Below are 115,343 nucleotides of genomic sequence, written 5' to 3' on the forward strand. Positions count from 1 at the left end.
GTAGTATAAGCGGACATCCAGGAGCAGCGGTTGATATGGCTATTTTCAGTCTGCATTTAACCGGTCTTTCATCAATACTTGGCTCAATCAACTTAATCGTTACTATCTTTAATATGAGAGCACCCGGGATGGGACTATTCAAAATGCCGTTATTTGTCTGGTCTATTTTAGTTACTGCATTCTTGATAATTTTAGCTATGCCAGTGCTTGGCGGAGCTATTACTATGTTACTTACCGATCGTAATTTCGGTACTACTTTCTTTAAAACTGATGGTGGTGGTGATCCAGTATTATTTCAGCACTTATTTTGGTTTTTTGGTCACCCTGAAGTATATATTGTAATACTTCCAGGTTTTGGTATTGTAAGCCAAGTTATTTCCACTTTCTCACGTAAACCAATATTTGGCTATCAAGGCATGGTTGGAGCCATGGTAATAATCGGCTTTGTCGGGTTTATTGTATGGGCTCACCATATGTTTACAGTTGGGCTTTCTTACAACGCACTTATATATTTTACTGCCGGAACAATGATTATCGCAATTCCAACAGGTATCAAAATATTTAGCTGGATCGCAACTATGTGGGGTGGATCGATTACTTTCCCAACGCCTATGCTATTCTCTATAGGATTTATTATATTATTCACGATTGGCGGCGTAACTGGCATAATCTTATCAAACTCGGCACTTGATAGAGTTCTGCACGATACATATTATGTTGTGGCACATTTCCATTATACGATGTCGCTCGGTGCTTTATTCACTGCATTTGCCGGCTTTTATTATTGGTTCGGTAAAATATCAGGCAAGCAATATCCCGAAATCTTAGGCAAAATCCATTTCTGGATTACTTTTGTCGGTGTTAATCTAACTTTCTTTCCGCAACATTTCTTAGGGCTTGCAGGTATGCCAAGAAGAATACCAGACTACCCTGAAGCTTTTGCCGGTTGGAATATGGTTTCATCGATAGGGGCAGGGATTTCTATGGCAGCTGCTTTATATTTCGTGTTTATCGTTTTCTATACGTTGAAATATGGCAAAGACTGCCCAAATAACCCTTGGGGTGATGGAGCTGATACGCTTGAGTGGACACTTACCTCCCCTCCTCCATTTCATACATTTGAAACACCACCGCATATTGAGGAATAATTTATGATTCTCAGAAGATTATTTGCTTTCTTGATTGATAAAATTATAATTGGAATGTTGCTATCATTGACTATAGCATTTGCAAGAGACACTATAATAGAAATTGCTTTATTTTTTATCATTTCAGGAGTTTACTTTTCTTACTTAGAATCTTCAAAAATACAAGCGTCTATTGGGAAAAAATTACTAGATTTAAAAGTAGTTCATCAAGATGGAACTACTCTTAAAGGTAGTGAAGCATTTATTAGATTTATCGCTTTTTATGTGATTAATTTAACTGGTATACTTTTTGTAATAAGCATTATTATGATGATTATGAGAGAAGATAATAAGATGCTTCATGATTTAGTGTTTAATACACAAGTAGTAAAGTCGTAATGACTAAACAAGAGTTACGCTTGTATTTCAAAGAGTTTTTAACAAAAAATATAGATAAAATAAATTCTGATTTAATAAAAACTTCTTTACTAAATCAAGTCAGTAATTTATTAAAACAGTTAAAAGTAAAGCATGTGGGAATATATTATCCACTAAAATATGAAATTAACCTCCTTGAAATATTAAATATTCATCATGAAATAAAATTTTTTCTGCCTAAAATTATAAATAATGAAATAAACTATTGTGCTTATAATTATAATGATGAACTAGTTTTAGGGAGTTTTAAAACTTTAGAACCGATAAATAATGATTTCTATAAACCAGAATTGATAATTGTCCCAGGTCTGGCATTTAGTAAAGATGGCTATAGACTTGGTTATGGTAAAGGACATTTTGATCGATACCTAAATAATAATAAAGATATATTAACTGTCGGTGTTTGTTTAAAAGAACAAGTTATAGATAACTTTCCTGTTGAATTACATGATCAGAAACTTAATTTTATTATTTCTATATAAAAAATATGAATAGAAAACCTATAATAGGAATTACTCCTGATTTAGCTCAAAATTGTGAGAAATATAGCTATGCCGCTTTTCCTTGGTATGCATTACGTAAGAATTATACCGATGCAATAATCGAAGCCGGCGGCGTCCCTATGTTACTGCCATACCAAGCTGAAACAATAGATCATCTCATGGATTTTATTGATGGTGTTATATTACCTGGCGGTGATGAAGATATACACCCTAAATTTTATGAGCCTGAATATGCTGAAGATGTAGTAATTTCTAATGAAGAGCGTGATAATTTTGAAATATTAATTTTAAAGAAATCGTTAGAAAAAAATATACCTGTTTTAGGAATATGCCGAGGAATGCAACTAATAAATGTTGTTCTAGGTGGCACTCTTATTAAGCATATTCCAGATTATATTGAAGAGACAAAACAGCCTATAATCATAAACCATACCCAGCCTCATCCTAAAGATATAGTCTCGCATGCAATTAGTATAAAGCCAAATACTAAGCTTGCTAGAATGGCAAATAATAAGCTGGACACAATGGTTAATTCAACTCACCATCAAGCTATTAAACAAATTGGTAATAATCTTATTATATCAGCAAAAGCAGAAGACGGGATTATAGAAGCAATAGAATCAACAAGCCATAAATTTCTTATCGGCGTACAGTGGCATCCTGAATATGTCAATGATAATGGCATAGACTTGACTTTATTTAAGGAACTAATCAAAGCTAGCACTATACAATAATTAGAATTAGGCAGGGTGTAGTCCTAGAGTCATTATTACAAGGAAAAATTGGCTTTATTGCATGTCTTCAATATTATTCCTATATACGATTTCATTCCTGCGAAAGTGGAAATCCAGAAATAAAAAGCAATATTTTTCTAATCTATATAAAACTACTATCACCACTTGACCCTGAAATGCTAATATCGTCAGCTATATTTTGGTGGTCGATTATTGCATTAATCTCATCTTCTAAATCTATAATATTTCCTTTGGTAATTTTGTTTTTACTTAAAAGGTCTTGTAGGTTATTTGTTACTTGTTCTATATCGACTTTATTAATTAGAAGCTTAGCTTTACATGCAATGTTCTTTAATTGTTCTGCTATTTTAGTTTTATCATTAACATTAATAGTAGCATTATTAGATATTTTATCGTTTAAGTCATCCGTTAACTTTTGAAATTTATCATCCGTTTTTTCTATGTTTTTATTTCGCTGTAAGTATTTCTCAATTATAATTTGACTCTGTTGATCTATATTATTTTGCTCTAAATCTATATGTGTAATGGTAGTATTTTCTTTTAAAGCTTCAATAATTGCTTTTATTCCTACAGTCCCTATATAATTCGTATTAAGGCAAAGATGAGTAAGAGTATTAAGTTGTAAAACTTCGGCTAATACTGATATTTTTTGATTACCTAAATCACATCCGCTAAAATCAAGTTTCTTTAGTTGTGTACTTGCTTTTAGGGCTTCAGTAATAATTTTTATACCTTGGTCACTTATAGTGCTACCCATAAAATCGATAGCGGTAATTGTCTTGTTAATCTTTAATTTATCTGCAACCAATTGAGCAAAATCATCTGTTATTATTTGATAACAAAGACTGACAGAGGTAGGATCGTGAAAAAATTTATTTACTGTTTCGGCAAATTCGTTATTTTCCGAAAGTATTTGTTTTTGCTGTTCTTCATATTTCTTTTCTACCTCCTTTTCTGTATTTAAGTTCTGTGCTTTTTTCTCTGCTATAGTTTTATTTCTTTGTAAATACTCATTAATTGTTTCTAATATTGCCTTGTTTATGTTGTTTCCTGAAAGGTCAAGATGAGTTAGAGAGTCATTATCTTTAAGTGCTTTAGCGATGAACTTTGCACCGTTATTGTTTATATTGTTATTTGAAAAATAAAGCTCAGTTAAATGGTTATTAGCTTTAAGTGCTTCAGCGATGTATTTTGCTCCAGTATTGCCTATATTGTTTCCTTGAAGGAATAGCATAGTTAAATGGTTATTAGCTTTAAGGGCAGCAGCTAATTCTTTTGCTCCAGCATCGTCTATTTGGTTCTCATGAAGATTAAGCATAGTACCATGATGTCTTAAGTTATCTGCTCTTTGCTTTAATCCTCTTTTTTCTACAAATTCTATTAAATTTTCATGTGATGTTTTTGCTGCTGATATTTCTTGTGGAGTTTGAAACTGTCCTCTAAACATAACTATACCCTTATCAAATTCTATAATTTTTAATATTTTGTTAAAAATGAGCTATGGGAAGAATCTAGATAAGAAGATTTAAGAATGCAATAGAAATTTAACCAAAGATATAAATTAGTGACTTAGGATAATTTGAGAAATGTAAGGATTAGTATAGGATAAAGGGAAATAATAGAGAGTTTTAATAATTAAAAATAATTACTACTTATAATTATAACAAGAATATTTAAGAAATTTTCACCAAGATATAAATATAGAGAGTATTTTAGGCAGAGCTAATAACCACTGCTGTATCTGTTTCGCTCAAAAACAATGACCGCTCTATAGTCCTGCGTTTTACCAAGCCAGCATTGTTGCGTGGATCAGTTTTGCCGTCTGAGCTAAGGAAATTACGAAGTAATTGACGAAGCAAGGAAGTATAAAAAATGCTAATTTATAGCGTTTTTTATTATTTTTTCTGGATTGCCACGCTCATTTCATTCGCTCGCAATGACGACTCTCGATCCACGCAACAATGCCTACCGTGGCTTGGGAACTAGATCCAGAAAAAACAACTAAAAATATCAATGTTATTGATATTTTTAACTGGATCCCGTGAATAAATCACGGGATGACACCTAAAGTGCTTTTCGATCTACGCAACAATACCGCCACAGGATGACAGGAAGAAATGAGCCACGCATGCACGCTTTATGCAAGGAATAACATATAATCTACTTACTAACAAAACTTAAATCCGTTGACTTTTTCAGATAGTTAGGTATAAATTTTAACTGAAATAGCAGTAATGCTATTTTGGGGCTTAGAAACCTCCTTGCGATTATGGCACATGCATCAGCCATTATTATGATGCAATCCTCAACACTTATGGTTGGGGATGACTATAGGCATGTCCAGAGCTTAAGGTACTACCTTAAGCTTAAAACCTATTGTGAGCTGTTAGTCGCAGTTTTTTTGAACTCCCCAACCACCAAAGTTTATACTCATTGGTGGTTAAAACTTAAATCAATTAAGTTATAACTGGGAGCAATAATATGCTAAATCAAATTAACCATACCTCTAAAGCCATACTATTCTTATTGCCTCCTTATAATACAAAAAGCGAAAAAATCTCCTATGATACAAATTTAAGCTGCAAAAAATCAAATCTTACCCTAATAAAAATTATCAAAGCTAAGAACTATTACGACTACAAAGCTTTTGTTACGTTAATTTACACTGTAATTAAACATCCAGATAAACCCATTATTGTCATAATAGATGAAGATATACTTAATACTGTTGAAAATACGATAATGTGGGCTGTGCTTGGTACTTTAATTACCGCAAAGCTAATTATTGTGGCGACATATGAAAGAGATCAATCAAATATAAAATTAATTGAATTAACAAAAGATGAAAACAGATTCTTAGAATTTTCTGCTTATTGTTTTAAAACTTATTATTATATTAATTGGGAAAAGAAAATAAAAAAGATAAAAGCTAATGCTCGAAAAAATAATAACTCTATTATTAGAGCTAAAGAATTAAAACTATCGGAGTAATAACTTTTTCAGATGCGTACAGATTTTTTAGAAAATACTAAAAATCATAAAATCTTCTCAAGAATACTATTAGGGTCACTATACTTCTAATAAATTGAACCTAACACTAATATCTTTTTAGGCTTAAAATGTAATTGAATAAACAATAGGGATAAGGTGCTGGGAATTAAGCTCAGCCATTAATATAACAACTTCCGCTATACTTCTTATTTTAAAAATAATTATAATAGCAGATTCCCAGCATAAAGCGTATACTTGGAGTTAGTTTATATTAATAGTAGAGTTCAAATACTATTAGATAAGTAAACTATAGATAAAATTATTAATTAGTCAACCCTCAATTTAAATTTATTTGACATTTTTATAGTTTATTTTTTATTTCATTTATAGTTAAGCGTTGTTTTTTTAATTTTTGAATTTTCTTGCCTTGCTCAAATGTTTCCATAGAGTAAAGTTGATAATTTGAAGCAGTAATATCAGCAACTTCATCGGTGTCATATCATAGCGTGGCTTGGGAACTAGATCTAACATAAAGCGAGATGAATCGAGCTTTTAGTGCTAGAGGCTTAACGTATTTAAGTTTTTTTATTCCTGGATTCCCGCCTACGCAGGAATGACATCGGAATCACGCAACAATGCTTCCCGTGATTTATTCACGGGATGACAGGGGAAAATGATCCACACAGGCAAAGCCTACTTAGATAGAAGTGTTTATTTCCTACTCGTTTAGTCCGTGGCAATATTTATATTTCTTACCTGAACCACAAGGGCATAGCTCATTTCTAGATACCTTGCCCCAGCTTGTAGGATTTTTAGGATCTCTATCCTCTGGGTTAATGCGTGATATGACAGGTCTAAGATCAGTTTCTAAGTTACTACCTGCATTATACTTACTAAATGCCGGATCTTCACGGCTTTCATGCATATTATTTTGCAGCTTTTTATTTTCAAGAGATATATCTTCTTTTTGAATATGCTTTAAGTCAATATGGAAGTGGTAGACTGTTTGAATAAAGAGTTCTTTTAAATTATTAAGCATATGCTCAAATAAATTAAATGCCTCTCTTTTATATTCACTTAAAGGATCTTTTTGGGCATAAGCTCTAAGAGATATACCTTGTCTTAAGTGATCCAAGCTATGCAAGTGATCTTTCCAAACCTGATCAAGAGTAGTTAATAAAATATATTTTACAGCATTATGCATTAAGTCAGGACTATATGCTTCTTCCTTAGATTTATATATACTATCCGCTGTTTGAATAACAATTTTTGTAACTTCTTCTTCTGTTACATCATTTTTGCTTATCAGATTTTGATCAAGCTTTATAGCAAAAGTGCGGTGTAGTTCTACGCTTAAATTCTCTATATCCCAATCTTCTCTATAAGAGCCCGCTGGCATAAAAGTTAGCACTATTTTTTTAGCTAATTCCTCAGTAGTACTACTTAAGAAGTCATAACTATCTTTAGATTTAATAATTTCAGTTCTTTGCTCATATATTATTTTACGCTGATCATTCATCACATCATCAAAACGTAATAAATTTTTACGTATTTCATAGTTATGCCCCTCGACTTTTTGCTGAGCTTTCTCGAGTGATCGACTAATCATTGGATGATGTATTGCCTCGCCATCTTTTAAGCCAAGCGTCCGAAGCACTCCTGAAATACGTTCTGAGGCAAAAATACGCATTAAATCATCATCAAGCGATAAGAAAAATTTAGTATTACCTGGGTCACCTTGCCTACCTGATCTACCACGTAGTTGATTATCTATTCTACGGCTTTCATGACGTTCTGTACCTATTACAAATAACCCGCCTGCTGCAATTACTTGCTTTTTCTCTTCAGCTGTTTGAGCTTTTATCTCATTTACTTTTTCTTTATAAGCAGCATTAGTTAAAGATTTTCTATCTATCTGCTCTATCAGCATTTCAGGATTACCGCCAAGCATAATATCAGTACCTCGCCCTGCCATATTAGTTGCAATCGTTACTGCTTTAAATCTACCTGCTTGAGCGATAATAAATGCTTCTTGCTCATGGAATTTAGCATTTAATACTTTATGCGGTATTTTGTTTTTATTTAGAACATTAGAAATTTCTTCTGACTTTTCTATACTTACAGTACCGACAAGCACCGGCTGACCACGATCATAACAATCTTTAATTAGCTTTAAAATAGCATCATATTTTTCTTTTTTGCTTCCATAAATTTCGTCATCAAGATCACGTCTTGTAACTTTATTATGAGTCGGTACTGCTACTACATCAAGATTATATATATCTTTTAGCTCTGGTGCTTCGGTCATAGCTGTACCAGTCATGCCTGATAATTTAGGGTAATTACGAAAATAATTTTGGAAGGTAATAGATGCAAGCGTTTGGTTTTCGTTTTGGATTTTTACGTTTTCTTTTGCTTCTAACGCTTGATGTAGCCCTTCAGAATATCTACGCCCTTCCATTACCCGTCCTGTAAACTCATCTATGATCATTACTTTACCATCACGTACTAAATAATCTACATCGATCATAAACATGTTGTGGGCTCTGAGGGCTTGATTAACGTAATGTACTAGGCTTAAATTTTCAAAATCATATAAACCAGAATTGGGCTTTATAATATCCGCTTGACTTAAAAGCGATTCTACATGACTAATGCCGCTTTCCGTTAAATTGATAGTTTTTAATTTTTCATCTTTTTCAAAATCACTTACATTAAGCATGCGTACAAGCTTATCGACTTTACCATATAATTCTGAATTATCATTAACTGGACCAGAAATAACCAAAGGAGTTCTTGCTTCATCTATTAAAATCGAATCTACTTCATCGATAATAGCAAAGTTAAAAGGACGAAGTACTCGCTCCTGCAAGCTATATTTCATATTATCTCTTAAGTAATCAAAGCCAAGCTCGTTATTTGTGGCATATGTAATATCAGAATTATAGGCTTCTCGCTTAGCTTCATCTGTCATGCCAGCAACAATACATCCAACTGATAAACCTAAAAAATTATAAATCTTGCCCATGGAAGCGGAATCACGGCTAACAAGATAATCATTAACTGTTACGACATGTACACCTTTCTCAGCTAAAGCATTTAAATATGCAGGAAGTGTTGCAACTAAGGTTTTGCCCTCCCCTGTACGCATCTCGGTAATCATTCCTCTGTGTAATACCAAACCACCTATAAGCTGCACATCAAAATGACGCATTCCATATACTCTTCTCGAAGCCTCTCTAACTACCGCAAATGCTTCATATGCTATATCATCTAAAGTAGCACCATTTTTAAGTTTTTTCTTAAATTCTACAGTCTTATTTTTTAATTCTTCATCTGATAATTTTTGAATCGCAGGTTCAAGCGAATTAATTTTTGCAATGTCAGAAAATAGTTTTTTTATCGTACGATCATTTGCCGTACCAAAAATTTTTTTCAATATAGAAAACATCAAAATCCTTAAACATATTTTTGTACATATAAATATAGGCTATTTTATAAAATTATCAATTAGTTATATATTTATGTCTTTATATATTTATTTCAAACAACTCTGTTGCAGAATAATCCGTAAATAATTATTAATAAATATTATAAAATAGCTGTTGACGGGTATTTATTATTTTTATAGGATTTAAACTTATATTTAACAAATTATGAGTCATAAATAATGAAAAAACTATCAATTGTACTTTTATCCGTTAGTATGCTTTCTAGTATAGCTTTTGCAGATAACTCAGACAGAGTAGTTGCTACTTACACAGGTGGTGAAGTAAGAGAATCACAAATAATGAAAGAATTTAAACCACAACTTAATCTTCCTTCAGGTGAAACTATCAAAAATTTTGACGATTTCCCACCACAGGATCAAGATAAATTGATAAGAATTTATGTTAATAATATTTTATTAAAGAAAGAAGTTGAGAAATCAAACATTACCTCTTCTAAAGAATTCCAAGAAAAGCTTGAAAATGCAAAAAATCAATTAGCTCAAAAAGAATTATTAGAAAATTATGTAAAATCTAATCTTACTGATAAGATGTTTGATGATGAATATAATAAATATGTAACTAGCCTAAAAGGTAAAGAACAAATAAAAGTTGCTCACATTTTAGTTAAATCTGAAAAAGAAGCTAATGATTTAAAAAATAAATTAAACAAAGGTGCAGATTTTGCTAAACTTGCAGGAGAATCTTCTCTTGATAAAGCTTCTGCTACAAATGGTGGCGTAATCGGTTACATTTTATTAAATCAACCAGGACAGTTAGTGCCTGAGTTTGAAAATAAAGCTTTTGCTTTAAAAGTAAACGAAGTTTCAACACCAGTAAAAACTGACTATGGTTGGCATATCATTAAGGTTCTTGAGAAAAAACCTGTACCTATCCCAACTAAAGAAGAAGCTAAAATGACTATCGATAATGTATTAGCAGCAGAAATACTGAAAAAATATATTAGCGATTTAGAAGCTAAAGCTGATTTAAAAATTATGTTACCTCCAGCTGCAAATAACGAAGCTAAGAAGTAGTTATGTGTCATCAACTATGTTTTAAATTAAAAAGAAGAGATTTTAATTTAGCATTAGCGATGACAATAATTTTACGCATTAAAGCGGTAAGAGCGACCATTTTCTTTTTACCATTGTTAATGAGTCGCTCATAAAAGAGTCTTAAACCAGAAGTCTTGCTATTACGGGCTGACATAGCAGCAAGGAATAGTATAGCTTGACTCCTGCTCTACCATGTCCTACCTTTCTATATCCTTGATATTTACCACTATCATTAGCTTTTGGAGCAAGCCCTGCAAGAGAAGCAATCTGCCGTCTTGTTAACTTCCCTAACTCCGGTAATAATATTAATAACTCAAAAGCAACTATATTACCAATGCCATTTATCTCTTTCAATATCTCATGCTTTGCTTTTAACAGCTGATCTGATGATATAATCACTTCTACCTGATTAGTAATCTCTGTAATTTGATTACTTAAAACATCTATCATATTTATACAGCTATTTTTAACAAACTTATCTGTATTTGCTTGTTGTAATCTATTCTTTTCGGCAACTAACATTTGCTTTAAATCATTCCGTCTTTGTACTAACCGAAATAATTGTATATTTTGTTTTGATTCAGGCTTAAATACTTCAAGCTTATCTGCTCGCTCCTTACCATATAATCCTAATGCTTTAGCATCTAACTTATCTGTTTTTGCACTATTACCATATGATCTGATAAAATTCTTTACCTTTCTTGCATCTGCTCTATGTACTACATAACCTCTTTCACATAAGCTATACAATAACTCTAGTTCATATCCGCCTGTTGTTTCAACTACAGTTAGAGAGTTTGCTAAAATATCCTTATTATCATTAATAAATTCAAATATACCGAAACTTGTATTCTCATATTCTTTTGTATCTTTTATGCCCTCTATTCCTACTACAAAATTATATTTTCCTATATCAATTCCTATATGTTTGTGATATTTTATCATATGTACCTCGAGATTTTATATTGTTTAGGATTGTAATCGGGCGTGCTTATCGCATCCCTTCCAACTATTCAAACTTCTCGAGAGTCGGGCTATAGTACCTTGATGACTCCGGTCGTATAAAACCTACTATACCGTGACGGTCGCTTACGCCCGCTTAATACCCTATATCATTATATAGGGTATTAACACTCTCTTATAAATGTTTATATTACATTTATAACTTATATTATATCACTTTCTTTTCTTACAATACCGTGGCTTGCTAACTAGATCCAGAAAATAATAAAAAATTTTTAATTTCCTCGCAATGATGCAGTCTAATTTCAAAATAATATATCTTTTAAGTTAAGCAACTATTGACAAATTGGCAAAAAAAAATTATATTCTACAAAATCTAATTTAAGTTAAAAAATTATTAAGCTATGTCTAAAGCAAAAACTGCTTCTAAAAACAACCCAACCGCTAGGGAATCAGCTAAAGTACATTTTTATAAAGGCGAAGAGATTATACCATCAAAATATATCCCTCAACAAGGTTCTTCTTTTTTAGCTGCTGAAATCAAATCTTCCGGAGATTTGGTATTAGGAAATAATGGGCAAGTGCTACCTTGGAACTTAGTCAAAAATTTAGCTTAGTTTGATTTAATTACTTACAAATATAACAATTTCACTTCAGTAACTTATATAATAAGTCACATATTGGGGGCATAGCTCAGGGGTAGAGCATCTGCTTTGCACGCAGAGGGTCAAGGGTTCGATTCCCTTTGCCTCCACCACTCTTTAGTTTCTGGTATCTTTACAAACACATCAAACGGCGGACGCAAGGTATAATCAAGCTTTTCGGGTTTTAGCGTCAGGTTAGCAAATACTGAATCTATCAATATTGCAATGTGCCACTGACGGCATTGCACGCATGGATCAGTTTTTCCTTTGTCATCCCGTGGCTTGGTCCACGGGATCCAGTTAAAAATATTAAAATTATTAGTATTAAAAGTTGTTTTTTTGAATCCCGTGAATAAATCACGGGATGCATTGCCCGCGTGGATCGAAAAGCACCCTCGATGTCATCCCGTGGCTTGACCACGGGATCCAGAAAAAAGCGAAATGAATTGAGCTTTTAGTGCTAGAGGTTTAACGTATTTAAGTTTTTTTATTACTGGATTCCTGCGATCAACGGAATGACATCGAAACCACGCAACAATGCCATTACGGGATGACAAAGGAAAATGATCCACGCAACAATACCTCCTCGCAACAACAATTTGAAAACTACTTAACACCCTTACAATAATAAACTATTTGGTATTATGGTTACACACTGCAAGGCTTGGTTAGACGCCGTAATGTGGAGCAGTCATTGTTTTTGAACGAAACAGCTACAGCAGCGGTTGTTCGCTCTGCCTAAAATACTCTCTATATTTACATCTTAATAAAAATTCCTTAAATATATTGTTATAATTATAAGTAGTAATTATTTTTAATTATTAAAACTCTTTATTATCTCCCTTTATCCTATACTAATCCTTACATTTCTCAAATTACTTCTAAGTCATTAATTTATATCATTAGTTAAATTTCTATTGCATTCTTAAAACTTCTTCTTATTATCTAATTTATATATTTTTTAACAAAATATTAAAATTTATAGAATTTAATAAGGATATAATTATGTTTAGTTGGTTGTTTAGCTGGTTTCAAACTCCAAAAACATCACATGAGAAGTTAATAGAGGCAATAGAAGCAAGAAATGAAGCAGAAGCACAAAACTTATAATCGTACATATGGATACAGCCGAATTAAGCAAAGTTGACGACGGCTGGACAGTTTTAACTTTTGCTGCAGCTTATGGCTTAGAAAAGGTTTGTGAGGCTTTAATTCCTAAAATGTCAGAGCAGGCTATTAATCATGTTGATAAAGATGGTAACACGGCTTTAACTTGGGCTGCATATACAGGACTAGAAAAAGTTTGCGAGGCTTTAATTCCTAAAATGTCTGATCAAGCTATTAATCATGTTAATAGTGATGGCAATACAGCATTAAGCATAGCTAGGAATAAAGGTTTTAAAAATATGTGTGATTTACTAACTACTATAGAAGCAACTAAGCAAAATGAAATTCAAACAAATCTTAAATTAACCACAACAAAAACATCACATGAGAAGTTAATAGAGGCAATAGAAGCAAGAAATGAAGCAGAAGCACAAAACTTAATCGTACATATGGATACAGCCGAGTTAAGCAAAGTTAACAATGATGACTGGACAGCTTTAACTTTTGCTGCAGCTTATGGCTTAGAAAAGGTTTGTGAGTTATTAATTCCTAAAATGACTGATCAGGTTATTAATCATGTTGATAAAGATGGTGACACGGCTTTAACTTGGGCTGCAAGTAGCGGCTTAGAAAAGATTTGTGAGGCTTTAATTCCTAAAATGACCGAGCAAACTATTAATCAGCTTACTGATAACAACGATACGGTTTTAACATTGGCTGCAAATAAAAGCTTAGGCAAAATTTGTGAGATTCTTATACCTAAAATGACTGATCAGGCTATCAATCAGGTTAATAAAGACGGCAATACAGCTTTAATTGCGGCTGCAAGTAGCCACTTAGAAAAGATTTGTGAGGCTTTAATTCCTAAAATGTCTGATCAGGCTATTAATCATATTAATAATTACGGCAATACAGCTTTAATTGCTGCTGCAAGTAGCGGCTTAGAAAAGGTTTGTGAGACTTTAATTCCTAAAATGACCGAGCAGGCTATTAATCAGGCTAATCATCAATGCGATACAGCTCTAATTTTTGCTGTGCGTAATAGTTTAAAAAAGGTTTGTGAGGTTTTAATTCCTAAAATGTCTTATGAGGCTATTAATTGTTGGAGTACTAACTCTTTCTGGTTTGGTTTTACAGCTTTCACTTGGGTTACTCTCAATGGAGATAAAAAAATTTGTGAATTGCTTATACCTAAAACATCGCCAGAAGTTATCATAGACATTTTAAAACTTACAAAAGAAAAACAATTTATAATAGAAGCAATCAATAGTTGCAATAAAACATCGCCAGAAGTTATCATAAACATTTTAAAACTTGCAAAAGAAAAACAATTTATGATAGAAGCAATCAATAATTACAATAATAAGTTAGTAAAAGAATTAAATTTAATTTTGGATGAAAATAATCCAAATAATGCTATTAAAATGATTCGGGCAGTTAAAATTTATAAAAAATTATTTAAAGAGTATTTAACAGTAGAAAAAACTGAGAATTTTAAACCTTTACAAAATACAATAGAAGACTTTATTAAAAATAATTTTTTTACTGCTGCAGGGGTATGCAAAAACTTAATACCTAAAATTGATAATAATGAAATTCATATATCATGCCTGACTACTGAAATAATAGCTCATATTGTTGAATATTTGGAAAATGAAAAATGGGGATTAGAAGTTGAGACTTTGGGTTAATAATAACATATTATGATATAAGTTAACTAAAAGCTCAACTTGTCCCCACCCCTTAAATTTTCATCCTGCTTGTGAATTTTGTTGCATAAAAAAAGCGTCGTTTATATACTGTCTTTTATCCGTGGTGGTTAGCAAATCGTACTACTTACTTCCATCACTTAATCTAGAATCTAATTAAACATGTTCATTTAGCTTTTTACTGGCTTCATCAGAATTTAATTACAGCTGATTGATACACACAATATTAATAATAAGCTTGATTGTATTTTAATGTTACATGCCTTATTATTCCCTTTTTTAATTTTTGTTATTATCTTCCTAGTTTAAATTACTTTACTAAATTTTTTTTTATTGGATTAATATTTATTAAAAAATTAATATTTTGTTGACATTATAAAAGATTTTCTTATAATTACTTTTCATAAAATATATTCACAACATGAATATTTAATTCATTAATTTAAGGGGAAAATTATGAAAGGAATAAAGGATTTAACCGTTATTTTTAGGGATACTGTCGGTAAAGAAGCAGCAAAAAATACTTGGCAGTTAATGGAAGAGTTATTTGCTAACTATCATCCTGTTAACTCTCTTATAGACCAAGCTATAACGGAAGGGCTTACTACTGTAGAATTTACACATAATAAGGATAGAGATGTCCCTTACCGGTGGTGCTCATATACAAAATGAAAACCTGATAAAAATAGATGCTAGTATGCACCCAGCTGATATTATCAGCGTATTGTTATTTGAATTATTTAACAGCGTCAATTCAGAACCTAAACAAATACTAGAAGAAAATTATGACAATAGTGATGATTATGCAAACGCTATGGAGTTTAGTGAATATAAAACTTATATTAACTATAAAAAATTGATTTTGAACTTTTTACAAATTAATAAAGAAAAAGTCGAAAAATTATTAATTCAATCAGGATACCCCGAGCCTTACACAAGGGTAGTTCATAATATAAAAGAACGAATAACAGACAACATTTCTTCTGAAGATATAAAGTTTATAATTAAACATAGAGAAATGTACGTACAAGATTGGGAAAGATGGAATAAAATTTTTACTTTTAAAGAAATTTCTAAAGTTATAAAGGAGCAAGATAGCCAAAAATTAGCAAAATTATTATCCTCTTCACATATAATAGTTGAGCAGAACCATATAAATGAAGCCATAGATGTGGGAAATGTCGAAAATTTGAAACTATTGTTAAATAAATATACAAATAATATCTTTGATTCTCAGCTTATAAAAGCCATAGATAAGCCGGAGCTACTAAAATTACTATTACCTTATTTATCAGATATTGATGCAAGTTATTGCATTGCAGGAACAATTGGTCATTTTAGTAAAACAGGAAATATTTCTGCAGTACAATCTTTATTAAATGAATATAAAGGAAAAATTCGTGATTATGATCTTCCAGCGATTAGAAACAAAACAATCCTTGATATGGTAAAAAATTATCCTAATTTTGTATCTGATATTAATACTGACCAAGATTTAATAGGTATAGCACCTAAAGATAATTTTGATCTTTTAGTTTAAAAAAAAGAAATTTTTTTGCCCTCCCTTAAATTCATCCTGCTTGTGAATTTTGTTGCATAAAAAAAGCGTCGTTTATATACTGTCTTTTATCCGTGGTGGTTAGCAAATCGTACTACTCGCTTCTATCACACTAAAGTTTATCTACTTTAATCAGTTCTTTCTTAACAAATTAGTGATAATTTTGCTAAATCTTTAATATAAATCTCATGAAATTATCCGATTTTGACTTTGACTTACCTTTAGAGCTAATTGCTCAAAATCCAATAAGCAAACGTGATGAGTCAAATTTATTAATTGCTTCTACACAGCAATATGTCAAGACCAAATTTTACAATATTATTGATTATTTAAAAGAAGGGGATCTATTAGTTTTTAATAACAGTAAAGTCATCAAAGCCAAGTTAAGTTTAGACAAAAACATCACTATAAACTTAAATCAAAGACTTAAAGATAATAGGAGAGCGACGAACGACGATGCAGGCAGGCTTAAATCAATTGACTATTGGTCAGCTTTTGCAAAACCTGCACGTAAGCTAAAGGTAGGCGATGAGTTTTATTTTGACAATCATAAAATAATTATCACCGAAAAGCTCGAAATGGGTGAGATTAAAATTAAATTTGAACTTGCTAATATTTCGGTGTTTGAGTTTTTAGATAAATATGGCGAAATGCCATTACCACTTTATATTAAACGTCCTGAAAGACAAAAAAGCGACGATGAACGTTATCAAACAGTCTATAGTAACATTCAAGGTTCAGTTGCTGCACCAACGGCAGGCTTACATTTCACAAACGATATAATAAATAAGCTTAAAGCAAAAGGCGTACAAGTGGCGTTTGTAACTCTACATGTCGGAGCAGGAACTTTTATGCCAGTTAAAACCGAGAATATTAACGAGCATAAAATGCATACGGAATATTGCTCTATTACTCCTGAAACCGCTGCAATTATAAATAAAGCTAAAAAAGAGAAAAGGCGTATTATAGCAGTCGGCACTACAAGCCTTAGAACTCTTGAAAGCTCTGGTATAAATGGCAATGTAAATTCTGGTGATTTTGAAACCGATATCTTTATAACTCCGGGATTTAAATTTCAAATAGTCGATATGTTGCTTACTAATTTTCATTTCCCAAAATCTACTTTATTTATGCTAGTCTGTGCTTTTGCTGGCTTTAAAAAAATGCACGAACTATATAAATATGCCATAGAAGAACAAATGCGTTTTTTTAGCTATGGCGATGCAACACTTTTGTACAGAAAAGTATAAATTTAAATATATCCTAAAAACTTCTTGATTAGAATTTGGATGAAGTAAAAGAATATCACAGCAGCACAGCAGATCATGATACTTATTTGCATAAGCTGCGGAAGCTGCTTTGTGATATTTGACGTTTCAGTAGAAGAAGGTTTGTAAATAAATCCTAATATTTTGATAAGATACAAGCTTGAAAATATACTACTAATTATTATAACAGCCATCACGATAAACTGATTCTGCTCGGCTGCTGCCAGTAAAATCGAGAATTTACTTATGAAGCCGCTTAAAACCGGAATACCGATTAACGATAATGACGATATTAATATCATAAAAGAAATCAATGAAAATTCTTTTGAAGTACCTGTTAAATCCTGCACTTGATTGGCTTTCTTTAGGCTATAAATACTCCCCATACTATAAAATAAACAAATCTTTGTAAAAGAATGCGATACTAAATGCAAAGTTGCAGCAGCGAGCGACTTAGGCGTTAGCATAAAAGCACTAAGCAACGCTATGCCTAATTGATTCATAGTGGAATAGGCAAGTATTTTCTTGATATTATCCGTTCCGAAAGCTTTAAATGTGCTATAAAAAATACTTACTATTGGGATAAAAATCAACCAGTTAAACGCTCCAAATATTTCTTGTAAGTACGATAAGCCAAATATATATACTAAAATTTTATAAATACAAAATAAACCAGTTTTTACTACTATCACTGCATGCAGTAAGCTACTAACGGGATAATGTGCAACCATTGCTGCAGGAAGCCATGAATGTACTGGAAAAATCGCTGTCTTTGCAATACCGAAAATAAACATTAGCAATAAAAGAATAGATTGATTTTTAGAAAAATGCTCTAGCATTAGCCCTTTACTTACGAAATCCCCATTACCTATTTTAGCATAAATAATTATAATAGCCGGCAAAAATAACATGATTCCGGTGATCATCAAAATTTTTAAATATTTATATAATCCCGTAAGCACTATATTATTTTTAGTATGCCCTATTAAAAAAGCTGTAGAAATTGTTAAAAGCTCATAGCAAATAAACATCGTAAACAGGTTACTAGATAGAGCAATTAAGCTACCTATAAGAATAGTTAGATTAAAGAAGAATAAAAACCTTGAAGAGTTTTCTATATTATTAATAGCAAGATATTGAGGGGTATAAAGCAGCGAGCAAATCCATAAAAAGCTGATTAAGCTCAAGAAAATCAGCCCTAAAGGTTCAAGATGAAAACCTATAAAATAATTACCGAAAATATGGAACTTAAACCCTGCCCTTACGCCTTTTAAAAACACCCAATCAATAATCAGAACATTACTAAAGAAAAAAATCCCGATAGCAATAAGTAAAAAATTACGTGTAAAACTATTTTCTTTAGTCACAAACGGACTAGTTAAATTCAGCATACCAACTAGTAAAGTTGATAGAATCAAAAGATTCGGAGTGGTAAATTGTGCTAGCATGTTACTATGTTTCTATTAGTTATCAACGTCATTACGAGAAGATGCCTAGCCAAGGTGTGGCAATCTTAAGAGTTTATTGTGTCATCTAGTTAGCTTTTCCGGCGTTGTTACGTTGCTCGAAAAGCATCTTTAGTAGTCATCAACTATGTTTTAAATTAAAAAGAAGAGATTTTAATTTAGCATTAGCGATGACAATAATTTTACGCATTAAAGCGGTAAGAGCGACCATTTTCTTTTTACCATTGTTAATGAGTCGCTCATAAAAGAGTCTTAAACCAGAAGTCTTGCTATTACGGGCTGACATAGCAGCAAGGAATAGTATAGCTTGACTCCTGCTCTACCATGTCCTACCTTTCTATATCCTTGATATTTACCACTATCATTAGCTTTTGGAGCAAGCCCTGCAAGAGAAGCAATCTGCCGTCTTGTTAACTTCCCTAACTCCGGTAATAATATTAATAACTCAAAAGCAACTATATTACCAATGCCATTTATCTCTTTCAATATCTCATGCTTTGCTTTTAACAGCTGATCTGATGATATAATCACTTCTACCTGATTAGTAATCTCTGTAATTTGATTACTTAAAACATCTATCATATTTATACAGCTATTTTTAACAAACTTATCTGTATTTGCTTGTTGTAATCTATTCTTTTCGGCAACTAACATTTGCTTTAAATCATTCCGTCTTTGTACTAACCGAAATAATTGTATATTTTGTTTTGATTCAGACTTAAATACTTCAAGCTTATCTGCTCGCTCCTTACCATATAATCCTAATGCTTTAGCATCTAACTTATCTGTTTTTGCACTATTACCATATGATCTGATAAAATTCTTTACCTTTCTTACATCTGCTCTATGTACTACATAACCTCTTTCACATAAGCTATACAATAACTCCAGTTCATATCCGCCTGTTGTTTCAACTACAGTTAGAGAGTTTGCTAAAATATCCTTATTATCATTAATAAATTCAAATATACCGAAACTTGTATTCTCATATTCTTTTGTATCTTTTATGCCCTCTATTCCTACTACAAAATTATATTTTCCTATATCAATTCCTATATGTTTGTGATATTTTATCATATGTACCTCGAGATTTTATATTGTTTAGGATTGTAATCGGGCGTGCTTATCGCATCCCTTCCAACTATTCAAACTTCTCGAGAGTCGGGCTATAGTACCTTGATGACTCCGGTCGTATAAAACCTACTATACCGTGACGGTCGCTTATGCCCGCTTAATACCCTATATCATTATATAGGGTATTAACACTCTCTTATAAATGTTTATATTACATTTATAACTTATATTATATCACTTTCTTTTCTTACAATACCGTGGCTTGCTAACTAGATCCAGAAAATAATAAATAATACTAATTTTATTAGTATTTTTACTGGATCCTGCGATCAAGTCGCAGGATGACAGGGGAAAATGATCTACGCAACAATGCCTTGCGAGGAGCGTAGCTTTGATGCAATCTCAGGAATTTTATACTATTTCATGAGATTGCTGCTTCGATGCGTTGCATCTCCTCGCCATGACGATTTAGTTGTAACACTTAAAGGAGAATAGAATGGTTAAAGTAGCTATCGTATATTATAGTGGATATGGTCACACTGTTAAAGTAGCCGAAGAAATAAATAAAAGCGTAAAAGAAGCAGGAGCAGAAACCTCCTTAATTCAAATAAGCAAAGATAAACCAGATAATGTAGATTGGAGTTTATTAGATAATGCAGATGCTATTATTTTTGGAGCTCCAACTTATATGGGTAGTTTAGCTGGTCCTTTTAAAACATTTATGGATTCTACTTCGATAAAATGGAACGATAAAAAATGGAAAGACAAAATAGCAGCAGGCTTTACTAATTCTGCTTCTTATTCAGGCGATAAACTTTGTAGTATTCAACAGCTATTTCATCTTGCAATGCAGCATTGTATGATTTGGGTTGGACAAGCTGAATCTGCCCCACAATTTGCCGATCATGAGATGCCTGACCATGATAAAACTAACCGATTAGGTAGCTGGTCCGGTCTTATGACACAATCTAACCACAAATCTGCCCCTGATATCGCCCCTACAAAAGGCGATTTACTAACTGCTAATTTATTTGGAAAAAGAATAGTCGAAGTGACTAAGAGATTGAAAGGTAGTTAAAAGTCTTTGTTGTGATCGAAAAGCATCTAAGGGATCATCCCGTGGCTTGTCCACGGGATTCAGTTTAAAATATGCAATATTCTTAACTATTTTTACTGGATTGCTTCGTCGAAACTTTCAGTTTCTTCTCGCAATGACGATAAAGAAATAATACGTTTCTTATAATCGCTGAGCTTAAAGAGCGATTATAAGATTACTATATTGTTATTATACGTTATACTCAATTGCAAGCATACCATTACCAACTAATTCTAGTGCATTATCTTCTATTACAGATGTTACTAGTAGATACTTCACTGTGGCTTGGTAAATTTTCGTAAACAAGATTACATATTCCTGCTACTCCGTTTGCTATACCTGCAGTATTTTCGTATACGAAATGTGCTGCTTCTAAACCTGTAAATGCTGCATTCTTTACAGTTTCGTATGCATTTTCTGGTGAAGTTAAAATTGCTGCTGTAACAAAAGTTGCCATAACAGCTGTTGGGTGATGGTAAATTGCCCCAGCAACACCTGCTACTAATCCACTTAAAACTTTAGGCATAGCAAAACCAAAAGCATGACCGGTCATTACTTCACCAGCAAATTCTTTATAAGCACAAAGCCCAAGTACACCTTGAAACATTGCTTTACCACCATAAGTAGCTGCTAAACCAGCGTACATACCACAATTTACTGCAGCTTGACCAGCATTTGCAAAATGCTGAAGCACTAGAGAAGTAGTTGTATGTTGTTTCAGAGATTTTAACACCGGTATATTTAGATGTTATATTTGGCATAGTTTTTCCTCTTTTAAAGATAAATATATTTGTTAATTAAGTCTAATTTTTAGTTAATAAGTTAATTACTAGTTAATCTATTTTGGCTAAAAATTATAACTCGCTTCAACGAGTTATTCTTCGTCTTGAATATATTATACACAAAATATCGTACTATGTCAAGCAAGAATATTAATTTTTTAATAAATAGTTAATATTACTTATATTTATAGGGATTATTAGACAAAACTTGAATAGTTATTGCGAAGAAATTATGAAATAATTAACAAAGCAACCTCAGGCGTTTTATATTTTTTTATGAGATTGCCGACTTTCTTACAGAAGTTTGTAATCATTTAGATTATCTAGATCTTTCATCTTGTTTACTTTTATTAGATATAGATTTATAAGGAGTGGTAGGTACTGAAATAGAGCTTGATGTGTTTATCATACTTCCTCTATTAATAGCTTTTTGCATTTCTTTTGTTTTAACAAAACTCCTTGTTGGATTACTTAAAACTTGTTTAATATCAGCACTTTGAGAACTACTTTCTCTATTCACAGATTTTTGCATTTCCTTTGTTTTGGCAAAATTACTTGTTGGGCTGTTTAAAACTTGCTTAATATTAGCACTTTGAGAACTTGGGCTTTGAACACTAGGAGTTTGAGAGCTAATAATGCTAGAAAGTCTTTTATCTAATATTCCATCTATTTTATTATTTAAATATACCTCTTGATCTTTTCCGGTAACCATGGTGTAGATTTTTTCAGCAAAGCCAAGCTTGGTTTTACTTACTTCATTTATCGTGTTTACTAATGTATCTTTATGCTGAGTTAAGTCTTTGGTATCTAATTTAGATAAAGCTTTTTCAAATTGCTCAACTTGAGTATTGGTAAGATCAGGATTTTGTGTCTTAACCTTTTCCATTAGCTTTTCTGTCGCCATTAACTTATCATTAGCTTTTTCAAGTTTATCATTTAATGAGTTTTTAAAATTTGTTATATTTTCTGGCGTTAATTTGGAGTTATCTAAAGTGGTTATTTCATAATCATAACCATCTTGAGTAAAATTAAATTTAGGATTACCAAAAGCTTTTTCTACTTCAGGTCTAATTATTTGATATGTTAATTTTGATCTAAGTTGTTCATTACCTTTCATGATTTTTTCATAAAGCTCTTCAGGTATTTTTACTTCATTAGATATTTGATTAATAAGCATTTTATTAGCTTCTTTATCTAATGGTATATATTGATCATTTTTCAATTCTTTAAAATCCAAAGATTCATTTATAATTTCATATTCAACACGATTTTTTACTGCTGCATTCACTTTTTCATTAGTTGAAAACTTTTCTCTAAATTCTTTACCATAATTATTTATTCTTTCTTTTATTGCAGGAAATTCTTCAAAATCTTTTCCATCAGAAACCGCTGGAAGAACGCCTTTTTCTACTAAATACTCCCTTAAATCTGTTAAAGTTGCTTTAAGGCTTATTACCGCATTTACCCCTCCAATTTTACTTTGCTGATTCTTTTCCGTTTCTATTGTTGCGTTTAATTCCTTTTGAAACTCTTCATCCTTTACGTCGATTGGTTTTTTGTTAGCTTTAACTTTATTTGCAAATTGACCTGCTGCAAAATTTTCTAAATTTTTTATATCTTTTTCAACATATTCTAATCTTTCTAAAATAATTTTTTCTTTTTGTTCCTTATTAAGTATATTTCCTTTTCCATCGCTATCTTTTGACATATCAAAATTCCTTATTAAGTTTATTTAATTAAATCATTATTTAAAAATGCTAACAAGTTAATTAAAATTAATTTAAGTTAAAATATATTATAAATATAAAATTATTACCTAAATGACACTCTTGAATATTGACAATTTACTTAATATATACCAAACTGCGTGGTTTAATGGCTTTTGAAATTAATAATATGACTTTTATAGAAGAATTTATAAATAAAGGATATTTCCACCAATGTACCGATTTAGAGAGGTTAACTAGTATAACAAAAGAAAGTAAGATCGCTGCTTATATTGGCTTTGATTGTACAGCAACATCTCTACATATCGGTAGTTTAATGCAGATAATGATATTGCGATTACTGCAAAAGCATGGGCATAAGCCAATAGTGATTATCGGCGGTGGTACGAGTAAAATTGGTGATCCTTCAGGCAAAGATGAAGCACGTAAAACTATAACTAAAGAAGATATAGCTAGAAATGCTGAAGGTATCAAAAAATCTTTGTCAAAATTTATTAAATTTGGCGATGGTGAAAGCGATGCTATCATGCTAGATAATGCAGAGTGGTTAGATTCACTTTACTATTTAGATTTCCTACGAGATTTCGGCAGCCATTTTTCTGTCAACCGCATGTTAACTATGGATTCAGTAAAGTTAAGGTTAGAGCGAGAACAACATTTAAGCTTTTTGGAGTTTAACTATATGTTGCTGCAAGCCTATGATTTTTACTATTTAAGCAAGCATTATAATTGTAGCCTGCAACTTGGCGGTAGTGATCAGTGGGGTAATATAGTAATGGGAGCTGATTTAACTCGCAAAATAAGTAGCAAAGAAGTGTTTGGCATGACAACGCCGTTACTTACAACCGCTTCAGGGGCTAAGATGGGTAAGACGGCTGCAGGTGCTGTATGGCTTAACGAAGATCTGCTAAGTCCATATGATTATTACCAATATTGGCGTAACTGTGAAGATGCTGACATAGTTAGATTTGCTAAACTATATAGCGAGCTAACAAATGAAGAGCTTGTAGTGTTTGAAAATTTAGCAGCTGAAGATATTAATGCCGCTAAAAAGCAACTCGCTTATGAATTGACTAAACTTTGTCACGGAAAGCAAGAAGCCAAGAACGCTTTAGAGACTTCAGTAAAAATATTTGAACAAGGACAAATTGACGAAAATTTAACTACCATAGTTCTAGAGCCGGAAATGTTACAAGCAGGCATTACTGCGTTTGAACTATTTCATGAAGCCGGGCTTGCTACCTCTAAATCTGAAGCCCGCAAACTTATAAGAGGAAAAGGAGCTAAAGTAAATGATCAGCTTATAGAAGACGAGAATATGGTAATTAATACTACTTTCTTACTTGATAATAAGGTTATTAAACTCTCTGCCGGTAAAAAAAGACATATATTAGTTAAGATTTAGAAAAAAGTCATTCTCATTAGGCTTTGCCTGCGTGGATTGATTTTCCCCTTGGAGTCTGTAATATATTTTGTGTAAGTTGTTAAAGAAACAGATAAAGAATTACTGTAAAATAACAACTTAAACAGAGTAGAATATGGCTAAAAAATTAGAACAAGATACAGAAAAAAAGATATAAATAATGAACTAGTAGAAGAGCTATTATCACAAGCCAACCCTTCTGAGCGATTCGGCAAAGGCTGGTTGTTTCAGCAACTAAAGAAGCGATTAGTAGAGAGGATACTTGAGAGCAAACTAGATAAAGAATTAGGTTACTCTAGGCATAGTAAAGTACCAAAGATAGATAACAATCGTCGGAATGGTATAACAGAAAAAACAATAATAGATGACAGTGGTCAAAAGATAACAATCGAAGTACCGCATGATAGAGAGGGAGAGTTTGAACCTAAGCTAATTCCTAAAGGAGTTAGAAGGTTTGCTGGGTTTGAGGATACGGTTATTTCCCTTTACGCCCGTGGTATGACTATTAGCGAGATACAATCTACCGTCTTAAGAGTCAAGAGTAAAAACATTAAATTTGATAAATTTTAGGCTCTGTTCGAAAATTTGTGTAAATTCTGAATAGATTATATAAATAAAGTAAATAAATATAATTTAAAGGAATAACTATGCAAAACACGAATGAAGAAAGAATAAAACAAGCAGTAGAATTATTAATAGATAAAAATACGGATATAAGTAAAATTTTTGCGAAGGATGGGTTACTGAAGCAGTTAACAAAGAATTTGTTTGAGAGAGCATTAGAAGCTGAGATGGAAGATCATCTTGGTTATAAAAAGTAGAAGTAGATAATGGTCGCAATGGAATAAGTAAGAAGAGTCTAATAACTGATAGCGGGGTAGTTGAGCTTGAAGTGCCAAGAGATAGGAAAGCAGATTTTACTCCTATATTAGTTCCTAAGAGGGTTAGTAGGATAGAAGGGATAGATGATAAGATATTATCGTTTTATGCGAAAGGGATGAGCTTATCAGATATTAAGTTACAGCTAGAAGAACTATACAGAGCAGAAGTAAGTGAGAGCTTGATAAGCCGTGTTACCGATAATGTAATGGACGAGGTAAGGAGTTGGCAGAATCGACCTTTAGAATCAGTTTATGCTATAGTATATTTTGATGCGTTAATAGTTAAGGTTAGGCAAGATAAGCGAATAATCAATAAATCAGTATATGTTGCATTAGATATTGATTTACAAGGAAAGAAAGATATTTTAGGATTGTGGATTAGTGAGAATGAAGGAGCAAAATTTTGGCTTGCTAATTTTACTGAAATGAAGAATAGAGGACTTAAAGATATTTTAATTGCTTGTAGTGATAACCTTGCCGGCATGAGTGAAGCAATATCTGCAGTATATCCGCAAGCAGAACATCAACTTTGTATTGTTCATCAAATTAGAAGCAGTTTGCAGTATGTTTCGTACAAAGATAGGAAAGAACTAGCAACTGATTTAAAGCTAATTTATCAAGCTATAAATGAAGAAGAAGCACTTAGTGCTTTAGCTGACTTTGATAAAAAATGGAGCAAGCAATATCCGCATATTGCAAAATCTTGGCAAAATAACTGGCATAATTTAGTAATTTTCTTGCAATATCCAGAAGTTATTAGAAGAATTATTTACACAACAAACGCTATTGAAGGGCTAATAGCCAGTTACGAAAAGTTACCAATAATAAACGAATTTTTCCAAATGACGACTCTGTTTTTAAAACTCTCTACTTGACAATAAACTATATTACGAGAAAATGGAACATGCCAATCCAGAACTGGGGAGAAGCTATGGCTCATTTTTTAATAAAATTTGACCAACGAATTTAACGGGCTATCTTGGAATTTACAGAAATTCTAGGACAGAGCCCCAATATTACTAATCTCGATAAAAACCAACTTTCTTTTAATCCTTATGAATATGATTTTGACTGTTTCAAAATGGATATTAACGGTAATGATATATTTTCATGGTTTAATCCCAGTACAGACTTCTAAAAATTTTATTATATTGGCTGATTTTTAAACAATATAACCTTAGTTTATATTTATAAATTTTTATTTTCATAACGTAGATTATAGAACAATTAAATTTAAAAACAGTTACCCCATCACTACCAATATATTGTTGAGTAAGGTAACTCCCTCTCGTATGTCATTCCCAATTAATCCAAACCAATTATTCCTTTAATTTAGCTGTATTTAAAGCCTTATTCGCATTAAATAAATAAACTATCTTCTTGGTTACTACCGCTTAGAATAACATCGTTTTCTGTATCTTCAACTATATTTGCATATTTTTTCCTAATCATAGGACTTGAAAGATCACATTGACCGACGAATTTTGATTTTAAAAAATTTGTAAATTCTTGTTCTGTTTCAAAATTTTGAGTTTTATTCTCGGTTAATTCATTATTTCTATTTAATTCTTTTGATTTATTTCTTTCTAAATATTTTTCAATTTTTTCAGAAATATAATCAACCGTAGAAAAATTATGGCTTAAATCTAAAGTAGTTAAAGAATAGTTTATTTCAAAAGCATCCAAAAAAAACTCACCTCCTTTTTTACTTATATAACCCCAAGAAAGATTAAGCGTTTTAAGAGAAGTATTCTTTTTACAAGCTTCTGCTAAAAAAAATATATCCCTATCTATTAGCTCATTGTCCCTAAGATCAAGGTTAGTTATAGAATTATTTATTCCAATAGCTTTTGATAAGGCTGGAACTCCTCTATCAGGAGAAAAAATACCACTATAAATTCCAGTACGATTACCTAGCTCATTACTACTAAGATTAAGATAAGTGATAGTAGTAGTTGTCATAATTAATTCTGATAAAGCACTAGCTGTTTTTTCAGGATATTCTGTTGGAATTGATCCCGTTAAAGTAACAGAAGTTAAAGAAATATGTGTTTTAAAAACATTTACAAAATTATCAATATCTATTATTTTAGCACGAAAAAAACGAATATCACTCACAGGCTTATCTTTTAACATATTAATTACTTCATTATTTACGAATCCACCATTTAAAAAGTACAAATTATTTCTTGGAATTTTAATTTTATCAGGTGTAGTATTTGATGTAGCTTCTAAGACTCCTAGTAGCTTATTTAATAAAAACATAACTGCCAATAAATAATTATGATGGATAACTGAGCGAACTACCCTATCCTTTTTTAATTAAAGTAATAAATAAATTATACTTGAGAGTTTCAAAAATACAATAGATATTTAACTAAAAATATAATTAGAAAATGATAATTATTTATCTTCAAATCTATTGAAAGTTAGCAATACATGTAAATAAGTAATTTAGAAATTAGTTGGCTGGGACGGGAGGATTCGAACCTCCGGATGACGATACCAAAAACCGTTGCCTTACCACTTGGCGACGTCCCAATGTATGAATTTGCTGTGTTGATGTCATTCCCGTCATTACGAGAATCCAGAAAAATAATAAAAAATACTAGTACTAGTATTTTTACTGGATCCCGTGGACAAGCAACTAGATGACACCGATGTTTGAGTTGACACTTGTGCGTATTACACAATATGTGACATAGTTATAGACTTTATACCAATAAATAGTAGAAACGTCAATTACAATAATAGCTATAAAAATAAATTTATTTCATTATCAAGCCACTCTTTAGCAGCTGGGGATAATAAATGATGAATTTGTGTTTTAATTTTCTGATAATAATGTTTTATATAACTTATTTCATCATTATTAAGCAATTTAACATCAATCAATTCTTTGGCATAAGGCACTAAGCTTAGAGTTTCAAACTCTAGCCAGCCGTTATTTTCTTTTACATATATTAAATTTTCAATCCTGATACCATATTCCCTAGGAATATAAAATCCTGGTTCGTTGGATAAAATCATACCAGCCTGCAAAATCGTTTTATTACGAAGATTTATACTTTGCGGACCTTCATGAACGCTTAAGAAGCTTCCAACCCCATGCCCTGTGCCATGAGGATAATCCAGCTCGTCTTGCCATAAATATTGCCGTGCTAAGATATCAAGATTTGCTCCCGTAATGATATTTTTAGGGAATTTGGCTTTAGCTAAAGCAATATGCCCTTTAAGCACCTGCGTATAACGTTTTTTCTGCTCATCGGTAGCGGTGCCTATCGTAATTGTTCTTGTTATATCAGTAGTAGCACCCTTATATTGACCGCCTGAATCGATAAGCAATATCCCCTGCCCCTCAATCTTCTTAGCGGTTTTAGCATCAGCTCTATAATGAATGACTGCACTATTTTCCCTAAAGCCACAAATAGCCGGAAAACTATCTGAAACATAGCCCCCCTGCTTGGCTCTATATTCGGTAAGTTTTAGACCAAGAGTATATTCGTTTAATATTTCGTCATTGCGAGCGGTCGCAGACTGCGTGGCAATCTCCTCATATTCTCCTGAGATTGCTTCGTCGACGCTTTGCGTCTTCTTGCAATGACTACTTTCCTCCAAATCAGCAAAAAACTCGCATAAAGCTACTGCATCTTTAATATGAAAATTTATAGCATGCTTAATTTCTACTTCATTTTTACAGGCTTTAAGCATTAAGCAAGGATCTTTAATTTTATGTACTTTTTTATCCGCTATCAAATCCATTATATGAATAGATGCTATGCTATCATCGATAAAAATATTATCCTGATCTTTTAAGATATTCTCAAATTCTTCTTCAGGTAAAATCGTTATTTCAGGACGCTCTTTAATAATTTCAGGGCTGATTCTTGCAGGATTAATAAATAGATATAACTTTTCAGGAGTAATTATCACTTTAGCAAACATTAAAGGCGTATAAGCAACATCGCTAGCCCGCATATTTAATAACCAGCATATAGAAGAGCTATCTAGGATGATTAAAGAATATTCTTCGGTATCTATTTTTCTGGATCCCGTGGATAAACCACGGGATGACGTGTTACGGCATTTATCAATCTTCTCTATATGAGAGACACCCGCAAACTGGATATCATGTAAGTAAACTTGGGAATTTGGTTCTAATGGTTGATCTTGCCAAATTTTATCAATTAGATTACCTTTGATTTTCTGTAGATTGTCATCCCATGGTTTATCCATAGAATCCAGTAGATTAGCTATAGCAGGGTAAGTAAATAATTCCGGATCATACCCTGCTCTACTTAAATAATCTTTCCAAGCAAATTTAGATATGTCCTTTAAGTCAAAAATTTTGAACAGTTTTAGATCAAGTTCTTTGCGTGCTTGTTCTAAATACCTACCATCAGTAAAGAATAGCACTATATCTTTGCATATAACAGCCATACCATTTGAGCCGGTAAAACCTGTAATATACTCAAGCCTTTTAGCATATTCAGGTACGTACTCGCTCATATATTTATCATTAGACGGAACTATATAACCATCTATGCTATGCTCTTCAAATAAATTTCTTAGCGAATTAATACGTTCTTTTACCATAAACTTTTTTTATTGCCCAATATCATTAGTACCGGATAGTTTTTATTCAATGTCATTCTTAGCAACGGCTGAAATCCAGCATAAAGCGAGATACCTAAGCTTTTTATTTTAAAAAGATAACATCGAGCACTTTTTTAGAGCCACACAACAATGCTGCTAAAAGCTACCAACTGTGTAAGCATATTGTATTTAATAAAATATTAAAACTAATAAATAAGAAAATAATAAGATAAATAGTAGAGAAATATGGAAGCGGGATGGCTTTTCCTGCATGGATCAGTTCCCTCTGTCATACCGTGGCGGCATTGTTGCGTAGATCAAAAAATGCCCTAAGGTAGTCATCAACTATGTTTTAAATTAAAAAGAAGAGATTTTAATTTAGCATTAGCGATGACAATAATTTTACGCATTAAAGCGGTAAGAGCGACCATTTTCTTTTTACCATTGTTAATGAGTCGCTCATAAAAGAGTCTTAAACCAGAAGTCTTGCTATTACGGGCTGACATAGCAGCAAGGAATAGTATAGGCTTGACTCCTGCTCTACCATGTCCTACCTTTCTATATCCTTGATATTTACCACTATCATTAGCTTTTGGAGCAAGCCCTGCAAGAGAAGCAATCTGCCGTCTTGTTAACTTCCCTAACTCCGGTAATAATATTAATAACTCAAAAGCAACTATATTACCAATGCCATTTATCTCTTTCAATATCTCATGCTTTGCTTTTAACAGCTGATCTGATGATATAATCACTTCTACCTGATTAGTAATCTCTGTAATTTGATTACTTAAAACATCTATCATATTTATACAGCTATTTTTAACAAACTTATCTGTATTTGCTTGTTGTAATCTATTCTTTTCGGCAACTAACATTTGCTTTAAATCATTCCGTCTTTGTACTAACCGAAATAATTGTATATTTTGTTTTGATTCAGGCTTAAATACTTCAAGCTTATCTGCTCGCTCCTTACCATATAATCCTAATGCTTTAGCATCTAACTTATCTGTTTTTGCACTATTACCATATGATCTGATAAAATTCTTTACCTTTCTTGCATCTGCTCTATGTACTACATAACCTCTTTCACATAAGCTATACAATAACTCTAGTTCATATCCGCCTGTTGTTTCAACTACAGTTAGAGAGTTTGCTAAAATATCCTTATTATCATTAATAAATTCAAATATACCGAAACTTGTATTCTCATATTCTTTTGTATCTTTTATGCCCTCTATTCCTACTACAAAATTATATTTTCCTATATCAATTCCTATATGTTTGTGATATTTTATCATATGTACCTCGAGATTTTATATTGTTTAGGATTGTAATCGGGCGTGCTTATCGCATCCCTTCCAACTATTCAAACTTCTCGAGAGTCGGGCTATAGTACCTTGATGACTCCGGTCGTATAAAACCTACTATACCGTGACGGTCGCTTATGCCCGCTTAATACCCTATATCATTATATAGGGTATTAACACTCTCTTATAAATGTTTATATTACATTTATAACTTATATTATATCACTTTCTTTTCTTACAATACCGTGGCTTGCTAACTAGATCCAGAAAATAATAAATAATACTAATTTTATTAGTATTTTTAACTGGCTCTAGTTCATAAATCACGGGATGACAGAGACGAAACTGATTCACGTGGGCAATACCATCACGGAATGACAAAGGAAAAATTGAAAATTGAGCCGTAGCGGTCAAAGACCGCCTGGCAATAGATAGGATTAGATTAGAAATTTACTCGTACTTTTAAACTACCTGAATGTGCTTCGTACTTTTTAGCAAAAGTAGCAGTATAATTAATGCCGTATTCCATCATATTATGTTTTAATGAAAGACCGACACCTAAATTATAATCTACTTTATTACTCTTAAAGTTAATTGTTGGTAAAGTCTCATCTATACCTTGTAACTGAGCATTAACACTAGGAGTTTTATTTTTCAGAGAATAATTAACAAAGCTATATAATTCAGGTGTTATAGTTAACTTACCTTGATTTATATTCTTAAATGTTCTAACTCCTAATGTGCTGCTTAATTTATTATAATGTTTCTTCGCAACATTTAAATTCTGAAAGTTAGTTCCAGTTTCTTTATATCCAGAATCTTTAATTAAAGAACCTGTCATACCTAAGCTTGGTGTAATATAGATGTCATTACTTGTATGATAATTATATCCTAAAGACACGCTACCGCTATATAAATGTGATTTATATTTGCTTGATGCTACTTCGTTACCATTACGTACATTTTTACCTCTTATAACACTTTCTGCATAAGATATAGTACCATCTACAAACCAATTATAATTTGGTATATTATATGAACTATATAATGAGAACATATTAGTTCTGGCTTTGTCTACATTACCTGCATTTTGATTTTGCGGCTTTATGCTTGTGTAAGCGTTAGTATATGCTAAACCAAGAAGTAGATTATCGTTTATTAAGGTATCAACACCTATAGTATTACTATGTCCTTTTGTTTTATAACCACTAAAATATTCTGCTGTCTTATTACTTGCTTTATCTTTACTGTGACTAATTGATGCCCTAGCCCATACGCCATGTTGCCATGTATCACCAGCTACATCATCATCACCTGCTGCTACTACTAAAGGTCCATTACTTAACCTGCTATGTATCGCACTCATTGCAGAATTATGAGTATCTGTTAATGCATGTCTTAACGCTGCACGTATAATTTCGCTATTTCGCTCTTTTGGACGATCAGTTAACTTAGAAAAAGCTTCTTTTACTTGCTGCTCCTCAATTAATTCATCAAGACTATTTCCAAATTTTTCTGCATCACTACCTGGTAATGCTTTTCTTAATTGCTCGACAAATTTTTTATCTTTAGCCGAATTAAAAACTTCCTCTTTATCTTTATCTTTATCTTTATCTTCAAAATACTCTCTATTTTCTTGAGTAACATACTTTATATTTTCTTGAGTGTCGTATTCTCTATCTTCTTGAATAACGTCTTCTCTATTTCCTTTAGTAACTTCTTCTCTATTTTCTTGAGTAACGATACCTGCGTGTTTGTTACGAAGCATTTGTGCATCTTTTATATTGGAAAGTAATGCTCTTGCTGATTCCAATGTCAATTCATCATCATTCATCTCTGCTAAAACTACAAGATCTTCAGCAGTAAATGCACCACAAGAAGTACCATCACTTTGTTGATGTATTTGTAAGTCACGTAATTGGATATCAGGTCTTAAAGTTCTTATTGCTTTAAGTAATGATGTAGAAGTATATGAACCACCATTAGGATCGTTGTAATATAATGTAGCCGCTCCTGATGCATCTTTACGTATTACTGATGCAGTCCAATGACCACCAAGATTATTATATATTAAAGATACTTTACCATTATTTAAATTATTAGCGATTTCCATAGCAGCTGGTTCTACAAACTCATCTGGAGCATTTATTGGATATATCGGTACAATGTGTATATTCGGATTATTATTGCCCACACGATTCTCTATCACATTAAGAATATCGTCATCGAAATATTCATAATTAGGATCAACTACCTTTGTAGGTAAAGCAGAAAATGACATGCTACTAGTTAGTAACATTAAAGCAAGAGTACAGCGATTTAGTTTATTAAACATATTAATCTCTCTAACAATTGATTATTTTTAATTAATGCGTACTATACACATATTTTATTTTTTTGTCAATCAAATTATTAATATGTTAGTAATTTAAACTCTATTATTATTCTAAAGAAAAAAGGGAGTTTTTAAATTTTGTATTTGTGAACCTAGTTTGAGGGACGAAAACCTTGATTACTCTTTGGCTTTTTTATTTGATAAACTGCAAGAAATAGCAGATTATAGGTACTGGCTCCCCGGGCCGGACTCGAACCAGCGACCGAACGGTTAACAGCCGTTTGCTCTACCACTGAGCTACCGAGGAACATTAGAAGCATCTGGAAAATTCAGATAATTCCTTATAACAAATCTTTTTGTTAACGTCTAGCCTTTTCTTTCAATAAAATAAAAATTTGAATCTTGCTTAGTTGTCTCTACTGCTTTTAGCTTTGTTGGTTTTAAAATTTCTTCTTTTAAATGCTTAATTGCTTTTAGATCTTCTTCATTTAAATCTAATAAATTTGGTTTTTCTTTAGCTTTAGCTTTTTCTTTAGTTGGTGCTTTAACTTTTTTTGTCTCAACTTCTTTTGAAAAATCTATTAAATCTTTTTCGTTATTAACTTCTTCATTTAAGCTTTTTATTGTTTTTATTAAGTGTTTTTTTGCACTAGGTCTAATCCCTAGAGTTTCTAGAATTTTGTTTAAAGTAGAACTAACTTTGTCTCGTAATTTAAGTTTTTTCCCTCCTATTTTTCTTTCTTCACCTTTAAGAATTTTTTCAAAGTAATTAGGATGTTCTTTCATTAATGATTTTAATTCTTGCTCTTTTATTTCAAAATAAGGATAAGTATATTTTTTTGAAATTACATTGGTTAATTTTATTTCAAGACCATACTCTTTTAAAGATTCTTGTCTTTTTAGCATCACATCTAATAAGCTATCTTTAACCTGCTGCGGGGTTATTTTTTCAGATTTTTTAAATAGTCCTGGCATAGCTTGGTTAGCAAAATTTGCTATTGCTTCGTCACTATAATATTTAGTTAGCTCATCAAAACTTTCATTAATAGTTTTGGTTAAATTAATTTTGGAAGCCGCAATTAAACTATCACCAAGTTCAGGACTTCTTCTTAATTTAGACGGAAATTCTCTAAAGTGATTAGTAGGACCAAAGCCAGGTAAATGCCTCATTCTTGAATGAGAATAAATTTGATTTGTTAATTTATCAAAACTACCAGCAAAATCAATTCTTACTAATTTAGGTAAAATTTTTGGATTTTTCTCATCTCTAATAACCCCTATATTTCCAACATGTATATCAAAATCACCAATCAACAAACTTGTCGGCATGATATTTTCAAAATTTTGATATTTAACTTCTTTAAAAGCATTTTCTAAAGTTCTAAATAATTTATTTCGGGCTCCCATAAAAAGTGGTCTGCCCCCATCTTTTCTAAACCAAGAACTTGGTTTAGTTTCAGCAGACATATGTTTATCCATATCCACATACATATCACTACTGTAATTCTTAAAGAATTCAGATTTAACATATATTTGTGAATCACTATTTTTAGATTTGCTAAAACCATCTGGAGCAATTAAACTAACTTCAGCACCATTACCAGGGCTTATTGCTGCAAAAAATTTAGACCCTAAAAATTCAGCTATATTTTTTGATGATGAAGCTTCTTGTTTTATCATTGCAGTAATGTTACCATCCGCATTTTGATATACTCCACCGTACTCCCCTGCTTCATTAGCACCACCACTTTTAGGCTTTAAAAATTTCCAATCTTTAAAAGCTGATTTCTTATCTAAACTTAATTCCGGCTCTAAAGACTCAACTCTATTTTTTAGTAATGGTTTATTGCTTGTAGCCATTTTTACCTCTCTAAAATAATTTATTTCTTAAATATACCGCAGATACTTCAAAAGTTGGTAAGTCAAATAAGCGGTGAGTCTGCACAAGCGTAGATAAACTACGTGACCAAAGACAAACCCTACAATTTGGCTTGCCAAATAAATCTTGAAGTATCAAAGGTATAGTTCAGCTGCTTCAAGAGCTGCATAAGTAAATATACCGCTTGCCCCTGCTCTTTTAAAACTAATTAATGATTCTAATAAACCTTTTTCGAAATCTATAGCTCCGGCATTTGCTGCAAATTTTAACATGGCATATTCCGCAGTAATTTGATAAGCAAAAATTTTAGTATTAAAGTTATTAGCTGCTTCACGAATAACATCTAAAAACATCATACCGGGCTTAACCATGACCATATCAGCTCCCTCTGCTATATCATGTTCAATCTCAAGCATTGCTTCTTTAATATTTCGTATGTCCAATTGATAACTTGCCTTATCTAAATAAGTTTTCTTAGTACTACCGACTGCATCACGATATAAACCGTAAAAACTTGAAGCATATTTAGCAGCATAGGCAAGAATCCCAACATTGATAAAATGCTCTTTGTCAAGATATTCTCTTATAGCCATAATCCTACCATCCATCATATCAGAAGGAGCAACAATATCAACACCAGCTTTTGCAAGAGTTAAAGCTTGGTTACATAAGGCTTTTACCGATTTATCATTATCCACTTCGCCGTTATGTATTATGCCATCATGCCCGTGCGTAGTATAAGGATCAAGTGCAACATCACATATTATTCCAATATTGATCCCAGCATTTTTAATGCTTCTTATAGTACGGCACATTAAATTATCTAGATTATAAGCTTCGTCACCATTCTCGTTTTTTAAACTTTGATCAATACAGGGAAATAGTGCTATAGCTTTAATACCGAGATCCGCTGCTTTTCTTGCCGTTTCTATCACCTGATCTATAGATAGGCGATATATATCTGGCAAAGTTTTAATTTCTTGTCGCTGATTATGCCCTTCCACAACAAATAAAGGTAATACCAAATCTTCTACTCTAAGAGTAGTTTCAGCAACTAAATCACGAAGCCAAGCAGCTTTTCTATTTCTTCTAAGTCTAATAAGTGGGTACATAATATATCTCATCATTAATAATAATTATTATATATATTAATTTATTATATTACAAAAAAAACTTATTTTTTCTTAAAAAGTGTATAACTTTTTAAATTATTGTTATTTTAAAATTTTTCTAATTAAGGTCCCCCATATTGTAAAAAGTTAAAGACTAATAGTTTTATTTCTTTTTTAATTTCTAAACTTAAAGCAAAATTACCACACAACAAAAAAATATATTTTATTGAGGTTTATTATGCACAAAGATACAAAACTACTAGATGAAATTAAGAATATTAAATCCAAATTAAAATCTGGAAAGCCTGCCGTTGCTCCAAAACCCACCCCAAAACAGATAAAAGCTTGGGAAGAAACTCATAAATCACATCTAAATTTAGATACTAAAAATTCTTCTATATCAGTTCCACCTCCTATGCCTGATCATGTATTATTACAAACGTCTAAAACCCTTTCTGTTTCTACACTACCAAATATAAAATTTAATACTATTAACCAAGCAAAGTTTTTAAAAGCTATAGAGGATTATGATCTTGATAAAATTAAAGAATTAATTAGTTCGAATACTATAAAAATAGATAGTTTCGGCAAACGTGGAAAGCTTGGTAAAACTCCTTTACAATATGCTATTATAAATGATAAACCAGAATTAGCAAAATTGCTAATTGATGCTGGAGCAAATATAAATGTTAAAACTCAAAATGGGAGAAACTTATTTGAATTAGCTATGTATAATTCAGCAAGCGATCAAACATTTGAGTTGCTGCTAAAAACAAATATAAATATTAATTCTATGGATTTACGTGCTTTATCACGTTTACATAATAAATTATTTTCAATCTTATTGAAACCCGCAAATGATATTAATACTACTATAGGAAAATTTAATAGAACATTATTACATCAGGCTGCTGAACGAAATAACATTAAAAAAGCACAAATATCAATTAACCATAATATTAATGTTGAAGCTCAAGATATAACTGGTGAAACTGCATTGCATATGCTAAAAACATCAAAAATGGCAAAAATTTTATTAAAAGCCGGTTCAAATACAGAAGCTCAAAATAAACTAGGACGTACTCCTTTACATAATGCAATTCTTCAAGCTAATAAACGTCAAGTCAATATTAAAAATATCCATAATATAGTACTAAAATTGATAAAAAGTGGAGCTAATCCTAATGCTGTCGATTACTATGGTTTTACTCCTCTTGAATATGCTATTCGTATTAACGATTCTAAAATATTTAAATTGCTAATAAAAAATAATGCTAAATTTAAAAAAAATAGATATGAGCTATTCTGTCAAGCTTTAGAAAGCGGTAACCTTACTGCAACAAAATATTTATTTAAAAAAGAATTTTTAAATAATATAAATGATAAAAATGGACAAAATTATTTATATTATATTGCTACTGGAGGGAATAAAGAAGTACTAGAATATTTAGTAAAGAAAAATCATGATAATGGTAAAAAGATATTAACTCAATTTGTTGATAAACAACGCAATACCCCAATACATATAGCAGCTCAAAATGGTCAATTTGAAATAATAAAAAATTTTCAAAAACTTGGTTTTGATATCAATGCTAGAAATGCAGATGGTGAAACAGTTTTACATATTTTAGCAAGAGCACAAAATGGGGAAATGATCAAAGAACTAATAAAGTTAGGAGCTGATATAAATATTAAGAATAAGATTGGTAAGACTGCATTAGATAAGGTAGAAGAAGATTTTAAGGGCATTAGCAAAAAAATAAGCAATAAACAGCTACAAGAATTGTTTGAAGAGTCAAATATAATAGCAAGAACCGGACGTATTGAAGACGAAACTAAATACTTATATCAATATCGTCAAGACGGATATTATAAAAATATTGAACGTGAAGGTAATAGAGGAAGAAGTGCCACCCTTCTTGTACCCGAGGTAAATATATCTCTATTTTTTACAGGTATAGGTTTGTTATATAATGCAAATGATTCTACCATTAGGCATTTTATGCCGCATGATTTTTGGACCGATAATGCACGTAGAACAGAAGATTTTTTTAATATGAGGCTTGATAATAAAAAATTTGTTCAAACCCACTCAAAAGAAAAATTTCTAAAAACATATAAAAATTTTTTAAAAGATAATCCTCAAAAAGATTATAACGAAATAATAGCTAATTTATATCCTAAAGGACTTATTGGTATAGCTCTACAAAATGATGATCTTGAGCATAAATTATATGCTTTGGAAGCAAAATATTATGTTTCTGAAAAATATAATATGGATTTACCTATGACTATAGTAAAAAATAAGAAATTAATACCTTAGAATCCTACTATATCAGAAATTAAAGAATTATTAGCAAAAACAAATATTGAGAACTATCCTAAATATGGTTTTACTTATAAAGGCGAAGAATTAATTTCCTTAAATAAAAATGAAGTAACGTATAATGAAGTAAAAAAATTTTTTGATGATATAGATAGTAATAATACAGAAAATAATTTACACAAATTATTTAACTTAGTTAATAATCGCTTACAAAATGATACTTTAAGTACTATTGATGACTTAAAAGATTTTATAACTCATAAAGAAGATATAAAAAATTTATTTGTTGAACTTGAAGAAAAAGATAAGGCAATTATTAATGAAAATTCTAAAAAGTTAAATAAACAAGAATTAGAAGATAAAGTACTAACAGCTTTATCAACTATGCAAAGCCTACGTTCTGAAAAAGACAGTTTTCCTCAACTTGAAAATTACAAGTCCATAGAAGATATTTTATCGAAAGAATTAGCCGAAGAAAAAAGAATCCCTAGTATAATAAATAACCTTAAAGAATTATTACAAGCTGATATAATAGAAATGCTAAAACAAAATCAAAATTATAAAGAGTTTAAAGAAAAAGTAAATAATATTATAAATACAGACAGTAAAAAAGAACTTCCATTATTAAAACAAAAATTAAGAGATTTAGAAGAGTGGTGTGATAAAAATATAAATACTGATAAAACTCATATATTGAGAAATTTTGGCAAGGTAGTAAAACATGCAATACTAGCTATCTTAAATGCAGGTAATAAAACAACCTTTGAGCGAGAAAAAAAGAAAATAAATTTCTATTTACATGCCATAAAAAATTCTAGACAAAATATTTCAATAACTGTAGAGAAAATAAGAAATGTTATAAAGCATACTCCTTCTGATTCCATTAGGTTTATACCGAATAAAAACCATATATCTAGGGAACAAAATAAGAGTAAATAAAAATTATAAATTAATGAAATGAAACAAAAAATTTATAAATTAAAATCAAATACATTATCTCGTTTTTTAATTGGAATAGCATGTAGAAATCAAAATGATTCGATTGCTGGTCTATTTGTAAATACTGATCCATATGATTCGATAATGTGTCGTGAAACTGAATTTCAAGCAAAAAAAATTGAACTATTAATCAATCAAGGTTATGAAAATGAAATATTAAAAATAGCTAATATTTATCAGCAAAAACAAAATCTTTCAATATTTCAATCTGTTCAAGAAATAGTGAAATACATACAAAGCTTGAAAGAAGATGAAGCATCAAAATTTACAAGAATAAGTGGTCTAGATAAATTAAGTCCTAAAGGTTGGCATGAAGGAGAAAAGCATAATATAATGGCTAACATTCAAAGAGATTTTATTAAAAATGGAGGCAAAAGGGGCAAAGAGTATGCAATTACAGCACTTGCATTATATAATTTAGAAATAGCAATAATTGAAAGTAGCAAGACTGATAGTTACTGGGGTGTAAAAGCAGAATATGTTAGTAAAATAGGAAAAGGAGCAAATGAATTAGGAACAATTCATACTATAATAGGTAAAGAATTAAAAGAAGCAGCTAAAGATATTAGTACAGGAAAATTTATATATAATGGAATAGAGTTAGATTTAGAGCTAGTAGAAAAAAACAAAAAGAAATTGAGAAAGCAAGATCAGATGAAAAACTAAATATAATGAATATTAAATATAACCATGATAAATTCAATACCATTGAAATTTTCCCAATAAAAAAGTATAGAAATAGAACTCAACAACAAACTCAACATTATAATACAAATTCCACTTCTTTAGCACCTTCTTTAACACCGAATTATACTCCTAAAAATAAAGCACATATACGATAACAATAGTCAAAAATTATTATATTAGATTATTTTAAACTTTGAGTATAAAGCCATAGATTTAAACTCTTGCTATTTCTATTATCTGATTTGTAAAAAAATAGTTAAATATTTTATAGTAAAAATATCGCACCACAAAAAGAAATTTTTATATTTTGATAAAATAGATTTGAAAACTATAAACTATTAGTAGTTATATTTTAATATGGTTAAATTTATTTAGGATATTTATTATGGGTATAATACAAGATATAACAAACATATTTAAAACAAAACCTAAAAAGGAGCAAGATAAAGCAGCTGTAGATAGACGAGAAAAACAAGATGCTCTACATAAGGCTTTTAGTGATATTCAACAACAAAGATTACATGGCATAATTTCCACACTTAAGGAACTATCAACGAATGAAGAAATAAAAGCTAATTTAAAGCAAACTAGACATTATAAAGAATTTGAAGAAAAAGTAACTGATATTATTGAAACTTACAACAGAAAATTAGATCATATAGATCCTAGTATAAAAGAATCTCAAAAATTAACTGTTTTGCCTATAGTAGAAGCAAAGCTAAAAGAACTAGATAAATGGTGTGAAGAACCTACAAAAACAGATAAAACTCTTATTTGGAAAAATATTGGTAATGTTATAAAGCACAGTTTAAAAGCTATCAAAAATATAGGTAATAAAGGATATACTGACGAAATTGAGAAAGTGCGTTATTATATGAAAGCAGTAAAAAATGCTAAACAAAATACCAAAGAAGCTAAAGAAGAAGTACGAGGTGCTACCAAACCTTTAACAGCTAAATCTACAACAAAAAAACTTCTAGAAAGTAATCTCCAACCTAAAAAAACTAAGCCTAAAAGCAAAACTAAACAAAGAGGTTAGTAAAAACTTTTTGGGTCGATATCTATTTTTATGTGACAAAAGGATGGGATTTTAATCAGCTCTAACCAAAATTTTAAATATTTTTGCAGATTAAATTTTTTATCAGCAATAATAAGTATTCGAAAGCGATATTTACCAGCAAGTTTTGACATTAACGAGCTTGCTGGTCCTAAAATTTTCACCTGTGCTTCTGGAGCAATTCGTACCATGTTCTTAGCAACCTCTAAAATTTTATGCTCATTTGTGCCGGATAAAATTACTGATGCCATTTTTGAGAATGGCGGCATATCAGCAGCTTTCCGCACTTCTAACTCATTGACGAAAAAGTTATCTTCCCGCTCATCTTTAATATAACTAAAAATAATATTATCAGGATAATAGCTTTGTAAATATACCATACCTTTAGAGTTTCCACGCCCTGCTCTACCCCCTACTTGATGAAGCAACTGAAAAGCCCTCTCACTTGATCTAAGATCAGCATGATTACTTCCAAGGTCGGCATCGACTACCCCAACTAAAGTAAGATTTGGAAAATGATAACCTTTTGTTATCATTTGTGTTCCTATTAATATATCAATTTCTAGATTTTCCATTTGATGTAGAAGCTGAGCTATCTTTTCTGGATTTTTAACATGATCCTTACTTATTACAGCAATTTTACTATTTGGAAAAAGCGTTTTTGCCTCTTCCTCTATCCTTTCTATTCCAGGACCACAAATAGCTAGAGATTCATCTTCTAAGCATTCAGGGCAAGAGTTAAAAATCTTACTTTGATAACCACAATGATGACATTCAAGCTTTTTAGAGCTTTTATGCACTACCATCCAACTAGAGCAATATTTACAAGTAAATTTATGACCACAAGATTTACATAGCATTAAAGGGGCATAGCCTCTTCTATTAAGGAATAAAAGCGTTTGCTCTTTGTTTTCTAGATTATTCTTGATGGCTTTTATTAGAATATTAGACAAGTAACAATTTTTAGGTAGCTCTTCCTTTGTCATATCAATCATTTCAATATTCGGTAAAACAGCGTTTTTATATCTACTACTTAAGTTAATTACACTATATTTTCCTATATTTGCATTATACATTGTCTCAATAGAGGGCGTTGCCGAACATAAAACTATTTGTGCTTTATCAAACGTACTTCTAACTATAGCAGTATCTCTTGCATTATATAACACACCATCATCTTGCTTATAAGAATCGTCATGCTCTTCATCAATAACTATTAACCCAAGGTTTTTAAAAGGCAAAAATAAGCTACTCCTAGCCCCAATTACTATCTTAACTTTATCCTCTAATATACCTCTTAAAATCATTTTCTTTTGAGCTTTTGTAACGCTCGAATTCCATATTATAGGATCAAACCCAAAACGCTCCTTAAAACGATTAATAATTTGCGTGCTTAGTGCTATTTCTGGAAGCATCACAAGTGCTTGCTTACCTTTCGCTAAATATTCTGCTATTAGATAAAAATAAACTTCTGTTTTACCTGAACCAGTAACACCTTTAATAAGAATTGGTTTATTGCTATCGTTTAACATTTGTAACGCCTGTTTTTGCTCTTCTGATAAATCAGGCAACGTAAAATTATTATTTATTTTCTGTTCTTTAACTTTAATTGGCTTTTCGGCTATATCTACTGGTAATACTAATTTAGCTATACTACCAAGCTCAGCCATATAGTAATTACTCATCCATTTAATTAAGTCTAAAACTTCTGAAGTTATAGTTAAATTTAACGGTACTTTTTCTTTTATAGTTTTTAACTTTTTTACCTCAGGAACATTAGAAAATTCCCATACTATGCCGGTTAATTCCTTATTTCTAAAAGGCACTACAACAAGATCACCTATATTTAATGATAAATCTTCAGGGATTAAGTAATCTAGAGGAAATAATTTTACTGCTGATAATAATATCTTCGCTATTTGCATATATAATTTGTTTTATATAATTTTTTTTATTATATACTAAACTAATAAATTATAAAAACATCGATGAAAAAAATTATCATAGCAATTTCTGGAGCTTCAGGGGCAATATATGGGATTCGTTTGCTTGAAGTATTAAAAGAACAAAATATAGAGACTCATTTAGTTATTTCAGATGGAGCCGCTCTTACTATAAAAGCTGAAACTGAATATTCTATAGAAAAAGTAAAAGCTCTTGCAAATCATCACTATAGCAATAAAGATATAGGAGCTGCTATTGCAAGTGGTTCGTTTAAAACTTCTGGCATGATAATAGCACCATGCAGTATGAGGACTTTAGCTAGCGTTGCTCATGCAATGGAAGATAATTTAATTACTAGAGCAGCAGGAGTAGTATTAAAAGATAAAAGAAAGCTCGTTTTAATGACTCGCGAAACACCTCTGCATATAGGACATATTGAAAATATGCTGAAAGTAGCAAATTATGGCGGAATTATAGCACCACCAATTCCGGCTTTTTATAGCAAACCTAAAGAGATAGATGATATAGTAAACCACTCTATCGCTAGAGTTTTAGACCTTTTCGATATCGAAACTAATCTGATTAAAAGATGGAGTGGGCTTTAAGTGAAAATTAGTTAGTACTATTATTGTTTTTGGTATAATATATAATTTTATGAATAGATGATATACATATGGTAAATAGTGCAAAAATAGCCAAGGGTGGTAAAATTTCTATACCGGCTTCATATAGAAAACAATTACATTTAAAAGAAGGTGATAAAGTAGTATTTATTCTTAAAGAAAATGAGATGATAATTTCTCCATTAAGCATAGCATTAAAAAAATCTCGTAATATTATTAATAAATATTACTCTCCTGAAGAAAGTTTAGTAGATAAATTAATTACTGAACGTAGAAATGAAGCAAAAAATGAGTAGTGTAATATTTGATGCCTCTGCTCTTTTGGCTCTAATAAAAAACGAGCCTACTAATCTAAAGCTTGAAACATTCTTAGGTAATATATGCATGTCTTCTGTTAATATTTCTGAGGTAGCCAGTATTTTATTAGATAAAATATCCTATCAAGAATGTAAAGATATTATAGAACCATTAATTAATTCTATTATTGCATTTGATCAAGAACAATCTTTCCTTGCAGCAAATATTAAAAAACAAACTAAACATTTAGGTTTATCACTTGGAGATCGTGCATGTATTGCTTTAGGCTTAGCTACAGGCTATCCTGTATATACAGCTGATAAAGCCTGGGCTAAGCTACAAGTGAATTGTAAAATTATACTTATTCGTTAATCAATAAAAAACATATCTAAAAACAACAATGGCACGTAATAAAACAAACAACGATAAAAATATAGCTAACGATGAAGCAAGTACTGTATTAGCAAGAGTTTTACCTTCAAATGTTCAAGCAGAACAAATGTTGCTTGGAGCAATTTTAACTAATAATGAATTGCTAAATTATGTATCAGAATTTTTACGCAGTGAGCATTTTTTTGAACCTATTCACCAAAAAATCTATAATGGAATTGAAGTAATTACCGAGAAAGGTTTAATAGCTACCCCTATAACATTACGTAGTATGCTAGCAAATGATGAGCTTTTTCATGAAATGGAGGGAGCTGAATATTTAGCAAAATTAGTCACTATGTCAATGATGGTAATTAATCCTATTGACTATGGTAAAATAATATATGATTTAGCAATAAAACGTTATTTAATAAATATCGGTGAAGAAGTAGTAAACGACGCATATAATTCTTCTTTAGAGTTTGAAGCAAAAGAACAAATTGAACGAGCCGAATCTAAGCTTTATGATTTAGCTAGTGAAGGGATAAATGAAAAAAGCTTTACCAAAATTGCTATACCCATTTCAGAGTCGATTGCTAGTATAAACAGAGCAATGAAAAATAACGATCATGTAATAGGTATATCTACTGGCTTAATTGATTTAGATAGTAAATTATTTGGTTTTCATAATTCTGATCTTGTAATTCTTGCAGGACGTCCTGCAATGGGTAAAACAGCCTTTGCTTTAAATCTAGCCTTAAATGCTTGCAATAATATGCTTATTAAAAATAAGCGTGATAATGAAGAGGTGCAATCTGTGGGATTTTTCTCTCTAGAAATGTCCTCAGAGCAGCTTACAACACGTTTGCTTTCAATGAGTGCAGGAATTGACTCTACTACTCTTCGTACGGGAATGATTAATGAAGCAAATTATAATCGTCTTCGCAAAGAAGCCATAGCTTTATCAGAATTATCATTTTTTATTGATGATACTCCTGCCTTAACTATTTCAGCTATAAGAACACGTGCTAGAAGAATGAAACGCAAGCATAATTTAGGTATATTATTTGTCGATTATTTACAATTAATTAGAGGTGTAAGTAAATCCGATAATAGGGTTAATGAAGTTTCAGAAATCACCCAAGGTTTAAAAGCTATAGCAAAAGAATTAAATATTCCTGTCATTGCATTATCTCAGCTATCAAGAGCCGTAGAGCTTCGTGAGGATAAAAGACCTATGCTATCCGATCTTAGAGAATCAGGAAGTATTGAACAAGATGCCGATATAGTTATGTTTATTTACCGAGAAGAATATTATCTAAGCAGAAAAGAGCCAGCAGCAAGCGATCCTAAACATGCCGAAAAATATGCCGAATGGCAAGATAATATGAGTAAAGCACATAATATTACCGATATTATAATTGCAAAACACCGTAGTGGTCCTGTTGGTAATGTTCAACTTTTCTATGACAGTCAATATTCTAAATTTGTTAATCTAGAAACAAAATATCCAGTGCATCCGAGATAATAGTTGTATAAAACTTAGGACCATCTAGTGTTTGACCGAGCTATATATACTGCTAATAAATGAAGAGTTGGATAGACGAAGTTTTATTTGGAAAAGAGCAAGGCGGCTTGAAGCTGATAACCGCAGCGTACAAAAAGTATGTGAGGATTATCAGCAAAAGACTTTGTCGCCAATTTTTCAAATAAAACGAATATACTTATAAAATACCGATAATCGTATTAGTAAGTTCATATCCCATAATAAATATTCCGATAATTACTGATATAAAAATTAAATATTTCTTTTTTAGTTCAGGATAATAAAAATTTTTTATTTTTGCTTTATATAATAAGTAAGCAGGCAATAAAATTGCAATTATTACCAGTATCATACCGGCGAACCCTAAAACTGTAATAAAAGCATTAGGAATTAGTATTGTTACAATATAAGCTGGTAATATAGTAGTAGAAGCAGCTATTATATCACGAATCCTTGAATTACACTTTAGGTTTGAAAAACTTACTTTAAGAGAATCACATAGACCTACACCTACACCAATTACTGAGGTAGCTATAGCCAAAGTAGAAATTATCCACACTAGCAATTGTACGGACTGCCATTTTGCTATACTGCTTAATTCTTTAACTAACTCTCCTACTTCAACATTGCCTACAACCATCTGTTGATAAAATACCGGATTTTCATGATGTATTACAGTAAGAACGCTACATGTCCAAATTATATATACTATTGCTGGAATTAAAGTACCAAATAAGAATGCTAATTTTAATGTTCTAGCATTTTTATTACAGTAATTAGTTAAAGTATGAAAAATTACTTGGAAACCAAAAGAAGTAAAAACTACAGGCGTTATTTCACTCCATACTAATATTTCTTTATATCTTGATGAAAATAATGGTAAATTGTACCATTTAATCATAGCAATAAGTCCTATAATTAAAATTGCTATTACTATAAGTATCCCAATAAATAACAAACGATTTATATAATCTATTAACTTTAACGGTAGCAATAATACTAAAATAGATATAACGGCATACCATGCTCCTATATAAACTATACTTATATCTAAGGATAATAAGTTTTGTATTATTGACGAACCTCCATATATAAAAACTGCCAGTAAAGCGTATAAAAGAATTTTAAGATTCACCATACCGATAATTTCAGCAATACGTCCTGAAAAATATCTTCCAAGTCTTCCTAGTGCTAAACCTTTACCGGCTTGAAGGTTAAGTTCCAAATTAATTAAGGAAGTATAATACATTAGAAACCAAATTATAAACATTAATATTATACTAGGTATTAAACCTATTTTTGCTAATACCATAGGCAGGGCTATCATACCGCTACCTATACAAGTACCTACAATTAATAAAATTGAACCGATAAGTTTTTCCATATTTTTAATTAAGGCTTATAATTAAGAAGAATTATATATAGACTAGTTGAAATTTAGAAGCAATAATATTCGCAAGAATAATAATGAGAAAAATAAAAAATTTTCATGGATGGCTTTTATACGTAATTTTCTTGCAATGACGATTTTGAAGACTAACTACGCATGACTCCTTTTTTTATCACTATTTTTGGCTTAGGTTTTGCTTTTACTTTATTGTTAGAAGCAAGTGTGACTTTAGGTTTGGCAGATGCTACGTTAAAGTGCTGATCTAATAACCCGATCATTTTCTGATCACGAGATCCAGCACTTCTACCACCTGTAACAACTGCGATTAATGATTTACCGTTTCTTGAGGCAGTAGTAACTAAATTATATCCTGCTGGAGTATGAAAACCTGTTTTCATACCTTCAGCTCCTGCATAATTTTTAGTAATCTTATTATGACCATTTATTACATTACCACGAAACACAAAACTAGTTTTAGAAAATAACGGATAATATTTAGGGAATTTTTGTTTAATCGCTAAAGTAAGCTTAGCCATATCTCGTGCTGTAGTTTGCTGTAATGGGTCATGCCAACCTGAAGCATTTTTAAAATAAGTATTTTTCATTCCAAGCTGCTTGGCTTTAATATTCATTAAGTGAGCAAAGTCTTTTTCAGAAAGTCTAATATTTTCAGCAACCGTAACAGCAGCATCATTTGCTGATTTAACAATTAGCATATTGATTGCTTCTCTAGTTGTTATAGTATCCCCAGCCCTTAAACCAATTTTACAGGGAGGCATTTTTGCTGCTTTTGCCGATACAAGAAGCTTTTTATCTAAAGATAATTTACCTAATTCAATTAACTCAAACATCACATATAAAGTCATTAACTTAGTTAAAGAGGCGGGATAAATTCGGATTTGAGAATTATGAGCGTGCAAAACTTTACCGGTTTTTGCATCAATTACTAAGCTGGTTTGAACGGGAATAGGAACTTTAGAAGAATTTTTTACAGCCTTTTTTGCTTCACTTACTTGGGTAAGTAAAGAAATGATAACAAAAATGTAAGGCAATAAAATTTTTCTAAACATCTTAATATAGATAAAATATTATTCGAGTTTGGTCAAGATGAAATTATAGTGCTATACGTCATAACTGTGTCATCCCGTGGCAGCATTATTGCATAGATTAAAAAATGTTCTATACTACACGTTAACCTTTTTATTAAGATACATTAATATAAATAAAGCAGGCAAGGCTAAAATGATAGTAAAGATGAAAAAGCCATTCCAGCCTAGCATATTTACAAGTTTACCAGCATAAATAGTGACAGTATTGTTACATAAACTGCTCGCAGCGGTAAAAAGTGCATATTGCGTTGCTGAGTATTTTTTATTACATAAATAGCTTATATATCCAACTAAAGCAGTAGTACCCATAGCGGCAGCAAAATTTTCTATAGTAATAGTAATTAATAAAGCTCCAAAAGAAGGAGGTTGACCATTGAGCCAAATAAACGCAAAATGTGTTATGCTTTGGAGAATGCCGGTAATAATTAAGCCTTTAAAATTATTAAACCTATACATCACTATACCACCGACAAAGCCACCAACTAAGGTTGCAATCAGACCATATAGCTTAACAATTACTGCTATTTCTGATTTAGTATAACCAAGTTCTATATAAAAAGGCGATGCAATAGATAAAAGCATCGAATCACCAAGTTTAAAAAATATTACAGCAAACAAAATAGTTATAGCAAATTCTCTTTTAAAAAAATCTTTAAAAGGACTAATTACTGTATGAATCCAAGAAGCGATAGAAGTAAATTTTATCTTCTCTCTTACTAATTCTTTTTCCTTTACTGTTATTATAAAAATAGTAGAGACGGCAAATATTATACCTATAACAAAGAAAGTTAATTGCCAGTTATCGTTAGTTATTTCAGCAAAATATAAAGCCCAGCCACCTGTAATCAGCATACCGATTCTATAACCAAATACCGCTGTTGCACTAGCTATGCCTTGGGTTTCTTCTTCAAACTTATCGATACGAAGAGCATCAACAGCAATGTCAAATGTGCTTGATAAAAACCCCAAAGCTATGGTTAGAAAATATAAAGCAGTTAAAGAAGCAGCAGGATTTTCTCTTCCCATAGCTATCAATACTAAAGCCATCAAACTGCTGCATAATATAAGCCAGCCTTTTCTATGTCCCCATCTGCTTAAAAAAGGCACTTTAAAATTATCAATTAGAGGAGACCAAAATACTTTTAAGGAATAAGATAATTTCGCTATTCCAAAAGTAGTGATAACTGCGATATCTACACCTGACTCTTTTAACCAAACCGAAATAGTAGTAAAAATTATAGCTAATGGCATCCCACTAACTATTCCTAAGATTAATATTTCGAATAAGCGATAGTCTTTAAATATTCTAGTGATAAGCATGTTAATTTTTCTGATTGTATGTCATCACAACTTGATAAGACACAAGTTGACATTAAAATAGTTAATAAAAATTAATATTTATAAACTACTTATTCTTTTAGTCAAGCGTTTCCCTCAGCTCTTTATTATACAAAGCATAATATTCACCCTTATTATCAAGCAGCTGCTTGTGATTTCCTTGTTCACAAACCGCACCATTTTTCATCACAATTATATTATCAAGGTCAGTAATACTACTTAAGCGATGGGTAATAATTAAAGTAGTTTTTCCTTTGCGTAACTTCTTTAGAGATTCTAGAATTTTCTGCTCAGAAGATTGATCTAAGCTGCTTGTTGCTTCATCCCAAATTAGAATAGGTGCATCTTTTAAGAAAGCTCTGGCAATCGATAAACGTTGACGCTGACCCCCTGAAAGAGTTGTCCCTTGCACACCTATTTGTGTATCATAACCATTTGGCAACTGCATGATAAACTCATGTGCATCAGCATATTGTGCTGCCTTAATTATTTCTTCCTGTGTAGCATTAGGTTGACTATATGCTATATTCTCGGCAACGCTAGTATCAAATAAATGTGTATCTTGTGTAACTAAAGCAATTTGGCTGCGTAGAGAAGTAAGCTTAATATCTTTAATATCATAAGTATTAATTAAAATTCTTCCTTCTGTGGGATCATAAAAACGTGCTAACAAATTGCTGAGTGAAGTTTTACCACTACCAGAACGCCCGACAAAGGCAATCATCTTATTAGGTTTTAACTTTAAATCTATATGTTTTATAGCTAACTTACTTTCAAAACTTAAAGCTAATTTCTCAAAAGTAATTTGTGCATCAGATAAATCGATTTCCTTAGAATTACTATGATCTTTAATTAAAGGTTCGGTATCCAAAATACTAAATACCCTTTTAGCTGCTGCAATCCCCTCTTGTAGATTAATATTCAACGATACTAAACTTTTAAATGGTCTATAAGCTGCAGCAAAAGAAGCTAAAAAAGCAAATAATGCACCTGGGGTAGTTTTTCCATCAAGTACTAAGGTACCCCCATACCATACCATACCACCAACTGCAATACCGCTTAACCCCTCCATAATCGGTGAAACTAACGCATCTAATTTAGATGTTTTTTTGTAATATTCTAAAATATTATTAATAATTAATACTGCTCTTTTACTTTCTATTTTTTCACCGACAAAAGATTTAATAATTTTAATTGATTGAAAGGCTTCATCAAGCTTAGAGGTATAATGCCCGAGCTCTTCTTGTGATCGTGCAAATATTCTTCTTATCCTTCTACCCATCTTTTGTACCGGATAAACAGCAAGCGGAAAAACAAGGAAAACCACACAAGATAATAGCGGTTCTAAATTAAACATCGTTATTATTAAACATACTACAGTTAGAAAATGTTTAGCACATCCGACGAGTAAATTAGAAACAGCACCACGCATTAAAGAAATGTCGTTAGTAAAGCGGGATATAAGACGTCCTGAAGATTGCTTTTGAATAAAAGAAATATCGGCAAATAACAAATGCTCATACATTTTTATCTGCAAATCGTTTAATACTCTCTGCCCGACAAATTTTATTAGATAATTCTGATAATATTCCGAAATTCCTTTGACAAAGAAAGTTACGATAAGCACTATCGGCATTATAACAAGCATTCTTCTATCATGCGTTAAAAAAATCTTATCAATAATAGGTCTAACCGCATGTACTATAATTGCCGTACAAATTGCTGCGACAGCCATACAAAATATTGCTACATATATCTTAGTTGCATAAGGTTTAATATGATTTTTTATCAACCTTTTAATTATATAAAAAGCTTGGTAGTCATTATCTAAATTATTATTCATTGTCGTTAAAAATATTAAATTGGTGAGTAGGACTAGTTGGCAGTGGAATTTTTAAATGCTCAAAAGCGGTAGCTGTTATCACCCTGCCCCGTGGTGTTCTTTGTAGTAAACCTATCTGTATTAGATAAGGCTCTATGGTTTCCTCAAGTGCATCACGCTGCTCGGAAAGAGCGGCGGCAATTGTCTCAATCCCGACAGGTCCACCATTATAATTATCTGCTATAAATTTGAGATAACGATAATCGTTGCTATCAAGCCCAATAATATCAACCTCCAAGCGGTTTAAACCAAAATTAGCTATTTCTTTATCTATTTCTAATTGATTATTAACCGCTGCAAAATCTCTTATACGGCGTAGCAATCTTAAGGCAATTCTTGGCGTTCCTCTACTTCTTCTTGCTATTTCTTCTGAACCTGAATCAGTCAAATCAATATCAAGCAATTTACTTGCTCTGTTTAAAACCTTTTTCAGCTCTTCGGTATTATAGAAATTCAAACGCATAGGAATACCAAACCTATCACGTAACGGATTACTAAGTAACCCAAGACGGGTAGTAGCACCTATAAGCGTAAATTGCGGCAAGTTTATTTTTACCGATCTTGCAGCAGGACCTTCACCGATAATTATATCAAGCTCAAAATCTTCCATAGCCGGATATAAAACCTCTTCAACCGAAGTATTTAAACGATGAATCTCATCAATAAATAATACATCATTTTTTTCAAGATTGGTGAGAATAGCGGCTAAATCTGCTGCTTTAAGTATGGCAGGACCGGAGGTAGATTTGAAATTACCACCTATCTCATTAGAAATAATCTTGGCAAGTGTAGTCTTACCAAGCCCAGGTGGACCATAAAATAAAGTATGATCAAGATGTTCGCCACGAGATTTAGCTGCCCTAATAAATACAGAAAGGTTTTCCTTAATCTGTTGCTGTCCAACAAATTCTTGCAAATATGACGGTCTTAGCGGCAATTCTTGATCATTTTGACTTTTTTCAGGGGATAATATGCTTGTCATCACATAATTAAATTATACATAATAACTAAATAATAGCGGAAAAACAATTTTTTGCTATATCTTAATTTATAAAATATCAGAGAATTCTAAGTATGATGCTATATGACCTATAGGCTCTTTAGGTAAATTACCAAAATCCGTTTGCTTGGCAACTCCAACCATGTCAAAAAAATACTCGTTAGTATATTTTTCTGCGTTTTGAATTATAGGTTCAATATTTACTGTATTTAATTCTTCTAACTTAACTTTTAAATAGTCTAAATTTAATTTTTTATATAACTTTAAGTGATTATGAATCGTACTCTTATGCAAAATCTCTGGTGTTTCATAAAAATCTTTTAGAAACTGTATGACTTCTTCTAATATTTTTTTATTTTTATTAGTAATCTGGTTAATTTTTTCCTGCAATATATCCTTTTCATCTACAGACAAAGAACCTTCTCTATATCCCCAAATTTTACAATTAATAAGAGTTTTATTATTTTTTACAGAAACTAATAATTTTTCTTTTGATGCATCAGTAATCGGATTTAAAGAAAAAATAAATTCACTAATCCTAGTACCAAATGAAGAACAAATAGCATCTATACTACTATTATTTAAAAACATACCACCTATATCTAAAATACTTAATAGTGCTTTTTTCTTTTATAACCTTAAGTATTTTTACTATATTTTCTGATGCTATAGGATTTCTTGAAATATTTAATTCTTTAAGATTAGAGTTACTGATATAATTATTAAATTTATCAATAATCTCTTTTGTTGCTAGTTTTATATTTACACAAATAATTTTTAAACTTTCTAAGCTCAAGTTTTTATTAAAACCATCAATTAATGTAGATAATTTATCATCACCTAAATGAATATCACATAATATAATTTCTTTAAAAAAAATGTTTATTTTAAAAATTTCTGACACTTCTTTTGAAATTATATTTAGCTCTTTTTGACCAAATCGTAATAAATTATGGTTAACAAAACCGACACTGACAACAGGGCATGCTTGATCTTTAAGGAAGCCGGCAAGTGGTACAATATTTTGCTCATTCATAAAACTTAAATTATATACTAGCTTCTTTATAACTCTATCACTTTTCAGTATATTAATTAAATGTGTTATCTGATTTGTTAGAAGATCAGTATCCTTTATATTCAAAGTATCAGGATTTTTTTCCAAATATTTTAGTGCTTTATCAGCTTTTATATTTTGTAAAAATTCTTTTAAACTTAACATAAATTAAATTAACTTTAATAATATTTTTTATAATAAATACTAAGTTAATTATGCTTTATCAACTAAAAGTTAGAATTACGATTCTTTAGTGCGGTTCTGATTAGTTCATCGATGGAGATTTCTGGATTTTTGGTGATAATTTCTTGTACAGCGTTTTGTGCTTCAAACCTTGAAAAGCCCATATTTATTAAGGCTTTTATTACTTCGCTGCTCGCTACTGGTGTGATGCCTTTAATGTTTAAACTGTCTTTAATAGCAGCAGAGGAGCTTGATATTTTTGCCACTTTATCGCTTAATTCTCGTACTATACGCTCGGCTAGTTTAGCTCCTACTCCTGAGATCGCTTTAAAAATATTCTTATCTTCATTATTTATGGCAATTTGTATATCAGTAGGCGTAAGGGTTGACAAAATAGACAAAGCCATCCTTGTTCCTATACCGTTTACAGATTGCAGCAAGTTAAAAAAGCTCTTTTCTTCTAAACTCAAAAAGCCGTATAAATTAATATGATCTTCTCTAACATGGGTTTCAATAAATAGTTTATAGGATTCCCCCTCTGAAAGTTTGCTTAAAGTTTTAGCGGAAGCAAAAACCCTATACCCTACTCCGCTTACATCGATTATAACGTAATCATCATAGCTTGAGTCGACTCTACCGCTTAATTTACCAATCATATTATTTTTTCTTTTTTTTCTTACTATATATTAAAACTAACGTTGGTAAAGCAGTAATAACAGCAGCTAAAATATAATGAATAACAAGCGGTCTATCTACCATATGACACTGCCCATCATCTGGAATCGTCTGAGCCAAAACCATATAGGCAACTATTATCGTTACTGCTATATATAGGAAAGCAAAAAATAAGTATTTCATAAATTTTTTCATATTAATCCCTGTTTGAATTTTATTGTGTAGCTTGAAAACGTCATTGCGAGCGACTGCAAGGAGCGTGGCAATCTTAGGAATATCGTACTGTTTTATGAGATTGCTGCGTCGATGCGTTGCATCTCCTCGCAATGACGATAAAAACCAAACCACATCACAATACTTCCTTAAATTTATAGTAAGTTTGATTCTTTTCTCCCTTACTCATCAAAATTCCCTGCTCTAAACCATATGCTAAATCTCTACTTGCTGTGGCTGTGGAAATATTTTTATGCACTGCAATATAATCTTTTCTAGTAAACCATTTATTTGTTAGAGCAGTCTTAGTAAACTCGATTCTTGATAGTGGTGAATTAGCCTCATATATTATATTATTACTATATAATTTTAATGCTGCAAGGATTTGATCAAGCATGAACTCAATAAATAAGGTAGACTCTCCAAGCTTATCACACTTACTTAAAACACTATAATACTTACTTTGATTATTTCTTATTAAACTTTCAACTGAAATATATTCAAAAATTCTATTATTTTGCATTAATAATAGTTGTTGCCATAATCTTCCTATCCGCCCGTTACCATCAGAAAAAGGATGAATAAATTCAAACTCATAATGAAATATACAAGCTTTGATTATTAAAGAAGTATTACTATCTTGCGTTGTGAACTCAAATAAATCCTGCATTAATATAGGTATACGACTAGGAGGTGGAGCAAAATGCACTAATTCAGTACCTTTAAATATTCCGGCATTCCCTTTACGCCAATATCCATTATCTGTTATTAATCCTTGCATTAATATTTTATGAGCCTTTAACAATGAGTCAATTTCAAAAGGATTAAATATTGCAAGATTATCATATAACTCTATAGCATTCTTTACTTCTAAAATATCTTTTTCAGGTGCAAGTACTCTTTTACCATTTATTAAATCAGTGACTTGCTCTATACTTAAGGTATTACCCTCAATTGCTAAAGATGATTGAAGGGTTTTGATTTGATTATTTTTTCTAAGCTTTATAGGTGCATGGTAAAGCTTACTGCCTACTAAAATACCTAGCTCATAAGAAATATCTTGTAATAATTCCAAGATTTTATTAGTTATTTGAAAAGGTGGTTTGTTATTCATGATATGATAGTATCATATGATACTATGCACTGTCTATAGGAAAAAGGTTATTGCACGGGTCAATAGTCGTCATTGCGAGGATATTCGTAGAATCGACGCAACAATCTTATGAAAATATCCTGAGATTGCATCAAAGCTACGCTCCTCACAATGACGTTATTGACCCACACAAACAAAACCATAAAAACACTACTATGCCTAGTTCAGCTTTTTTGATTGCGTTTTTTGTATCTATAATTCGTTACTACGATTATGCGTTATTCGGCTTATCAGCTCACATTTTAGCACAAAATTTTTTACCGAGAAGTACGCATGAAACACAGCTACTTGGCTTTTTTGCATTACTTAGTGCGGCTGTTGTGATCCGTCCTTTAGGCTCTATAATTTTCGGCTATATAGGGGATAGATATGGACGCACTAAATCCATCAAAATATCGATGTTTATTAGCAGTATCTCTACCTTGCTAATCGCTGTTACCCCTTCCTTTGATAAAATAGGTATTCTTGCTACAATTATGCTTACATTTTGCCGGATGATTTTTCTTGCAAGTTTAGCTGGTGAAGTTGACGGCATAAAGGTTTATGTGGCAGAAAAAACAAAAAATAATCGAAAAAATTTAGGGCTAGGAGTAGTTGCAAGCTGCACTCAAATAGGAGCATTACTTGCTGCTATGGCTTATTATTGTGCGACTAACCTTAATATTTATTATTTATGGCGAATTAATTTTCTGATCGGTGCTACATTTGGATTATTTGCGATTTTGATGAGAAGCTATTTTGAGGAAAGTAGAGAGTTTTTATATAACAAAAATAAACAATCTGATAATATTCCTATCTTTCAATCTCTAAAAAACTCTAAAAAGTCTTTTATTTTGGCACTATTAATAAACGGTACAATCGGCGGTATATACCATTTTTTAGTATATTTCTTAGGAGTATTTTTAGCAAAAATAGCTTTTATAAACCCTATAGAAACTGAGTTTATGAACATAAGCCTAATTATTACTTACGGGATAGCGGCTATTTTCGCAGGAATGCTTGCTGATAAAATAAATCCCTTAAAACAAATTATATTTGCCCTGCTACTTAGTCTTGTAACAGCTTTTACTATGCAAACTTTACTATATCAGCAAATATTTACTGTTATATGTCCTATTATACTAATTGGGCTTGCCGCATTTTATGCTGTTCCGCTGCAAATTATCGTCCAATCTTTATTTAAAACAGCTATTAGAATGAGGCTTTATAGCTTATCCCACTCACTTGGCGGTATTATATTATCCTCAAGCACACCTTTCTTCAGTATGTTACTGTGGCAAAACTTTAAGTCGTTATGGGTAACATTTAGCTTCTTTACTTTCCTACTTATAATACTAACTATTGCAGTGTTGGTTTTACGTAAAACTATTACACGCTAAAATGATTTGCTACGTAAAAATAGCTAGGTTACTATCGGCTAAAAGCCGATAGTATTATATATATTATTTTTAGATTTGCTCCACAGTAAGTAATTTAGGAACTTCACCCATCGCAGGCATTTCTTCATTTAATAAAGCAATCTCGTTGAACGCATTATTAGATTTTTCTATGGCAAAATTGCTATCCAAATTTTCAACAAAGAATTTTTGTGGGTTGAATGTCTGTAAAATTATAAATTCTAGTGATAAATAATTTTCCTCCATGATACCGATATGTTTTGGTACTGGTAATTTTTGTAATTTTTCAATTTTTGTTTTCATTAGTTACTCCTAAATTAATTTATTAAAAGCCGTAAAACATAGTATCAAAAGGGTTATATTTTGAACAATTTTAGAAGCTTACTAATTTTTTAATAGAAAATAAAGAAATTTTTGAAACTAAAAATAATATAGCTTGAGATGCTAGACGCTAAAGGATTTGCTGCAACGCAATTGTTTTTTTTAGGGAATTACTATAGTTATGGATGTGCTGTAATTGTTAAAATGGTAATATTATCTTTTTTAGGTCCATAGTGCCAAAAAATCCTATAAGCCGCTGGAGTATTATTTTCAGCATAAGCTTCAAATATTTCTTCTCCGTTATTTCCTTTAATAGACTTATATTTATGAGTATTTAAACTAGGATGACGTGGATTTGAAAGAAACATAGACGAAGATCAACTTGGAAAAGAGCAAGGAGACTGTAAGCCGAAGAGCGGAGCGTATACTTAATACGTGAGCATCTGAGGACTTACAAAGGCGACGTAGCCAATTTTTCAAGTTCATCGAGTATAGAAGTCTTCTATGTATTTTACTTGCCCCTTAGCTGACTCTTTAATACCATTATTTAGTTGCTCTAAAGCTTTTTTATTATTAAATAGCCAACTTTCTTTTAAAGGAATTTCTGTATAAGGCTCTAAAATAATTTGTCCTTTTTTACTATTAATCATAACATGGAAACTACTCACTCCTTTAGCTAGTTTACCAAGTGTTATTCTTCCTTTCGCATCAGGTTTTAATACACATGCTTGTGTCATATAGATTAATATTTTATATTATAACTTATATGATAATACATAGTGGGTAATTAATCAAGTGGGATTATACGCTAAAAGACTTACCACAGCCGCAATTAGCTTTTTCGTTAGGATTGGTGAAAGTGAATTGGGATTTGAATTTCGTTTCTACATAATCCATTTCAGAGCCTAATATATACATTAATGCTTTTGGATCGATTAGAATTCGTACGCCTTTTTCTTCGACTACTTCATCAAATTGGTTTTTATTATCGGCATATTCAACATAATAAGTTTGACCGGCACAACCGCCTGACTTAACCCCCACCCTAATTCCATATGTAGGTTTATTACGTTTTTCTATCAGCAACTGCACTTGTTTTGCAGCCGAGTCAGTTAATGAAATAACGCTTTTCTTCATATGTTAAGAGTCTTTTTTATTTTCTTTTTTAAGCTTGTAATCAGCTATAGCTGCTTTTATAGCATCTTCAGCAAGGAGTGAACAATGAAGTTTTACCGGCGGCAATGATAATTCTTTTGCTATTTCAGTGTTTTTAATCTCTTCAGCATCGTCTATTGATCTACCTTTTACCCATTCTGTTACTAAAGAACTTGAGGCAATAGCCGAACCACAACCGAATGTTTTAAATTTTGCGTCCGTAATAATCCCATTATCATCAACTTCGATTTGTAGCTTCATAACGTCACCGCAAGCAGGTGCACCAACGAGTCCCGTACCAACGTTTTTCTTCTCTTTATCAAGCGACCCCACATTACGGGGATTCTCATAATGATCTATTACTTTTTTGCTATAAGCCATTGTTATTCCTTAATTCATGATTCTATTTTTGTGTAGATGCTCGCATGATTTTGAGAATTGAATTTTATTTTGATGGGTGAGTGAGCGGAGCGTACAAGTAGTACGTGAGCACACGAATCCCTGATAAAATGAAAGAGCAATTCTTAAAAGCAAAAGAGCATTAGTGCGTAGCCCATTTAATTTTCTTTAGATCAATCCCCTCTTGCATCATTTCCCAAAGCGGGCTTAAATCCCGTAGCTTATTGATTTTTGAGCATATTAACTTTACTGCATAATCTATTTCCTGCTCAGTAGTAAACCTACCTATGCCAAATCTAATCGAAGTATGAGCAAGTTCCTCATCAACTCCCATAGAACGCAATACATATGATGGTTCAAGCGAGGCTGAAGTACAAGCCGAACCAGAAGAAACCGCTAAATCTTTAATGGCAAGGATAATTGATTCTCCTTCAACACCTGCAAAGCTTAAATTTAAATTGCCTTTATACCTTTGATCTTTATCACCATTTAGGTAAACTTCCGAAATTTGACTGTTTATAGCATCTAAAAACTTATCAAATAAGTGATTTACATGCTTGGTATCTTTTTCCATCTCATTATAAGCGATATTAGCAGCCGTGCCAAGCCCTACTATTAAGGGTGTTGGCAGCGTACCAGAACGCATACCACGCTCTTGACCACCACCATTTATTAGCGGAGTGATACGCACACGAGGTTTTTTTCTAACATACAAAGCACCTATACCTTTTGGACCATAAATTTTATGCCCTGAGATACTTGCAAGGTCAATATTGCACTCATTAACATCAATTGGAACTTTACCAAACCCTTGAGCACTATCAGAATGAAAGAAAACACCTTTCTCACGACAAATTTTTCCAATTTCCTTTAAGGGCTGAATCACACCTATTTCGTTATTCACCGCCATAACTGATACAAGCATAGTCTGATCGGTTATAGCATTTTTTAAAACCTCTAAATCGATTATTCCGTTAGGTTTGATTGGTAAGTAGGTGACTTTTACCCCTTCCTGCTCTAAATGCCTGCAAGCATCAAGGACACATTTATGTTCACTAACTACTGTAATAATATGGTTCTTTTTATTGCCATAAAATTTTGCTATGCCTTTTATAGCAAGGTTATTAGACTCAGTTGCACCGGAGGTAAAGATTATTTCCTTAGCTTCAGCCCCTATTAGTTTTGCAATATCACCTCTTGCCTCTTCTACAGCGTTTTCAGCTTCCCAACCAAAAGAATGACTATGTGAATGAGGATTGCCAAACTTGGTAGTAAAATATGGCAGCATCGCTTCCATCACACGTGGATCTAACGGCGTCGTTGCCTGATAATCCATATATATTGGGAGGATTAAATTGTTTAATTGTGTGTTCATATAATTGTGAGTATTAAAAATTTTTTTTATTTTTGTGTCATACCGTGGCGGCATTGTTGCGTGGATCATTCTCCCACCTGTCATCCCGTGATTTATTCACGGGATCCAGTTAAAAATACTAATAAAATTAGTATTTTTATTATTTTCTGGATCTAGTTCCCAAGCCACGGTATGACACCGAGGGCGTTTTTCGATCCACGCAACAATACCTTCCCGCCTATGCGGGAATGACATTATACACTTCTTTAAAAGCCCTCATAAATGCCTTTATATCATCAATTGTGTTATTATGCCCAAACGATACCCTAATAGATGATTTTACTTCTTCTTCATCTAGCCCCATATTAGTTAGCACATGCGATTTAGATATTTTACCTGATGAGCAAGCAGAGCCAGAACTAACACAAATATAACGCAAATCAAAACCGATCAGTTTTGTCTGAGCGTCTGTACCGGATACAGTAAACAAGGTAGTATTAGGTAATCTCTTTACACCCTCACTAATAATATTTATGCTTTGGTATTTCTTTAATTTTTTCTCCAAAGCTTCTTGTAAGCTTTGGAGTTTTACATGATTCTCTACGATATTTTCTTTCATTAATTCAGCTGCTAAGCCGAATCCTGCAATTGCTAAAACATTTTCAGTGCCTGAACGTACTGACTTTTCCTGTCCACCTCCTATAATTATTGGAGTAAGCGGAAAGCGAGAAGTAGAGATCAAAGCAGCTCCTCCCTGCCCACCTCCTATTTTATGCCCTGAAATTGTAGCAAAATCTAACCCTAACTCTTTGATATTTGTTGGTATTTTACCAAAACTTTGTACTAAATCGCTATGAAATCTTGCATCATATTTTTTAGCTATCTCACTTATTTTAGCTAAATCTTGTAGCACTCCGCTTTCATTATTAGCCATCATTACAGATACTAGTTTTTTAGAAACTGTACTTTGGGCTAATAGCTTCTCCAAATGTTCAAGATCAACTACCCCTTGCTTATCAACTCTAATAATTTTAATATTCGGAGCATGCTTTATATGGTTATAGATCGATAAATGTTCAATAGCAGAAATGAAAATATCACCATCATAAAAATTTTTCATTATTAAATTATTACTTTCAGTTCCTGAAGAAGTAAAAGTAATATCATATTCCCTAGAAAATAGCGAGATACCGAGTGCTGTAGCTAATTGAAAACGTGCCTCTTCTACAATATTTCTAGCAAATACTCCTGATCTGTGTATTGATGAAGCGTTAAACTCCTTATCCATCAAGCTTATTACATATTCCTTAACCTTTGGTACAATAGGAGTAGTAGAGTTATGATCTAAATATATCATATATTTAAATTCAGGTTTAAAGCATCTTTAACTGAAATATTTTCAAAATAATCTCTGATATGCTTACCAAGCCCTTTCCATAATTTATGCGAATTACATTTAATTGTATTCGATGCACAATTTTTTATCGACTTTTTATAACAGCCGGTCATTATGAAATTCTCATTTACGGCATCCATAATATTAGAAATTTTTATTTCTTCTAATTTTCCTATTAAAATATATCCTCCGTTTGGTCCTCTAATAGCCTTAACTAAATTGGCTTTTTTAAGTTTAGAAAATATTTGCTCTAAATAATTAAGTGATATATTTTGTTTTAAAGAAATTTCATTCAAAGTTATAGGCTCATCGCCTACATTTGAAGCCATCTCTAATATCGCCATTACGGCATACCTACCTTTTGTCGTTAGCATCATAGGATTATTTACCAATAAATATTGGCATTACAATAAAATATCCTAGTATATTAGTCAAGTATTATATAGATATTATTATCTTTGTTTTTCTTGCGTATTTTTATTATGTAGAATAGGAGTATTGGAGGGAGGACTTAATTTATGACTAGTGTTTATAACTATTTGTTCACTTAAATTTGAAGTCATATTCTTTGCTTCAGCTAAAGTATTTGAATGAAAATTATTTTTAAATTCAGCTTTTAAATTATCTTTTAATTCGTTATTGAAAATCTCTTTTGGGAGATAAATCCCACCAGTAGCAAGACCAGCCCACGTATATTTAGATTTAGCGTTTAAAGTATTTGCAATATTGTTTATTAGCTTTTCTTGATTTTTAGGTTTTGAAAAATGATCTACAATGTTTGGATTTTCTTTAATATGCTCAGAAATTACTTGTTTTAAGGTCTGATTAATCATATGAAAATCTTCTCCCCTATTATCTCCTTTATCAAATAGCTTTTGTGAAACTTGTTCACTTAGCATATTTGCTAATAGTCCTGCCTTTATATCTTGTTTATTTACTAAATTTTCATATAAAGAATTTAGAACTTGCAAAGGAGAATTTGTATAATCTGAAGCATGTTTGTATTGATTTGTTTTAGGAGTAGAAACATCGCCTACACTACTAATAGGTTTTGAACTTAATTTTTCTACAATATAATTTTCAAGTTCTGGATTTTCTTTACATAATGTTTTTACTTCGTTAGCAAATTCTTTTTTATTAGGCAAGTTTTGCTTACTTTCTGATTTGGCTTGTAAAAATATTTTATCAACTGCTTGATCAATAAGAATATTTTTGTCTGTAATTTTATCTTCTACCGGTTGTGTTACACCACTAAACATATTTGTTACTGCTTGAGTTACATAGTCTAACCCTACCTTAACTCCTACTTTTGCGAATATTCCTTTATTATCATTTAAATATTGCTGAATTTCAGGATTGTCTTTCGTTAAAGTAAATAGCTCTTTTGCAATTCCCGTATAGTCACCTTTAATAAAACTACCAAAAACTTTTTGTAATGACTCAGGCTTATCAAGCAATAAAGGCATCACTTTGCTAAGCTTTATAACATCTTCTGTTTGTAGACCATAATTTTCAAGCTGTTTTTTAATATCACCGCTACCTTTTGCATCTACATCAACTATACCTTTAAATAAGTTATCAAATAAGCCATCTTTACTTTGTTGCACTAACGTATCTTTTAACTTAAACGATGGATCATTAAGAGCTGAGATTAAACTATTTGTCACGCTCATATAATCGCCTTTATTTACATCTAACATAATATCATGTGCCATTTCAGGCTTTGACATCATTTCGCCGACTATATTAAGCATTTGCTTATCAAAATTATAGTCTTTGGTCATTTTTTGCAAATCAGGATTATTTTCAATAATGCCTAAAGCTGCATTTGGTAAAAATTCTTTATTATTGGCAAAAAAATCTCTTAATTCTTTATTGTCTTTAGTCATTTCTAAAGTTTTTTCAATAGCTATCATTACTCCTTGCTTTGGATCATTAAGAGTATCAAACACTTCTTTCATTTTGGGGATTTGGTTTAGCAAGCTAGGTAGAGTACTTAAAACTTCGGGGTCAATTCTATAACTCTCAAAATACTCTTTTAATTCAGGTTTAGCTTGCTGTCTAGCATCTGCTACAAAGCTATTTAGTACTGTCTGTTTTTCAGGGCTTAGCTTATTAAATTCCTTTAAAGAAGTGAAGCTATGTATATTTTCAGCAACTTCTTGCTTTAAAGCAGGATTTTTATCAAAGATTTTTTGCACTTCTGCATAGCTTTGCTTACTTTCCGGTTTTTGTAATATATCATCAAAACTTTTGACATAATCGCTTGGTAATATTTCAGTTGCCCCGATTTTTATATAGCTTGCAATATCTTTTCCTTTTTCATTAAAAAACTTTTCGAAGTTTTTATCTTTAGTAAGCATATCTAAGGTGTTAGAAGCTACTTTGGTCCAATCAGGTTCTTCTTTCTTTACTTCAATTGCAACTTCTTTAAGCTGATCAAGCACCTTGTCATTTTTAAAACTTTCTTTTAATATATCCAAGCCTTTCTGATCTAAAAAATTACCTTCTTGAAATTCTTTAAATCCAGCTTTAGCAAGTATTTGCCCTATTTTAGGTAAATTACTGGCATTCTTTTTTAAAAACTCCCATATTGGCTTTTCCTCGAGAAGTGATTTTTGAAATTCTGGATCAAGATACGTATCAGAAGATCTTGCAAGTTTAACAAGGTTATAAGTATTTACAGGATTAGTTAAAGCAAATTTTGCTCCAAGTAAGATTGTTTTAAAACTTAACCCATTTGAAGAGGACAAATCTTTAATTGCACTATTAATTAATTTACCAGCGTTAGAAGAGGACAAAGTTTTTTCTAAGCTTTTCCGTAATTTATCACTACGCTTGGAGGTATCTGTTGTTGCCATATAAATAATTATTCTTTATTAAAATAAATTACTAATGTCTATTAAATATAGTCAATTGCACGCTAAAAACAATAGAAAAGTTTACATTTAAACTTTTGATCTTTATTATATGACATCTAAATTACAATTAATGCTAGAAATAAAATGATTATTATACCAATATTAAGTTTTCTTGGCTTTTCATGCTTTTTCTCAAAATATTTCAAAGTAAAATTAAACCATGCGATACCTATAACAATTAGCATATTAGTTACGATTCTATATTGCTGTGCTATACTAAATCTGTTAATGGCTGCTACCTATTTGCTTTACTTCATCGGTATATTATTAGTATACTCGTTTTATTTGAAAAATCGGCATAGATTTTCTTATGAATCTCTCTTTTTTACTTTAGTAATCTTTGCTTTTTTTCTCTATACCAGAGAAGCATCACTGCATGCTTATGATGATTTCTCTCATTGGGGAATATTTACTAAAGAACTATTATATTCAGGAGTTTTTGAAAACCAAACCTCGTTTACCTCTATTATTTCTACGCATGCACATTATCCAAGAGGTGCCGCTGTTTATCATTACTTTATGTTAATGCTTTCAGGTTACTCGGACGGAAATGTGCTATTTGCTCATTTCTTACTACATTTAATGTTCTTAGCTCCTTTAGCCTCCAATAAGAAAATTTGGCAAACCGGTTTACTATTTTCTGCCATACTTTGTGCAGTAGTATTATATACGACAGGACTTCGCTCTATATATAATGATAGTACTATAGGGCTAATGTTTGGGGCTACTCTTGGGATTTATATACTTGAAGAAGATAAGAAAAAAGCTTTAAAGCTGATTATACCTATTGCTATATTACTTCCTTTATTTAGAGAAATTGGAGCGTGGCTAGCAAGTTTTGCTTCGATAATTCTTATATTACATTATACATTTTTTGATAAAAAACCTAAAACATCACATGATTATATTACCTATGTAATTTTATTAACTCTACCAATATTATGCAATTTTATCTTAATGGATTATTTTAGGAATACTCACGATTTCTTAGATAGAAAAGAGCATAGTTTTAGTAATTTAATATATATTGTAGAAAATTTTGAACAGCATAAATTATTATTGCTCAATTATGGTAAATTTCTTTTAAAATTTTTAGTAAAAGAAGGAAGTTTAGTTGTATATACTATTTGTTTTATTGCTTGGTATGGAATTCGTAAATATAAACCGAAACTGTTAGCAGAATATAAATTTTTTCTAATAGCCACATTTATTTGCGGTATAATTTTTGCTTTATGGCGACTATATCTATATTTCTTTACTTTTAGCTATGAAGAAGCAATTAGAGGAGCCTCGTTACTTCGATATCTTGGTTGTTACGTTCTAGGTATGGGCATGGTTGCTGCTGCATATGTAAAAAGTAGTATTTTCTTAAATGAAAAGCAGAGTAGAAAAGAATTATGTGTTCTTATGCTATTATTTGCTGTTTTTTCATTTTCAGTAATAAAAAATATCCTAAGAATCAAGCACTTAAGTTTAGAACAAAAGAATTTCATAGAGCAAGCAATAAATATTAAAAAATCGTTAGAGCAAGGAAATGAAATCGTATTTAATTTTAGTAATAAAAAAGATAATCTACAATGCTATATATTGAATTATAATTTAGCACCATATTTAAACAAAAAATATTTACGAGAATGTTTACAAACTCCTAAAGGAGCAGTTATAGATATAAAAAGAGAAAATATATATGTACCTTTTTTATAAATATCCTCTGTGTCATCTAGTTGCTTGCTAACTAGATCCAAGAAATAATAAAAAATACTAATAATTTAAAACTATCTTGACTCATGACTAACGTAAAATACAACTTAGCAGCTGCCTATAAAATAATGGCATATTTATCGATGGATGATCATACTTATACTCATCTATCTGCAAGACCTAAAGATGCTGATTTTTATTATATTTACCCTTTCGGGCTTAGATTTGAAGAAGTAACAGAACATAATCTTCTAAAAGTTAGTTTAGATGGCAGAATTCTAGAGGGAGAGGAATATCAATATAATAAGACTGGCTACTTTATTCATGGAAGTATTTATCAAACACGTCCTGATATTTCAGCTATTTTCCATTACCATACTCCGGCAAGTATTGCAGTCTCTGCTTTAAAATGCGGATTACTGCCGATCAGCCAATGGGCGTTACATTTTTACAACAGAATTTCTTATCATGAATATAATTCTTTGATATTAGACTCTGAAAAGCAAAGTGATAGGTTAGTTAATGACCTCAAACAAAATTATGTGATGTTACTTCGTAACCATGGTGCTATTACTTGCGGGAAAACAATACATGAAGCTATGTTTTATGCTTATCATTTAGAGCAAGCTTGCAAAACACAATGTTCACTAAATTCAGCTAATAAACAAGATCTTATAATACCATCCGAAGAAATATGTAAACAAACTGTAAAAGATTTATTATCATTTGAAGAAGATTTAGGCAAATGTGACTGGGATGCTTGGTTAAGGGTTATAAAAAATAATTATTGCAAATAATAGCATTGACATGTTATAATTTACAACATGATAAATAGACATATAACATCATTTGTAAAACAATCTTTAAACGATTTTTCTGCCGTTCTTATCATTGGAGCTAGGCAAGTTGGTAAGTCTACATTAGTAAAGCAGTTGTGTGATGAGGGAATTTTTAAATCCTATATCACTTTAGATGATATTTCGCAATTAGAAGCAGCAACAGCAGACCCTCACGGATTTATAAAAAACGCAAGTTATCCTCTTGCTATTGATGAAATTCAAAGAGCTCCCGATCTTTTAAAAGCTATAAAAAAATCAATAGATGAAGATAAGAAACCAGGGCGTTTTCTTTTAACCGGATCAGCTAATATTTTTTCTTACCCCGGAATATCTGAAAGTCTAGCGGGACGCATTGATGTAATACATCTTGAGGGGTTAAGTTTAGGAGAAATTTTAAATCAAAATAATCCTTCTTCTTTTATATCAGATATTTTTTCCGGCAGCACTATCCATGAATTAAAGGATAAATGGACTGAAGAGCTAAAACATAAACCGGAAATAAATACTCAATTTCTCAATGAATATATTTTTTATGGTGGATTTCCAGAAATCGCACTAAAAAAGCAAGAAAGATTTCGTGAACGTTGGTTTTCTTCTTATCAATCAGCTTATATTGAACGAGATGTACGAAATATAAATAAATTTTTGGATGTCGTTTCTTTTGCTAAGCTTTTTCGTCTGATTGGGTTACAAAGCAGTAATTTATTAAATCAAAAGAATTTAGGTAACGAAATAGGATTAGACCAGAGAACAATATCAAAATATTTAGAGATTTTAGAAACAACTTTTCAGGTAAATCAGTTAACACCTTGGTTCAGTAATACCCGTAAAAGATTAATTAAAACTTCCAAAATTTATATGAATGATTCAGGTTATGCATCATATTTACATGGCATAACAACTCCTGATCTATTACCAAAAAGTCCTTATTACGGAGCAATATTTGAAACATGGTTATGGGCAGAATTAAGGAAGTTATTAACTTTAACTACGGGAATAGAACAAACGTTTTATCGTACACATTTAGGAAAAGAAGTTGATTTTCTTCTACATAAAGGTGATATATTTTGTGGTTTAGAGTGTAAAAGTACAGAAACTATTCAAAGTCAACATTTTGTAGGACTGAAAGATTTATCCGAAGCACTAACCTTGCGAATTATGCGTGGCATCATACTTTACAACGGCGACGAAATAATCAGTTTTTCTGACAAATTCCTTGCCGTACCCTTAAGATGTATAATTTGAATATGTAATAATTTGTAATATAATATAACTTGCACCATTCAACATTGAATATTAATATTTTAAATATATGTTATTAGTATTTTAAATGCAGCAAATTACATTATCAAAGCCCGTAAGCTGTTACGGAATAGGTGTTCATTCTGGGAAACGTACTCAGTTAACTATTGAACCCGCTAAAGAAAATACTGGTATTATCTTCATAAGAACTGACATATCTTCAGAAAATAATTATATTGAAGCAAAATATTTTAACGTTTCTGACACTTTACTCTCTACTACTATAAGCAATAGCAACAAAATACAAGTCTCAACAATTGAACATATAATGGCTGCATTATGGGGATGCGGAATTGATAATGCTGTTATCAAAATAGATGGTCCTGAAGTTCCTATAATGGATGGCAGTAGCAAACCTTTTGTCTTTATGATTGAGTGTGCTGGGAAAAAGCTACAAAATGCTCCTAAAAAATATTTAAAAATTCTGAAAGAAGTAACAGCTACTCATAAAGATTGCGAGTTAACTTGTACACCTTCTGATCATATGAAAATAGATTTGACTATTGATTTTAATAGTAAAGCTATAGGAAGACAAAATTTAGTCTTTTCAAAGCAAGAATCTTTTAATAATAATATTGCTGATGCTCGTACTTTTGGCTTTACAAAAGATGGTGACTATTTACAGAGTAAGGGGCTTGCTCTAGGTGTTTCATTTGAGAATACAATAGCTATAGATGATCAAGATAAAGTCTTAAATCCTGATGGATTACGTTATCAAGATGAATTTGTGCGTCATAAATTATTAGACCTATTTGGCGATCTATATACTTCTGGTAATAACATTGTAAGCTCAATTAATGGCTATAAAACTAGTCATGCTCTTAATAACGAGTTATTACAACGAATATTTAGTGATAATACCTCACATAAATTTGTTACTGCTAGCGAGATATAGCAGATCTTCTTCTTTTATTCATAACATTTGCTAAGTTACTATATTCTTGAGCTTTATTAGGCTTCTCATAGAATGGATTCATTACTCTTCCAATATCTTTGGCATAACTTTCTTTTTCAATATTTAATGATACTTTATTTTTATTACAAAAATCATTAAACCCATTATTTCTTATTTCACCAATAAATGTATTTCTTATTTCATGAAATTTCTCTCTCTTATCATTATCTTTCATCTTCCAATAATTCTTATCGGTGATTAACTTCTTTAATACAGCTGTTTGCAGAATTTGTTCTTTAGTATATTTTTCTAGTTGATCTAAATTTTTATAATCTGGAGTGTCGTGCTTTTTACATTCTTCATTTATATTTAACTTAAATATTGTTCTTATTCTATTTTTTTCTTTTTCACTAAGCCCTCCAGTAATTAACGAAACAAAAGTTAATATGCCATAACCTGTAGCTCTTAAAACTCCAAGTACATTTCCGCTTGCTCCTTGAACAATAGCAGTAGATATAGCAGAAGTTATACCAACTACATTATTTGTAAGTACTATACCAATACTTTTAAGATTTTTGCTGGTTACTTTATACTTATCACTATTAAAATCTTTTTCTTTCTTAGGTGGTGTAAATAATTCATTTTTTAGACTATCTTTTAACCTAGGTTCTAACGATAATATATAATCTTGCTGGGCTTTAGCATTTCTATTTTGTACTAATAAATTATTTTCTTTATGAAGTTTACGTAAATTTCGTATTTTAACAGTTTCATTTATAGCCTGAATTCCTACACCTACCGCAGTAATAGCAGCTACTGTTATAACTATAGGCGACACAGGTGTAAAAAGTCCTGAAACCGCAATTACTGCCCCTGTTAACGAAATAGCATAATTTAAAGAATTACTAAGTAATATTTTACCGACTTTACTTTCTGTAAAACGATTCCAATTATTATTAATTTTATCTAATATTATTCGAAATCTTGATTTTTTTAAATCAACCATTTATTTTTTTATTTTATTTGTTTAATTAACTTCTCTTATAATCCAAATTATAGTATAAATTCTAATAAAAAACAAAAGTAAATGTCTGGAAAAGAACTAAATAAAATTGTTGCAGCTATATTGTTTGCAAGTTTAATTGCTATGATGGTTGGGTTTATTGCAAATATATTATATAAACCCGTTTTAGAACCAAAACATCGAGGTTATAGTATTGCAGTGCAGGAAGTTTCAGAAGCACCTACTACACAAGCACAAGCCCCAATCAATATACCGGAATTGATGAAAACAGCGAATGCTGATAATGGTCGTGAAATAGCTAAAAAATGTTTAATGTGCCATTCTCTTGATAAAGATGGTCCAAATAAGATAGGACCTCATTTATGGGATGTAGCAGGTCGCCCTAAAGCAAGCATAACGGATTATAAATATTCCCCTGCTTTATCAGCCCTTGGAGGTAATTGGGATGATGATAGTTTATTTGCTTTCTTACATAAACCAAGTAGCTATGCTCCTGGTACTAAAATGTCTTTTGCCGGTATATCAAAACCACAAGATATCGCAGATGTTATATTATTTTTAAAAACTTATGTTCATGATAAATGAGTACTTAACTGAAATTTGGTTAATAATCGGAGTAATTTGTATAATTGCAGAATTTTTTGCAATTCCTAATATCGGCTTTTTATTCTTTGGGTTCGGAGCTTTATTAAATGCTCTTATAATATATAATTACCCTTTAATCAGCTTAACAAATCAAATAACGCTTTTTGGTTTAATATCTCTCATATGGTTTTGTATATTATATTATCCTCTCAAAAAATACGTATATAGCAAAACTACTACTAATGAAAACTATTCCGATATGATAGGTAAAGAAGCTGAAGTTTATAGCGATGTAATTTCAGAAGAAAACCTTGGACAAGTAAAATGGTCTGGGGTTATTATGAATGCTTACCTTGCACCAAACGAGAAAGCTAAATCAGGAGATAAAGTATTTATTACCAAGGTTAAAGGTAATATATTAATCTGCTCTAAACACAGACCTAAATAGTAATCTAATAAAAAACAATACTTAAGGATTGCCGCATGGATCGAGGATCGTCATTGCGAGGAAATTACAAAGTAATTGACGAAGCAATCCAGTAAAACGCATAGCATTTTTTATTATTTTTTTGGATGCCGTGGCTTGATCAATAGTACCGGACGTTATTGTTGATAGTGTTAGTAAGCAAAGAAATATTAAATATTCTCTCTTAGCCAATCGAAAACTTTGTTAATCCAGCTGCTATTTTCATCAAGTTTCATATGGGAAAATTCTTTTTGCTGTTTTAGAGCGTGAATTTTTAGCATACCTATAACTGCCGAATAAGCAGCGGGATTATAGTCTTCAGTAAAGCCATCAATAAGCTCTGGCTTACCTATTCTAGTTTGCTTCTCAAAAACCTTACTTGAAAGCTCTTTAAGCCCTCTAAGCTGCGATCCGCCTCCAGTAATAACAGTGCGGTACACTGATATTTGTCCTTTTATTGCCTTATCATATTCAGACTTTACCATTAACAATATCTCTTCTGCTCTTGCCTTTATTACTTCAGCAAGTTTATAAACCGTTACTGCTCCTGCAGGGCTATGGTGAGCATCAACATTAAAATCCTCCATATTAATAATACTGTCTTTATCAAAAGAGGATAAAATTGCGTTACCATATAAAATCTTTAATTTTTCAGCTGTAGCAAGGTCAGTACCGAAAACTTTTGCAATATCAGAACTAATATGAAAACTACCTATATTTACGTGTCCTGTATATATCAATTTACCGGCAAAGAAAATACCAAAAGAAGTGGTTTTATCACCTATATCTATAATCAATGAACCGAGGTTTTTTTCATCATTTGTAAGGCAGCTAATCGCAGAAGCATAAATGGCTAGAGTAATATTTGTAACTTCAATATGGCATTTAGCAAAACACTGCACAATATTTGATAGCATATTTGACTCAGCTGCAATAATATGTAATTCACAGCCAAGCTCTCTTCCGTACATACCTATAGGGTTTTCAACCCTATTATTATCAAGAATAAACTCAAGAGGAAAGTAATGAATAATTTCTTGATTCTTAAATTTAAACTCCTGTAATGCTTTTTGTAAAAGCTTTTTTATATCTTGCTTGGTTATAGTTGCTGTACTAATTTTAATAGTATAATTTATATAATAAGATTTAGTAGCAGCTCCTGATAGCGATAATATAACTTTTTTGATATTTTTATTACAATCTTTTTCTAACGCATAAATTGCTGAAACAATACTACTTTCAGCATTCTTTAAATCTGTTATAACCCCTGATTTTATGCCTTTAGAGTGATGTAAATTTTGACTTGCTACCTTGATCTCACCTTTTTTACTAATATAGGCAGCAATCGCAGCAATTTTACTACTGCCAAAATCAAGTGCTACAAAATTCGATATTTTCTCTTTCATTTTTTATGTTTGTTGTAATTCCAAAAACGTCATTGCGAGAAGCATAGCGACGAAGCAATCTAGTTAAATGTCCTGAGCTTGCTTTCGCCCTCTGCTATGCATCTCCTCGCAAGGCATTGCCTGCGTGGATCATTCTCTCCCCTGTCATCCCGTGATTTATGAACTAGAGCCAGTTAAAAATACTAATAAAATTAGTATTTTTTATTATTTTCTGGATCTAGTTCCCAAGCCACGGTATTGTAAGAAAAGAAAGTGATATAATATAAGTTATAAATGTAATATAAACATTTATAAGAGAGTGTTAATACCCTATATAATGATATAGGGTATTAAGCGGGCATAAGCGACCGTCACGGCATAGGTTTTATACGACCGGAGTCATCAAGGTACTATAGCCCGACTCTCGAGAAGTTTGAATAGTTGGAAGGGATGCGATAAGCACGCCCGATTACAATCCTAAACAATATAAAATCTCGAGGTACATATGATAAAATATCACAAACATATAGGAATTGATATAGGAAAATATAATTTTGTAGTAGGAATAGAGGGCATAAAAGATACAAAAGAATATGAGAATACAAGTTCCGGTATATTTGAATTTATTAATGATAATAAGGATATTTTAGCAAACTCTCTAACTGTAGTTGAAACAACAGGCGGATATGAACTAGAGTTATTGTATAGCTTATGTGAAAGAGGTTATGTAGTACATAGAGCAGATGCAAGAAAGGTAAAGAATTTTATCAGATCATATGGTAATAGTGCAAAAACAGATAAGTTAGATGCTAAAGCATTAGGATTATATGGTAAGGAGCGAGCAGATAAGCTTGAAGTATTTAAGCCTGAATCAAAACAAAATATACAATTATTTCGGTTAGTACAAAGACGGAATGATTTAAAGCAAATGTTAGTTGCCGAAAAGAATAGATTACAACAAGCAAATACAGATAAGTTTGTTAAAAATAGCTGTATAAATATGATAGATGTTTTAAGTAATCAAATTACAGAGATTACTAATCAGGTAGAAGTGATTATATCATCAGATCAGCTGTTAAAAGCAAAGCATGAGATATTGAAAGAGATAAATGGCATTGGTAATATAGTTGCTTTTGAGTTATTAATATTATTACCGGAGTTAGGGAAGTTAACAAGACGGCAGATTGCTTCTCTTGCAGGGCTTGCTCCAAAAGCTAATGATAGTGGTAAATATCAAGGATATAGAAAGGTAGGACATGGTAGAGCAGGAGTCAAGCCTATACTATTCCTTGCTGCTATGTCAGCCCGTAATAGCAAGACTTCTGGTTTAAGACTCTTTTATGAGCGACTCATTAACAATGGTAAAAAAAAAATGGTCGCTCTTACCGCTTTAATGCGTAAAATTATTGTCATCGCTAATGCTAAATTAAAATCTCTTCTTTTTAATTTAAAACATAGTTGATGACACCGAGGGCGTTTTTTGATCTACGCAACAACGCCTCCTCGCAATGACGAGTCTAATTAATACTTCTCAATATAGTACTTATTCTTGTCTCTCAAATCTAACTGTTTGTAGTTTTGATTAAATAGTTTATTTGCTTTATTGAGTGCGTCTATATATTTTAAGGCTTCTTCAAAATTCTTTGCCGGTAATTTAATATTTATTCCACCCTTAAGATTTAAATCCCATCTTCTATCCCCACATCTAATAGCAGATGAGGTTTTATTTATTAATGCCGGATATTTTTGTAGTTCATTTACTAGCTTGCTAGCATATATATTTGCCCCCTCCCCTACAACATGTAATAAATGAGGAAATGGCTCTATGTTCTTACTGATTTCATAACCCTCTTCATCAATTAAGAAGAGTTGGTTATTGATCTGCCAAATAGCAATAGGTTCTCTTTCAAACAGTTTTATATATATCGTACTTGGTAATCTTCTTGAAACATATACTTCCTTAATCCATCTATTATTCTTTAAATTATTCCTAATTTCATCTAAATTAAGAGCAAAAATAGAACTACCTTTTTTAGCATTTAAAACTTTTAATATTGTAGGTTCATCAACATTTTGTTGCCCCTCAATTATTACATTCTCAAGTTTAAAGCCAAGTTCTGTAGTTGTTTGATATATATTTGTTTTTAAATAGCTTTTTAACGAAGCAAAATATTTTGTGAAAGCAAACAAACATATAAAGATAATTAAAACGATTTTAAGTATTAATATTGTTTTCTTATAGATTAGCCCTAACTTTCGATGCAATGAAATGTTATTGTTTTTTTTAGCTGTATTTTTTTTATTTGAGCTTGTTTTTTTTCTCATGATTCAAAGCTTGCCGTCTTTAAAATTTCTTCAATTAAATTAACAAAATCTATACCATGATAAGCAGCTATTTCAGGAACTATAGATAAAGGAGTCATACCAGGATGCGTATTTATTTCTAAAGCGTATAATTTATTTGTGCCGTCTTCTAAAATAAATTCAACTCTAGCCGCCCCCTTACAATTCATTGTGTTATAAATCTTTTCCGACTCTTTAAGCAATTTATCATATATATCGGTAGGCAAAGGAGCAGGACATAAATGCTCGGCAAATCCTTCAGTATATTTAGTTTCATAATCATAGAAACGGTTTTTTAATAGCTTAATTTCTAAAGCTCCCAAGGCTTTGCCGTTTAATATTGCTACTTGTAATTCACGCCCTTTTATATATTTCTCTATTATTACCTCATCACCATAAGGAAAATCATAATTAGCAAAGTTAAAATCATCTTCCTCAAATATTACCTCAACACCAATACTTGATCCTTGCGTAAACGGCTTAATTACGTAAGGGCGTTTTATAGGATCAGTTTTAATATTATCACCTTTACTTATGACAATACTTTCTGCCATATTAATATTGTTAGTCAAAAACCAGCTTCTAGAATGTACTTTATCAAAAGCAAGGCTTGAGGCTAAAACCCCGCTATGAGTATAAGGAATTCGCATAATATTAAGAAGTCCAGGCAGGCAACCATCTTCACCATATGTGCCATGCAGACAATTAAAAACAATATCAGGCTTTATTTCATGCAGCTTAACAGTGATATCAGCTCCCATATCTATAAAAGTAACTTTATATCCTGCTTCTATTAAAGCTTTGCCTACTCCCTCTGCTGATATCAGCGATACTTCACGTTCAGCAGACATACCACCCGCTACTAATGCTATATGTTTCTTGCCTTTATCACTTAATATTTTAATTTCTGAGCTTTCAACCCAATGTGTTTGATATTTATGCATATTTTATTTTTTTTAATAACGCCTTACAATAATGCGTGTATACATTCCACTTCTGTCATCCCGTGGTCAAGCCACGGGATGACACTTTCCCAATTCGCTTTATTTCCCAATTCAATTTAATCCCACTATCTTCGAATACTTTCTGTTGGACGAAGTTACCTAGATCCTCTAATTCTTTAGCAGTAGCATTTCCATTGTTTATCATAAAGTTACAATGAAGTTCTGAGATAGAAGCGTCGCCTATTCTATAGCCTCTAAGTCCTGCTTTGTCAATAAGTTGCCACGATTTAAATCCTTCCGGATTTGCAAAAGTACTGCCGCCAGTACGCTCCTTAATAGGCTGAGTAGATGATCTTGCAGCATTTATTTCATTCATCCGTGCTAATATATCTTCACTATTACCTTTATTAACTTTAAAAACGGCTTTAAGAATAATTAAATCCTTTGGCAAATTATTACCACGATACTTAAAGCCTATTTCTTCATTTGTAAATGTTCGAAAATTTCCTGCAAAGTCGATTGCTTCAATCCTAACTAAAATATCTTTAAACTCACAGCCATAAGCTCCAGCATTCATCGCAACACCGCCGCCAATAGTGCCAGGGATGCCGACTAAAAATTCAAAGCCGCTAATAGCATTTACCTGACAAAATTTAGCTAAACTAAAATTAAGGCAACTACTACCGACTATTAAATGACCATCATCCGTAAAATCGATATTGCTAAAATTTTGACCAAGCTTTATGGTGACACCCTCTATACCTCCGTCTCGTATGATAATATTCGAGCCTGCACCAAAGGTAGTTATGGGTAATTTTTGTTTATTTTGCACTAAGAAGCTTGCTAAATCTTCGCTATCTACAGGCTTAAAAAATATTTCAGCATTACCACCTACTTTAAACCATGTTAAATGTTTTAAGTTATAGTCTTTCCTATACTCACCTTTTACTATAGGGAGGTTCATGACAAATTACCAAATTTTTGCGGTAATTCATTAGCAAAGTTTGAAATATTACCTGCTCCCATCATAATGATCATATCACCAGGAGACGCTTTATTCATTATAACTTCTAAGCTATCATCTAATTTTGCTAAGAAATTTGCTTGATTATGATATTTGAGCTTAATAATGTTATCAATTAAACTTTGCCCGCTAATACCCTCTATAGGGCTTTCACCTGCCGCATATACATCTGTAATATAAAGTAAATCCGCATCATCAAAGCAACGCATAAAATCATCAAATAAATGCTGCATTCTTGAATATCTATGCGGCTGGAAAATAGCAATAACCTTACCATGTTGCTTATTGGCTATGTTTTTAGCAGTAGATAATGTTGCCTTAATTTCTTCAGGGTGATGGGCATAATCATCAATAACCGAAGCTTGATTATATTCAGCTACTTTAGTAAATCTTCTTTTTACTCCTTTAAAGCTATTAAAGCCGTTTTTAATAGCCTTAATACCGAAATCTAACTCCACCCCTACGCTAATTGCTGCTAAACTATTTAGAATATTATGCCTTCCTGGAGTAGGAATAGTAATTTTTTCTATAATTGTAACACCACTTACATTTGGCAAACTAATTTTTACATCAAAGGTAGATGAAGTAATATCTGTACTAATATTAAATGCGGTAATATGAGCATCATCGGAATCAATACCATAAGTGATAACTTTCCGCTCGGTAATATTATTTACTAACTCACGTACTATTTTATGGTCAATACAGCAAACGGCAAAACCATAAAAAGGTAAATTTGTAATGAAACTCCTAAAGGCATTAATTAATGTATCAAAATCTTTGTAATAATCTAAATGTTCCGGATCAATATTGGTTATTATTGCAATAGTCGACGGAATACTGATAAAAGTTGCATCTGACTCATCTGCTTCAGCAATTAAATAATTACTTGAACCAAGATAAGCATTTGTTGACCTATTATTAATAATACCACCATTAATGACTGTAGGATGTAAACCAGCTGCCTCAAATAAGCAAGCAACTAAAGAAGTGGTAGTAGTCTTACCATGCGAACCAGATACCGCTACCGAGCATTTTAACCTCATAAGTTCAGCAAGCATTTCTGCCCGTCTGATGATTGGGATTTTACGCTCCAAAGCTTCTTTTACTTCCGGATTATTTCGATTAATTGCCGAAGAAACAACAACATATGAGACATTTGTAATATTTTGTGGTGTATGACCAACAAATATTTTAATGCCATATGCTTCCAAACGTTTGGTATTATAATTTTCTGATAAATCAGAACCTTGCACCTTATAACCAAGATTATGTAATATCTCAGCAATGCCGCTCATTCCAACGCCGCCAATGCCAATAAAATGTATAGTTTCTAAAGTTTGATTAGTTTTTTTTAATTCAAGTAACAGCATTTAAGTTAATTTTTAAAATTGAGTTGTGCATATATGGTTTTAGGGATTTTGTCAAGTACTATACTTTTTATGTCATTCCCGCAAAAGCGGGAATCCAGCATAAAGCGAGAGAAATCGAGCTTTTAATTTTAAAAACTTGCTGCTTTTATGTTTATTTTCCTGGATTCCCGCTTTTGCGGGAATGACATACAAGACGGCTCTACCCTACTCCGCCCTATCAAATTTTGATTCGGAGTAGTAATTGCCTTGCAAGCCGCCTACTTTTAGATCTATTAAAAACTTAGCTATTTCGCCATTTTCGACAAATTCAGCTACTGTTTCAATATTTAAATCTTCTGAGATTTTTATCAGCCTTTCAACAAAATATCTACTTTGTACATCGCTTGTAATACTACGGACATATTTGCCATCAATTTTTATAATATCAATAGGCAAGCTTTGAAGTTGTTTAAAGGAAGTAAAGCCTGAGCCGAAATCGTCTAAAGCAAATTTACAACCAAACTTACGTAACTTATTGATAAATACATTTATTTTATCATAATTTTCGTTAAAAGAAGTTTCAGTAATTTCGACAATTAAACGATCTCGAACATCATAAGTTTTTAATAAACTTTCTGCTATCTCCCATAAAGCTTCATCAGTCGTACCAATATTTGAAATATTAACAGATAGCATTAAATTAGGGTTGTTTACAAGCTCATGAATACTCATCTCTAAAACAATCTGATCAATTACAAAAATTAATCCTTTATTTTCAGCAATAGGAATTATAGGACCGACCGAAATATAAGCACCATTCTCATCCGGTATTCGAAGCAGACATTCATAATAATGTACTTTCAAAGTCTTGCGATCAATTATAGGCTGATAAGCAAATCGCATAGTTTTTTTAGCTAAAGCTTGTCTAAGCAAATTGAGTTGTAAATTAGACTTTTTTATATTCTCTAAATCATGATCATCAGAGTTATATTCACGATAATAATAATTATTATTCTGTGAAAGTAACATATTTAGTATTTTCTCAATCTCTTCTGCATTAGCACTTACTTTTGGGAACTCACTACTCGCAATACAACAATTTATATAGATTTCCGGTCGCTCATCATTTATATATAGCTGGGAAGATAAATATAACTTTCTGGCAAAACTTTTAATTAGATCAGAATCGGTAATATCTAATATAAATAATATGACATCTTTTTTTGTTTTTCTAAATTTTAGAGGAATATCAAGCTCTTTGCTTACATTTTCAATAATTTTTTCTAAATCCTGAATTATGAAATTCTTATTTGGTTCGATGAATACGATTTCATCATAATTCAATAATTTACAGGCAAAACATACTCCCCTCCCTACTTCATCCATTTCAGCTTGTAAAACTTTATATTCTGCGATTAATTCTGACATTGCCATTTTGATAATAAAATTATATATTCTAACAAATACTAAGATATTTTTTCTATAAATAAAATAAAAATATGAGCAGAATAGACAGGATAACTAAAAGCTTAAGTGTCTTAAAACCACATTTTTGCGAAATAATAGACGAAAGTCATAAACATGCTAGTCATTATGACGGAATTCACAGCCATATTAAAATAAAAATCTCTGCAAAAATTTTACAAGGCAAAAGCCTAATTGCCAATCATCGTACCATTAATAACCTACTTGCCGATGAATTTCAAAATGGCTTGCATGCTCTATCGATAGAGGTATTATAATTATGAAAACAAATGATATTTTAAAAGTAGCAACAGGTGCTAGCAGCGTCTTCCATAAAGCGGTAAATAATATAAAAGATAAAAGCTGCGACGTGATTGAGGATAAAATACTTAAAGGTAATTATGTTACTAGGGAAGAATTTGAAAAATTACAAACCCTAGTAATGAAATTAAAGAAAGAAATAGCGGAGATGAAAAGATAATTATACTCCTAATAAATGAAAAGTTGGGTAGACGAAGTTTTATTTGAAAAAGAACATGGAGTCTGTAAGCCGAAGAGCGGAGCGTATACTTAATGATAGTACCGGAAAGTTTTTGTTATATGTCATTCCTGCGGAAGCGGGAATCCAGCATAAAGCAAGATACCTAAGCTTTCAATTTTAAAAACTTGCTGCTTTTATATTTATTTTTCTGGATTCCCGCCGTTGCTAAGAATGACATATAAGGTCACCTATACCTGAATAAAATATAACATTTTTTTAAAACTATCAGGTACTATTATACTTAATACATGGCTATCTGCGTACTTAATAGAACTACATAACTAATTTTTGAAGTTCATCGAGTAGACAGCTTCTGGTCAGTTCTAATAGATACGATTACTGACATACCTGGGATGAGATTAGCAACAGGTGCATCAAAATCAATTAAAACAGGTACACGCTGCACTATTTTAGTAAAATTACCGGTGGCATTATCGGGTGGGATTAAGGTAAATTTAGAACCGGTGGCAGGGGAAATATTACGGATTTTTCCATAAAATGTTTTCTTAGGAATAGCATCAAATTGGATTTCTACTTTCATACCCGGTTGAAATTTCTTAATTTGAGTTTCCTTAAAATTAGCCTGAATATACATTGAATTATCTTGTACTATAGAGAATAAAGCTCTACCGGGCGTTATATAATTTCCTACTTCTAAACTACTATTACCAAATACACCAGATACCGCAGCAATAAGCTTAGTGTTCTGCAAGCTCCGTAAGATAATTTTTTTATTTGCTTCTAACTCTTTTAGCTTTTCTTGTTCTGCTGCTTTTTCAAGCCCAAGTAGCTGTAAGTTTTGCTTAGAGATATCTATATCTAGCTGTGCTTGTTTGTAATCGGTTTTTGCTTTTTGATAAGCATTTTTAGAATCGTCCAATGCTTTAATACTGGCAAATTTCGCTTTATTTAACTCTTGTACTCTAGTAAAATCAGTTGAAACAATATTAAAACTTGTTGCAGCAAGTTTTAGTTTTTCGCCTGACTGTTCTAATTGATTCTGCCCTATTGATATTTTTTGATCAATAATCTCTATATTTTTTTCTGAAGCTCCGATAGATGCCTCAAGTGCTGCAAGCTTGGCTTTATAGTCCCTATCATCGATTTCACCAATTAGATCGCCTTTATTAACTTTTGTGTTATTAGTCACTAATAGATTAGTTAAAACCCCATTAATTTCAGCACTAACATCCGAAATATCAGCATCAATATAAGCATTATCTGTTGATTCTGTATTTACCCAAACATAAATTTTATAACCCGAGTAAATTATTACTATAAATGCTACAATGAGTATATATTTAGCAAATGGGTGATTTCTATATTTTTGAATATTTTGTTTTAATACATCAAGCATAATTAATTGTTATTAAATTTATGTTTCAAGAAATAACAAAACGGGATAGAAAGAATATATATAACTGCAATAAATGGCAGTGCATACCATGGATATATTATAAGATTTATAATAACAACAGCAAATAAAATCATTGCAAGCGATAAATATTCAGGCTTGATACTTAGATTTTTTGTTGAAATTGTAGGAAGTCTGCTAGCAAGCAGAAAAGCTATTATAGCTAAATATATATTAATTGTTATAGTATGAATACGAACATTTATATTCAATAATGTACCGATTTCAAAATCTATCATCACAGGAACTAAAGCAAGTAAAGCACCGCAAGGAGCAGGTACACCTGTAAAGAAATGCTCCGGTTTTTTATCTTGTTTTGGCTGATAAATGCCAACATTAAACCTAGCAAGACGCAAAGCCATACATACTATAAATAGTAACATCACTGCTGAAGAAAATACTTTATACTCATATTGCTGGAAAGACCATAAATATATTAAATAAGCAGGTGCTATACCAAAATTAGCAAAATCACATAAAGAATCAAGTTCTGCACCAAATGGGCTAGTAGCATTTAGCATCCTTGCAATTCTTCCATCAATGCCATCAATAATTGCTGCTACTATAATGCAATATACAGCAATTTCCCATTTACTATCTAATGCAAATTTTACTGAACTCATACCAGTTACTAAGCCAAGCAGAGTTACAAAGTTTGGTATTAATTTTATTATAGGTACAGGCTTAGATATTATAGTTTTACGAATTTTTAACAATGCGGGTACTCAAGAAAATAAGGTTTATGATATTATAATGTGCATGCCCACCATGTCATTCCTAGCTAAAAGCAGGAATCTAGTAAAAAAGTATAAATACAATAAACTTTTAAAATTAAAAGCTCGATTTATCTCGCTTTAGCCTAGATTCCCGCCTATGCGGGAATGACATATAAATGACGGCTGCTTCTACTTTCTCTCAAATTGTAATTCAGCTGTCTTTTTGCGTCCAAAATCTGCAATAATAGTTTCACCACCAATAGCAGTTTGTCCTTTACTTACTAATAAAGCAGTTTTTAGTGGTAGATATACATCAACTCTACTACCGAAACGAATTATACCATATCGCTCGCCTGCTTTAACTTCATTACTTTCTTCTAGATCACAAACTATACGTCTTGCTATTAATCCTGCAATTTGAACAAAAGCAATTTTTTGCCCCTGCTCTGTTTCCATTAATACAGATTGACGTTCGTTATAAACACTTGCTTTATCAAGAGAAGCATTAAAGAACTTTCCAGGATTATAATGCAATGCTAAAATTTTACCATTTGCCGGAATTCTATTCACATGCACGTTAAAGATATTTAGGAAAATACTAACTCTAATCATTTCAACATCACCAAGTCCTAGCTCTGCTGGTGGTAAGGCTTCTTTGATTTCTTGAATTACCCCGTCCGCAGGACTTATTACCAAATCATTACCTATCGGTACGAAACGATCGGGATTACGGAAAAAATAAATACACCAAGCAGTAGCAATAAATCCCATACAACCGAGCTTCTCGTTAAAAGAAGCAAGTAAGAAGCTTACTAATGCAAAACTAGCAATAAATATGTAACCTTCACGGTGAATAATTTTAAATAAGTCGTTATATTGTTTCATTTTAATCTCTATAGTTATTATTTTTTCTGAATTGCCACGCTGATTTCATTTGCGTAGCTCAGATGACTTGGTATCCACGCAAGCAATGCTGCCACAGGATGACACCGAGTATCCACAAGCTGATAATTTATGCTTGTTCTGCTTTATTATCTTCATCATCATTATCCTCTCTTTCTGTCTCATCTTCATCGTTACTTGTGGTTTGAGCTTCTTGAGCAGTACCAAGAGCATAAACACACAAATCTTCAAACGATACATTATTTTTTTTCGAAAGATCATATAGCTGTTTTACTGCATCCATAACAGCATCAGGAATAGTACCGCATCTCTCATCTGATAACCATTTTGATTGGAACTGCAATGGGTGATGTCCATCTTGCGGTGTACCTATATAAATGGTAAATTTAGACTTTTGTCCTCCAAAATCACAATCAATGTCAAACTTTTTCATAATACACTTACAGATACAATTAACATGCTTAATTATTATATCTTAATGCTAAAAATGCAAATTTAAAATAATGTTTTGCTTAAGATTTTTTTAATTCTCTAGTAATGTAATGATTTGAATATATAAATTTATCACTAGAATCTACGACTATACCACCTGCTTCTTTAATAAAAAGATCAAAAGAATAATATAACGTAAAATTTAATAATGGTAAATATATTAAGTCAGCCTTACCTGATGCTAAAAGCATCGCTGCATAACACGAAGAACCAAAAGTTCTACTGTTATTAACCTCTTGAAAGTTACTGTTTTTTAAATCTTCAATAATTGTTAGACAATTTTCCAAATTAGCATTATCAGAAACCCTTAACCTTAGACCTTTATGATTAGAACCTAAATCATTTTTTTCTACCCAAGCCCCTCTACCCTTTTCAGCGTAATATACCTCATTAAGAACCGGAAAATATATAACAGTAGAAACAGGTGTTAGACCATCTTGATTTTGCTTCAGACAAGTTATTGATACAGCAAAAAAAGGAAGACTTCTAGCAAAATTATTTGGACTATCTATAGGATTTACTAAAAAAACAGTTTCATAATTATTGTTGGGATCAAATGGATCTTCAGGAAAAAATAAATATTTCGTATGTTTTTGTAATTCTTCACATAACAAAGTTTTTAGTCTTAAATAAGATCGCTTACAAAACTCTTCATTTCTAATAGGATTTTTTTGAAGCATTTCAAGCTCTAAAAAATCTCTATGCACAAACTTAACTGCTTTACGCAGTGAATTGATTAATAAATTAGTTATAGGTTGCATTTAATTTTAATAATTAACAAATAAATAAGAACAGTATACGAAGATCAACTTCAAAAAGAGCAAGGCGTCCACAAGACGAGGAGCGGCAGCAGTTACTTAATACGTGAGCACCACAGTACTTGTAGGATGACGTAACCAATTTTTGAAGTTCTATCTTAGTAGACTACTTAGACCTTTCAACATAGGTTAGATCCTCAGTCTTAACAACAATTTTTTCGCCTATCTCTAAATATTGAGGTACTTTTACCTTAACCCCGTTTGCAAGAGTTGCTGGCTTGTATGAAGCGGTTGCGGTTGCTCCTTTTATTACTGGATCAGTTTCAATAATTTCTAATATAACTGTTGCAGGGAGTTCAATACTTAGAGGCTTTTCATTATAAAATTCGACTTTAACAATCATATTTTCAGTTAAAAAAGGTAATTTTTCATCTAAAATTTCTTTGTTTACACTTATTTGCTCAAAAGTCTGATTATCCATCAACACTATATTATTATCTTCAAAATATAAAAATTGATAATCTTTTTGTTCAAGTTCAGCTTTTTCTAAATGATCTGAAGAACTAAATCTCTCGTTACGTTTTGTGCCAGTCTTTAAATTTTTCATCTCAACTTGCACATAAGCACCGCCTTTTCCAGGCTGAGTATGCTCAGGTTGTTTGCTTACCACCCATAAATCGTTATTATAAACTAATATATTGCCTGTTCTAATTGAATTCGCTGAAATTTTCATATATTATTACACTTAAACTTACTTTAAAAAAATATAAATATACAAATTATTTCCTTTAAAAACAAGAATTTAATCTTATGAGTGCAAACATATTAATAGTAGACGATATAGAAACGAATATTAAATTACTAGAAGCAAAGCTTTTAAATGAGTATTATACTGTTTTTAAAGCAAGCAGCGGCAAAGAAGCATTAAACATTTTAAAAAAAGAAAAAGTAGATATAGTACTACTTGATGTTATGATGCCTGAGATGGATGGATTTGAAGTATGCAAAAAAATTAAATCTGATCCTGAAACTACCCATATTCCGGTAGTAATGGTAACTGCTCTTTCTGATGTTGATGATCGTGTTAAAGGGTTAGAGGCTGGTGCAGATGAGTTTTTGACAAAACCAATTAATGATAATGCTCTTTTTATAAGAATTAAATCATTATCAAGAATGAAGAGCTTAATTGATGAGTTAAAAATTCGTAATAGTACTAATGCATTACTTGGTGGTATTAATGTTGAAATACATGATAATTTTGCAGATAAAAAAATATTGCTAATTAACGATGATGTAGTACAAGCTAAGAACATAAAACAAATGTTGCTTAAAATTACATCTAACGTAAAAGTAATAAGTAATTCTGAAGAGACAGATACTATAAATGAATATAAACCTGATCTTATAGTGATTAGTAGTACTCTTGAAAATGAAGATCCTTTAAGAGTAGGAGCTATTTTAAGAGGCAAACCGGAAATAAGTGGAGTAATATTAATTTTACAAATTTATGAAGATGAAAACGGAAACGAAAATCAAATGCAATTAGTTATGAAAGGATTTGAGCTTGGCATTAATGATTATTTTGTTTATCCTATTGATGAAAGTGAGCTAGCTGCAAGAATTAAAACACAATTAAGACGTAAGCAATATCAAGATAATTTACGTAACGATTTAGAACAAAGCGTAAATTTAGCAGCTAAAGACGGATTAACAGGTTTATTTAATCGCCGTTATTTTGATGTACACATTAAGCAAATAGTCGAAAAGGCTAATAAAGAAGGCATGAAATTATATTTGCTTATGTGTGATATCGATAATTTTAAGCATGTAAATGATACTTATGGGCATCAAGCAGGAGATAAAGTTTTAATAACCACTTCTCGTATTTTAAAAAATACCTTTAGAGTAACTGATTTAATAGCAAGATTTGGTGGCGAAGAATTTACTATACTTTTAAATGATATAAATATTGACCAAGCAATATATACAGCAGAGCGAGTTAGAGTTAAAATAGAAAGTATGAACTTCCAAATAGATGAACAAGAAAAACCTTTAAAAAAGACTGTATCTATAGGAGTTACAGAGTATAAAAAATGTGAGTCAATTGAAGAATTTATTGAACGCTCGGACAAAGCTATGTATGAAGCTAAAACAACTGGTAAAAATAAAGTTGTAAAACTATAATTATGAATAAAACTTCTAAAAAACATCTAGCACTACCTTATAGACCAGGCGTTGGTATGATGATATTAAACGCCGATAATAAAATATTTGTTGGTAAGCGAATAGATACTAAAATCTCTGCATGGCAAATGCCGCAAGGTGGAATAGTACCTGGCGAAACCCCAAGTATTGCAGCTATGCGTGAAATGTTAGAAGAAATAGGAAGCAGCAAAGGATATATAATTGCCGAAAGTAAATGCTGGTATAGTTACGATGTACCAAGTTTTTTAATTCCTAAATTATGGGACGGTAATTTTCGCGGACAGAAACAACGCTGGTTTTTAATTAGATTCACTGGCACTAACGAAGATATTAATATAAACACTCTTAATCCAGAATTTGACGAATGGCGTTGGGCATCACTTGATGAATTACTATCAATTATTATTCCATTCAAACGTAAGCTCTATCAAGCAGTAGTTAAAGAATTTGAATCATTAATACAATAGACATTGCAAACAATTAAAAGCGTTGTTGCACAGCACGATTTTCCTCCCATCATCCCGTGGTTTATACGACATTGTTACGTGGATACCAAATCGTCATTGCGAGCGAATGAAATGAGCGTGGCAATCCAGAAAAAATAATAAAAAATACTAAATAATATTAGTATTTTTTAACTGGATTGCTTCGTCAATTACTTCGTAATTTCCTTAGCTCAGACGGAAAAATTGCTCCACACAACAACGCTTACCGTGGCTTGGGAACTAGATTCAGAAGTTTGACTTTTAATACTAATAATTTTAGCATTTTAACTTGGATTCCGCAATCGAGTCGCAGGGTGACAATGGGAAAACCAAGCCATGCAACAATGTCGATCAAGCCATATAAAATTCATGATTCAGGTAAACTTTTAACTTTCTTGCGTTCAGGTAATAAATAATTTTCTGTTGAAATTACTCTCTTACCGGTTTTATTTTCTAAAGAAATTCTGGCATTTTTAGCTATACCCCCTCCTATTTTACCTGCAACCTTATTTTCTTCCATACCTATTGCATTATTAGTTTCTGCTACTTGACGAGTAGATAACTCAGCAAGAGCAGTAAAAATTAATTCCGCTTCATTCATGTGATCACGTAAATTTTGATTTTTTAAACCTTTTATATTTTTATGCTCTCTGACGCTTATGTCTGCCCATTCTTGATGAATAACATTAGTTAGTATTGCAAATTCATTCTCTTTGGTTACTTCATGATTCTTCCAGTAATCAGTTAACTTATTCCGAGTTTCCTGTCCCATCATACGTTGTTGAATCCACTTATCACTGCGACCATGTCGTTTCCAATTTTCCCTTGCTCTATCAACAGATTTTTCAGGATCAGAGATTTCCTGAATCCTTTCATAACCTACTTTAGCAAGCCATTTTTTAAACGGTTCTGCTTTTGGTGAAGGAATAGATTGTATAATACGCAGCAATGATTCAGTATTTGCACAGTCTGTTAACCTCATTTTACCGTCGGGTGCTTTCAGTTTCAACTCGTGACAAAATGTCACGACTTCACTTTTTTCTTCACTTAATCTTTGTTTAAGTTTACGCCAATAAGCACCAGAATCAACACTATCGGTTAATGCACCTACTACATCAATTACAGAAAACCACCACTCGTTATTATACAAAATTCTTCTGATATTTTTATCCTTAAAAGCTACTAATTTATTAATTTCATCGTTATTATTCATTGTATTTCATATTAATTTTTATGAATTATAGAGGCTCTAAATAAATATTACAACTAATATTAGAAATAAAAATAGTAATAGTAAGAAGTAATTAATAATTGCAAAACTAGTATGTGAGTACGAAATATTATAAAAATATTGTTACCAATTTTTAAAATTATACCTATAGTTTTTCCTTACAATGACCTTTCGAAATTATGGCTGGGTTAAAGTTACAGTAATAGTATCTTGATAATTACCAACATTAGCAAGAGGTTGAGCAGGCAGACTTGCATATATAGTATAATTTCTAGTAACTGGTCCAAGAGCAAGCAAATAGCTATCTTGAATTGTTACTGTACTGCTTGTTCCATTACCAAGTATTTGACTATGAGCAGCATCTTTATATAAATTGTAGGTTAGCTTATTACTGCCGTTAAGCATATTTCTCGGGTTATAAATGTTTGCTGAACCGGTACTAAATTTTAAGGTATAGCTCACAATTAATGAAATTAAAGCACTACAAGTGACTGAAGCCGTAACTGAAGTAGTTTTGCTAGACGACGTACTAACATTACCAAATCCCACAGTTGGTACAGATACGCTACACGTTGCCATGGTTTGACCTGATAAAGCTAAACTAATTAAAAACACTGCAACCAAATATCTTATTCGCATACTATCTCACCTAAATCAATTATCGGATCATTTAAATCTTTATTAACGGGTATACTAAAATGGCAACATTTACTATTTTCTACATTTTCATTACAGACAGAACCATTTAATACTTCAAGATTTTTTATATCATTTATATAAACTTTTCCATTGTAACCAACAAATAACTCTTCATCTATTCCCTCAATAGTAACGGTGCTATCAAGAGGCATGAAATGTTTATTGCTATCAAATATTGTCATTTCCACACTTCTAACAATTTTAATACCAAAGTCTAATTTTACTGCCGATTTCGTTTTTGGTGCAATATTTAATGCAATATCGGAAAACTCTGCATTAAGAGGTAGTTTTTCATCATCTAATCTTATTTCAGATGGAATATAAGGGGTTACGTTTGGAATAAGTATTTTACCTTTATCATCTGTATAACCAACTAGTTGATTATTATTGTACACTCCAACATCTTTCATATCGCTTACCTTAACTAAGGCAATACCTCCGGTAATTGGTCTTGTCATATAATAATTCTTATCAATAGAGACCACGCTACCTTGAATATTGAACTGTTTAGTTGTTGATGCATCATTTTTATACAAATAGAGTCCCATATCATTATGTTCACCATTACGATTAACTTGTACATTATAATTTGTAGATTTAGCTTTAATTAAGTTAGCACTATACCCCCAACCCATATTTGAGCTAATCGGTGATGAAAAGCCAAGCTGTTTGATATGGTAATTATTTTGATATGAATCGATAAGTGAAACACTTCTATTATTATCTAGATTTAAATTAAAGGAAAGATAAGCAAAATTACCTGTATGCCTATTCTTTAAATCTGTACCTATAGTAAAGTTTAAGACGCCTCTTTTGGTAATATTTTTTTGGTAAGTTACTGATATAATATTTGATCTTTTATTTTTGAGTGTACCTTTTATAGCATAAGTTAAAAAATTTACGCTTATATTACCAATATCGCCATTACCATAACTTGCTGAAATTTGATATCTTAAATTTGAATAAGTTTTATTAGGATAGTTATACACGTCTCTATAATTTTTATTATTCCAATCTAAATTACTATTAAAATCAAAATATTCTGATTCATAAGTATATCCGCAATTAACTCTTTGAGAATGTCCAAAGTTTTTGATATTACTTGCTAATGAAATTCCAGCCACTCCATAATTACCAATTTTAAAATTACTAGTTGTGCCAACAGTTCCATTATTTTTCAAAAACTCAAAATGTCCCCCACTTGTTAAATAATCATTTATACCAAGCATATAATCAGTATTAAGAATTAAATATTTATAATCATTACTCTTAATAGTAAAATTTTGTCTTTGAAAACCTGTTTCATACGAAAAATCAGAAAGTCCAGGACGTAGTAAGCTCGGTGCTGCATAATAAGGAATGGTAATTGTTTTGATTTTACCAGTTATATCCTGCGTTTTAACTATTAAATCCCCCCTACCCGTAATAACCGGAATGTTGCTTATATCAAAATCGCCCATTCTAGCTTTTGCATTATATATAGGAATATTATTAGAAAATAATTCAACGCTACTAGGAAGCTCTGATTTTCCCCTGAAATCAAGTAAAGGATAAGTGATTAAATTTGGTCGCACAGAAAAATTAGTAGCATATTGAATTCCAGCAAATCTAGTTGAATTAGACCAAATAGCCGGTTTTGTAAAACTATCACCCACTCGCCAATTGGTCATTTTATTTTCATTTTCATATGTCCAATTAGTTTCTAAACGAGTGAATTTATTATAATTTTTTTGAGCACTCCTTACTTTGGAAAAATTTGAATTAACGGCTTTGCTTTGAAATAAAAAGCTATAACTATATACGCCGTTTTCAGTTGCATAATCCAATTCCTCTACCCCCGCTAGATAATTACTATTATCATCTTGAGTAAGGGTAAGGTTATAATTGAAATATGCTCCATTAATTAGCTTATTGTCAACTTCCTTAATAGGCATCTCAGTAGCATTAAATGATTGACCTTGCATTTTTTCGGTAGGAAAAATAATATCTAAATCTAAATTTTCATGATTTAAACTATATTTAGTGCCTGTTAATAAATCTAAATTAACATATTGTATATCATGATAAGTCACTAAGCCTTGTTTTAGATATTCTTCCTGCACGTTAAAATGCTCAATATCTTCAAGGGGGATTAGATAATTCCCTTGTTTATTTTGCATAATTGTCGGGAATATATCCGTCTCTACATAATTTACTTTTAATGAAACAATTAATTCACTATCATCTGTAATTTCTGCATAGCTCAATGAATTAAATAAAATAATACCTATAAATAATGATATTATTTTATATAAAAAGCACATGGCTTTGATTTATTTAAATTAAAAAATTTTTAGCTGGAAATTGTTATGGGTACGTTAAATTCGACAATAAAATCTACTGTTGAAGTGATAGTATTATCTATTTTTATTTTATGTGCTAATTCTTTTACAGAAATTCTATAAGCATTTTCTGCTGTGGAAACATTTTTTTATCCTTTACAGCAATCCTGATTATCTGGATTTTACCACCCTGTACAGGGAACATTAAAGGTGTTGCTATCAAATCTTTTGTTTCTTTATATTCTTCTTTGCCGTTTTCATATTCTCTTTTTAATACTGTTAACTGAAAACTTCTTTCCATTAGATCATTATTTTGTAATTTTATGGTTGCTATTTTATCATTTTTATTAATATTTATTTTTACCGGCATAATAGTAAAATTAGCAGCAGAGGATAGATTTGAAAATAATACCAGTGAAAATATCACTAAATTAAAATATTTTTTTAACATATGACCTTATAATTATTAAGTTTAGATATTTATGGGATTGTTATGCTTACTGCAATTTGATCGCTATAATTATCTACCGGTACAGTAGTTTGACCTGATGGTATACGACCATAAACAGTATAGGTTTGAGCAAGACCAGTACCTGCTCCTGGTGGTGAATCACTATTATTTGCGTTATTTCCCCAAATAACAGTTCTAGCAGAATCAGAATAGAGAAAATACTGAAGTAAATTACTAGCACTTGCAGCACCTTTCATCTTACGAGTACTAGTAGAGCTACTGTTTTGACCTGAATCTAATTTTACATGATAACCTGTGCCAGCAGTACAAGTTACAGTAACAACCGATGTTTTATCGCTATTATTTTGAGAAGTATAGGGATCAAAACCTAAATTAGTTGCTGAAATTGAGCAATAAGGCTGAACTGTTGCAGTAACTGAAAAATTTACAGAAGTAGCAAAAATTTTATTGCTGTTTAATATTAAAATACTAACAACAATAATATTACGTAGGACCTTAAGGTTATTCTTCATAAATATCCTGTATTAAATTAAAAATAATTAATTTCTATTATTAATCTTTTACAAATCTTAACGATTTTACAAGGATAGTTTAAAAAACAATTATATTTTAAATGATTTTTATGATATTTTTCTCACAGAGTTTTTAAAATCATAAATTTGTTTTATTTTATATCTATTCTATTATTAATTAAGAAAATAATATTATTGTTGTACTGTTAGTAGAAAATGTATATAGTGCGTTTATAGTGAATTAATATTAAACGATTATAAGTGTCTACATATAAGAAAAAAATTGAAAAGCCAAAGTGATATAATTGGTTATGACCAAATCAAAATATAATTGACTATTACATTTGACCATTATAATATAAAAATAATTTTACTTTTTGTGCGATATAAAATGTCTACTAAAATAGCAATCAGTTACTTTAAATCTCATTGTCTTGAAATAATAGATAAATTACAAACAGATAAAGAATCTATTATAATTACTAAAAGAGATAAAGCTGTAGCTCAAATATTGCCTATGGATACTAAAAAAATTTCATTATTCGGTATGCTAAAAGATAAAGCTGAGATAAAAGGTAATATATTAGAACCAATAGAAGAAAAATGGAACGTAGAGCATGAATAACCCTTTAGTATTAGATACTCATGTTCTACTATGGTCATTATTACAACCTAAAGAATTATCAGAAGAGATAAAACATAAAATTAATCTGGCACAAGAAAATTCACAATTATTTTTAAGCTCTATTTCCTTATGGGAAATAGCTATGCTTAGTTTTAAAAAGCGTATTTGTATTTATGAACCTATAAAAGATTTTCTGAATTCTATAACAGATATTAATGGATTAGCCATTAAAGATATTTCTTCAGAAATTGCAGCTGAAAGCATTTCTCTTATGGATGATTTTCATGGCGATCCAGCCGATAGAATTATTGTAGCAACAGCAAAATGTCTTGGAGCTACATTACTTACTAGAGATCAAAAAATTCTTACTTGGGCTAAGTTAGGGCATATTAAATCAATATCTATTTAAACATTATAATTAATAATAATTGATTATTTCGCCAATATTCAATAAAATCCTGTTTTAAAATCAAATATAAAAAATAATGCATAATACTGATGTTTTAATAATAGGGGCAGGTCCTGTTGGATTATTTGCTATTTTTCAAGCAGGAATGTTAGGAATGAAGTGCCATGTAATAGATGCACAAGAGGTTATAGGCGGTCAGTGTATTACTCTATATCCTGAAAAGCCTATTTACGATATACCAGCCTACCCTAAAATTGCCGCAGCAGATCTAATAAAACAATTAGAATTGCAAGCAGCTACGTTTAATCCGGTTTATCACTTAAACCAACAAGCGGTAGAATTAAAAAAAGAAGGTGAATTTTTTGAAGTAAAAACCTCAAAAGATATTGTTATTAAAAGTAAAGTAATTGTTATTGCAGCTGGAGCTGGCTCATTTGGTCCTAATAAGCCTCCTCTTGCAAATATTGAAGAATTTGAGAATGAATCAGTTTTTTACTTTATTAATAACCGCAGTAAGTTTACAGGTAAAAATATAGTTATAGCAGGTGGCGGTGATTCTGCTGTTGATTGGGCTATTTCTCTTTCTGAAATTGCTAATAAAATATATCTAGTTCACAGACGTGATAAATTTAGAGCAGCAAATGAGAGTTTAAGACAATTAAAAGATATAGCAGAAAGTGGAAAAATTGAGTTAGTTACCGGCTATCAACTAGATTCATTAGAGGGAAATAATAGCGAACTTCAATCAGTTATAGTTAGAGACTTACAAAATAATACACGGAAGCTAAATGCTAATATATTATTACCGTTTTTTGGTTTAAAGCAGGAGTTAGGTAATTTAGTAAATTGGGACCTTGATATAAAACTTCATCATATTGAAGTTGATCCTGTATATTACCAAACTAATATTTCAGGTATATATGCTATTGGTGACGTTGCTCATTATAGCGGTAAGCTTAAACTAATTCTTACCGGTTTTGCCGAAGCAGCAAGCAGCCTTCATCACGCTTATGGTAAAGTATTTGATGGCAATGCTCTACATTTTGAATATTCTACTACTAAGTATACTCAATAATAAATATAGAAAACATTCTAAATATCACTCTAGTGTTATGTAGCGTTATGTTTGCTTGCATGGAACGAAAAGCATCTTATATGTCATTCCTGCGAAAGCAGGAATCCAGAAAAAAGTACAAATATAGCAAGTTTCTAAAATTAAAAGCTCGATTTATCTCGCTTTATACTGGATTCCTGCTTTCGCAGGAATGACATATAACCCATATAACAACACTATAAATAAGTTTCAGAGAGAAAAACAAAAGTGAATAACGTAATTGACGGCAAAGCTTTAGCAAATGAAATATTGAGTGAATTAAAGCATGAAGTTCAAAGGCTTAAGGATAAAACAGGAGAATCACCAAAACTAGCAATAGTCTTAGTTGGTGACAATCCTGCAAGTATTATTTATGTCAAAAATAAAATAAAACATGCTAATAAAATAGGTATTGATACGCTGTTATTAAATCTTCCTATTACTATAAAAACAGAAGATTTAATAGCAAAAATCAGTGAATTAAATCTTGATCAAAATGTTTCAGGAATCATAGTTCAGCTTCCTTTACCAAACTCTATAGATAAAAATAAAATCTTATCTGCTATCTCGCCTTCTAAAGATGTTGATGGTTTTCATCCTTTAAATGTTGGTTATTTACATAGCGGGATTGATAACGGATTTGTACCCTGCACTGCTCTTGGCTGCCTTGAAGTAATTAAGAAACATGAACCAAATTTAAGCGGTAAAAATGCCATAATTGTTGGACGCTCAAATATCGTTGGCAAACCTTTGAGTGCATTACTCTTAAAAGAAAATTGTAGCGTAACTATTTGTCACTCTAAATCACAGAATTTAAGTTCTATTACCTCCAAAGCCGATATTGTTGTTGCGGCTATCGGCTCACCTTTAAAACTAACTTCTGGATATTTTAAACCAGATGCGATAGTAATTGACGTAGGAATTAATAGAATCGGCGGCAATAAAATCGTTGGTGACGTTGATTTTGAAAATGTTAAATCTAAAGTTAAATATATTACCCCCGTCCCTGGTGGCATCGGACCTATGACTATTGCTTTTTTGCTCAAAAACACAGTACAGGCATTTAAGATATATAGCTAAGTGCATTTTTTATTCTATGTCATTCCCACATAAGGCTTGCCCCACATGGATCGAAAAACGCTCTCGGTGTCATCTAGTTGCTTGACCACAGCATCCAGAAAATAGTATTTTTTAGCTGGCTCTAGTTCATAAATCACGGGATGACAGGGGAAAATGATCCACGCAGCAATACCTCAAAGCAGAAATATACTTTAATATTAAACTCCCCTAGAATTACTGAACTCTACAGATACATCGCCTAATGCTTCAAGACTAATTTGTTGCTCGGTATTTATAGTTTGAGCATCAATTATTTGATTAAGATGTTTTTCTAAAGCCAATAGTTTTGCTTTTGTATTTTTATTATGATTTATAATATCTTGTATATTTGTATATATTTCTGATAAATCATTCGCATTTTTCTCTAGCTTTTCTATTTTTGCAGAAATACTAAATTCTATTATATTTTTATTATTATAAGCACCATCTTTCAACTCATTTAATAATTTATTAATATCCTCTGAAATTATTTTTTTTGGTTGAGATTCCTCACATTTTTTTTCATTTTCTTTTTGCTTTTGTTCTTTATATTCCTCATGACTCTTTTGTAATAATTCACATATATCTTCAAAGCCTTTTTGTTTTTCAGCTAAGCTCAGTGCAGACTCACCTTTAAGTTCACCTTTACTAATAACATGGTTAATAATATCTAAGGAATTATCTTCAATCATTCTAGAAATCAGCATCTTACAAACTACTTTCATACCTTTTTGTGCAGCTAAAATTAAAAGCGTTCTATCACTAACATCAATATAGTTAATATTTTCTTTAGATGTTACTGGAATAAGCATTTGACAAACCACATCTAAATCATTCCATATAGCTTTCCTTAATGCAGAATCCTTATGTCTATTTTCAGTGACATTAATAACTTCATCGAACATTATAGGAATAAGTTTTATACAAACTTGAGGCAAATTTTTATCAGCTGCTAAAGTTAAAGCTGTGTGTTTTCTTGCATTTATAACATTAATTGCTTCATTAGACATTCTTGGAGCAAGATTTTCACAAACTCCTTTAAAACCTTTAATGGCAGCTAAAGTAAAATATGTTTCTCTATGTTCTACATATGTTTCAATAATACTAATATCTTTATCAGACATTCTTGAAACAAGTACTTCGCAAACTGCTTCTAATTTTTTATTGAGAGCTAAAGATAAAGGTGTATTACCATAAATATTAGGTTTAGCTAATTCCTCATTTTTCATTTTTGGAATTAATGCTAGAACTTCTAAAGAGTTTCTTGATTTTATTGCTTCAATTAATTTATTGTATAGTGTTCCATCTGGCTCATTAGATGAACTTCTAAAAAAAGCAAACATAATTTATCCTTATTAAATTTTATCACCTTATTAACTTAAGGTTAATTTAAAGTTGTAAAAATAAGTTTGAAAATGCAACAGAAGTTTAATTAATGATTTACATATAACGACTTAAAAATAATCTAGGTAAGTGTTTATCAATATGGAATAAAAGGAAATAGTATAAAGTTTAATAAGTAGCAATAATTACTACCTATAATTTTACAAAATATAATAAATATCTTAAGAGGTTTATATTATAAAAAACTTGTTTCATCTTGCTTTATGTTGGATTTAGTTAGCAAGTCGGTATTGTTGCGTGGATCGGTTTTTTCGTCATTGCGAGAAGAAACTTTAAGTTTCGGTGAAGCAATATCAGGGGGCTTAACGAGATTGTCTCCGCCCCCTTCTACGAATCCCCTCGTAATGACGACTAAGCTTTATCTCACTCTAATATCCCTCAATGGTAGCACCTAAAACTTTTGAATCATTATCTATCTTAAAATGTTCTATTTCTTTTAGAAATGTTTCTTCCAAGGTTGCAATATTATATTTGGTAATTTCGTTAGCTGGAAGAAATTTTAAATATTTATTTACTGTTTCTATAACTTTAGTTATTTCATTTATATCTTTTACAAGAGCTTGCAGGTTATTATTTGCATTTCTTGCATCATCAGTTATTTCCTCCGTATTGGCTGTTTTTTTAGTAACAATATTATTTAGCTTATCAATTTTAGCCGATATACCCTCTAACATTGTTTTTATTGAAGAGCTATCCTTATTACTTATTTCACAATTTAGCTTATTTATTAATTCTTCAAATGTTGCAATCTTTGCTGATAATACTTGTTTACCAATAACCTCTTGTGCTTTTAATTGCTCTTTTAATTTATTATGTTCTATCTTCTGCTGCTCAATTACTCTTTTAACTTTTATCTCCACACCAAAAATAGCTTTTTTTGTAAAATTATTTAAGAGTGGTTTTACAAGATTTTCTATTTCTCTTTTATCTTCGCTGCAATTAATAGAATTAGCAGCGTCCCATATATTATCCGCAGCTTGTTTTATTTGCTCCTGATCTATAGTTATTGTCTTAATTTTATTATTTAATTTATCTTTGAGTTTTTGAAAATTTATTTCACATAATAAATTACATATATCTTTAAATTTTTTATTTTCAGCTAAACTTAATGCCGTATCACCCCTATTATTAACCTGATTGATAGCTTCATATGGCATTTTAGAAGCAAGCCTTTCACAAACTGTATATAACCCCTTATTAGCAACCGACATTAAAATTGTGTAGCCATTATCATTAGCTTTGCTAAATTCTTTGGGGTCTATTTCGTTAATATATCTAAGTGCTTTTTCTTCGTTTTGTTCTTTTATTGTGTTTATAAAATTTTCATATGGTCCGTACCATAATTCTATCATTGTTTGAACAAGTGTTTTAACCATAACTATTTCTTTATTAAAAATTGGTAATAATTAAGGTTATAAAAATAAGTTTGAAAATGCAACAGAAATTTAATTAATGATTTACATTAATTACTTAAGAAAGCAGTTTTATATATTGTTTTCATGGCTTTAATAATTAAACTTTAGATTGGCGGTACTACAATTTGTTTTATTTTATTAGTATAACCTTTTTATACTTTATTTGCAATAATATTAATATAAGATTTTCTACTTATGATTTACTAATAAAGAAAGTATTAAAAATTTATAGATTTTTTTATGAAATTTGTTATAAGGATTTAAAACAAACTAGCTTATACATATGCTAAGGATAGAAAAAGCTGAAGATGCATGGTTATTTAAAGGAGCAATTGTAGCATTTAAACCTAAAAGCTTTTATTATGGCAAAAACAGAGACAATATATTTAATAACGAATTTGTATTTGGACTATTGGGTGATAGGTTTTTTCCTCATATAATGGGTGGCAAATATCTATGTTTATACTTATTTCAAATAGGCAAAACTACAAATGAAAATATTTATTTAAATTCAGATAAGCTAGAATTAAATGAAGCAGGTTACCTAGATATGAGATTTGCTAATTTAAAAGAAATAAAAACCTTGAGGCATTTAGTAGATTTTAATTATATAATATTAAATAGCTTTAATAAAACTTATACTATTTACATGTTAAATAACATTTTAACCTATGACCCTGATATTAACTTATTAGATATAAACTATAATAAAGATACTCTCGCTATAACCTTAGACTGGCATAATTATAAAGAAAAAGAAAATACTAAAATATTAGGTTTTGTGGACATTTCTAATTGATTCTCATTGCAACTATAAATTAACTTCTATATTATTCCATAATATATTGATTGTTTTAAGCTCTTAAATTATTTATATGCAAATTAATTATTTGATAAGACTATTAGCTATGTATAAACAAATTTTAAAAAACATCGAAAATAAGATAGAAAGTAATAATATGACTCTTAAAACTTTAGAAGGGTTAAAAATATTTGGATTTGAAAACGCTAAGCGTGAGGGACTTAGCAACGTTCTCTTAGAGCTTTATAGTATTCACACAGGATTATTACATAAAGCTAATAATAAGTATGAACAAGATTCAGAAGCCCAACTAAAATTATCTGTTGTAGACACTTTGATAGGGGATATTAATAATTTCCTTGACAACCACCCTGAATAATAAACTGTTACAATGTTTTAAGTACTTAGGTTCTCCTATATCTTTAAAGTGCGATAGGATGGAAATTATAAAGTTATATTAGGAGTATAACGCTTAAATATCAGATTTATCTGGAATACATTCATGATTTTTAAAGTAGTTCGAAAATTGCAAAAAAAAGGAATTTAGTAAACCTAGTATTCTCTAACCTTTCTTTAAATACCAAAAAACTTGATTTTAAGCTATGTTTGACGTTTGATGTGTTATAAAAAAATACCAAGAACTGGAGAATGGTGGGTTTGAGAAGACTTGAACTTCCGACCTCACGCTTATCAGGCGTGTGCTCTAACCAGCTGAGCTACAAACCCATAGTTAATTAATATTTTTAGTGTTTTGCTGTTTATCTTTTTACCTATTACTTATTAGGTTTTTCTCACACTTGTCACCAAATAGGGCTGAATTAACTATAGAATGCGAAGTTAGGATAAGAAATTATTTTAACTTCGGTAAAACGGTTAAATAATATGGTGAGCTCGCCGGGATTCGAACCCGGGACCCTTTGATTAAAAGTCAAATGCTCTACCAACTGAGCTACGAGCTCTTAAATATATATTTATACTAGGTGTCATCCCACGACTTGTCCAGCGTTGTTGTATGATTCATAATGTCATTCTCAGCAACGGCGGGAATCCAGAAAAAAGCATAAATACAATAAGCTCTTAGAAATAAAAGCTCGATTTATCTCGCTTTATACTGGATTCCTGCTTTCGCAGGAATGACATAACAATTAGACCACCGTAGCCAATTTTTGAAATAAATCAAATATTGGTATATATTTAAAAATTATGTTTTACTTTATCGCTGAAAAAGGCTAATCTGTCAACAATTATTTTCGGATTTAATTTAAATAAGGTAAATTCATGAAGCATCAAGACGTTGCTATAATTATCCCTTCCCGTCTTAGCTCAACTAGACTTACACGTAAACCTCTACAGCTAATCGGCTCATCTACTTTAATCGAACGTGTATTTAAACAAGTAAATCAAACTAATCTTGAACATATTTATGTTGCGACTGATTCACAGGAAATAGCAAGCGTAATTGAAAAGCTCGGCGGAAAAGTTATATTTACCGATAGTAATATTCCAACCGGTACTGATCGTACTTATGAAGCTTTTAAGTTAATTCCAAATAATCAAAATATTAATTATATAGTTAATGTGCAAGGTGATATGCCTTTCATTGAACCGGAATCAATTTTAAAAGTAATAGAAGATTTAAAAAATAGCAAATATGATATTGTAACTCCTGTAGTAAAAGTAGAGAAAGATTCAGTAGAAGCTGCAAGTAATGTTACTGTAGCTATTGACTCTAAAGGAAAAGCCATATATTTTTCACGTAGTCTTATTCCAAATGGTGCGGAAGAATTTTTATATCACGTGGGGATGTACGGATTTCGTAAAAGTGCTTTAGAAAGATTCGTTGCTCTTGAACCGACATTTTTAGAGAAAACAGAACGCTTAGAGCAATTACGACTTCTTGAAAATGGCATGACAATCGGCACATGCTTAGTTAATAACGTCCCCATTTCGGTAGATACACCTGAAGATTTAAGCAAAGCAGTAAAATTTTATGAAAAGAGTAAATTAGTTTAAAGAATGGTGCGTTTTATCTTTATTACAGGCGGAGTAGTTTCATCTTTAGGTAAAGGTCTAACTGCCGCTTCTCTTGCAATGCTTTTGCAAGCAAAAGGTTTTAAAGTTTGTTTACGGAAACTAGACCCTTATTTAAATGTTGACCCTGGAACAATGAACCCTCATCAACATGGCGAAGTATATGTTACCGATGACGGGGCTGAAACCGATCTTGACCTCGGGCATTATGAGCGTTTTACAGGGGTGCCTGCTTGTAAGTTTGATAATATCACAACAGGTGCTGTATATTCGAAACTACTTAAGGAAGAAAGATTAGGAAATTATACCGGTCTTACTGTACAGGTTATTCCGCATGTTACAAATATAATAAAAGATTTTATACTTTCCAACACTAAAGGTTTTGATTTTGTACTTTGCGAAATAGGCGGTACAGTAGGCGATATTGAAGGGTTACCTTTTTTTGAAGCCATAAGACAAATCGGAAATGAATTAAAAAGCAAACAATGTTTATTTATTCATCTAACTTTATTACCATATGTTAAAACTGCTCGTGAGCTAAAAACTAAACCTACTCAACATTCTGTAAAAGAACTCCGCACTATCGGTATTTCGCCGAATATTTTAGTGTGCCGAGCAGAACGCAAAATTGCTAAAAGCGAAATAGAAAAAATAGCTCTATTTTGTAATATAGACCCTGAATATGTTATTCCGGCAATAGATCAGAAAAATATATATTTAGTACCTCTTGCTTACCATGATTATGGACTTGACAATAAAGTGTTAAAATTTTTTAATCTTACTATTGCACCTTCTAAATTAAATAGATGGCATGATATAATTGAAAGATTAAAAGAATCTCATTCAAAGGTACGAATCGCTATTATAGCTAAATATCATAAATTAAAAGATGCTTATAAGTCGGTAATCGAAGCTCTTGACCATGCTGGTATATATCATAAATATAAAGTTGATTTAGTATGGATAAATGCAGAAAATGTAACCAATGAAAATATTTCTAAAAAATTATTAGGTGTTGACGGAATATTAGTGCCAGGTGGATTTGGTGAGCGAGCAACAGAAGGAAAGATCTTAGCAGTAAATTATGCTCGAACTAATAATATACCTTTTTTTGGTATATGTCTTGGGATGCAGCTTGCTGCTATTGAAATAGCTCGTAATTTAGTAGGTCTTAAAGATGCTGTAACGGAAGAGTTTAAAACAGCTGGTACAAAAATTATTGAAAGAATAAGCAAACATGATGAGGATTTTAATCCATCAGATATCACAATAGAAAATATAAAAAAGACCATGCGTCTTGGTTCTTATACATGTAATTTAGTATCGGATAGTATTACTGCTAATGCATATGGAGAACTTAAAATAAGTGAACGACATCGTCATAGATACAAATTCAACAATGATTTTCAAGATATTTTTGAAAAAAATGGCGTAAAGTTTAGCGGATTTTCAGAAGATAAAAAGATTGTGGAAGCAATTGAATTACCAAAACTATTATGGTTTGTGGGGGTACAATTTCATCCGGAGTTTAAATCAAAACCTTTTGAAGCCCATCCTCTATTTATTAGATTTGTTGAAGCTGCGATTAAATATAATAAAAATAATTAACAATATATTATGATTTTATTTAAAAATCTTGACATAACTTTTAATATAGTCTAGGTTGCATTGGAGTTCTTTAACACTCTATAAAATAAGCTCATAGGTAAATTAATGGACGCCGTGAATTCTAACTTCACCTTTTGGAACAGAGCAAGAAACAGTAAATTTAGGCATATAGTATGGCCGATTAGATCATATGAATTAACCAAATTCATACCTATGGCTTTGTTAATGTTCTTTATTTTACTTAATCAAAACCTAGTTCGCAGTATTAAGGATAGTTTTGTTGTTACTTTAATTAATACAGAGGTACTTAGTTTTATCAAGCTTTGGGGTGAAATGCCAATGGGTGTTTTATTCGTTATTCTTTATTCTAAGCTCTGTAATTTAATGACTACAGAGCAGGTTTTTAGAATAATTACTAGTACTTTTTTGCTTTTTTTTGCTTTTTTTGGTTTTGTTCTATTTCCATATAGAGAATTTTTTCATCCTGATCCTGAATTAGTCAAACATTACATAACAGTACTTCCGCATTTAAAATGGTTTATAATTATTTGGGGACAATGGAGCTTAGTATTATTTTATATAATGGGTGAGCTATGGCCTGTAATAGTTTTTACTCTCTTATATTGGCAGCTGGCAAATAAAATTACTAAGGTCGAAGAAGCTCCTAGGTTTTACTCATTTTTTACTTTATTTGGACAAACCAATTTACTAATTTCCGGAACAATAATTATCTATTTTGCTAAAAGCGAACATTTCCTATTGCCATTATTTTCTCATTTAAGTGATACCAATGAAATTCTTTTAAAATCTTTTGTTAGCATTATTTTAGTCTCAGGATTAATTTGTTTAGCTCTGCATAAATTTATTGACAAAACAGTCGTAGAATCAGACAAAAATATTAAATTTAAAAATCAAAGAACAGATATATTGAAATTAAGCTTAATTGAAAGTACAAAAATAATATTAACCTCTAGATATCTTGGTTTTATTTGTATTCTTTTGATTTCTTATTCGATGAGTATTAGCTTAATTGAAGGACTATGGATGTCCAAAGTAAAACAATTATATCCTGATACAAAAGATTTTATTTCATATCATGGTAAGGTATTTTTTTGGACAGGGGTACTTACTTTAGTTAGTGCATTTTTAGGAAGCAATTTAATTAGATTATGCGGTTGGTTCTGGGGAGCAATTATTACTCCTATTATGATGTTTGGAGCAGGCGTAATGTTTTTCTCCTTTACAGTTTTTGAAAATCACTTAAAAAATATCATAGATACACTGGGTTATAGCTCACCGCTTATTGTAATAGTTTTTATCGGCGGTTTGTGGCATGTGCTTTCTAAATCCGTAAAATACTCACTTTTTGACGCTACTAAAGAAATGGTGTATATTCCGCTGGATAGCGAAATGAAAACCAAAGGTAAGGCTGCAGTCGATGTTATGGGAACTAAGATCGGTAAATCGATAGGTGCTATTATTCAATTCATATCCTTTAGCATCTTTCCAAATGCCGTGCATAATGATATAGCTGGCTTATTAATGTTCAGTTTTATTATAGTATGTTTAATATGGCTATACGGCGTAAAAGTCTTAGCAGAGTACTATAACAAATTGGTAAAACGTTAAAATCATTTTCATTCTGTCGCAGCTCTGCCTGCATGGATCATTCTCCTGCTGTCATCTCGTGATTTATGAACTAGATGACTACCTTAGGGCGTTTTTCGATCCACACGGGCAATGCCTTCCCGCAGAAGCGGAAATCCAAGAAAAAAAGTCTAAATACAGCAATTTTTTAGAATATAAAAGCTCGATTTATCTCGCTTTATGCTAGATTCCTGCCTCTGCGGGAATGACATAGAATAAAAACTGTCCGGTACTATAGTATAATACATACATACAAAAAACATATTATAAATAATACGATGTCAAATTTTCATAAAGAAGGTTCTACAGTTTTTTGGAAATGGTACGGAAAAAAGCTCAAGGGTACAGTTCAAAAAGTTTATTATGATCCTATAATTAAAAAGATTAAAGATAAAGAAATTAAACGTAACGCTAGTGAGCAAAATCCAGCTTATTATATTAAAGGAGATAATGACAAACACGTCTTAAAATTACATTCTGAACTAATTAATATATAAATTTCATAATTATGAACAAAAAATATCAAATCTTAATATGATTGATAATAAATAAATTAAAAATCATCGTAAACTGCCTAAACTTGCTTTAGCTGTCATTCTTAGCTTTTATTCATGCTATTATTAAACTTAATTCTTATTGACCTATATTATGGATGTTGGTACAGCATGTTTCAAAAAGGTCTAGACAAGATGAATTTAAAGGTGAGTCTGCACAGCGTAGATAACTACGTGAACACAGGCAAATCCTACAAAATTCGCTTGTATCTACCTTTATGGAATGTGCTGTACTTATAAAATAATTTTCTCAACAACTACAAAAGCTACACAAATGGGGTAATCATCAGAAAGGGAAAGATGGATATTAAAAGGAGGAAGTTTTTGAGTATAGAGTGAATCTATCTTTACTATTGGCTTGCCTAACTCATCATTAAGCAGCGTGATATCTTTAAAATTAATACCACGCCCTATACCAACGCCAAAAGCTTTACTAATTGCTTCTTTAGCAGCAAAACGCTTTGCCAAAAAAGTAACATGACTTTCTTTCTTTAGCAAAGCAAATTTTTTTAATTCTTCGGTATTTAAAATTCTTTTAGGAAAAATTTCTGGATATAACTTTATTATCTTTTCAATTCTAGGAATCTGTACTATATCCGTACCAACACCTATAATCATTTATTTATCTTCAAAGTCTTCACCGGTTTCTTCAGTAAAAATTTGATCATCTAAATCAGAATAATCTTCTCCGATATAAACTTCTGGTAAATATTCAAATTTTTCTTCTAAATCTTCTGACTCATCTTGTTCAACAATAGGCTCTATTCTACTTCTTGTACGTAGGCTATTAATAAAATCTTGTTCCAACTGAGCTACTGATACTTTTCCGGAAGCAATTCTGCGTAATGCAATAACCGGAGGTTTATCACGCTTTTCTTTCTTGCTTTGATTAGTTTCTACTTTATAGTTTAATAACTTAGCATATCTAGTTGCATAAATAACTAGCTGAAACCTATCAGGTATAACTTTACTACAATCTTCTGTTGTAATTCTTGCCATTATTCTCTCCGTTAAAATAATAAATTTTTTATGTTATTAAGTTCTTGTGTCATCTAGTTGCTTGCTATGTGTTATTGCATGACTCATATATTATTTCCGCCTACGCAGTGCGGCATTGCCTGCGTGGATCGAATAACGTGATCGGTGTCATCTAGTTGCTCGACCACGGTATCCAGAAAATAATAAAAAATACTAATTTTATTAGTATTTTTAACTGGATCCCGTGAATAAATCACGGGGGATGACAGGGGTAAATGATCCACGCAAGCCAGCCTTAAGCAGGAATGACATACAAGGCATTTTTCGAGCCATGCAACAACCTAGGTACAAATCACGGCATGACATTAACCTATAACAATAAATAATTTGTATTATACTCTTTTTATATCCGCACCGCAATTATTTAATTTCTTCTCTAAATTCTGAAAACCACGATCTAAATGATATATTCGGTGCAATACTGTTTCACTATCAGTACTTAGACCTGCTAATATCAACGATACCGAAGCTCTAAGGTCACTTGCCATAACTTCCGCACCTTTTAAGCCTTTAACACCTTGTACTATTGCTTGATTACCTCGCACTGTTATATCTGCACCCATTCTACATAATTCAGGCACGTGCATAAAACGATTCTCAAAAATATTTTCGGTAATTATTGAAGAACCTTGGCTAATAGTCATAAGACTCATGAATTGTGCTTGTAAATCGGTAGCAAAGCCTGGATATGGATTAGTTTCTAAATTTACAGCATTTAACTTATCTGCATAAGTTACCTGCACTCCATTATCTATAGGCATAACTTTTATACCTGTTTCAATCAGTTTTAAAGCGATATTTTCTATGATATGATAATCAATGCCGTAAAGTTTTAAATCACCTTTAGTAATAGCTGCGGCAAACATATAAGTCCCTGCCTCTATACGATCAGGTAGAACCCTGTAACTTGCTTCACTTAAAGAATCTTTGCCGTTTATTCTTATTTCGCTTGTACCAATTCCGGAAATATCTGCACCCATCTTATTAAGACAGTTACATAAATCCACTATTTCAGGCTCTCTAGCACAGTTAAATAGCAATGTTTCACCATCTGCTAGAACGGCTGCAAGTACGGCATTGATAGTAGCTCCAACCGAAATTTTATCAAAAATGAAATGAGTACCTTTTAAACGCCCTGCCGTTGAAGCATTAATATAACCATCTTCAATTGTAATTTCAGCTCCCATAGCCTTTAAAACTGCAATATGCAGATCTACTTGTCTTGCTCCAATAGCACAACCACCAGGTAGAGATACTTTTGCTTTACCATAACGGCTAAGCAGAGGACCAAGCACCCAAATAGATGCTCTCATCTTACGAACTATCTCATAATCTGCTGTTAAGTTATTGATATTTGCAGCATTAATTACTAATTCGAACTCATTTTCATGTTCTATTATTTCAATGCCTGCTCCATGACTTTTTAGCAATTCTTTCATAGTACTAACATCCGTTAATTTTGGAACATTAGTAATATGTAGTTTATCGGTCAGTATAGAAGCTGCCATAATAGGAAGCACGGCGTTTTTAGCACCGCTAATATTGATAATACCTTTAAGAGGTTTACCGCCGTGAATAATTAATTTTTGCATAAATATTTTGTGATGAATTTTAACGTCATTGCGTGGCTTGGACCTAGCGTTTGATGTCATCCCGTGGCTTGACCACGGGATTCAGCATAAAGCGAGAAACCTGAGCTTTTTATATTTGTATTTTTTATTTACTGGATCCCGTGGACAAGCCACGGGATGACAATGTTATACATCCAAGTTCACAACGTTCAATGCATTCGATTGTATGAACTGCCTACGAGGTTCGACTACATCACCCATTAGCGTAGAGAATATACCTTCAGCTTCGTCGACTTCTGCTACTCTTACCTGCATTAAAGTTCTTTTTTTAGGGTCAAGGGTAGTATCCCATAGCTGATCGGAATTCATCTCGCCGAGTCCTTTGAAACGCTGTACGCTTATACCTTTTTTGCCGCATTCTATTATAGTATTTAGCAATATGCTAGGAGTTAAAATATCAAATTCTTGGTTTTTTACTACTAGTTTTAATTGCTTATTAAATACATCAAAAATTGTTAGAGCAAGTTTTGATATATTTATAAATTCGAATGATTCTAACTGCTCTCTTAGCAATATTTTACGCTCTTTCAAGCCTCTACTAAAACGGAAAAATTCTATTTTATTTTCATGTTTTAAAACTTCCCAATCTGTTTTATCGGGTGATTGCTCTAAACTATTTAATGCATTTAAAGCTTTTTTAAGTCTTGAATCACTTTCATTATCAAATATTTTATTGTTAAGTAGATCATTAATTGCCAAAATTTCAGTGATAGAACGGTTAAATTTTTTGCTAGCATGATCAAGTAAGCTATTGAACTTTATAACTTTACTCATTAGCTCTTCTAGATTTTCGTTTGTCAGCTGCTCTTTATTATCTAAAGTTAAAGTAGCATCGCTAATTGCTGATTTTACTAAATAATCTTGCAGTGCTTGCTCATTTTTTAAGTAAAGCTCACTTGCTCCTTTCTTTACCTTATAAAGAGGTGGCTGTGCTATGTATAAATATCCTTTATTTATTAGCTCCGGCATATGGCGGTAAAAGAAAGTAAGCAATAAAGTTCTAATATGCGAGCCGTCAACGTCAGCATCGGTCATAATAATAACTTTATGATATCTTAGTTTTTCAAGCGAGAATTCTCGGTTATCAACACCTGTTCCAAGAGCTGTAATTAATGTACCAATTTGATCCGAGCCAAGCATTTTATCAAACCTTGCACGCTCAACATTTAGGATTTTACCACGCAGAGGCAATATAGCTTGAATTTTGCTATCCCTACCCTGCTTTGCTGTACCACCCGCTGAGTCTCCCTCTACTATAAATAGCTCAGAAACTGCCGGATCTTTGGCATGACAATCTGCAAGCTTACCTGGCAAGTTCGATACTTCTAAAACTGATTTTCTTCTAGTTAATTCTCTTGCTTTTCTAGCAGCTTCACGTGCGTTAGCTGCCTCCATAATCTTATTTATAATGAGCTTTGCATCGGCTGGATGTTCTTCAAACCACTCAAGAACTTTGGTATAAACAGCATTTTCAACAATCGGTCTTACTTCAGAACTTACCAGCTTATCTTTAGTTTGGGAGGAAAATTTAGGATCAGGCACTTTAACGGAAAGTACGCAACATATCCCCTCCCTAGTATCTTCACCACTAAAAGCGTTTTTCGCTTTTTTATTAAGACCGGTATTCTCAAGATAAGCGGTAATAACACGTGTTAACCCTGATTTAAAAGCACTAAGGTGAGTTCCGCCGTCACGCTGTCTAATATTATTGGTAAAGCACAGTATATTTTCATGATAAGAATCATTCCAGTGCATAGCAAGCTCAAGGCTTATACCAGATTCAGTATTATCTGCATTAACTACGATACATGAATGAACAGCGTGTTTTGCACGATCTAAGTATTTTACGTAAGCTTCAATTCCGCCTGTATAATAAAATTCTACTTCTTTTACTTCTTCAAATCTATTATCTGTTAATAAAATTTTTACTCCAGAATTTAGGAAAGCAAGCTCACGAAGACGATGTTCTATTATGCTGAAATCAAACTCTATGTTAGTAAAGGTCTCTACTGATGGGAAGAAAGTAACTTCCGTACCTTTTTTATCTACATTTTCTTTAACAACTGCAAGCGGTGCTTCCGTTATCCCGTTATTAAATCTAATAAGATGTTCCGTATTATTACGCCAGATACGTAGCTCAAGCCAATCAGAAAGAGCATTTACAACCGATACACCAACGCCGTGCAGACCACCAGAAACCTTATAAGAATTCTGATCGAACTTACCACCGGCATGTAGCTGCGTCATAATTACTTCAGCTGCCGATATACCCTCTTCCTCATGAATCTCAACAGGTATACCTCGCCCGTTATCAGATACGGTTACCGAGCCGTTTTTATTTAAAACGACTCTTACTAAATCACAATAACCGGCTAATGCCTCATCGATAGCATTATCGACCACCTCATAAATCATGTGATGTAAACCAGATCCGTCACCAACATCACCGATATACATTCCTGGTCTTTTTCTTACAGCTTCAAGACCCTTTAAAACCTTAATAGAATCAGCACCATATGATGATTCATTCAACTTTTCTTCAAATTCCGACATATTATATTATTAAGATAAATAAAAAGCTAGTAGACGAAGTTTTATTTGGAAAAGAGCAAGGCGTCCCCCAGCTGATAACCGGAGCGTACATATAGTATAGTAGCGGATTATCAGCAAAAGACAACGTAGCCAATTTTTCAAATAAAACGAGTATACTTTGTATTTGTTGCTAGAGACAATAAAAATAACTATAACGGAACTTATCAGATTAGTAAATGTAAATATGATAAGATAACAATGGATAAATTAAAGCTAAAAAATATTTTTGATGTGATGGATGATTATGACGTATTTTTGTTTGATCTTTGGGGTGTAGTAGTTGAAGGCGGGCATACCTACCCTAATGTTGTGCAGAATATTAATAAAATTATTGAACAAAAAAAAGTATATTTTGTTACTAATGCTCCGAGAAATATTTTTTCTCTGCATCAGACACTCAAATCTTGGGGATTAAACGCTAAACCAGAAATGATTATTAACTCTGGTGAAGTAGCTGTGCAGATGATTTTAGAAAGTAAAGAGCGTTTTGGTATTGAAAAGCCGATAATATATCATTTAGGTCATCTAGAAAATGATATCATAAACGGCATACAGTGCCCTATCACTGATGATATTCAAAAAGCTAATATTCTCCTAATGACAATTTATAGAGATGAAAGTAAAAATTTAGATTTAAACGAATTTGATGAGCTATTTAAAATTGTCGTAGAACGCAAGATAGTCAATATTTGTGCTAATCCTGACCTTGGGATAAATCAACACGGAATTTATAGATATTGTAGCGGTTATTATGCTCAGAAAATAATACAGCTAGGCGGTAAAGTAATCTATAGCGGTAAACCTTACGAGGAGATATATAGCAAAGTTTTACAAGAATGTCCTAATATACCTAAGAATCGTATGTTAATGATAGGCGATACTTTTTATACTGACATACTTGCAGCTAATTGGCTTGGCATAGATTCAGGTTTAGTTTTAACAGGTAATTCTAGGGATTATCACCTCGAGTTTGGTAATATTGACGATAAGCTATCTAATTTAAGAAAAGCAGCCGAAAAACAATCGGTTATGCCGAGTTTTGTAGTAAGTTTGTCTTGATGACGTCATTGCGAGCGAGCAATATATGTCATTCCCGCAAAAGCGGGAATCCAGTCAATTATATTGTCATCCCGTGATTTATTCACGGGATCTTGTGCCATAGAATGTGTCCTAAGATACTGCGATCAAGCGAGCTAGTATGACAGACTTTTTTCTGGATTCTCGCTTTTAGCTCGGAATGACAAAAAAGAACTCTATTGATGTTATACTAATAATCTGCTATACAAGAAGCCTTAAGCGGTCGTGGCGAAATTGGTAGACGCGCAGCATTGAGGGTGCTGTTCTGTAAAAAGATTGGAAGTTCAAGTCTTCTCGACCGCACCAACTTCAATTAAATACCTCTCTGATTATTCTGCTGCTCTTTTCGGTTTAAAACCATTTCTGTAAAACTTTTTTTCACCGGTACTTTAAATTTTATATCTGCTCCTAGACTTTTCTTATTCATAAATGTTTCTGCTGACTGTACAAATGATGCAAAAATTTTTTTATCACGTATTATCTCTGCATTTGAGTATGTAGTTTTTGACATTTCAGGATGAAATTGAAAAGTACGAATTGGTGCACCAAATTGTGATTCTGTTGCTTCAATTTCTCTATGTTCGTTTGTTGCGGTTACTTTTAACAAATCTTTATTATCTATTAATCTATTTTTTCCACCTATTTCTTGTACTTTATCATTATGCATACCCCAAAATTCTTGATTTAAAATATCTTTTGTAGGAGAATTTCTTTTTATTATTGATGCTAATTCTGAATCAGGCTCAATAATTATTGAATCATGTTTATGTTTTGATACTTCGTCTATTTTTCCCTTAAGATAGGCATTAATAATTTGATGTCCTCCACAAATCCCCATTATCGGCATACCTTTTTCTATAGCAACTTCTAGCATAGCCATTTCAGCAAGAGAGCGGGCAAAATCAAATTTATTTTTTTCTAGGTTTACCTGTCCTCCAAAATGCTCAGCTATTTTAGGATCAACTGAGGAATTATTACCAGGGATCACTAAAGCATCTTTATCAGCTAAAAACTCTTTTGCTTTTCTTTTCGCTTCGTTTACTATTTCTTCATTGATTTTTTTCTCTGCATTAGCCGATTCTGGTACTATTTTTCTGTAATCGATATCTTCGACATTACAATACTGATATTTTAATTTATTACGTGTTGCTTCTGAAGTTTCCCCTCTAACTTTAGAATTATAGCTTACTGCAATTTTAGGTATTGATGGTAGATTTTCAAAAAATTTTGTTCTCGTAACTTTTGTATATACCGTTTCCTTTAATTCTTCTGCACGTTCAATTAGCTTATTAGAAATTTCTGTATGACCTAATAATTTACTCCAATATAAAGGAGTATATCCGGCTTTATCAGTAATATTGACTGTAGGGTAATAATCTAAATATTTATCAAATATTTTACTATTTCCTTGCTGGGCTGCTAAATGTAAAAAAGTTTCACCGTTATTATTTTTTAAATTAAAGATTTTTTCTTTATCTTGGCTATTTTCTATTAATAGTGAAATTATATTTACATTTCCTCTGCGTTCTAATAAAACATTTAAAACAGTATTGCCGTCTTTATTTTTAGCTTCAACATTTGCACCCATCTTTATTAGAGCATCAATTATATCTAAATTTTTAGTATTTATAGCTGTAAATAAAAGCGGGCTTCCATCTTTATCAACTAAATTAGGATTAGCTCCTTTTTCTAATAAAGCATTAATTATCTCTAAATTTTCGCTTTTTATAGCTTTTAAAAAAATAGGATATCCGCTTATATCTAATGCATTCAAATTAGCTCCTTTATTTAAGAAAGCATTTACTATATCTAAATTATTACTTTGGATAGCTTTTAATAAAATCGTGTTCTTTCTAGGAGGTTGTAAGTTAGGATCAGCTCTATTTTCTAATAAGATATTAATAATATCTAATCGTTTTGTACGAATAGCAGCTGAAATTATAGGTTCTCCATCAGCGTCAACTGCATTAGGATTAGCTCCATTTTCCAATAAAACACTAACAATATCTAAATTTTTATTCCGTATGGCAGATAAAATACAAGGTTTATCGTCTTCATCTAATATGTTAGGATCAACACCTTCTTGTAATAATTTTTGAACTTCTTTTAAGTCATCATTTTCAATTGCCTCAATTAATAATTCTTCATCCTTATTCATAAATTTCTTTCTA

The 115,343-nt window shown here is 31.4% G+C and carries 105 protein-coding genes, 6 tRNA genes and 4 pseudogenes (1 of these 115 only partly in view); 51 read left to right on the forward strand and 64 right to left on the reverse strand.

Features of this window, described 5'->3' with window-relative positions; all coding sequences use genetic code 11:
• The 4 genes in view from ctaD to RBE_RS04635 are tightly spaced (at most 5 nt apart) and all read left to right on the forward strand, a layout consistent with a single transcriptional unit that may run on beyond the window.
• Positions 1 to 1,148 carry the 3' portion of a cytochrome c oxidase subunit I gene (gene ctaD / locus RBE_RS04620; RefSeq protein ID WP_011477557.1) on the forward strand. The gene continues 451 nt to the left of window position 1, outside the view, so the window shows 1,148 of its 1,599 coding nt (coding positions 452-1,599); its start codon lies beyond the left edge, outside the window; its stop codon occupies positions 1,146 to 1,148.
• 3 nt (positions 1,149 to 1,151) lie between these two features.
• Entirely contained in the window at positions 1,152 to 1,526 is a 375-nt protein-coding gene (locus RBE_RS04625; protein WP_011477558.1) for an RDD family protein, read from the forward strand.
• A complete protein-coding gene (locus RBE_RS04630; protein ID WP_011477559.1) occupies positions 1,526 to 2,047 on the forward strand; it encodes a 5-formyltetrahydrofolate cyclo-ligase in 522 nt (173 codons plus the stop codon). Before RBE_RS04625 ends, RBE_RS04630 begins: the two co-directional genes overlap by 1 nt.
• Positions 2,048 to 2,052: 5 nt before the next feature.
• Positions 2,053 to 2,802 (forward strand): gamma-glutamyl-gamma-aminobutyrate hydrolase family protein, encoded by a 750-nt coding sequence (locus RBE_RS04635; protein ID WP_011477560.1) that lies wholly within the window; start codon positions 2,053 to 2,055, stop codon positions 2,800 to 2,802.
• Positions 2,803 to 2,944: 142 nt separating this feature from the next.
• On the opposite strand, the gene RBE_RS04640 is transcribed toward RBE_RS04635, so the two are convergent.
• Positions 2,945 to 4,270, reverse strand: a complete 1,326-nt coding sequence (locus RBE_RS04640; RefSeq protein ID WP_011477561.1) for a ribonuclease inhibitor — start codon at positions 4,268 to 4,270, stop codon at positions 2,945 to 2,947.
• 1,034 nt (positions 4,271 to 5,304) lie between these two features.
• Between RBE_RS04640 and RBE_RS04645 the strand changes: the two genes are divergently transcribed.
• The gene (locus tag RBE_RS04645) at positions 5,305 to 5,814 is read left to right on the forward strand and encodes a hypothetical protein (protein ID WP_011477562.1); all 510 of its coding nucleotides are present in this window, start codon (positions 5,305 to 5,307) and stop codon (positions 5,812 to 5,814) included.
• A 718-nt stretch (positions 5,815 to 6,532) separates the two neighbouring features.
• Here the strand turns inward: RBE_RS04645 and secA are convergent.
• Positions 6,533 to 9,265 (reverse strand): preprotein translocase subunit SecA, encoded by a 2,733-nt coding sequence (gene secA / locus RBE_RS04650; RefSeq protein ID WP_011477563.1) that lies wholly within the window; start codon positions 9,263 to 9,265, stop codon positions 6,533 to 6,535.
• A 219-nt stretch (positions 9,266 to 9,484) separates the two neighbouring features.
• Here secA and RBE_RS04655 point away from each other — a divergent pair, with 219 nt between their 5' ends.
• Positions 9,485 to 10,339 (forward strand): peptidylprolyl isomerase, encoded by an 855-nt coding sequence (locus RBE_RS04655; RefSeq protein ID WP_011477564.1) that lies wholly within the window; start codon positions 9,485 to 9,487, stop codon positions 10,337 to 10,339.
• 10 nt (positions 10,340 to 10,349) lie between these two features.
• Here RBE_RS04655 and RBE_RS09255 read toward each other — a convergent pair whose 3' ends face one another.
• Positions 10,350 to 10,514: a hypothetical protein gene (locus RBE_RS09255; protein WP_011476965.1), complete on the reverse strand. Its 165-nt coding sequence runs from the start codon at positions 10,512 to 10,514 to the stop codon at positions 10,350 to 10,352.
• Positions 10,481 to 11,305, reverse strand: a complete 825-nt coding sequence (locus tag RBE_RS04660) for an IS110 family transposase (protein WP_011476964.1) — start codon at positions 11,303 to 11,305, stop codon at positions 10,481 to 10,483. Before RBE_RS04660 ends, RBE_RS09255 begins: the two co-directional genes overlap by 34 nt.
• Positions 11,306 to 11,727: 422 nt before the next feature.
• Here RBE_RS04660 and RBE_RS04665 point away from each other — a divergent pair, with 422 nt between their 5' ends.
• The 6 genes from RBE_RS04665 (at position 11,728) to queA (ending at position 17,591) form a co-directional block, all read left to right on the forward strand.
• On the forward strand, positions 11,728 to 11,940 hold the full coding sequence (locus RBE_RS04665; protein WP_011477565.1) for a hypothetical protein: 213 nt from the start codon (positions 11,728 to 11,730) through the stop codon (positions 11,938 to 11,940).
• Positions 11,941 to 12,005: 65 nt separating this feature from the next.
• Positions 12,006 to 12,080, forward strand: a tRNA-Ala gene (locus RBE_RS04670).
• A gap of 1,005 nt (positions 12,081 to 13,085) precedes the next feature.
• Entirely contained in the window at positions 13,086 to 14,765 is a 1,680-nt protein-coding gene (locus RBE_RS07570; protein WP_011477566.1) for an ankyrin repeat domain-containing protein, read from the forward strand.
• Positions 14,766 to 15,239: 474 nt separating this feature from the next.
• On the forward strand, positions 15,240 to 15,455 hold the full coding sequence (locus tag RBE_RS04680; RefSeq protein WP_012151695.1) for a hypothetical protein: 216 nt from the start codon (positions 15,240 to 15,242) through the stop codon (positions 15,453 to 15,455).
• The gene (locus tag RBE_RS04685) at positions 15,421 to 16,323 is read left to right on the forward strand and encodes a hypothetical protein (protein WP_011477567.1); all 903 of its coding nucleotides are present in this window, start codon (positions 15,421 to 15,423) and stop codon (positions 16,321 to 16,323) included. The genes RBE_RS04680 and RBE_RS04685 overlap by 35 nt, the downstream gene beginning before the upstream one ends.
• A 206-nt stretch (positions 16,324 to 16,529) precedes the next feature.
• On the forward strand, positions 16,530 to 17,591 hold the full coding sequence (queA, locus tag RBE_RS04690; RefSeq protein ID WP_011477568.1) for a tRNA preQ1(34) S-adenosylmethionine ribosyltransferase-isomerase QueA: 1,062 nt from the start codon (positions 16,530 to 16,532) through the stop codon (positions 17,589 to 17,591).
• 2 nt (positions 17,592 to 17,593) lie between these two features.
• Here queA and RBE_RS04695 read toward each other — a convergent pair whose 3' ends face one another.
• From RBE_RS04695 to RBE_RS04700, 3 genes are all read right to left on the reverse strand, one after another.
• On the reverse strand, positions 17,594 to 19,057 hold the full coding sequence (locus tag RBE_RS04695; RefSeq protein WP_011477569.1) for a proton-conducting transporter membrane subunit: 1,464 nt from the start codon (positions 19,055 to 19,057) through the stop codon (positions 17,594 to 17,596).
• Between the two features lie 139 nt (positions 19,058 to 19,196).
• The gene (locus RBE_RS09260; protein WP_011476965.1) at positions 19,197 to 19,361 is read right to left on the reverse strand and encodes a hypothetical protein; all 165 of its coding nucleotides are present in this window, start codon (positions 19,359 to 19,361) and stop codon (positions 19,197 to 19,199) included.
• Positions 19,328 to 20,152: an IS110 family transposase gene (locus RBE_RS04700; RefSeq protein ID WP_011477570.1), complete on the reverse strand. Its 825-nt coding sequence runs from the start codon at positions 20,150 to 20,152 to the stop codon at positions 19,328 to 19,330. Before RBE_RS04700 ends, RBE_RS09260 begins: the two co-directional genes overlap by 34 nt.
• Positions 20,153 to 20,503: 351 nt before the next feature.
• On the opposite strand from RBE_RS04700, the gene RBE_RS08920 reads away from it, so the two are divergent.
• From RBE_RS08920 to RBE_RS09505, 3 genes and pseudogenes are all read left to right on the forward strand, one after another.
• Positions 20,504 to 20,644, forward strand: coding sequence for a hypothetical protein (locus RBE_RS08920; protein ID WP_155810523.1), 141 nt, complete (start codon positions 20,504 to 20,506; stop codon positions 20,642 to 20,644).
• A 1-nt stretch (position 20,645) separates the two neighbouring features.
• Positions 20,646 to 20,966: pseudogene (locus RBE_RS09500) on the forward strand (flavodoxin family protein); the annotation flags it as partial.
• Between the two features lie 42 nt (positions 20,967 to 21,008).
• Entirely contained in the window at positions 21,009 to 21,227 is a 219-nt protein-coding gene (locus RBE_RS09505) for a transcriptional regulator (protein WP_231289304.1), read from the forward strand.
• Positions 21,228 to 21,486: 259 nt separating this feature from the next.
• Here RBE_RS09505 and RBE_RS09270 read toward each other — a convergent pair whose 3' ends face one another.
• Both RBE_RS09270 and RBE_RS04715 read right to left on the reverse strand, forming a co-directional pair.
• Positions 21,487 to 21,978 (reverse strand): hypothetical protein, encoded by a 492-nt coding sequence (locus RBE_RS09270; RefSeq protein ID WP_011477572.1) that lies wholly within the window; start codon positions 21,976 to 21,978, stop codon positions 21,487 to 21,489.
• 368 nt (positions 21,979 to 22,346) lie between these two features.
• Complete coding sequence (locus RBE_RS04715; RefSeq protein ID WP_011477573.1) at positions 22,347 to 23,735, reverse strand: hypothetical protein; 1,389 nt, start codon at positions 23,733 to 23,735, stop codon at positions 22,347 to 22,349.
• 188 nt (positions 23,736 to 23,923) lie between these two features.
• Here RBE_RS04715 and tyrS point away from each other — a divergent pair, with 188 nt between their 5' ends.
• The 3 genes and pseudogenes from tyrS to RBE_RS07575 all read left to right on the forward strand — a co-directional run bounded on the left by tyrS (position 23,924) and on the right by RBE_RS07575 (position 27,028).
• Positions 23,924 to 25,159 carry a tyrosine--tRNA ligase gene (gene tyrS / locus RBE_RS04720; RefSeq protein ID WP_011477574.1) on the forward strand — a complete coding sequence of 412 codons (1,236 nt, stop codon included), beginning with the start codon at positions 23,924 to 23,926 and terminating at the stop codon, positions 25,157 to 25,159.
• A 171-nt stretch (positions 25,160 to 25,330) separates the two neighbouring features.
• Entirely contained in the window at positions 25,331 to 25,747 is a 417-nt protein-coding gene (locus tag RBE_RS04725) for a transposase (RefSeq protein WP_081423330.1), read from the forward strand.
• Positions 25,748 to 25,824: 77 nt separating this feature from the next.
• A pseudogene (locus RBE_RS07575) lies at positions 25,825 to 27,028 on the forward strand (IS256 family transposase).
• Between the two features lie 389 nt (positions 27,029 to 27,417).
• Here RBE_RS07575 and RBE_RS04735 read toward each other — a convergent pair.
• The 8 genes from RBE_RS04735 to hemB form a co-directional block, all read right to left on the reverse strand.
• Complete coding sequence (locus RBE_RS04735) at positions 27,418 to 28,323, reverse strand: hypothetical protein (RefSeq protein WP_011477578.1); 906 nt, start codon at positions 28,321 to 28,323, stop codon at positions 27,418 to 27,420.
• Positions 28,324 to 28,524: 201 nt separating this feature from the next.
• Positions 28,525 to 28,599, reverse strand: a tRNA-Gln gene (locus RBE_RS04740).
• A gap of 213 nt (positions 28,600 to 28,812) precedes the next feature.
• Entirely contained in the window at positions 28,813 to 30,654 is a 1,842-nt protein-coding gene (locus RBE_RS04745) for an aminopeptidase P family protein (protein WP_011477579.1), read from the reverse strand.
• 341 nt (positions 30,655 to 30,995) lie between these two features.
• Positions 30,996 to 31,952: an IS110 family transposase gene (locus tag RBE_RS04750; protein ID WP_011476719.1), complete on the reverse strand. Its 957-nt coding sequence runs from the start codon at positions 31,950 to 31,952 to the stop codon at positions 30,996 to 30,998.
• Between the two features lie 451 nt (positions 31,953 to 32,403).
• Positions 32,404 to 34,296 (reverse strand): autotransporter outer membrane beta-barrel domain-containing protein, encoded by a 1,893-nt coding sequence (locus RBE_RS04755; RefSeq protein ID WP_011477580.1) that lies wholly within the window; start codon positions 34,294 to 34,296, stop codon positions 32,404 to 32,406.
• Between the two features lie 232 nt (positions 34,297 to 34,528).
• Positions 34,529 to 34,603 (reverse strand) — tRNA-Asn (locus tag RBE_RS04760).
• A gap of 59 nt (positions 34,604 to 34,662) precedes the next feature.
• On the reverse strand, positions 34,663 to 36,156 hold the full coding sequence (locus RBE_RS04765) for a hypothetical protein (protein ID WP_011477581.1): 1,494 nt from the start codon (positions 36,154 to 36,156) through the stop codon (positions 34,663 to 34,665).
• A gap of 153 nt (positions 36,157 to 36,309) precedes the next feature.
• Entirely contained in the window at positions 36,310 to 37,287 is a 978-nt protein-coding gene (hemB, locus tag RBE_RS04770; RefSeq protein WP_012151873.1) for a porphobilinogen synthase, read from the reverse strand.
• A 238-nt stretch (positions 37,288 to 37,525) separates the two neighbouring features.
• Between hemB and RBE_RS04775 the strand changes: the two genes are divergently transcribed.
• From RBE_RS04775 to RBE_RS07580, 5 genes are all read left to right on the forward strand, one after another.
• Positions 37,526 to 39,610 carry an ankyrin repeat domain-containing protein gene (locus RBE_RS04775; protein WP_011477583.1) on the forward strand — a complete coding sequence of 695 codons (2,085 nt, stop codon included), beginning with the start codon at positions 37,526 to 37,528 and terminating at the stop codon, positions 39,608 to 39,610.
• 387 nt (positions 39,611 to 39,997) lie between these two features.
• Positions 39,998 to 40,552, forward strand: coding sequence for a hypothetical protein (locus RBE_RS04780; protein ID WP_011477584.1), 555 nt, complete (start codon positions 39,998 to 40,000; stop codon positions 40,550 to 40,552).
• An 18-nt stretch (positions 40,553 to 40,570) separates the two neighbouring features.
• Positions 40,571 to 41,278, forward strand: coding sequence for a hypothetical protein (locus RBE_RS04785; RefSeq protein WP_011477585.1), 708 nt, complete (start codon positions 40,571 to 40,573; stop codon positions 41,276 to 41,278).
• Positions 41,279 to 41,283: 5 nt separating this feature from the next.
• Entirely contained in the window at positions 41,284 to 41,454 is a 171-nt protein-coding gene (locus RBE_RS08925) for a hypothetical protein (protein ID WP_187145738.1), read from the forward strand.
• A gap of 230 nt (positions 41,455 to 41,684) precedes the next feature.
• A complete protein-coding gene (locus RBE_RS07580; protein WP_011477586.1) occupies positions 41,685 to 42,338 on the forward strand; it encodes a hypothetical protein in 654 nt (217 codons plus the stop codon).
• On the opposite strand, the gene RBE_RS04795 is transcribed toward RBE_RS07580, so the two are convergent.
• Positions 42,335 to 44,281: a primosomal protein N' gene (locus RBE_RS04795; protein ID WP_011477587.1), complete on the reverse strand. Its 1,947-nt coding sequence runs from the start codon at positions 44,279 to 44,281 to the stop codon at positions 42,335 to 42,337. The two genes, RBE_RS07580 and RBE_RS04795, sit on opposite strands and share 4 nt — an antisense overlap.
• A 63-nt stretch (positions 44,282 to 44,344) precedes the next feature.
• On the opposite strand from RBE_RS04795, the gene RBE_RS04800 reads away from it, so the two are divergent.
• The 4 genes and pseudogenes from RBE_RS04800 to RBE_RS04815 all read left to right on the forward strand — a co-directional run bounded on the left by RBE_RS04800 (position 44,345) and on the right by RBE_RS04815 (position 47,117).
• The gene (locus RBE_RS04800; protein ID WP_011477588.1) at positions 44,345 to 44,905 is read left to right on the forward strand and encodes a UbiX family flavin prenyltransferase; all 561 of its coding nucleotides are present in this window, start codon (positions 44,345 to 44,347) and stop codon (positions 44,903 to 44,905) included.
• A gap of 68 nt (positions 44,906 to 44,973) precedes the next feature.
• A pseudogene (locus RBE_RS09630) lies at positions 44,974 to 45,096 on the forward strand (AbrB/MazE/SpoVT family DNA-binding domain-containing protein); the annotation flags it as partial.
• A gap of 115 nt (positions 45,097 to 45,211) precedes the next feature.
• Entirely contained in the window at positions 45,212 to 45,592 is a 381-nt protein-coding gene (locus RBE_RS04810; RefSeq protein ID WP_041804875.1) for a type II toxin-antitoxin system VapC family toxin, read from the forward strand.
• Positions 45,593 to 45,620: 28 nt separating this feature from the next.
• Positions 45,621 to 47,117, forward strand: a complete 1,497-nt coding sequence (locus RBE_RS04815; protein ID WP_011477591.1) for a replicative DNA helicase — start codon at positions 45,621 to 45,623, stop codon at positions 47,115 to 47,117.
• A 298-nt stretch (positions 47,118 to 47,415) separates the two neighbouring features.
• Here the strand turns inward: RBE_RS04815 and RBE_RS08010 are convergent.
• From RBE_RS08010 to RBE_RS04865, 10 genes and pseudogenes are all read right to left on the reverse strand, one after another.
• A pseudogene (locus RBE_RS08010) lies at positions 47,416 to 48,519 on the reverse strand (amino acid permease); the annotation flags it as partial.
• A gap of 152 nt (positions 48,520 to 48,671) precedes the next feature.
• On the reverse strand, positions 48,672 to 49,595 hold the full coding sequence (locus RBE_RS04825; RefSeq protein WP_011477593.1) for a D-alanyl-D-alanine carboxypeptidase family protein: 924 nt from the start codon (positions 49,593 to 49,595) through the stop codon (positions 48,672 to 48,674).
• A gap of 114 nt (positions 49,596 to 49,709) precedes the next feature.
• Positions 49,710 to 50,954 (reverse strand): AmpG family muropeptide MFS transporter, encoded by a 1,245-nt coding sequence (locus RBE_RS04830; protein ID WP_011477594.1) that lies wholly within the window; start codon positions 50,952 to 50,954, stop codon positions 49,710 to 49,712.
• Between the two features lie 97 nt (positions 50,955 to 51,051).
• Positions 51,052 to 52,815 carry an ABC transporter ATP-binding protein gene (locus RBE_RS04835; protein ID WP_011477595.1) on the reverse strand — a complete coding sequence of 588 codons (1,764 nt, stop codon included), beginning with the start codon at positions 52,813 to 52,815 and terminating at the stop codon, positions 51,052 to 51,054.
• Positions 52,808 to 53,836 (reverse strand): Holliday junction branch migration DNA helicase RuvB, encoded by a 1,029-nt coding sequence (ruvB, locus tag RBE_RS04840; RefSeq protein ID WP_011477596.1) that lies wholly within the window; start codon positions 53,834 to 53,836, stop codon positions 52,808 to 52,810. The genes RBE_RS04835 and ruvB overlap by 8 nt, the downstream gene beginning before the upstream one ends.
• 66 nt (positions 53,837 to 53,902) lie before the next feature.
• The gene (locus tag RBE_RS07585; RefSeq protein WP_011477597.1) at positions 53,903 to 54,445 is read right to left on the reverse strand and encodes a hypothetical protein; all 543 of its coding nucleotides are present in this window, start codon (positions 54,443 to 54,445) and stop codon (positions 53,903 to 53,905) included.
• The gene (locus RBE_RS04850) at positions 54,432 to 55,073 is read right to left on the reverse strand and encodes a hypothetical protein (protein WP_011477598.1); all 642 of its coding nucleotides are present in this window, start codon (positions 55,071 to 55,073) and stop codon (positions 54,432 to 54,434) included. Before RBE_RS04850 ends, RBE_RS07585 begins: the two co-directional genes overlap by 14 nt.
• A 62-nt stretch (positions 55,074 to 55,135) precedes the next feature.
• Complete coding sequence (ruvA, locus tag RBE_RS04855; protein ID WP_011477599.1) at positions 55,136 to 55,747, reverse strand: Holliday junction branch migration protein RuvA; 612 nt, start codon at positions 55,745 to 55,747, stop codon at positions 55,136 to 55,138.
• A 1-nt stretch (position 55,748) separates the two neighbouring features.
• Positions 55,749 to 55,961, reverse strand: a complete 213-nt coding sequence (locus RBE_RS04860; protein ID WP_041804881.1) for a hypothetical protein — start codon at positions 55,959 to 55,961, stop codon at positions 55,749 to 55,751.
• A gap of 154 nt (positions 55,962 to 56,115) precedes the next feature.
• Positions 56,116 to 57,093: a Fic family protein gene (locus tag RBE_RS04865; protein ID WP_011477601.1), complete on the reverse strand. Its 978-nt coding sequence runs from the start codon at positions 57,091 to 57,093 to the stop codon at positions 56,116 to 56,118.
• Positions 57,094 to 57,287: 194 nt separating this feature from the next.
• Here RBE_RS04865 and RBE_RS04870 point away from each other — a divergent pair, with 194 nt between their 5' ends.
• Positions 57,288 to 58,511: an MFS transporter gene (locus RBE_RS04870; protein WP_011477602.1), complete on the forward strand. Its 1,224-nt coding sequence runs from the start codon at positions 57,288 to 57,290 to the stop codon at positions 58,509 to 58,511.
• A 69-nt stretch (positions 58,512 to 58,580) separates the two neighbouring features.
• Here RBE_RS04870 and RBE_RS04875 read toward each other — a convergent pair whose 3' ends face one another.
• The 9 genes from RBE_RS04875 to RBE_RS04915 all read right to left on the reverse strand — a co-directional run bounded on the left by RBE_RS04875 (position 58,581) and on the right by RBE_RS04915 (position 66,015).
• Positions 58,581 to 58,832 (reverse strand): hypothetical protein, encoded by a 252-nt coding sequence (locus RBE_RS04875; protein WP_011477603.1) that lies wholly within the window; start codon positions 58,830 to 58,832, stop codon positions 58,581 to 58,583.
• Between the two features lie 197 nt (positions 58,833 to 59,029).
• Positions 59,030 to 59,218 (reverse strand): hypothetical protein, encoded by a 189-nt coding sequence (locus RBE_RS04880; RefSeq protein WP_011477604.1) that lies wholly within the window; start codon positions 59,216 to 59,218, stop codon positions 59,030 to 59,032.
• Between the two features lie 114 nt (positions 59,219 to 59,332).
• Positions 59,333 to 59,587: a hypothetical protein gene (locus tag RBE_RS04885; protein ID WP_011477606.1), complete on the reverse strand. Its 255-nt coding sequence runs from the start codon at positions 59,585 to 59,587 to the stop codon at positions 59,333 to 59,335.
• Positions 59,588 to 59,651: 64 nt separating this feature from the next.
• Positions 59,652 to 59,987, reverse strand: coding sequence for an iron-sulfur cluster assembly accessory protein (locus tag RBE_RS04890; RefSeq protein WP_011477607.1), 336 nt, complete (start codon positions 59,985 to 59,987; stop codon positions 59,652 to 59,654).
• Between the two features lie 3 nt (positions 59,988 to 59,990).
• The gene (gene iscU / locus RBE_RS04895; protein ID WP_011477608.1) at positions 59,991 to 60,386 is read right to left on the reverse strand and encodes a Fe-S cluster assembly scaffold IscU; all 396 of its coding nucleotides are present in this window, start codon (positions 60,384 to 60,386) and stop codon (positions 59,991 to 59,993) included.
• Positions 60,387 to 60,546: 160 nt separating this feature from the next.
• Positions 60,547 to 61,779, reverse strand: a complete 1,233-nt coding sequence (locus tag RBE_RS04900) for an IscS subfamily cysteine desulfurase (protein ID WP_011477609.1) — start codon at positions 61,777 to 61,779, stop codon at positions 60,547 to 60,549.
• 217 nt (positions 61,780 to 61,996) lie between these two features.
• On the reverse strand, positions 61,997 to 63,115 hold the full coding sequence (locus RBE_RS04905) for a cysteine desulfurase family protein (RefSeq protein WP_011477610.1): 1,119 nt from the start codon (positions 63,113 to 63,115) through the stop codon (positions 61,997 to 61,999).
• Entirely contained in the window at positions 63,112 to 63,531 is a 420-nt protein-coding gene (locus RBE_RS04910; RefSeq protein ID WP_011477611.1) for an Rrf2 family transcriptional regulator, read from the reverse strand. Before RBE_RS04910 ends, RBE_RS04905 begins: the two co-directional genes overlap by 4 nt.
• 75 nt (positions 63,532 to 63,606) lie before the next feature.
• Positions 63,607 to 66,015, reverse strand: coding sequence for a hypothetical protein (locus RBE_RS04915; protein WP_011477612.1), 2,409 nt, complete (start codon positions 66,013 to 66,015; stop codon positions 63,607 to 63,609).
• Between the two features lie 144 nt (positions 66,016 to 66,159).
• On the opposite strand from RBE_RS04915, the gene RBE_RS04920 reads away from it, so the two are divergent.
• From RBE_RS04920 to lpxC, 4 genes are all read left to right on the forward strand, one after another.
• On the forward strand, positions 66,160 to 67,779 hold the full coding sequence (locus RBE_RS04920) for a hypothetical protein (protein ID WP_011477613.1): 1,620 nt from the start codon (positions 66,160 to 66,162) through the stop codon (positions 67,777 to 67,779).
• Positions 67,780 to 67,862: 83 nt separating this feature from the next.
• Entirely contained in the window at positions 67,863 to 68,573 is a 711-nt protein-coding gene (locus RBE_RS04925) for a class II aldolase/adducin family protein (RefSeq protein WP_011477614.1), read from the forward strand.
• Positions 68,574 to 68,600: 27 nt separating this feature from the next.
• Positions 68,601 to 69,860 carry an ATP-binding protein gene (locus tag RBE_RS04930; protein WP_011477615.1) on the forward strand — a complete coding sequence of 420 codons (1,260 nt, stop codon included), beginning with the start codon at positions 68,601 to 68,603 and terminating at the stop codon, positions 69,858 to 69,860.
• A gap of 85 nt (positions 69,861 to 69,945) precedes the next feature.
• The gene (gene lpxC, locus RBE_RS04935) at positions 69,946 to 70,812 is read left to right on the forward strand and encodes a UDP-3-O-acyl-N-acetylglucosamine deacetylase (RefSeq protein WP_011477616.1); all 867 of its coding nucleotides are present in this window, start codon (positions 69,946 to 69,948) and stop codon (positions 70,810 to 70,812) included.
• On the opposite strand, the gene RBE_RS04940 is transcribed toward lpxC, so the two are convergent.
• Positions 70,799 to 71,818 carry a hypothetical protein gene (locus tag RBE_RS04940; protein ID WP_011477617.1) on the reverse strand — a complete coding sequence of 340 codons (1,020 nt, stop codon included), beginning with the start codon at positions 71,816 to 71,818 and terminating at the stop codon, positions 70,799 to 70,801. The genes lpxC and RBE_RS04940 overlap by 14 nt on opposite strands.
• An 81-nt stretch (positions 71,819 to 71,899) precedes the next feature.
• Here RBE_RS04940 and RBE_RS04945 point away from each other — a divergent pair, with 81 nt between their 5' ends.
• On the forward strand, positions 71,900 to 72,421 hold the full coding sequence (locus RBE_RS04945) for a c-type cytochrome (RefSeq protein ID WP_011477618.1): 522 nt from the start codon (positions 71,900 to 71,902) through the stop codon (positions 72,419 to 72,421).
• Positions 72,405 to 72,869 carry an NfeD family protein gene (locus RBE_RS04950; protein ID WP_011477619.1) on the forward strand — a complete coding sequence of 155 codons (465 nt, stop codon included), beginning with the start codon at positions 72,405 to 72,407 and terminating at the stop codon, positions 72,867 to 72,869. The genes RBE_RS04945 and RBE_RS04950 overlap by 17 nt, the downstream gene beginning before the upstream one ends.
• Before the next feature lie 188 nt (positions 72,870 to 73,057).
• Here the strand turns inward: RBE_RS04950 and ftsA are convergent, their stop codons facing one another.
• Complete coding sequence (gene ftsA / locus RBE_RS04955) at positions 73,058 to 74,293, reverse strand: cell division protein FtsA (protein WP_011477620.1); 1,236 nt, start codon at positions 74,291 to 74,293, stop codon at positions 73,058 to 73,060.
• Between the two features lie 484 nt (positions 74,294 to 74,777).
• On the opposite strand from ftsA, the gene RBE_RS04960 reads away from it, so the two are divergent.
• On the forward strand, positions 74,778 to 75,734 hold the full coding sequence (locus RBE_RS04960; RefSeq protein ID WP_011476926.1) for an IS110 family transposase: 957 nt from the start codon (positions 74,778 to 74,780) through the stop codon (positions 75,732 to 75,734).
• A 59-nt stretch (positions 75,735 to 75,793) separates the two neighbouring features.
• Here the strand turns inward: RBE_RS04960 and RBE_RS04965 are convergent, their stop codons facing one another.
• The 5 genes from RBE_RS04965 to RBE_RS04985 all read right to left on the reverse strand — a co-directional run bounded on the left by RBE_RS04965 (position 75,794) and on the right by RBE_RS04985 (position 81,378).
• Complete coding sequence (locus RBE_RS04965; RefSeq protein ID WP_011477621.1) at positions 75,794 to 76,597, reverse strand: cell division protein FtsQ/DivIB; 804 nt, start codon at positions 76,595 to 76,597, stop codon at positions 75,794 to 75,796.
• The gene (locus tag RBE_RS04970; protein WP_011477622.1) at positions 76,594 to 77,559 is read right to left on the reverse strand and encodes a D-alanine--D-alanine ligase; all 966 of its coding nucleotides are present in this window, start codon (positions 77,557 to 77,559) and stop codon (positions 76,594 to 76,596) included. Before RBE_RS04970 ends, RBE_RS04965 begins: the two co-directional genes overlap by 4 nt.
• A gap of 55 nt (positions 77,560 to 77,614) precedes the next feature.
• The gene (murB, locus tag RBE_RS04975; RefSeq protein ID WP_011477623.1) at positions 77,615 to 78,523 is read right to left on the reverse strand and encodes a UDP-N-acetylmuramate dehydrogenase; all 909 of its coding nucleotides are present in this window, start codon (positions 78,521 to 78,523) and stop codon (positions 77,615 to 77,617) included.
• On the reverse strand, positions 78,520 to 79,956 hold the full coding sequence (gene murC / locus RBE_RS04980) for a UDP-N-acetylmuramate--L-alanine ligase (protein ID WP_011477624.1): 1,437 nt from the start codon (positions 79,954 to 79,956) through the stop codon (positions 78,520 to 78,522). Before murC ends, murB begins: the two co-directional genes overlap by 4 nt.
• 204 nt (positions 79,957 to 80,160) lie before the next feature.
• Positions 80,161 to 81,378, reverse strand: coding sequence for an EAL domain-containing protein (locus tag RBE_RS04985; RefSeq protein WP_041804697.1), 1,218 nt, complete (start codon positions 81,376 to 81,378; stop codon positions 80,161 to 80,163).
• Between the two features lie 56 nt (positions 81,379 to 81,434).
• Between RBE_RS04985 and RBE_RS04990 the strand changes: the two genes are divergently transcribed.
• Positions 81,435 to 81,677 (forward strand): BolA family protein, encoded by a 243-nt coding sequence (locus RBE_RS04990; protein ID WP_011477626.1) that lies wholly within the window; start codon positions 81,435 to 81,437, stop codon positions 81,675 to 81,677.
• 2 nt (positions 81,678 to 81,679) lie between these two features.
• The gene (locus RBE_RS04995; RefSeq protein ID WP_011477627.1) at positions 81,680 to 81,880 is read left to right on the forward strand and encodes a hypothetical protein; all 201 of its coding nucleotides are present in this window, start codon (positions 81,680 to 81,682) and stop codon (positions 81,878 to 81,880) included.
• A gap of 355 nt (positions 81,881 to 82,235) precedes the next feature.
• On the opposite strand, the gene RBE_RS05000 is transcribed toward RBE_RS04995, so the two are convergent.
• The 6 genes from RBE_RS05000 to efp form a co-directional block, all read right to left on the reverse strand.
• Positions 82,236 to 83,297 carry an HlyD family secretion protein gene (locus RBE_RS05000; RefSeq protein ID WP_011477628.1) on the reverse strand — a complete coding sequence of 354 codons (1,062 nt, stop codon included), beginning with the start codon at positions 83,295 to 83,297 and terminating at the stop codon, positions 82,236 to 82,238.
• Between the two features lie 2 nt (positions 83,298 to 83,299).
• Positions 83,300 to 84,070: a CDP-diacylglycerol--serine O-phosphatidyltransferase gene (pssA, locus tag RBE_RS05005; RefSeq protein WP_011477629.1), complete on the reverse strand. Its 771-nt coding sequence runs from the start codon at positions 84,068 to 84,070 to the stop codon at positions 83,300 to 83,302.
• Between the two features lie 189 nt (positions 84,071 to 84,259).
• On the reverse strand, positions 84,260 to 84,955 hold the full coding sequence (locus RBE_RS05010) for a phosphatidylserine decarboxylase (RefSeq protein ID WP_011477630.1): 696 nt from the start codon (positions 84,953 to 84,955) through the stop codon (positions 84,260 to 84,262).
• 127 nt (positions 84,956 to 85,082) lie between these two features.
• Positions 85,083 to 85,406 carry a DUF2610 domain-containing protein gene (locus tag RBE_RS05015; RefSeq protein WP_011477631.1) on the reverse strand — a complete coding sequence of 108 codons (324 nt, stop codon included), beginning with the start codon at positions 85,404 to 85,406 and terminating at the stop codon, positions 85,083 to 85,085.
• 79 nt (positions 85,407 to 85,485) lie between these two features.
• Positions 85,486 to 86,226 (reverse strand): inositol monophosphatase family protein, encoded by a 741-nt coding sequence (locus RBE_RS05020; RefSeq protein ID WP_011477632.1) that lies wholly within the window; start codon positions 86,224 to 86,226, stop codon positions 85,486 to 85,488.
• A gap of 163 nt (positions 86,227 to 86,389) precedes the next feature.
• The gene (efp, locus tag RBE_RS05025; RefSeq protein WP_011477633.1) at positions 86,390 to 86,956 is read right to left on the reverse strand and encodes an elongation factor P; all 567 of its coding nucleotides are present in this window, start codon (positions 86,954 to 86,956) and stop codon (positions 86,390 to 86,392) included.
• 77 nt (positions 86,957 to 87,033) lie between these two features.
• Between efp and RBE_RS05030 the strand changes: the two genes are divergently transcribed.
• Together RBE_RS05030 and RBE_RS05035 are read left to right on the forward strand one after the other, a co-directional pair.
• Complete coding sequence (locus RBE_RS05030; protein ID WP_011477634.1) at positions 87,034 to 88,407, forward strand: PleD family two-component system response regulator; 1,374 nt, start codon at positions 87,034 to 87,036, stop codon at positions 88,405 to 88,407.
• Between the two features lie 2 nt (positions 88,408 to 88,409).
• Complete coding sequence (locus tag RBE_RS05035; protein ID WP_011477635.1) at positions 88,410 to 88,895, forward strand: RNA pyrophosphohydrolase; 486 nt, start codon at positions 88,410 to 88,412, stop codon at positions 88,893 to 88,895.
• 385 nt (positions 88,896 to 89,280) lie between these two features.
• On the opposite strand, the gene RBE_RS05040 is transcribed toward RBE_RS05035, so the two are convergent.
• From RBE_RS05040 to RBE_RS05065, 5 genes are all read right to left on the reverse strand, one after another.
• Positions 89,281 to 90,126, reverse strand: a complete 846-nt coding sequence (locus RBE_RS05040; RefSeq protein WP_011477636.1) for a BRO-N domain-containing protein — start codon at positions 90,124 to 90,126, stop codon at positions 89,281 to 89,283.
• Between the two features lie 195 nt (positions 90,127 to 90,321).
• On the reverse strand, positions 90,322 to 90,783 hold the full coding sequence (locus tag RBE_RS05045) for a spore coat protein U domain-containing protein (protein WP_011477637.1): 462 nt from the start codon (positions 90,781 to 90,783) through the stop codon (positions 90,322 to 90,324).
• A complete protein-coding gene (locus RBE_RS08020; protein WP_228368730.1) occupies positions 90,774 to 93,089 on the reverse strand; it encodes a fimbria/pilus outer membrane usher protein in 2,316 nt (771 codons plus the stop codon). Before RBE_RS08020 ends, RBE_RS05045 begins: the two co-directional genes overlap by 10 nt.
• A gap of 181 nt (positions 93,090 to 93,270) precedes the next feature.
• Complete coding sequence (locus RBE_RS05060) at positions 93,271 to 93,615, reverse strand: fimbria/pilus periplasmic chaperone (protein WP_011477639.1); 345 nt, start codon at positions 93,613 to 93,615, stop codon at positions 93,271 to 93,273.
• Positions 93,616 to 93,644: 29 nt separating this feature from the next.
• On the reverse strand, positions 93,645 to 94,148 hold the full coding sequence (locus RBE_RS05065; protein ID WP_011477640.1) for a Csu type fimbrial protein: 504 nt from the start codon (positions 94,146 to 94,148) through the stop codon (positions 93,645 to 93,647).
• Positions 94,149 to 94,539: 391 nt separating this feature from the next.
• Between RBE_RS05065 and RBE_RS05070 the strand changes: the two genes are divergently transcribed.
• The 4 genes from RBE_RS05070 (at position 94,540) to folD (ending at position 97,355) form a co-directional block, all read left to right on the forward strand.
• Positions 94,540 to 94,773 carry a type II toxin-antitoxin system Phd/YefM family antitoxin gene (locus RBE_RS05070; protein ID WP_012151844.1) on the forward strand — a complete coding sequence of 78 codons (234 nt, stop codon included), beginning with the start codon at positions 94,540 to 94,542 and terminating at the stop codon, positions 94,771 to 94,773.
• Positions 94,766 to 95,182 (forward strand): type II toxin-antitoxin system VapC family toxin, encoded by a 417-nt coding sequence (locus RBE_RS05075; protein ID WP_011477642.1) that lies wholly within the window; start codon positions 94,766 to 94,768, stop codon positions 95,180 to 95,182. The genes RBE_RS05070 and RBE_RS05075 overlap by 8 nt, the downstream gene beginning before the upstream one ends.
• Before the next feature lie 76 nt (positions 95,183 to 95,258).
• Positions 95,259 to 96,257: an NAD(P)/FAD-dependent oxidoreductase gene (locus tag RBE_RS05080; RefSeq protein ID WP_011477643.1), complete on the forward strand. Its 999-nt coding sequence runs from the start codon at positions 95,259 to 95,261 to the stop codon at positions 96,255 to 96,257.
• Between the two features lie 246 nt (positions 96,258 to 96,503).
• Entirely contained in the window at positions 96,504 to 97,355 is an 852-nt protein-coding gene (gene folD, locus RBE_RS05085) for a bifunctional methylenetetrahydrofolate dehydrogenase/methenyltetrahydrofolate cyclohydrolase FolD (protein WP_011477644.1), read from the forward strand.
• A 197-nt stretch (positions 97,356 to 97,552) separates the two neighbouring features.
• On the opposite strand, the gene RBE_RS05090 is transcribed toward folD, so the two are convergent.
• A complete protein-coding gene (locus RBE_RS05090; RefSeq protein ID WP_011477645.1) occupies positions 97,553 to 98,716 on the reverse strand; it encodes an ankyrin repeat domain-containing protein in 1,164 nt (387 codons plus the stop codon).
• Positions 98,717 to 99,145: 429 nt separating this feature from the next.
• Positions 99,146 to 100,153: an ankyrin repeat domain-containing protein gene (locus RBE_RS05095; protein ID WP_011477646.1), complete on the reverse strand. Its 1,008-nt coding sequence runs from the start codon at positions 100,151 to 100,153 to the stop codon at positions 99,146 to 99,148.
• A 322-nt stretch (positions 100,154 to 100,475) separates the two neighbouring features.
• Here RBE_RS05095 and RBE_RS05100 point away from each other — a divergent pair, with 322 nt between their 5' ends.
• Both RBE_RS05100 and RBE_RS05105 read left to right on the forward strand, forming a co-directional pair.
• Positions 100,476 to 100,991 (forward strand): hypothetical protein, encoded by a 516-nt coding sequence (locus RBE_RS05100; RefSeq protein WP_011477647.1) that lies wholly within the window; start codon positions 100,476 to 100,478, stop codon positions 100,989 to 100,991.
• Between the two features lie 109 nt (positions 100,992 to 101,100).
• Complete coding sequence (locus RBE_RS05105; protein WP_228368731.1) at positions 101,101 to 101,373, forward strand: hypothetical protein; 273 nt, start codon at positions 101,101 to 101,103, stop codon at positions 101,371 to 101,373.
• A 270-nt stretch (positions 101,374 to 101,643) separates the two neighbouring features.
• Here RBE_RS05105 and RBE_RS05110 read toward each other — a convergent pair.
• A tRNA-Ile gene (locus tag RBE_RS05110) sits at positions 101,644 to 101,720 on the reverse strand.
• A 157-nt stretch (positions 101,721 to 101,877) separates the two neighbouring features.
• Positions 101,878 to 101,953 (reverse strand) — tRNA-Lys (locus RBE_RS05115).
• Positions 101,954 to 102,272: 319 nt separating this feature from the next.
• On the opposite strand from RBE_RS05115, the gene RBE_RS05120 reads away from it, so the two are divergent.
• The 4 genes from RBE_RS05120 (at position 102,273) to RBE_RS05135 (ending at position 106,777) form a co-directional block, all read left to right on the forward strand.
• Complete coding sequence (locus RBE_RS05120) at positions 102,273 to 103,007, forward strand: 3-deoxy-manno-octulosonate cytidylyltransferase (protein WP_011477649.1); 735 nt, start codon at positions 102,273 to 102,275, stop codon at positions 103,005 to 103,007.
• A gap of 3 nt (positions 103,008 to 103,010) precedes the next feature.
• Positions 103,011 to 104,633: a CTP synthase gene (locus tag RBE_RS05125; RefSeq protein WP_011477650.1), complete on the forward strand. Its 1,623-nt coding sequence runs from the start codon at positions 103,011 to 103,013 to the stop codon at positions 104,631 to 104,633.
• A 105-nt stretch (positions 104,634 to 104,738) separates the two neighbouring features.
• The gene (gene tlc2 / locus RBE_RS05130) at positions 104,739 to 106,262 is read left to right on the forward strand and encodes a nucleotide exchange transporter Tlc2 (protein WP_011477651.1); all 1,524 of its coding nucleotides are present in this window, start codon (positions 104,739 to 104,741) and stop codon (positions 106,260 to 106,262) included.
• 296 nt (positions 106,263 to 106,558) lie between these two features.
• Positions 106,559 to 106,777, forward strand: a complete 219-nt coding sequence (locus RBE_RS05135) for a DUF2945 domain-containing protein (protein ID WP_011477652.1) — start codon at positions 106,559 to 106,561, stop codon at positions 106,775 to 106,777.
• Between the two features lie 291 nt (positions 106,778 to 107,068).
• Here RBE_RS05135 and acpS read toward each other — a convergent pair whose 3' ends face one another.
• The 4 genes from acpS to gyrB form a co-directional block, all read right to left on the reverse strand.
• On the reverse strand, positions 107,069 to 107,452 hold the full coding sequence (gene acpS / locus RBE_RS05140) for a holo-ACP synthase (protein WP_011477653.1): 384 nt from the start codon (positions 107,450 to 107,452) through the stop codon (positions 107,069 to 107,071).
• Positions 107,453 to 107,833, reverse strand: a complete 381-nt coding sequence (gene rpoZ / locus RBE_RS05145; protein ID WP_011477654.1) for a DNA-directed RNA polymerase subunit omega — start codon at positions 107,831 to 107,833, stop codon at positions 107,453 to 107,455.
• Positions 107,834 to 108,204: 371 nt separating this feature from the next.
• Positions 108,205 to 109,464 (reverse strand): UDP-N-acetylglucosamine 1-carboxyvinyltransferase, encoded by a 1,260-nt coding sequence (murA, locus tag RBE_RS05150; protein ID WP_011477655.1) that lies wholly within the window; start codon positions 109,462 to 109,464, stop codon positions 108,205 to 108,207.
• Positions 109,465 to 109,629: 165 nt separating this feature from the next.
• A complete protein-coding gene (gyrB, locus tag RBE_RS05155) occupies positions 109,630 to 112,056 on the reverse strand; it encodes a DNA topoisomerase (ATP-hydrolyzing) subunit B (protein ID WP_011477656.1) in 2,427 nt (808 codons plus the stop codon).
• A gap of 237 nt (positions 112,057 to 112,293) precedes the next feature.
• Between gyrB and RBE_RS05160 the strand changes: the two genes are divergently transcribed.
• Both RBE_RS05160 and RBE_RS05165 read left to right on the forward strand, forming a co-directional pair.
• A complete protein-coding gene (locus RBE_RS05160; protein WP_011477657.1) occupies positions 112,294 to 113,154 on the forward strand; it encodes a TIGR01459 family HAD-type hydrolase in 861 nt (286 codons plus the stop codon).
• 237 nt (positions 113,155 to 113,391) lie between these two features.
• Positions 113,392 to 113,478, forward strand: a tRNA-Leu gene (locus tag RBE_RS05165).
• Positions 113,479 to 113,485: 7 nt separating this feature from the next.
• On the opposite strand, the gene RBE_RS05170 is transcribed toward RBE_RS05165, so the two are convergent.
• Complete coding sequence (locus RBE_RS05170; RefSeq protein ID WP_011477658.1) at positions 113,486 to 115,330, reverse strand: ankyrin repeat domain-containing protein; 1,845 nt, start codon at positions 115,328 to 115,330, stop codon at positions 113,486 to 113,488.
• Positions 115,331 to 115,343 lie beyond the last annotated feature (13 nt).

Source organism: Rickettsia bellii RML369-C (assembly GCF_000012385.1).
Taxonomy (GTDB): Bacteria; Pseudomonadota; Alphaproteobacteria; order Rickettsiales; family Rickettsiaceae; genus Rickettsia; species Rickettsia bellii.

Bases quoted from the DNA above. Each gene is read 5' to 3' on its own strand.
- RBE_RS04625 (WP_011477558.1), top strand. From the start codon at position 1,152: ATGATTCTCAGAAGATTATTTGCTTTCTTGATTGATAAAATTATAATT.
- RBE_RS04630 (WP_011477559.1), top strand. From the start codon at position 1,526: ATGACTAAACAAGAGTTACGCTTGTATTTCAAAGAGTTTTTAACAAAA.
- RBE_RS04635 (WP_011477560.1), top strand. From the start codon at position 2,053: ATGAATAGAAAACCTATAATAGGAATTACTCCTGATTTAGCTCAAAAT.
- RBE_RS04640 (WP_011477561.1), bottom strand. From the start codon at position 4,270: ATGTTTAGAGGACAGTTTCAAACTCCACAAGAAATATCAGCAGCAAAA.
- RBE_RS04645 (WP_011477562.1), top strand. From the start codon at position 5,305: ATGCTAAATCAAATTAACCATACCTCTAAAGCCATACTATTCTTATTG.
- secA (WP_011477563.1), bottom strand. From the start codon at position 9,265: ATGTTTTCTATATTGAAAAAAATTTTTGGTACGGCAAATGATCGTACG.
- RBE_RS04655 (WP_011477564.1), top strand. From the start codon at position 9,485: ATGAAAAAACTATCAATTGTACTTTTATCCGTTAGTATGCTTTCTAGT.
- RBE_RS09255 (WP_011476965.1), bottom strand. From the start codon at position 10,514: ATGTCAGCCCGTAATAGCAAGACTTCTGGTTTAAGACTCTTTTATGAG.
- RBE_RS04660 (WP_011476964.1), bottom strand. From the start codon at position 11,305: ATGATAAAATATCACAAACATATAGGAATTGATATAGGAAAATATAAT.
- RBE_RS04665 (WP_011477565.1), top strand. From the start codon at position 11,728: ATGTCTAAAGCAAAAACTGCTTCTAAAAACAACCCAACCGCTAGGGAA.
- RBE_RS07570 (WP_011477566.1), top strand. From the start codon at position 13,086: ATGGATACAGCCGAATTAAGCAAAGTTGACGACGGCTGGACAGTTTTA.
- RBE_RS04680 (WP_012151695.1), top strand. From the start codon at position 15,240: ATGAAAGGAATAAAGGATTTAACCGTTATTTTTAGGGATACTGTCGGT.
- RBE_RS04685 (WP_011477567.1), top strand. From the start codon at position 15,421: ATGTCCCTTACCGGTGGTGCTCATATACAAAATGAAAACCTGATAAAA.
- queA (WP_011477568.1), top strand. From the start codon at position 16,530: ATGAAATTATCCGATTTTGACTTTGACTTACCTTTAGAGCTAATTGCT.
- RBE_RS04695 (WP_011477569.1), bottom strand. From the start codon at position 19,057: ATGCTAGCACAATTTACCACTCCGAATCTTTTGATTCTATCAACTTTA.
- RBE_RS09260 (WP_011476965.1), bottom strand. From the start codon at position 19,361: ATGTCAGCCCGTAATAGCAAGACTTCTGGTTTAAGACTCTTTTATGAG.
- RBE_RS04700 (WP_011477570.1), bottom strand. From the start codon at position 20,152: ATGATAAAATATCACAAACATATAGGAATTGATATAGGAAAATATAAT.
- RBE_RS08920 (WP_155810523.1), top strand. From the start codon at position 20,504: ATGATCTACGCAACAATGCCTTGCGAGGAGCGTAGCTTTGATGCAATC.
- RBE_RS09505 (WP_231289304.1), top strand. From the start codon at position 21,009: ATGATTTGGGTTGGACAAGCTGAATCTGCCCCACAATTTGCCGATCAT.
- RBE_RS04715 (WP_011477573.1), bottom strand. From the start codon at position 23,735: ATGTCAAAAGATAGCGATGGAAAAGGAAATATACTTAATAAGGAACAA.
- tyrS (WP_011477574.1), top strand. From the start codon at position 23,924: ATGACTTTTATAGAAGAATTTATAAATAAAGGATATTTCCACCAATGT.
- RBE_RS04735 (WP_011477578.1), bottom strand. From the start codon at position 28,323: ATGTTTTTATTAAATAAGCTACTAGGAGTCTTAGAAGCTACATCAAAT.
- RBE_RS04745 (WP_011477579.1), bottom strand. From the start codon at position 30,654: ATGGTAAAAGAACGTATTAATTCGCTAAGAAATTTATTTGAAGAGCAT.
- RBE_RS04750 (WP_011476719.1), bottom strand. From the start codon at position 31,952: ATGATAAAATATCACAAACATATAGGAATTGATATAGGAAAATATAAT.
- RBE_RS04755 (WP_011477580.1), bottom strand. From the start codon at position 34,296: ATGTTTAATAAACTAAATCGCTGTACTCTTGCTTTAATGTTACTAACT.
- RBE_RS04765 (WP_011477581.1), bottom strand. From the start codon at position 36,156: ATGGCTACAAGCAATAAACCATTACTAAAAAATAGAGTTGAGTCTTTA.
- hemB (WP_012151873.1), bottom strand. From the start codon at position 37,287: ATGTACCCACTTATTAGACTTAGAAGAAATAGAAAAGCTGCTTGGCTT.
- RBE_RS04775 (WP_011477583.1), top strand. From the start codon at position 37,526: ATGCACAAAGATACAAAACTACTAGATGAAATTAAGAATATTAAATCC.
- RBE_RS04780 (WP_011477584.1), top strand. From the start codon at position 39,998: ATGCAAAGCCTACGTTCTGAAAAAGACAGTTTTCCTCAACTTGAAAAT.
- RBE_RS04785 (WP_011477585.1), top strand. From the start codon at position 40,571: ATGAAACAAAAAATTTATAAATTAAAATCAAATACATTATCTCGTTTT.
- RBE_RS08925 (WP_187145738.1), top strand. From the start codon at position 41,284: ATGAATATTAAATATAACCATGATAAATTCAATACCATTGAAATTTTC.
- RBE_RS07580 (WP_011477586.1), top strand. From the start codon at position 41,685: ATGGGTATAATACAAGATATAACAAACATATTTAAAACAAAACCTAAA.
- RBE_RS04795 (WP_011477587.1), bottom strand. From the start codon at position 44,281: ATGCAAATAGCGAAGATATTATTATCAGCAGTAAAATTATTTCCTCTA.
- RBE_RS04800 (WP_011477588.1), top strand. From the start codon at position 44,345: ATGAAAAAAATTATCATAGCAATTTCTGGAGCTTCAGGGGCAATATAT.
- RBE_RS04810 (WP_041804875.1), top strand. From the start codon at position 45,212: ATGAGTAGTGTAATATTTGATGCCTCTGCTCTTTTGGCTCTAATAAAA.
- RBE_RS04815 (WP_011477591.1), top strand. From the start codon at position 45,621: ATGGCACGTAATAAAACAAACAACGATAAAAATATAGCTAACGATGAA.
- RBE_RS04825 (WP_011477593.1), bottom strand. From the start codon at position 49,595: ATGTTTAGAAAAATTTTATTGCCTTACATTTTTGTTATCATTTCTTTA.
- RBE_RS04830 (WP_011477594.1), bottom strand. From the start codon at position 50,954: ATGCTTATCACTAGAATATTTAAAGACTATCGCTTATTCGAAATATTA.
- RBE_RS04835 (WP_011477595.1), bottom strand. From the start codon at position 52,815: ATGAATAATAATTTAGATAATGACTACCAAGCTTTTTATATAATTAAA.
- ruvB (WP_011477596.1), bottom strand. From the start codon at position 53,836: ATGACAAGCATATTATCCCCTGAAAAAAGTCAAAATGATCAAGAATTG.
- RBE_RS07585 (WP_011477597.1), bottom strand. From the start codon at position 54,445: ATGTTTTTAAATAATAGTAGTATAGATGCTATTTGTTCTTCATTTGGT.
- RBE_RS04850 (WP_011477598.1), bottom strand. From the start codon at position 55,073: ATGTTAAGTTTAAAAGAATTTTTACAAAATATAAAAGCTGATAAAGCA.
- ruvA (WP_011477599.1), bottom strand. From the start codon at position 55,747: ATGATTGGTAAATTAAGCGGTAGAGTCGACTCAAGCTATGATGATTAC.
- RBE_RS04860 (WP_041804881.1), bottom strand. From the start codon at position 55,961: ATGAAAAAATTTATGAAATACTTATTTTTTGCTTTCCTATATATAGCA.
- RBE_RS04865 (WP_011477601.1), bottom strand. From the start codon at position 57,093: ATGAATAACAAACCACCTTTTCAAATAACTAATAAAATCTTGGAATTA.
- RBE_RS04870 (WP_011477602.1), top strand. From the start codon at position 57,288: ATGCCTAGTTCAGCTTTTTTGATTGCGTTTTTTGTATCTATAATTCGT.
- RBE_RS04875 (WP_011477603.1), bottom strand. From the start codon at position 58,832: ATGAAAACAAAAATTGAAAAATTACAAAAATTACCAGTACCAAAACAT.
- RBE_RS04880 (WP_011477604.1), bottom strand. From the start codon at position 59,218: ATGTTTCTTTCAAATCCACGTCATCCTAGTTTAAATACTCATAAATAT.
- RBE_RS04885 (WP_011477606.1), bottom strand. From the start codon at position 59,587: ATGACACAAGCATGTGTATTAAAACCTGATGCGAAAGGAAGAATAACA.
- RBE_RS04890 (WP_011477607.1), bottom strand. From the start codon at position 59,987: ATGAAGAAAAGCGTTATTTCATTAACTGACTCGGCTGCAAAACAAGTG.
- iscU (WP_011477608.1), bottom strand. From the start codon at position 60,386: ATGGCTTATAGCAAAAAAGTAATAGATCATTATGAGAATCCCCGTAAT.
- RBE_RS04900 (WP_011477609.1), bottom strand. From the start codon at position 61,779: ATGAACACACAATTAAACAATTTAATCCTCCCAATATATATGGATTAT.
- RBE_RS04905 (WP_011477610.1), bottom strand. From the start codon at position 63,115: ATGATATATTTAGATCATAACTCTACTACTCCTATTGTACCAAAGGTT.
- RBE_RS04910 (WP_011477611.1), bottom strand. From the start codon at position 63,531: ATGATGCTAACGACAAAAGGTAGGTATGCCGTAATGGCGATATTAGAG.
- RBE_RS04915 (WP_011477612.1), bottom strand. From the start codon at position 66,015: ATGGCAACAACAGATACCTCCAAGCGTAGTGATAAATTACGGAAAAGC.
- RBE_RS04920 (WP_011477613.1), top strand. From the start codon at position 66,160: ATGATTATTATACCAATATTAAGTTTTCTTGGCTTTTCATGCTTTTTC.
- RBE_RS04925 (WP_011477614.1), top strand. From the start codon at position 67,863: ATGACTAACGTAAAATACAACTTAGCAGCTGCCTATAAAATAATGGCA.
- RBE_RS04930 (WP_011477615.1), top strand. From the start codon at position 68,601: ATGATAAATAGACATATAACATCATTTGTAAAACAATCTTTAAACGAT.
- lpxC (WP_011477616.1), top strand. From the start codon at position 69,946: ATGCAGCAAATTACATTATCAAAGCCCGTAAGCTGTTACGGAATAGGT.
- RBE_RS04940 (WP_011477617.1), bottom strand. From the start codon at position 71,818: ATGGTTGATTTAAAAAAATCAAGATTTCGAATAATATTAGATAAAATT.
- RBE_RS04945 (WP_011477618.1), top strand. From the start codon at position 71,900: ATGTCTGGAAAAGAACTAAATAAAATTGTTGCAGCTATATTGTTTGCA.
- RBE_RS04950 (WP_011477619.1), top strand. From the start codon at position 72,405: ATGTTCATGATAAATGAGTACTTAACTGAAATTTGGTTAATAATCGGA.
- ftsA (WP_011477620.1), bottom strand. From the start codon at position 74,293: ATGAAAGAGAAAATATCGAATTTTGTAGCACTTGATTTTGGCAGTAGT.
- RBE_RS04960 (WP_011476926.1), top strand. From the start codon at position 74,778: ATGATAAAATATCACAAACATATAGGAATTGATATAGGAAAATATAAT.
- RBE_RS04965 (WP_011477621.1), bottom strand. From the start codon at position 76,597: ATGAGAAAAAAAACAAGCTCAAATAAAAAAAATACAGCTAAAAAAAAC.
- RBE_RS04970 (WP_011477622.1), bottom strand. From the start codon at position 77,559: ATGCATAAATATCAAACACATTGGGTTGAAAGCTCAGAAATTAAAATA.
- murB (WP_011477623.1), bottom strand. From the start codon at position 78,523: ATGAACCTCCCTATAGTAAAAGGTGAGTATAGGAAAGACTATAACTTA.
- murC (WP_011477624.1), bottom strand. From the start codon at position 79,956: ATGCTGTTACTTGAATTAAAAAAAACTAATCAAACTTTAGAAACTATA.
- RBE_RS04990 (WP_011477626.1), top strand. From the start codon at position 81,435: ATGAGCAGAATAGACAGGATAACTAAAAGCTTAAGTGTCTTAAAACCA.
- RBE_RS04995 (WP_011477627.1), top strand. From the start codon at position 81,680: ATGAAAACAAATGATATTTTAAAAGTAGCAACAGGTGCTAGCAGCGTC.
- RBE_RS05000 (WP_011477628.1), bottom strand. From the start codon at position 83,297: ATGCTTGATGTATTAAAACAAAATATTCAAAAATATAGAAATCACCCA.
- RBE_RS05010 (WP_011477630.1), bottom strand. From the start codon at position 84,955: ATGAAACAATATAACGACTTATTTAAAATTATTCACCGTGAAGGTTAC.
- RBE_RS05015 (WP_011477631.1), bottom strand. From the start codon at position 85,406: ATGAAAAAGTTTGACATTGATTGTGATTTTGGAGGACAAAAGTCTAAA.
- RBE_RS05020 (WP_011477632.1), bottom strand. From the start codon at position 86,226: ATGCAACCTATAACTAATTTATTAATCAATTCACTGCGTAAAGCAGTT.
- efp (WP_011477633.1), bottom strand. From the start codon at position 86,956: ATGAAAATTTCAGCGAATTCAATTAGAACAGGCAATATATTAGTTTAT.
- RBE_RS05030 (WP_011477634.1), top strand. From the start codon at position 87,034: ATGAGTGCAAACATATTAATAGTAGACGATATAGAAACGAATATTAAA.
- RBE_RS05035 (WP_011477635.1), top strand. From the start codon at position 88,410: ATGAATAAAACTTCTAAAAAACATCTAGCACTACCTTATAGACCAGGC.
- RBE_RS05040 (WP_011477636.1), bottom strand. From the start codon at position 90,126: ATGAATAATAACGATGAAATTAATAAATTAGTAGCTTTTAAGGATAAA.
- RBE_RS05045 (WP_011477637.1), bottom strand. From the start codon at position 90,783: ATGCGAATAAGATATTTGGTTGCAGTGTTTTTAATTAGTTTAGCTTTA.
- RBE_RS05060 (WP_011477639.1), bottom strand. From the start codon at position 93,615: ATGTTAAAAAAATATTTTAATTTAGTGATATTTTCACTGGTATTATTT.
- RBE_RS05065 (WP_011477640.1), bottom strand. From the start codon at position 94,148: ATGAAGAATAACCTTAAGGTCCTACGTAATATTATTGTTGTTAGTATT.
- RBE_RS05070 (WP_012151844.1), top strand. From the start codon at position 94,540: ATGTCTACTAAAATAGCAATCAGTTACTTTAAATCTCATTGTCTTGAA.
- RBE_RS05075 (WP_011477642.1), top strand. From the start codon at position 94,766: ATGAATAACCCTTTAGTATTAGATACTCATGTTCTACTATGGTCATTA.
- RBE_RS05080 (WP_011477643.1), top strand. From the start codon at position 95,259: ATGCATAATACTGATGTTTTAATAATAGGGGCAGGTCCTGTTGGATTA.
- RBE_RS05090 (WP_011477645.1), bottom strand. From the start codon at position 98,716: ATGTTTGCTTTTTTTAGAAGTTCATCTAATGAGCCAGATGGAACACTA.
- RBE_RS05095 (WP_011477646.1), bottom strand. From the start codon at position 100,153: ATGGTTAAAACACTTGTTCAAACAATGATAGAATTATGGTACGGACCA.
- RBE_RS05100 (WP_011477647.1), top strand. From the start codon at position 100,476: ATGCTAAGGATAGAAAAAGCTGAAGATGCATGGTTATTTAAAGGAGCA.
- RBE_RS05105 (WP_228368731.1), top strand. From the start codon at position 101,101: ATGTATAAACAAATTTTAAAAAACATCGAAAATAAGATAGAAAGTAAT.
- RBE_RS05120 (WP_011477649.1), top strand. From the start codon at position 102,273: ATGAAGCATCAAGACGTTGCTATAATTATCCCTTCCCGTCTTAGCTCA.
- RBE_RS05125 (WP_011477650.1), top strand. From the start codon at position 103,011: ATGGTGCGTTTTATCTTTATTACAGGCGGAGTAGTTTCATCTTTAGGT.
- tlc2 (WP_011477651.1), top strand. From the start codon at position 104,739: ATGGACGCCGTGAATTCTAACTTCACCTTTTGGAACAGAGCAAGAAAC.
- RBE_RS05135 (WP_011477652.1), top strand. From the start codon at position 106,559: ATGTCAAATTTTCATAAAGAAGGTTCTACAGTTTTTTGGAAATGGTAC.
- acpS (WP_011477653.1), bottom strand. From the start codon at position 107,452: ATGATTATAGGTGTTGGTACGGATATAGTACAGATTCCTAGAATTGAA.
- rpoZ (WP_011477654.1), bottom strand. From the start codon at position 107,833: ATGGCAAGAATTACAACAGAAGATTGTAGTAAAGTTATACCTGATAGG.
- murA (WP_011477655.1), bottom strand. From the start codon at position 109,464: ATGCAAAAATTAATTATTCACGGCGGTAAACCTCTTAAAGGTATTATC.
- gyrB (WP_011477656.1), bottom strand. From the start codon at position 112,056: ATGTCGGAATTTGAAGAAAAGTTGAATGAATCATCATATGGTGCTGAT.
- RBE_RS05160 (WP_011477657.1), top strand. From the start codon at position 112,294: ATGGATAAATTAAAGCTAAAAAATATTTTTGATGTGATGGATGATTAT.
- RBE_RS05170 (WP_011477658.1), bottom strand. From the start codon at position 115,330: ATGAATAAGGATGAAGAATTATTAATTGAGGCAATTGAAAATGATGAC.